Source organism: Streptomyces sp. NPDC088812 (assembly GCF_044750285.1).
Lineage (GTDB): Bacteria > Actinomycetota > Actinomycetes > Streptomycetales > Streptomycetaceae > Streptomyces.
Map to the genome: position 1 here is coordinate 225,840 of NZ_JBIVJP010000001.1, position 115,343 is coordinate 341,182.

The 115,343-nt window shown below is 73.5% G+C and carries 88 protein-coding genes, 2 pseudogenes and 1 riboswitch (2 of these 91 cut by a window edge); of the genes and pseudogenes, 45 read left to right on the forward strand and 45 right to left on the reverse strand.

What is annotated here, in order from left to right; translation table 11 throughout:
* Nucleotides 1-845, forward strand: the 3' end of a protein-coding gene (locus ACIP67_RS01035) for a SpoIIE family protein phosphatase (RefSeq protein WP_401685427.1). It extends 1,579 nt beyond the left edge of the window; only the last 845 of its 2,424 coding nucleotides appear in the window; its start codon lies beyond the left edge, outside the window; the stop codon is at nt 843-845.
* A 337-nt stretch (nt 846-1,182) separates the two neighbouring features.
* Here the strand turns inward: ACIP67_RS01035 and ACIP67_RS01040 are convergent.
* Together ACIP67_RS01040 and ACIP67_RS01045 are read right to left on the reverse strand one after the other, a co-directional pair.
* Nucleotides 1,183-1,419 (reverse strand): annotated as a pseudogene (locus ACIP67_RS01040) (hypothetical protein); the annotation flags it as partial.
* Between the two features lie 33 nt (nt 1,420-1,452).
* The gene (locus ACIP67_RS01045; RefSeq protein ID WP_401685430.1) at nt 1,453-1,752 is read right to left on the reverse strand and encodes a hypothetical protein; all 300 of its coding nucleotides are present in this window, start codon (nt 1,750-1,752) and stop codon (nt 1,453-1,455) included.
* Here ACIP67_RS01045 and ACIP67_RS01050 point away from each other — a divergent pair.
* Together ACIP67_RS01050 and ACIP67_RS01055 are read left to right on the forward strand one after the other, a co-directional pair.
* On the forward strand, nt 1,742-2,299 hold the full coding sequence (locus ACIP67_RS01050) for a flavin reductase family protein (RefSeq protein ID WP_401685433.1): 558 nt from the start codon (nt 1,742-1,744) through the stop codon (nt 2,297-2,299). The two genes, ACIP67_RS01045 and ACIP67_RS01050, sit on opposite strands and share 11 nt — an antisense overlap.
* Nucleotides 2,244-5,312: an FAD-binding and (Fe-S)-binding domain-containing protein gene (locus tag ACIP67_RS01055; RefSeq protein WP_401685436.1), complete on the forward strand. Its 3,069-nt coding sequence runs from the start codon at nt 2,244-2,246 to the stop codon at nt 5,310-5,312. The genes ACIP67_RS01050 and ACIP67_RS01055 overlap by 56 nt, the downstream gene beginning before the upstream one ends.
* Before the next feature lie 103 nt (nt 5,313-5,415).
* Here the strand turns inward: ACIP67_RS01055 and ACIP67_RS01060 are convergent, their stop codons facing one another.
* Both ACIP67_RS01060 and ACIP67_RS01065 read right to left on the reverse strand, forming a co-directional pair.
* A complete protein-coding gene (locus ACIP67_RS01060) occupies nt 5,416-6,549 on the reverse strand; it encodes an enolase C-terminal domain-like protein (protein WP_401685439.1) in 1,134 nt (377 codons plus the stop codon).
* The gene (locus ACIP67_RS01065) at nt 6,546-8,390 is read right to left on the reverse strand and encodes a thiamine pyrophosphate-requiring protein (RefSeq protein ID WP_401685442.1); all 1,845 of its coding nucleotides are present in this window, start codon (nt 8,388-8,390) and stop codon (nt 6,546-6,548) included. Before ACIP67_RS01065 ends, ACIP67_RS01060 begins: the two co-directional genes overlap by 4 nt.
* Before the next feature lie 509 nt (nt 8,391-8,899).
* On the opposite strand from ACIP67_RS01065, the gene ACIP67_RS01070 reads away from it, so the two are divergent.
* Entirely contained in the window at nt 8,900-9,994 is a 1,095-nt protein-coding gene (locus tag ACIP67_RS01070) for a glutamate--cysteine ligase (protein WP_401685445.1), read from the forward strand.
* Nucleotides 9,995-10,536: 542 nt separating this feature from the next.
* Nucleotides 10,537-12,363, forward strand: coding sequence for an FAD-binding dehydrogenase (locus ACIP67_RS01075; protein ID WP_401685448.1), 1,827 nt, complete (start codon nt 10,537-10,539; stop codon nt 12,361-12,363).
* A gap of 49 nt (nt 12,364-12,412) precedes the next feature.
* On the opposite strand, the gene meaB is transcribed toward ACIP67_RS01075, so the two are convergent.
* From meaB to ACIP67_RS01090, 3 genes are read right to left on the reverse strand one after another with little or no spacing between them, the layout of a single operon-like run.
* Complete coding sequence (gene meaB, locus ACIP67_RS01080) at nt 12,413-13,411, reverse strand: methylmalonyl Co-A mutase-associated GTPase MeaB (protein WP_401685451.1); 999 nt, start codon at nt 13,409-13,411, stop codon at nt 12,413-12,415.
* Nucleotides 13,412-13,416: 5 nt separating this feature from the next.
* Complete coding sequence (scpA, locus tag ACIP67_RS01085; protein ID WP_401685453.1) at nt 13,417-15,609, reverse strand: methylmalonyl-CoA mutase; 2,193 nt, start codon at nt 15,607-15,609, stop codon at nt 13,417-13,419.
* Complete coding sequence (locus ACIP67_RS01090; protein WP_401685456.1) at nt 15,609-17,417, reverse strand: methylmalonyl-CoA mutase family protein; 1,809 nt, start codon at nt 17,415-17,417, stop codon at nt 15,609-15,611. The genes scpA and ACIP67_RS01090 overlap by 1 nt, the downstream gene beginning before the upstream one ends.
* Nucleotides 17,418-17,682: 265 nt before the next feature.
* On the opposite strand from ACIP67_RS01090, the gene ACIP67_RS01095 reads away from it, so the two are divergent.
* Nucleotides 17,683-18,852, forward strand: coding sequence for an amidinotransferase (locus ACIP67_RS01095; RefSeq protein WP_401685459.1), 1,170 nt, complete (start codon nt 17,683-17,685; stop codon nt 18,850-18,852).
* Between the two features lie 56 nt (nt 18,853-18,908).
* Nucleotides 18,909-19,364: an RpiB/LacA/LacB family sugar-phosphate isomerase gene (locus ACIP67_RS01100; protein ID WP_401685462.1), complete on the forward strand. Its 456-nt coding sequence runs from the start codon at nt 18,909-18,911 to the stop codon at nt 19,362-19,364.
* Between the two features lie 223 nt (nt 19,365-19,587).
* On the opposite strand, the gene ACIP67_RS01105 is transcribed toward ACIP67_RS01100, so the two are convergent.
* Together ACIP67_RS01105 and ACIP67_RS01110 are read right to left on the reverse strand one after the other, a co-directional pair.
* The gene (locus ACIP67_RS01105; protein WP_401685465.1) at nt 19,588-21,516 is read right to left on the reverse strand and encodes a PAS domain S-box protein; all 1,929 of its coding nucleotides are present in this window, start codon (nt 21,514-21,516) and stop codon (nt 19,588-19,590) included.
* A gap of 284 nt (nt 21,517-21,800) precedes the next feature.
* Nucleotides 21,801-25,334 carry a DNRLRE domain-containing protein gene (locus ACIP67_RS01110; protein WP_401685468.1) on the reverse strand — a complete coding sequence of 1,178 codons (3,534 nt, stop codon included), beginning with the start codon at nt 25,332-25,334 and terminating at the stop codon, nt 21,801-21,803.
* A 505-nt stretch (nt 25,335-25,839) separates the two neighbouring features.
* Here ACIP67_RS01110 and ACIP67_RS01115 point away from each other — a divergent pair.
* The 3 genes from ACIP67_RS01115 to ACIP67_RS01125 all read left to right on the forward strand — a co-directional run bounded on the left by ACIP67_RS01115 (nt 25,840) and on the right by ACIP67_RS01125 (nt 34,714).
* Nucleotides 25,840-33,573, forward strand: a complete 7,734-nt coding sequence (locus ACIP67_RS01115; protein ID WP_401685470.1) for a polymorphic toxin-type HINT domain-containing protein — start codon at nt 25,840-25,842, stop codon at nt 33,571-33,573.
* A 103-nt stretch (nt 33,574-33,676) separates the two neighbouring features.
* On the forward strand, nt 33,677-34,018 hold the full coding sequence (locus tag ACIP67_RS01120; protein WP_401685472.1) for a hypothetical protein: 342 nt from the start codon (nt 33,677-33,679) through the stop codon (nt 34,016-34,018).
* 48 nt (nt 34,019-34,066) lie between these two features.
* A complete protein-coding gene (locus tag ACIP67_RS01125) occupies nt 34,067-34,714 on the forward strand; it encodes a hypothetical protein (protein WP_401685475.1) in 648 nt (215 codons plus the stop codon).
* Nucleotides 34,715-34,816: 102 nt separating this feature from the next.
* On the opposite strand, the gene ACIP67_RS01130 is transcribed toward ACIP67_RS01125, so the two are convergent.
* Nucleotides 34,817-36,370, reverse strand: coding sequence for an APC family permease (locus ACIP67_RS01130; RefSeq protein ID WP_401685476.1), 1,554 nt, complete (start codon nt 36,368-36,370; stop codon nt 34,817-34,819).
* A 235-nt stretch (nt 36,371-36,605) separates the two neighbouring features.
* Between ACIP67_RS01130 and ACIP67_RS01135 the strand changes: the two genes are divergently transcribed.
* A complete protein-coding gene (locus ACIP67_RS01135) occupies nt 36,606-37,472 on the forward strand; it encodes a fructosamine kinase family protein (RefSeq protein WP_401685478.1) in 867 nt (288 codons plus the stop codon).
* Between the two features lie 258 nt (nt 37,473-37,730).
* Here the strand turns inward: ACIP67_RS01135 and ACIP67_RS01140 are convergent, their stop codons facing one another.
* The 3 genes from ACIP67_RS01140 to ACIP67_RS01150 all read right to left on the reverse strand — a co-directional run bounded on the left by ACIP67_RS01140 (nt 37,731) and on the right by ACIP67_RS01150 (nt 39,310).
* Complete coding sequence (locus ACIP67_RS01140) at nt 37,731-38,090, reverse strand: hypothetical protein (RefSeq protein ID WP_401685480.1); 360 nt, start codon at nt 38,088-38,090, stop codon at nt 37,731-37,733.
* A 364-nt stretch (nt 38,091-38,454) separates the two neighbouring features.
* Complete coding sequence (locus ACIP67_RS01145; RefSeq protein WP_401685482.1) at nt 38,455-38,808, reverse strand: hypothetical protein; 354 nt, start codon at nt 38,806-38,808, stop codon at nt 38,455-38,457.
* 136 nt (nt 38,809-38,944) lie between these two features.
* Nucleotides 38,945-39,310, reverse strand: coding sequence for a DUF6479 family protein (locus ACIP67_RS01150; RefSeq protein ID WP_401685485.1), 366 nt, complete (start codon nt 39,308-39,310; stop codon nt 38,945-38,947).
* Between the two features lie 180 nt (nt 39,311-39,490).
* Between ACIP67_RS01150 and ACIP67_RS01155 the strand changes: the two genes are divergently transcribed.
* Nucleotides 39,491-39,865 (forward strand): ferredoxin, encoded by a 375-nt coding sequence (locus tag ACIP67_RS01155; protein WP_401685488.1) that lies wholly within the window; start codon nt 39,491-39,493, stop codon nt 39,863-39,865.
* A gap of 206 nt (nt 39,866-40,071) precedes the next feature.
* Here the strand turns inward: ACIP67_RS01155 and ACIP67_RS01160 are convergent, their stop codons facing one another.
* Nucleotides 40,072-40,920 carry an NUDIX domain-containing protein gene (locus tag ACIP67_RS01160; protein ID WP_401685491.1) on the reverse strand — a complete coding sequence of 283 codons (849 nt, stop codon included), beginning with the start codon at nt 40,918-40,920 and terminating at the stop codon, nt 40,072-40,074.
* Between the two features lie 168 nt (nt 40,921-41,088).
* Here ACIP67_RS01160 and ACIP67_RS01165 point away from each other — a divergent pair, with 168 nt between their 5' ends.
* The 7 genes from ACIP67_RS01165 to ACIP67_RS01195 all read left to right on the forward strand — a co-directional run bounded on the left by ACIP67_RS01165 (nt 41,089) and on the right by ACIP67_RS01195 (nt 47,574).
* Nucleotides 41,089-42,690: a phytoene desaturase family protein gene (locus ACIP67_RS01165; protein ID WP_401685493.1), complete on the forward strand. Its 1,602-nt coding sequence runs from the start codon at nt 41,089-41,091 to the stop codon at nt 42,688-42,690.
* 82 nt (nt 42,691-42,772) lie between these two features.
* Entirely contained in the window at nt 42,773-42,964 is a 192-nt protein-coding gene (locus ACIP67_RS01170; RefSeq protein ID WP_385079809.1) for a DUF2795 domain-containing protein, read from the forward strand.
* Between the two features lie 118 nt (nt 42,965-43,082).
* A complete protein-coding gene (locus ACIP67_RS01175; protein WP_401685496.1) occupies nt 43,083-44,576 on the forward strand; it encodes an acyl-CoA synthetase in 1,494 nt (497 codons plus the stop codon).
* A 327-nt stretch (nt 44,577-44,903) separates the two neighbouring features.
* A complete protein-coding gene (locus ACIP67_RS01180) occupies nt 44,904-45,146 on the forward strand; it encodes a DUF397 domain-containing protein (RefSeq protein WP_385077596.1) in 243 nt (80 codons plus the stop codon).
* Between the two features lie 188 nt (nt 45,147-45,334).
* Entirely contained in the window at nt 45,335-46,240 is a 906-nt protein-coding gene (locus tag ACIP67_RS01185) for a universal stress protein (RefSeq protein WP_401685499.1), read from the forward strand.
* Between the two features lie 41 nt (nt 46,241-46,281).
* Nucleotides 46,282-46,881 (forward strand): CGNR zinc finger domain-containing protein, encoded by a 600-nt coding sequence (locus ACIP67_RS01190; RefSeq protein WP_401685502.1) that lies wholly within the window; start codon nt 46,282-46,284, stop codon nt 46,879-46,881.
* Between the two features lie 195 nt (nt 46,882-47,076).
* Nucleotides 47,077-47,574, forward strand: a complete 498-nt coding sequence (locus tag ACIP67_RS01195; RefSeq protein WP_389522817.1) for a hypothetical protein — start codon at nt 47,077-47,079, stop codon at nt 47,572-47,574.
* 4 nt (nt 47,575-47,578) lie between these two features.
* Here ACIP67_RS01195 and ACIP67_RS01200 read toward each other — a convergent pair whose 3' ends face one another.
* Nucleotides 47,579-49,573 (reverse strand): N-acetylmuramoyl-L-alanine amidase, encoded by a 1,995-nt coding sequence (locus ACIP67_RS01200; RefSeq protein WP_401685505.1) that lies wholly within the window; start codon nt 49,571-49,573, stop codon nt 47,579-47,581.
* A gap of 692 nt (nt 49,574-50,265) precedes the next feature.
* Nucleotides 50,266-51,408 carry an aminoglycoside phosphotransferase family protein gene (locus ACIP67_RS01205; RefSeq protein ID WP_401685508.1) on the reverse strand — a complete coding sequence of 381 codons (1,143 nt, stop codon included), beginning with the start codon at nt 51,406-51,408 and terminating at the stop codon, nt 50,266-50,268.
* 232 nt (nt 51,409-51,640) lie between these two features.
* On the opposite strand from ACIP67_RS01205, the gene ACIP67_RS01210 reads away from it, so the two are divergent.
* Nucleotides 51,641-53,140: a hypothetical protein gene (locus tag ACIP67_RS01210; RefSeq protein WP_401685511.1), complete on the forward strand. Its 1,500-nt coding sequence runs from the start codon at nt 51,641-51,643 to the stop codon at nt 53,138-53,140.
* A gap of 111 nt (nt 53,141-53,251) precedes the next feature.
* On the opposite strand, the gene ACIP67_RS01215 is transcribed toward ACIP67_RS01210, so the two are convergent.
* A complete protein-coding gene (locus ACIP67_RS01215; RefSeq protein WP_401685514.1) occupies nt 53,252-54,670 on the reverse strand; it encodes a PP2C family protein-serine/threonine phosphatase in 1,419 nt (472 codons plus the stop codon).
* Between the two features lie 426 nt (nt 54,671-55,096).
* Between ACIP67_RS01215 and ACIP67_RS01220 the strand changes: the two genes are divergently transcribed.
* A complete protein-coding gene (locus tag ACIP67_RS01220) occupies nt 55,097-55,519 on the forward strand; it encodes an SsgA family sporulation/cell division regulator (protein WP_401685517.1) in 423 nt (140 codons plus the stop codon).
* 34 nt (nt 55,520-55,553) lie between these two features.
* Here the strand turns inward: ACIP67_RS01220 and ACIP67_RS01225 are convergent, their stop codons facing one another.
* The 4 genes from ACIP67_RS01225 to ACIP67_RS01240 all read right to left on the reverse strand — a co-directional run bounded on the left by ACIP67_RS01225 (nt 55,554) and on the right by ACIP67_RS01240 (nt 61,239).
* Nucleotides 55,554-56,567, reverse strand: coding sequence for a Gfo/Idh/MocA family protein (locus tag ACIP67_RS01225; protein WP_401685520.1), 1,014 nt, complete (start codon nt 56,565-56,567; stop codon nt 55,554-55,556).
* Nucleotides 56,568-56,682: 115 nt separating this feature from the next.
* Complete coding sequence (locus tag ACIP67_RS01230; protein WP_401685523.1) at nt 56,683-57,777, reverse strand: chemotaxis protein; 1,095 nt, start codon at nt 57,775-57,777, stop codon at nt 56,683-56,685.
* Between the two features lie 321 nt (nt 57,778-58,098).
* Complete coding sequence (locus tag ACIP67_RS01235; protein ID WP_401685525.1) at nt 58,099-59,616, reverse strand: glutamate synthase-related protein; 1,518 nt, start codon at nt 59,614-59,616, stop codon at nt 58,099-58,101.
* Nucleotides 59,617-61,239 carry an alpha/beta fold hydrolase gene (locus tag ACIP67_RS01240; protein WP_401685527.1) on the reverse strand — a complete coding sequence of 541 codons (1,623 nt, stop codon included), beginning with the start codon at nt 61,237-61,239 and terminating at the stop codon, nt 59,617-59,619.
* Between the two features lie 337 nt (nt 61,240-61,576).
* Between ACIP67_RS01240 and ACIP67_RS01245 the strand changes: the two genes are divergently transcribed.
* The gene (locus tag ACIP67_RS01245; RefSeq protein WP_401685530.1) at nt 61,577-62,338 is read left to right on the forward strand and encodes a chaplin; all 762 of its coding nucleotides are present in this window, start codon (nt 61,577-61,579) and stop codon (nt 62,336-62,338) included.
* A gap of 67 nt (nt 62,339-62,405) precedes the next feature.
* Here the strand turns inward: ACIP67_RS01245 and ACIP67_RS01250 are convergent, their stop codons facing one another.
* The 3 genes from ACIP67_RS01250 to ACIP67_RS01260 all read right to left on the reverse strand — a co-directional run bounded on the left by ACIP67_RS01250 (nt 62,406) and on the right by ACIP67_RS01260 (nt 64,711).
* On the reverse strand, nt 62,406-62,882 hold the full coding sequence (locus tag ACIP67_RS01250; RefSeq protein ID WP_401685533.1) for a nucleoside deaminase: 477 nt from the start codon (nt 62,880-62,882) through the stop codon (nt 62,406-62,408).
* A 317-nt stretch (nt 62,883-63,199) separates the two neighbouring features.
* Nucleotides 63,200-63,640: an SPW repeat protein gene (locus tag ACIP67_RS01255; protein ID WP_401685536.1), complete on the reverse strand. Its 441-nt coding sequence runs from the start codon at nt 63,638-63,640 to the stop codon at nt 63,200-63,202.
* Nucleotides 63,641-64,096: 456 nt separating this feature from the next.
* On the reverse strand, nt 64,097-64,711 hold the full coding sequence (locus tag ACIP67_RS01260; protein WP_401685539.1) for a sigma-70 family RNA polymerase sigma factor: 615 nt from the start codon (nt 64,709-64,711) through the stop codon (nt 64,097-64,099).
* Nucleotides 64,712-64,848: 137 nt separating this feature from the next.
* Between ACIP67_RS01260 and ACIP67_RS01265 the strand changes: the two genes are divergently transcribed.
* A complete protein-coding gene (locus ACIP67_RS01265) occupies nt 64,849-65,982 on the forward strand; it encodes a MerR family transcriptional regulator (RefSeq protein WP_401685542.1) in 1,134 nt (377 codons plus the stop codon).
* A 474-nt stretch (nt 65,983-66,456) separates the two neighbouring features.
* Here ACIP67_RS01265 and ACIP67_RS01270 read toward each other — a convergent pair whose 3' ends face one another.
* Nucleotides 66,457-67,152, reverse strand: coding sequence for a type 1 glutamine amidotransferase domain-containing protein (locus ACIP67_RS01270; protein ID WP_401685544.1), 696 nt, complete (start codon nt 67,150-67,152; stop codon nt 66,457-66,459).
* A 196-nt stretch (nt 67,153-67,348) separates the two neighbouring features.
* Here ACIP67_RS01270 and ACIP67_RS01275 point away from each other — a divergent pair, with 196 nt between their 5' ends.
* Together ACIP67_RS01275 and ACIP67_RS01280 are read left to right on the forward strand one after the other, a co-directional pair.
* Nucleotides 67,349-68,254, forward strand: a complete 906-nt coding sequence (locus tag ACIP67_RS01275; RefSeq protein ID WP_401685547.1) for a LysR family transcriptional regulator — start codon at nt 67,349-67,351, stop codon at nt 68,252-68,254.
* Nucleotides 68,255-68,614: 360 nt separating this feature from the next.
* A complete protein-coding gene (locus ACIP67_RS01280; RefSeq protein WP_401685550.1) occupies nt 68,615-69,850 on the forward strand; it encodes an NAD(P)/FAD-dependent oxidoreductase in 1,236 nt (411 codons plus the stop codon).
* Nucleotides 69,851-70,344: 494 nt separating this feature from the next.
* On the opposite strand, the pseudogene ACIP67_RS01285 reads toward ACIP67_RS01280, so the two are convergent.
* The 3 genes and pseudogenes from ACIP67_RS01285 to ACIP67_RS01295 form a co-directional block, all read right to left on the reverse strand.
* Nucleotides 70,345-70,524, reverse strand: a pseudogene (locus ACIP67_RS01285) (cryptochrome/photolyase family protein); the annotation flags it as partial.
* 10 nt (nt 70,525-70,534) lie between these two features.
* Nucleotides 70,535-71,899 carry a cryptochrome/photolyase family protein gene (locus ACIP67_RS01290; protein WP_401685553.1) on the reverse strand — a complete coding sequence of 455 codons (1,365 nt, stop codon included), beginning with the start codon at nt 71,897-71,899 and terminating at the stop codon, nt 70,535-70,537.
* Nucleotides 71,900-71,968: 69 nt separating this feature from the next.
* Nucleotides 71,969-73,492, reverse strand: coding sequence for an SDR family oxidoreductase (locus tag ACIP67_RS01295; protein ID WP_401685556.1), 1,524 nt, complete (start codon nt 73,490-73,492; stop codon nt 71,969-71,971).
* A gap of 126 nt (nt 73,493-73,618) precedes the next feature.
* Between ACIP67_RS01295 and ACIP67_RS01300 the strand changes: the two genes are divergently transcribed.
* From ACIP67_RS01300 to ACIP67_RS01310, 3 genes are all read left to right on the forward strand, one after another.
* Entirely contained in the window at nt 73,619-74,125 is a 507-nt protein-coding gene (locus ACIP67_RS01300; protein WP_401685558.1) for a MarR family winged helix-turn-helix transcriptional regulator, read from the forward strand.
* 207 nt (nt 74,126-74,332) lie between these two features.
* Nucleotides 74,333-76,486 carry an MMPL family transporter gene (locus ACIP67_RS01305; protein ID WP_401685561.1) on the forward strand — a complete coding sequence of 718 codons (2,154 nt, stop codon included), beginning with the start codon at nt 74,333-74,335 and terminating at the stop codon, nt 76,484-76,486.
* Nucleotides 76,487-76,560: 74 nt separating this feature from the next.
* Entirely contained in the window at nt 76,561-76,728 is a 168-nt protein-coding gene (locus ACIP67_RS01310) for a hypothetical protein (RefSeq protein ID WP_389522879.1), read from the forward strand.
* A gap of 404 nt (nt 76,729-77,132) precedes the next feature.
* Here ACIP67_RS01310 and ACIP67_RS01315 read toward each other — a convergent pair whose 3' ends face one another.
* The 8 genes from ACIP67_RS01315 to ACIP67_RS01350 form a co-directional block, all read right to left on the reverse strand.
* On the reverse strand, nt 77,133-78,170 hold the full coding sequence (locus ACIP67_RS01315; protein ID WP_401685564.1) for an acyl-CoA dehydrogenase family protein: 1,038 nt from the start codon (nt 78,168-78,170) through the stop codon (nt 77,133-77,135).
* 154 nt (nt 78,171-78,324) lie between these two features.
* On the reverse strand, nt 78,325-79,008 hold the full coding sequence (locus ACIP67_RS01320; protein WP_401685567.1) for a 2-phosphosulfolactate phosphatase: 684 nt from the start codon (nt 79,006-79,008) through the stop codon (nt 78,325-78,327).
* A gap of 82 nt (nt 79,009-79,090) precedes the next feature.
* Nucleotides 79,091-80,140 (reverse strand): LLM class flavin-dependent oxidoreductase, encoded by a 1,050-nt coding sequence (locus ACIP67_RS01325; protein ID WP_401685570.1) that lies wholly within the window; start codon nt 80,138-80,140, stop codon nt 79,091-79,093.
* Nucleotides 80,141-80,153: 13 nt separating this feature from the next.
* Complete coding sequence (locus ACIP67_RS01330; RefSeq protein WP_401685572.1) at nt 80,154-81,830, reverse strand: dipeptide ABC transporter ATP-binding protein; 1,677 nt, start codon at nt 81,828-81,830, stop codon at nt 80,154-80,156.
* Nucleotides 81,827-82,750 (reverse strand): ABC transporter permease, encoded by a 924-nt coding sequence (locus tag ACIP67_RS01335; protein WP_401685575.1) that lies wholly within the window; start codon nt 82,748-82,750, stop codon nt 81,827-81,829. Before ACIP67_RS01335 ends, ACIP67_RS01330 begins: the two co-directional genes overlap by 4 nt.
* Nucleotides 82,747-83,706 carry an ABC transporter permease gene (locus tag ACIP67_RS01340; RefSeq protein WP_401685578.1) on the reverse strand — a complete coding sequence of 320 codons (960 nt, stop codon included), beginning with the start codon at nt 83,704-83,706 and terminating at the stop codon, nt 82,747-82,749. Before ACIP67_RS01340 ends, ACIP67_RS01335 begins: the two co-directional genes overlap by 4 nt.
* 3 nt (nt 83,707-83,709) lie before the next feature.
* On the reverse strand, nt 83,710-85,329 hold the full coding sequence (locus ACIP67_RS01345) for an ABC transporter substrate-binding protein (RefSeq protein WP_401685581.1): 1,620 nt from the start codon (nt 85,327-85,329) through the stop codon (nt 83,710-83,712).
* A 209-nt stretch (nt 85,330-85,538) separates the two neighbouring features.
* Nucleotides 85,539-85,733, reverse strand: a complete 195-nt coding sequence (locus ACIP67_RS01350) for a putative leader peptide (protein ID WP_401685584.1) — start codon at nt 85,731-85,733, stop codon at nt 85,539-85,541.
* Nucleotides 85,689-85,802: riboswitch (SAM riboswitch) on the reverse strand. It overlaps the preceding gene by 45 nt.
* 445 nt (nt 85,803-86,247) lie before the next feature.
* On the opposite strand from ACIP67_RS01350, the gene ACIP67_RS01355 reads away from it, so the two are divergent.
* From ACIP67_RS01355 to ACIP67_RS01375, 5 genes are all read left to right on the forward strand, one after another.
* Entirely contained in the window at nt 86,248-87,582 is a 1,335-nt protein-coding gene (locus ACIP67_RS01355) for an MFS transporter (protein ID WP_401685587.1), read from the forward strand.
* On the forward strand, nt 87,575-88,660 hold the full coding sequence (locus ACIP67_RS01360; protein ID WP_401685590.1) for an LLM class flavin-dependent oxidoreductase: 1,086 nt from the start codon (nt 87,575-87,577) through the stop codon (nt 88,658-88,660). The genes ACIP67_RS01355 and ACIP67_RS01360 overlap by 8 nt, the downstream gene beginning before the upstream one ends.
* Before the next feature lie 10 nt (nt 88,661-88,670).
* Complete coding sequence (locus ACIP67_RS01365; RefSeq protein WP_401685592.1) at nt 88,671-89,999, forward strand: NtaA/DmoA family FMN-dependent monooxygenase; 1,329 nt, start codon at nt 88,671-88,673, stop codon at nt 89,997-89,999.
* A gap of 344 nt (nt 90,000-90,343) precedes the next feature.
* Nucleotides 90,344-91,384, forward strand: a complete 1,041-nt coding sequence (locus ACIP67_RS01370) for a porin PorA family protein (protein ID WP_401685594.1) — start codon at nt 90,344-90,346, stop codon at nt 91,382-91,384.
* An 827-nt stretch (nt 91,385-92,211) separates the two neighbouring features.
* Nucleotides 92,212-92,730 carry a roadblock/LC7 domain-containing protein gene (locus ACIP67_RS01375; protein ID WP_401685597.1) on the forward strand — a complete coding sequence of 173 codons (519 nt, stop codon included), beginning with the start codon at nt 92,212-92,214 and terminating at the stop codon, nt 92,728-92,730.
* Between the two features lie 47 nt (nt 92,731-92,777).
* On the opposite strand, the gene ACIP67_RS01380 is transcribed toward ACIP67_RS01375, so the two are convergent.
* The 3 genes from ACIP67_RS01380 to ACIP67_RS01390 form a co-directional block, all read right to left on the reverse strand.
* Nucleotides 92,778-93,368: a hypothetical protein gene (locus ACIP67_RS01380; RefSeq protein ID WP_401685600.1), complete on the reverse strand. Its 591-nt coding sequence runs from the start codon at nt 93,366-93,368 to the stop codon at nt 92,778-92,780.
* A 436-nt stretch (nt 93,369-93,804) separates the two neighbouring features.
* On the reverse strand, nt 93,805-95,169 hold the full coding sequence (locus ACIP67_RS01385) for an FAD-dependent oxidoreductase (RefSeq protein WP_401685603.1): 1,365 nt from the start codon (nt 95,167-95,169) through the stop codon (nt 93,805-93,807).
* A 251-nt stretch (nt 95,170-95,420) separates the two neighbouring features.
* Entirely contained in the window at nt 95,421-96,056 is a 636-nt protein-coding gene (locus tag ACIP67_RS01390; RefSeq protein ID WP_401685606.1) for a TetR/AcrR family transcriptional regulator, read from the reverse strand.
* Between the two features lie 221 nt (nt 96,057-96,277).
* Between ACIP67_RS01390 and ACIP67_RS01395 the strand changes: the two genes are divergently transcribed.
* From ACIP67_RS01395 to ACIP67_RS01405, 3 genes are all read left to right on the forward strand, one after another.
* Nucleotides 96,278-97,849 carry an APC family permease gene (locus ACIP67_RS01395; RefSeq protein ID WP_401685608.1) on the forward strand — a complete coding sequence of 524 codons (1,572 nt, stop codon included), beginning with the start codon at nt 96,278-96,280 and terminating at the stop codon, nt 97,847-97,849.
* Nucleotides 97,850-97,896: 47 nt separating this feature from the next.
* Nucleotides 97,897-99,468, forward strand: coding sequence for an amidohydrolase (locus ACIP67_RS01400; RefSeq protein ID WP_401685611.1), 1,572 nt, complete (start codon nt 97,897-97,899; stop codon nt 99,466-99,468).
* 279 nt (nt 99,469-99,747) lie between these two features.
* Nucleotides 99,748-100,593, forward strand: a complete 846-nt coding sequence (locus ACIP67_RS01405; RefSeq protein WP_401685614.1) for a DUF72 domain-containing protein — start codon at nt 99,748-99,750, stop codon at nt 100,591-100,593.
* 118 nt (nt 100,594-100,711) lie between these two features.
* Here ACIP67_RS01405 and ACIP67_RS01410 read toward each other — a convergent pair whose 3' ends face one another.
* Nucleotides 100,712-101,410: a lipoprotein gene (locus ACIP67_RS01410; protein WP_401685617.1), complete on the reverse strand. Its 699-nt coding sequence runs from the start codon at nt 101,408-101,410 to the stop codon at nt 100,712-100,714.
* A 215-nt stretch (nt 101,411-101,625) separates the two neighbouring features.
* Between ACIP67_RS01410 and rpmG the strand changes: the two genes are divergently transcribed.
* Together rpmG and ykgO are read left to right on the forward strand one after the other, a co-directional pair.
* A complete protein-coding gene (rpmG, locus tag ACIP67_RS01415) occupies nt 101,626-101,790 on the forward strand; it encodes a 50S ribosomal protein L33 (protein WP_401685620.1) in 165 nt (54 codons plus the stop codon).
* A gap of 28 nt (nt 101,791-101,818) precedes the next feature.
* Nucleotides 101,819-101,941, forward strand: a complete 123-nt coding sequence (ykgO, locus tag ACIP67_RS01420; RefSeq protein WP_389522941.1) for a type B 50S ribosomal protein L36 — start codon at nt 101,819-101,821, stop codon at nt 101,939-101,941.
* A gap of 87 nt (nt 101,942-102,028) precedes the next feature.
* Here ykgO and ACIP67_RS01425 read toward each other — a convergent pair whose 3' ends face one another.
* On the reverse strand, nt 102,029-102,514 hold the full coding sequence (locus tag ACIP67_RS01425) for a cupin domain-containing protein (RefSeq protein ID WP_401685623.1): 486 nt from the start codon (nt 102,512-102,514) through the stop codon (nt 102,029-102,031).
* A 71-nt stretch (nt 102,515-102,585) separates the two neighbouring features.
* Between ACIP67_RS01425 and ACIP67_RS01430 the strand changes: the two genes are divergently transcribed.
* The 4 genes from ACIP67_RS01430 (at nt 102,586) to ACIP67_RS01445 (ending at nt 108,796) form a co-directional block, all read left to right on the forward strand.
* Nucleotides 102,586-104,565, forward strand: a complete 1,980-nt coding sequence (locus ACIP67_RS01430) for a DUF1996 domain-containing protein (RefSeq protein WP_401685626.1) — start codon at nt 102,586-102,588, stop codon at nt 104,563-104,565.
* A gap of 239 nt (nt 104,566-104,804) precedes the next feature.
* Nucleotides 104,805-106,685 (forward strand): hypothetical protein, encoded by a 1,881-nt coding sequence (locus ACIP67_RS01435; protein WP_401685629.1) that lies wholly within the window; start codon nt 104,805-104,807, stop codon nt 106,683-106,685.
* 160 nt (nt 106,686-106,845) lie between these two features.
* Nucleotides 106,846-108,231 (forward strand): diacylglycerol/lipid kinase family protein, encoded by a 1,386-nt coding sequence (locus tag ACIP67_RS01440; protein ID WP_401685631.1) that lies wholly within the window; start codon nt 106,846-106,848, stop codon nt 108,229-108,231.
* Nucleotides 108,224-108,796: a phosphatase PAP2 family protein gene (locus tag ACIP67_RS01445; RefSeq protein ID WP_401685634.1), complete on the forward strand. Its 573-nt coding sequence runs from the start codon at nt 108,224-108,226 to the stop codon at nt 108,794-108,796. The genes ACIP67_RS01440 and ACIP67_RS01445 overlap by 8 nt, the downstream gene beginning before the upstream one ends.
* Nucleotides 108,797-108,945: 149 nt before the next feature.
* Here the strand turns inward: ACIP67_RS01445 and ACIP67_RS01450 are convergent, their stop codons facing one another.
* A complete protein-coding gene (locus ACIP67_RS01450; RefSeq protein WP_401685637.1) occupies nt 108,946-109,581 on the reverse strand; it encodes a class I SAM-dependent methyltransferase in 636 nt (211 codons plus the stop codon).
* A 551-nt stretch (nt 109,582-110,132) separates the two neighbouring features.
* Between ACIP67_RS01450 and ACIP67_RS01455 the strand changes: the two genes are divergently transcribed.
* Nucleotides 110,133-110,306, forward strand: coding sequence for a hypothetical protein (locus ACIP67_RS01455; RefSeq protein ID WP_385069634.1), 174 nt, complete (start codon nt 110,133-110,135; stop codon nt 110,304-110,306).
* Between the two features lie 67 nt (nt 110,307-110,373).
* Here the strand turns inward: ACIP67_RS01455 and ACIP67_RS01460 are convergent, their stop codons facing one another.
* The 3 genes from ACIP67_RS01460 to ACIP67_RS01470 form a co-directional block, all read right to left on the reverse strand.
* The gene (locus ACIP67_RS01460) at nt 110,374-111,570 is read right to left on the reverse strand and encodes a cytochrome P450 (RefSeq protein ID WP_401685641.1); all 1,197 of its coding nucleotides are present in this window, start codon (nt 111,568-111,570) and stop codon (nt 110,374-110,376) included.
* A gap of 316 nt (nt 111,571-111,886) precedes the next feature.
* Nucleotides 111,887-113,260, reverse strand: coding sequence for an NlpC/P60 family protein (locus ACIP67_RS01465; protein ID WP_401685644.1), 1,374 nt, complete (start codon nt 113,258-113,260; stop codon nt 111,887-111,889).
* A gap of 421 nt (nt 113,261-113,681) precedes the next feature.
* Nucleotides 113,682-114,002: a helix-turn-helix transcriptional regulator gene (locus ACIP67_RS01470; protein WP_401685646.1), complete on the reverse strand. Its 321-nt coding sequence runs from the start codon at nt 114,000-114,002 to the stop codon at nt 113,682-113,684.
* A 125-nt stretch (nt 114,003-114,127) separates the two neighbouring features.
* Between ACIP67_RS01470 and ACIP67_RS01475 the strand changes: the two genes are divergently transcribed.
* Nucleotides 114,128-114,847 (forward strand): STAS domain-containing protein, encoded by a 720-nt coding sequence (locus ACIP67_RS01475; RefSeq protein ID WP_401685649.1) that lies wholly within the window; start codon nt 114,128-114,130, stop codon nt 114,845-114,847.
* Nucleotides 114,848-115,122: 275 nt separating this feature from the next.
* Nucleotides 115,123-115,343 carry the 5' portion of a flavin reductase family protein gene (locus ACIP67_RS01480; protein ID WP_401685652.1) on the forward strand. 388 nt of this gene lie beyond the right edge of the window, so 221 of the gene's 609 nt are visible here — the first part of the coding sequence; the start codon lies at nt 115,123-115,125; the stop codon falls past the right edge of the window.

The following is a 115,343-nucleotide window of genomic DNA, read 5'->3' on the forward strand; positions in this document are numbered from 1 at the left end:
CCGGGGCCACCGAGGCCGAGGACCAGGCGTTGGGCGTCACCTGCCTGTACGCGATCTACGATCCGGTCTCCCGGCACTGCGTCATGGCCCGTGCGGGGCATCTCCCCCCGGTGCTCGTCACCCCCGACGGCCACGCCGAGCTGGTGGACCTGCCCGCCGGACCGCCCCTCGGACTGGGCGGCCTGCCGTTCGAGAGCGCCGACATCGAGCTGCCGGAAGCCGCGATGCTCGCCCTGTACACCGACGGACTCGTCGAGAGCCGCGAGACGGACATCGACCGGGGGGTCCGCTCCCTGTGCGCCGCGCTCTCCGGTCCCGGGCACGACCCGCTGGAGAAGACCTGTGACGGCGTCATCGGCCGGCTCCTGCCCCAGGCGCCCGAGGACGACGCCGCCCTGCTGCTGCTCCGCGTCCACGCGCTGGCCGAGAACCTGGTGGCGACCTGGGACATCCCGCTCGACGCCGGAGAGGTGGCGAGGGCGCGCTCGCTGGCCCGTGACCGGCTGACCGCGTGGGGGGTCGACGAGGCGGCGTCGTTCGTGGTCGAGCTCGTCGTCAGCGAGCTGGTCACCAACGCCCTCCGGTACGGCGGCGCTCCGGTGACCCTGCGGCTCATCCGGGAGCGCGGCCTCATCGTCGAGGTCTCCGACGGCGGCCACACCTCCCCCCACCTCCGGCGGGCCGCCATGGAGGACGAGGGCGGCCGAGGCCTGTTCCTGGTGGCACAGCTGACGCGCCGCTGGGGAACCCGTTACACGCCGACGGGCAAGATCATCTGGACCGAGGTGTCACTCACTCCGGTACCACTCACCGAAGCCCTGGCGGACGGACTGTTCGCGCTGTGAGAACCCGGACGGCCGCCGTCCGGACCGGTGGGGGACGGTTCGGCGGGGGCGGACCGCCGGTGGATGGACCGGTGGGGGCGGAACGGTGGGGGATGGACCGGTGGGGATGGACCGGTGGGCGCGGACCGTCGGTGGATGGACCGGATGGGACGGTCCGGTAGGGGGCGGACCGATGGGGCATGGGTACCTCTCGTCGGCTGGGCAGGCGGGTGTCCCTCCGGCCTCCTCGCCGGGCGCACGCGCCGACGGGCACCGGCCGGCCTCCGCGCCGGTCACCCGTGCCGGTCACCCGTGCCGGTCACCCGCGCCGGTCACCCGCGCCGGTCACCCGTGCCGGTCACCCGTGCCGACGGGCGACCGGCCCCGGTGACCGCAAGCACCACCTCAGCGAGCCGCCCGTTCGACGGGACGCGGCTGCTCGCGACGCGCGGTCCCACCCGCCCGTCGCGGCCGCGCCCGTCGCGGCGGCCTTCCGCCTGCCAGGCAGCAGCGCCGCCACCACGACCGTCCCGACGCCCAGGATCACCGCGCCGACCAGGCTGGTGTGCGCCACCACGTCCGAGAACGCCGTCCCGGACGTGGCCCCTCAGCGTGAGTGGACACGGAGTCAGGGCATGCAGTCGACGAATGCGGGAACCGGCGGCTCCGCGGGCTGGGCCCGGGAATTCGTCAGCGGCTGGTGGGCCGACTCCGAAGCGTCGATGGAGATCGTCAAGAAGTGTGGGGTCCCGCCACCCCACCCGGGCCGCCGCGCGAAGAGTCCGGGGCGGGCCGCGGCCGCGATGAACAAGGTCCCCTCGGCCGCCTCGCTGCTCACGGCGCAGATGAAGTCGAGCAGGGCGTCGTCCGCCTCGTGCAGATCGTCGACCACCATGACCAGCGGGCAGCCCTGCGCGATGTCCGCCAAGGGAGACCGGGTGGACTTCACCAACCGGGTCAGATCGATCTCCCGTGTCTCGGTGCCGTGGGGATCGAAGAGAGGGCTCAGCCTGTCGGGCGGCCCGCAGGAGCTGTGCGCACGGTTCGCGTCGAGCGGCACGGACAAGTTCGCCGGGCTGGCCCTGCGTACGTCCCCCTCGGGCAACCCGCTGTTGCCCGGTGTGGCGCCCTGGCTCGACTGCCGGGTCGAGGAGATACGCAAGCTCCGCGACCACCACTTCGCCCTGGCGCGGGTGACCGCCCTGGACGGGACGGCCGCCACCACGTCGATCGTCTTCCACCGCGGCGCCCTGCACGCGCTTCCCCGAGACCGCGGCGCCCAGGGCCGTGCCGGGCCCGAGGAAGCCGCCGCCGTGCCGACGGCATCGGCCCGGTGGGCCGAACGCCGCACCGTCGGTTTGTCCCCGTCCGGCCGGGGATACACGGTCGGGGCAGTGCGTGCGCCCAGGAAGGTTGCTCATGGACCCGGTCGATCTGCCCCTGCCCGTCGTCCGCCGCCCCTCCGCGCCCGGTGACGAGGTGGACGTCCACGCGCTCGAACGGGATCTGCGGTCCCGCGTCGACGGCGAGGTCCGCTTCGACACCGGGACATGCGCGGCGTACTCGACGGACGGCTCCAACTACCGGCAGGTCCCCCTCGGCGTGGTCCTCCCGCGGACGGTGGAGGCGGCCGTGGAGGCGGTGGCCGTGTGCCGGGAGCACGGCGCGCCGCTGCTCTCCCGCGGCGGCGGCACCAGCCTGGCCGGCGAGTGCTGCAACACCGCGGTGGTCGTCGACTGGAGCAAGTACTGCAACCGGCTGCTGTCCGTGGACCCGGCGAACCGGCGCTGCGTGGTCGAGCCGGGCATCGTCCTGGACGACCTGAACCGGCAGTTGGCCGCCTACGGCCTCCAGTACGGCCCGCGGCCGTCCACCCACGCGAACTGCACCATCGGCGGGATGATCGGCAACAACTCGTGCGGGTCGACCGCCCAGGCGTACGGCAAGGTCGTCGACAACCTGCACCGTCTGGAGGTGCTCACCTACGACGGTGTGCGGATGTGGGTGGGCCGGACCGGCGACGGCGAACGGGAACGGCTGGCCGGCGCCGAGGGGCGGGAGGCCGAGCTGTACCGGGGACTGGTGGCCCTGCGGGACCGGTACGCCGGACCGGTGCGCGAGCGCTTTCCCGACATTCCGCGGCGGGTGTCCGGCTACAACCTCGACTCGCTGCTGCCCGAGCACGGCTTCGACATCGCCGGGCTCCTGACCGGTTCCGAATCCACGCTGGTGACCGTCCTGCGCGCGGAGCTGGAACTGGTGCCCGTGCCGGAGCACACCGCCCTGGTCGTGCTCGGTTACGAGGACATCTGCAAGGCGGCCGACCACGTGCCGGCTGTCCTGGAGCACGAGCCGGCGGCCCTGGAGGGCGTGGATCACCAGCTGATCCACTTCCAGCAGGAGAAGCACCTCAACCCGGAGGCGCTGAAGGAGCTGCCCGACGGCCGGGCCTACCTGATGGTGCAGTTCACCTCGGACACGCGTGAGGGTGTCGAGGCCAAGGCCCGGGCGCTGATCGACGCCAAGCCGGACGACGTCGACCACACGTGGTACGACGACGAGCAGCACGTGCACGAACTGTGGCTGGTCCGCGAGTCCGGCCTGGGAGCCACCGCGCACGTGCCCGGCAAACCCGACACATGGGAGGGCTGGGAGGACTCCGCGGTCCCGGTCGACCGCCTCGGCGACTACCTGCGTGACCTCAAGCGACTGTACGAGGAGTTCGACTACGGACACCCGTCCGTGTACGGCCACTTCGGCCACGGCTGCGTGCACACCCGTATCCCCTTCGACCTGGAGTCGGAAGACGGCGTCGGCCGGATGCGCGCCTTCGTGGAGAAGGCCGCCGACCTGGTCGTGTCCTACGGCGGATCGCTGTCCGGGGAACACGGGGACGGCCAGTCCCGGGGCGAGCTGCTGGTGAAGATGTTCGGCGCGGAACTGATCGAGGGGTTCGAGCGGCTGAAGGGGCTGTTCGACCCGGGTAACCGCATGAACCCCGGGAAGATCGTCCTGCCGTACCGCCTGGACGAGAATCTGCGCCTGGGCGCGGACCACCTGCCCTGGGAGCCGGAGACCGTCTTCGCCTTCCCGCACGACGACGGCAAGTTCAGCCGGGCCGCCGCCCGTTGCGTCGGCGTCGGCAAGTGCCGCTCCTCCGAGGGCGGTGTGATGTGCCCCAGCTACCGGGCCACCCGCGAGGAGGAGCACTCCACCCGGGGCCGGGCCCGCCTGCTGTTCGAGATGGTCCGCAACGACTCGCCGATCCCCGACGGCTGGCGGTCACGCGCGGTGCACGACGCGCTCGACCTCTGCCTCGCCTGCAAGGGCTGCAAGACCGACTGCCCGGTCAACGTCGACATGGCCACCTACAAGGCCGAGTTCCTGCACCACCACTACAAGGGCCGGCCGCGGCCCCTCGCGCACTACTCGATGGGCTGGCTGCCGGCGGTGGCCCGGGTCGTCGCCCGCGCCCCCAGGACCGTCAACGCACTGACGTCGGTGCCCTGGGTGGCCCGCACGGCCAAGGCACTCGGCGGCGTGGCCCCCGAGCGGGACGTGCCCGTCTTCGCCGAGCAGCGGTTCACCGACTGGTGGCGTGAGCGGGGCGGGCCGCGCGGCGACGGCCACCGGGGCGAGGTCGTGGTCTGGCCCGACACCTTCACCGACCACTTCCACCCCGCCGTCGGCCGGGCCGCCGTCGAGGTCCTCGAGGCGGCGGGCTTCCGCGTCAAGGTGCCCGACGCCGCGGTGTGCTGCGGACTGACCTGGATCTCCACCGGACAACTGACCGTCTCCAAAAGGGTGTTGGGTCACACCCTCGACGTCCTGCGCGCGGACCTGCGCCGGGGCACCCCCGTGGTGGGACTCGAACCCAGCTGCACCGCCGTCTTCCGCTCCGACGCGGCCGAACTGCTGCCGAAGGACCCCGACGTGGGGCGCCTGCGGGAACAGACCCGCACCCTCGCCGAACTGCTCGTCGAGCGGGCCGGCGACTGGCGGCCCCCGGCCGTCGACGCGCGCGCGGTGGTGCAGCGGCACTGCCACCAGTACGCCGTCATGGGCTTCGACGCGGAGCGCGAGCTGCTGGAGCGGGCCGGAGTGGACGCCGACGTGCTGGACGCGGGCTGCTGCGGACTGGCCGGCAACTTCGGCTTCGAGAAGGGCCATTACGAGGTCTCCATGGCCTGCGCCGAGGCCGGGCTGCTGCCCGCCGTGCGCGCGGCGGACGACGCGACACTGGTCCTCGCCGACGGCTTCAGCTGTCGTACCCAGGTCGAGCAGGCCGGCACCGGACGCACCCCGCTGCACCTGGCGGAGGTCCTGGCGGCCGCCCTCCGCGGACGGGACGCCGACCCCGAACGCCCGTCCGCCCCGGGGCCGCGGGCCCTGCTGCCCCTGTTGCCCCTGGGCGTCGCCGGACTGGCCGGCGCGTCGCTGGCCGTGCGGGCGGTGCTGCGCCGCTCACGGCCCGCACGGCGGCGATGACGGGGGGCTTCCGCGCACCGGGCGTGGCTGCTTCCCTCCGTGCGTGGAGATGAGCGCGGCGGGGCCGTCCGGGCCGCCGCCGCTCATGCTCATACGCTCATGCTCATGTTGTGCGGTAGCGTTCCGCGGCCGTCCGGTCGAGGGTGAGGCCGTGCCCCGGCTCCCCGCCGGCGCCGGGCGTGACGGTTCCCCCCTCGGGGTCGAGCGTGCCGTGGAACAGCATGGTCTCGATCCGGACGTGGTCGTGGAACCACTCCAGGTGGCGGGTGTTGGGCACGGCGGCGGCGACGTGGGCGTGCAGATGGGGCGCGCAGTGGCCCGAGATGTGCAGCCCCAGTCCTTCGGCGACGGCGGCGGCGCGCAGCCACACGGTGACGCCACCGCAGCGGGTGACGTCGGCCTGGAGGCAGTCGACGGCGCCCGAGGCGGCCATCCGTGCGAAGTACGGCAGGTCGTAGCCGTACTCACCCGCCGCGACGTCCGCGGTGACGGCGTCCCGCACCTCCCGCAGCCCGGCCAGGTCGTCGGAGGAGACGGGCTCCTCCAGCCAGACGACGCCGAGGTCCGCCATGGCCGAGGCCATGCGCACGGCCTGCTTGCGGGTGTAGCCGCCGTTGGCGTCGACGTACAGTTCCGCCCCGTCGCCGACGGTCTGCCGGGCCAGCCGGACCCGGTGCAGGTCACGGGCCTCGCGGCTGCCCCAGGACTCACCGACCTTGATCTTCACGCGGTCGATGCCCTGCTCGGCCCAGCCCCGCAGCTGCTCCTCCAGCCGGTCGTCGTCGTACGTGGTGAGGCCGCCGCTGCCGTACACCGCGACCTCGTCGCGGGCCGCGCCCAGCAGCCGCACCAGGGGAAGGCCGAGCAGGTGGGCCTTGAGGTCCCACAGGGCGGTGTCGACCGCGGAGACGGCTCCGGCCGCGACGCCGGGCCGGCCGGTGTTGCGCACGGCCCGGCTCATCCGGTCGTTGGCGGCGGGCACGTCGAAGGCGTCGAACCCGACGACGAGGCCCGCCAGTTCGTCCGCGACGACCTGTGCGGCGGCGGCCGACCCGTAGGTCCAGCCGGTGCCGGTGCGGCCCGCCGCGGTGACCTCGGTGACGACCAGGGTGGTGGCGTCCCAGGTCAGGGTGGCGTCACCGCCGGGGAGGTCCGTGGGGACGCGGTAGGCGGAGACGGACAGCCGCTCCACGACCGGGCCGTCGCGCACCACCGCGGACGCCGCCGCCCGGTTCACGCGTGCTCGGAGCCGCTGTCGTGCCGTCCCGCACCGGGGCGGTCGGCCCGGTGCCGGCTGCCCGGCAGCATCTCCTGCACCTTGGCCTTGAAGCCCTGCTTGATCATGGAGCCGCGGTCGCTGTCGCCGTGCAGGATCGCGGAGGCGGCCGCCTCGATCTGGTCCAGGGAGGCGTGCGGCGGGATCGGCGGGACGGCCGGGTCGGTGCGGAAGTCGATGACGAAGGGCCGGTCCGCGGCGAGCGCCCGGTCCCAGGCGGCCTCCACGTGCTTGGGCTTCTCCACCCGCACGCCGTCCAGGCCGATCCGCTGCGCGATCTCCGCGTAGGGCAGGTCCGGGATGGCCTGCGACTCCTCGAACTGCGGGGCGCCGGACATGGCCCGCATCTCCCAGGTGACCTGGTTGAGGTCACCGTTGTTCAGCACCGCCACGATCAGCCGCGGATCGGACCACTCACGCCAGTACTTGGCGGCGGTGACCAGCTCCATCATGCCGTTCATCTGCATGGCGCCGTCGCCGACGAGGGCGATCGCCGGCCGGTCGGGGTGGGCGAACTTCGCGCCGATCGCGTACGGCACCCCCGGCCCCATCGTCGCCAGCGTGCCGGACAGCGAGCCCCGCATCCGGCCGCGCAGCCGCAGGTGGCGGGCGTACCAGTTGGCGGCGGAACCGGAGTCGGCGGCGACGATGGCGTCGTCGGGCAGCCTGCCGTCCAGGGCGTGCACCACGTACTCGGGGTTGACGGGGTCGGCGTCCACGGCGGCGCGCCGCTGCATCACCTCCCACCAGCGGGCGACGTTCTTCTCGACCTTCTCCCGCCAGGCGCGGTCCTCCTTGCGGTGCAGGCGTGGCAGCAGCCGTTGCAGCGTCTCGCGGGCGTCGCCGACGAGGTTCACCTCGAACGGGTAGCGCAGGCCGATCATGTGCGGGTCGATGTCGATCTGCACCGCCCGCGCCTGGTCCAGTTCCGGCATGAACTGCGTGTACGGAAAGCTGGAGCCGATCATCAGCAGGGTGTCGCAGTCCCGCATCAGCTCGTAGGAGGGGCGGGTGCCGAGCAGACCGATGGAACCGGTCACATAGGGAAGGTCGTCGGGCAGGACGTCCTTGCCCAGCAGGGCCTTGGCCACGCCCGCGCCGAGGACGTCCGCCAGCCGCTCGACCTCGGCGCGCGCACCCCGTGCGCCCTGACCGATCAGCACGGCGACCTTCTCACCCGCGTTCAGCACGTCGGCGGCCCGCTGGACGTCCTCGTCGGCCGGCACGGGCGCGTAGCGCCCCAGTCCGAGACTGGAGGGCACCATCTTGAAGGCGTGGGTGGGCGGGCTGTAGTCGAGTTCCTGCACGTCGGCGGGGAGGATGACCGCGGTGACGGTGCGCTTGGCGTACGCGGTGCGCAGGGCCCGGTCGATGAGGTTCGGCAACTGCTCGGGCACCATCGCCGTCTCGCAGAACTCCGAGGCGACGTCCTTGAACAGGTTCTGCAGGTCCACTTCCTGCTGGTACGAGCCGCCCATGGCGCTGCGGTTGGTCTGACCGACCAGAGCCACGACCGGCACGTGGTCGAGCTTGGCGTCGTACAGCCCGTTCAGCAGGTGGATCGCGCCCGGCCCGGACGTGGCCGCGCACACACCGACCCGGCCGGAGAACTTGGCGTACCCCACGGCCTGGAAGGCGGCCATCTCCTCGTGCCGCGCCTGCACGAACTTCGGCTTGTTCCCGGCGCGCCCCCAGGCCGCCAGCAGACCGTTGATGCCGTCGCCGGCGTAGGCGAAGACATGCTCCACGTCCCACTCGCGCAACCGCTGGAGGATGTAGTCGGACACCTTCGTGCTGGCCATGGGCACTCCGTTCCCGCTGCCGCGTGCTGCCTCTTCGTCTCGGCCCGTCCGTCCGGGCTGATCACAGCTGCCCGCCCGACACGCCACTGCATGGGTAACCGCGCGGGTCGGGGGAAAACGCGATGGCCGAGCCGTCACCCCCGCGGACCGCCGCCCTCCGGCGTCTGCCGCACCCGCCTCGCGGCGTCTGCCGCGTCCGACCTCGCGGCGTCTCCCGACCCTGCCTCGGCGTCTGCCGCCCCGTCCTCCGGCGTCTGCCGACCCCGTCTCGCGGCGTCTCCCGCCCCGCCCGCCCGGCTTTTTCGCGCGGGCTCGTGCGCGGCCTCGCTCCGGCGGCGCCCGCGCCGACCGGCCCGCGGCCCGATCCGAACGGGTGCGGTTGCGGGACTCCGCCATACGGCGCATCCTCAGGCAGCGGGGGAGACGCCGGGCACCCTCGTCAGCGGGTGTCCGGCCCGGAGCGTGTCCGCCCCGCCCGGGCGGCGCGTGGCGGGAACGGAGGGTCGGCGATGGCGTCGGTGGGTGTCGAGGAGGAGTACCTGCTGGTCGACCCGGTCACAGGCCGGCTGATGCCGCACGCGGAGAAGGTCCGGGCCGCGGCCGGGCTGGAACCGTTCGTCGCCGCGCGGGAGATCCAGCCGGAGCTGTTGCAGGCGCAGATCGAGGTGGCCACGCCGGTGTGCCACGCCCTGGACGAGGTCGGCGGGCACCTGCTGCGTCTGCGGCACGCCGTGGCCGGCTCCGCGGAGACGCACGGCTGCCGGATCATCGCCAGCGGCACCCCGCTGTTCCGGGAGGACACCCCCGTCCCGGTCACCGGCAAGACCCGCTACCGGATCATGCAGCGGCAGGCGCCGCAACTGGTCGCGGAGCAGATGGTCGACGGCATGCACGTGCACATCGCCGTTCCCGGCCGGCAGGCGGGCGTGGAGGTGCTCAACCGCATCCGGGGCTGGCTCCCGACGCTGACCGCCATGGCGGCGAACTCCCCGCTGTGGGACGGACGCGACACGGGCTTCGCCAGCTGGCGCACCGTCGTCTTCGGCCGCTGGCCGGTCAGTGGCGTCCCGCCGCACTTCGCCGACGAGCGGGACTACGACGCGCGGATACGGCGGCTGCTGTCCACCGGCGTCATCGGTGACGCCGGGCAGGTGTACTGGCAGGCCCGGCTGTCCGAGCGCTACCCCACGGTCGAGGTGCGCTGTATGGACGTACAACTGCGCGCCGACGACGCCGTGATGTTCGCCGGTCTGCTGCGCGCGCTGGTGGACACCGCCGTGTGCGAGGCGTGGGAGGGGCGTCCCGTGGTCGACCAGCATCCCGAGCTGGTGCAGGGGGCGATGTGGCAGGCGGCCCGCCACGGACTGGGCGGCGAGCTGATCGACACCGCCGGCCGGCGCCGTCCGGCGGGCGACGTGGTGTCCGGGCTGCTGGAGCACGTCGGTCCCGCGCTGGACGCGGCCGGTGACACCCGCGAGGTCACCGCCCTCGTGCACCGCCTCCTGCGGCAGGGCACCGGCGCGGACCGCCAGCGCCGGGCGCTGGCCGAGGGCGGCCCCGACGCCGTGCTCGCCCTGGTGGTGGAGGCCAGCGGCACACCGTGACGAACGGCCCCCACCGGGCCGGGCCCGAACGGCCGGGCGCCGCGCGGACCCGTCCGGACGCCGACCATCGCCTGCCGCGCGGACCGGGCCGGACGCCGACCATCGCTTGCCGCGCGGACCGGGCCGGACGCCGACTATCGCTTGCCGCGCGGACCGGGCCGGACGCCGACTATCGCTTGCCGCGCGGGCCGGGCCGGACGCCGGCCATTGCCCGCCGCCGCGCCCGTGCCGCCGTCCGGCATGACGCCCGCCCACCCCGCCGCACCCGGTGCCCGCCCACCGCACCCGGCAAGGCGTCGACCTCGTCCCGCCGGAGCCGGCAGGGCCGCTACCGGCGGTCCGCAGGACGGCCGGATGCTCTGCTGCATCACTCTGGCGCACCGGTACACCGTGAGCTACCTTCGGTAACTGCTACCGCAGGTAACCCCTTTCTCCCGGGCACCTCCCAGGTTTCTCCGAGGCCCCTGAGAGGTGCACCGAGGCCCCTGAGAGGTGCACCGCGCGCACCCTCCGCCCCGTCGCCCCGTTCCGGAAGGCAGGTCATGGAGAACAGACCAGAGCCCGCAGCGCATCCCGGCCCCGCCGCCGCGTCCTCCGCGGGGATCACCCGCCGCCACGCCCTCACCGTCGCGGGAGGTGCGCTCGCCGGCGCCGCGCTCGCCCAGGCGGCGGGCCCCGCCTTCGCCGCGACCGCCGCGTCGGCCGACGCCGACGCCATCGTCGTGGGCCACGGGCTGGCCGGGCTGGTCGCCACGGCGGAACTGGCCGCGGCCGGACGGAAGGTGCTGCTCCTGGACCAGGAGCCCGAGACCAACCTGGGCGGGCAGGCGTTCTGGTCCTTCGGCGGGCTGTTCCTCGTGGACTCCGCGGAGCAGCGGCTGATGGGCATCAAGGACTCGAAGGACCTGGCCTGGCAGGACTGGCTCGGCACGGCCGGCTTCGACCGCGGCGTCGACGACCCTGCCGGCCAGGACCACTGGGCCTACCGGTGGGCCGAGGCGTACGTCGACTTCGCCTCGGGGGAGAAGCGGTCCTGGCTGGCCGGACTCGGGGTGCAGTGGTTCCCGGTCGTCGGCTGGGCCGAGCGCGGCGGCGGCCTGGCGGACGGGCACGGCAACTCCGTGCCGCGCTTCCACGTCACCTGGGGAACCGGACCGGCGGTGGTCGAGCCGTTCGAGAAGAAGGTGCGGGCCGCGGTCGCGGACGGGACGGTGTCCTTCCGTTTCCGGCACCGGGTCGACGGCATCGTGACGACCGGGGGCGCCGTCACCGGCGTGCACGGCGCCGTCCTGGAACCCAGCGGCGCGGCGCGCGGCGAACCCACCTCCCGCACCGTGGTCGGCGAGTTCGAACTGAGCGCCCCCGTGGTGATCGTCACCTCCGGAGGCATCGGCGCCGACCACGACCTGATCCGGCAGAACTGGCCCGCCCGGCTCGGCACCCCGCCCCGCTCCATGATCACCGGTGTGCCCGCCCACGTGGACGGCCGCATGCTGGGGATCACCGGGAAGGCGGGCGGCCGCATCGTCAACCCCGACCGGATGTGGCACTACACCGAGGGCCTGCGCAACTACGCCCCGATCTGGCCGGGCCACGGCATCCGCATCCTGCCCGGACCGTCCTCGATGTGGTTCGACGCGACGGGCAAGCGCTTCAACAGCCCCGACATCCCCGGCTACGACACCCTCCACACCCTCAAGTCGATCACCGACACCGGATACGACCACTCCTGGTTCGTCACCACCCAGAAGATCATCGCGAAGGAGTTCGCGCTCTCCGGCTCCGAGCAGAACCCCGATCTCACCGAGAAGAACGTCTGGAAGCTCCTCTCCCGCATCTGGCAGACCCCCGAGCCGATCGAGCGGTTCAAGGAGAAGGGCGAGGACTTCGTCGTCGCCACGACCCTGCCCGACCTGGTCGCCGGGATGAACGAACTGACCGGGACCGGCCTGATCGACCTCGACGGGCTGAAGCGGCAGATCGAGGCCCGCGACCGTGAGATCGACAACCCGTACACCAAGGACGTACAGGTGATGGGCATCCGCAACGCCCTCGCCTACCCGGGGGACTCCCTCAGCCGTACGGCCTCCGCCCACCGCATCCTCGACCCGGACGCCGGCCCGCTGATCGCCGTACGCCTCAACATCCTCACCCGCAAGACCCTCGGCGGCCTCCAGACCGATCTCTCCGGACGGGTCCTGAACGCCTCCGGCGACCCGGTCGCCGGACTGTACGCGGCCGGTGAGGTCGCCGGCTTCGGCGGCGGCGGGGTGCACGGCTACCGCTCTCTGGAGGGCACCTTCCTCGGCGGCTGCCTCTTCTCCGGCCGGGCGGCGGGCCGCGCCGCGGCGGCGGCGACCGCGACCTGAGCCGCACGGCGGACGGCCCCCGCTTCGGCGCGCGCCCGGCACCCGGCCCTCACCCCGAGGGCCGGTCGCTCCCCCGGAAAGCGGCCAGAATGCGCTCGGCGGCCAGCGTGGCCGTCAACTCGCCGTCCCTGACCTGTCGTTCCAGGACGGGGGCGGCCGCGCGCACCGCGGGGTCGGCGTGCAGCCGGCCGAGCAGCTCGTCGCGGACCATCGCCCAGGTCCAGCCGACCTGCTGGTCGCGGCGCTTGGCGGCGAGGCGGCCGGTCGAGTCGAGCAGCGAGCGGTGCTGTTCGAGCCGCTCCCAGACGGTGTCCAGTCCGGCCGCGTCCCGGGCGCTGCAACTGAGCACCGGCGGGGTCCAGAACGCGTCTCCGCCGTGCATCAGCCGCAGCGCGCCCGCCAGTTCCCGTGCCGCCGCGCGGGCGTCGCGCTCGTGCGGGCCGTCCGCCTTGTTGACGGCGATCACGTCGGCCAGTTCCAGCACGCCCTTCTTGATGCCCTGGAGCTGGTCGCCGGTGCGGGCCAGCGTGAGCAGCAGGAAGGAGTCGACCATGTCGGCGACCGCGGTCTCGGACTGGCCGACGCCGACGGTCTCCACGAGGATCACGTCGTAGCCGGCCGCCTCCATGACCACCATCGACTCACGGGTGGCCTTGGCGACCCCGCCCAGCGTGCCCGCGCTGGGGGAGGGGCGCACGAAGGCGGCCGGGTCCACCGCCAGCCGCTCCATCCGGGTCTTGTCGCCCAGGATCGAGCCCCCGGTGCGAGTGGAGGACGGGTCCACGGCGAGCACCGCCACCCGGTGCCCGAGCGAGGTCAGCAGGGTGCCGAACGCGTCGATGAACGTCGACTTGCCCACCCCGGGCACCCCGCTCACCCCGATCCGCCGCGCCCGGCCGCCGTGCGGGAGCAGCTCGGTGAGCAACTCCTGCGCCAGCGCCCGGTGCTGGGGCCGGGTGGACTCGACGAGGGTGATGGCGCGGGCCACCAGGGCCCGCTTCCCGGCGAGCACACCCTTCACATAGGTGTCGAGCTCGATCGCTGCCATCGGCGCTACTGGCCGTGCCCGAGCTCGCCGGACAGCCGCTCGACCAGGTCGTACGCCGCGTCCGGGATCACCGTGCCGGGCGGGAACACGGCCGTCGCGCCCATCTCCAGCAGTGTCGGCACGTCCTGCGGCGGGATCACCCCGCCCACGACGATCATGATGTCCTCGCGTCCCTCCTCGGCGAGCTCCTCCCGCAACGCCGGCACGAGCGTGAGGTGCCCGGCGGCCAGCGACGAGACCCCGACGATGTGCACGTCCGCCTCGACGGCCTGGCGGGCCACCTCGGCCGGGGTCTGGAACAGCGGGCCGACGTCGACGTCGAAGCCGAGGTCGGCGAAGGCCGTGGCGATCACCTTCTGGCCGCGGTCGTGGCCGTCCTGGCCCATCTTGGCGACCAGGATGCGCGGGCGGCGGCCCTCCGCCTCCTCGAAGCTCCTCACCAGCGCGCGGGTGCGGTCCACGGAAGGGGACTCCCCTGCTTCGTTGCGGTACACGCCGGAGATGGTACGGATCCGGCTCGCGTGCCGCCCGTACACCTTCTCCAGGGCGTCGGAGATCTCCCCGACGGTCGCCTTGGCGCGGGCCGCGCGCACCGCCAGCTCCAGCAGGTTGCCGTCGCTCCCGGCGGCCCGCGTCAGCGCGTCCAGCGCGTCCCGGCAGGCCCCCTCGTCGCGCTCCTCCCGCAGCCGCCGCAGCTTCTCGATCTGCCGGCCGCGCACCGAGGAGTTGTCGACCTTGAGGACCTCGATCTGCTCGTCGCTCTCCACCCGGTACTTGTTCACCCCGACGACCGGCTGGCGCCCCGAGTCGATCCGGGCCTGGGTGCGCGCGGCGGCCTCCTCCACCCGCAGCTTGGGGATGCCGGCGTCGATGGCCTGCGCCATGCCGCCCGCCTGCTCCACCTCCTGGATGTGCTGCCAGGCACGGCGGGCGAGGTCGTACGTCAGCTTCTCCACGTACGCGCTGCCGCCCCACGGGTCGATGGCCCGCGTCGTGCCGGACTCCTGCTGGAGCAGCAGCTGGGTGTTGCGGGCGATGCGCGCCGAGAAGTCGGTGGGCAGCGCCAGCGCCTCGTCGAGGGCGTTGGTGTGCAGCGACTGGGTGTGGCCCTGGGTCGCCGCCATCGCCTCCACACACGTCCGGGTGACGTTGTTGAACACGTCCTGGGCGGTCAGTGACCAGCCGGAGGTCTGCGAATGGGTGCGCAGCGACAGCGACTTGGGGTTCTGCGGGTCGAACTGCCGGACCAGCTTGGCCCACAGCAGGCGCGCCGCGCGCAACTTGGCGATCTCCATGAAGAAGTTCATGCCGATCGCCCAGAAGAAGGAGAGCCGGGGGGCGAACGCGTCCACGTCCAGGCCCGCCTCCCGCCCCGCCCGGATGTACTCCACGCCGTCGGCCAGCGTGTACGCCAGCTCCAGGTCGGCCGTCGCGCCCGCCTCCTGGATGTGGTAGCCGGAGATGGAGATGGAGTTGTAGCGGGGCATCCGCTGCGAGGTGAAGGCGAAGATGTCGGAGATGATCCGCATCGACGGCTTCGGCGGGTAGATGTAGGTGTTGCGGACCATGAACTCCTTGAGGATGTCGTTCTGGATGGTCCCGGCCAGCATCGTAGGCGGCACGCCCTGCTCCTCCGCCGCCACGATGTACAGCGCGAGCACCGGCAGCACGGCGCCGTTCATCGTCATCGACACCGTCATCCGGTCCAGCGGGATGCCGTCGAAGAGCTGCCGCATGTCGAGGATGGAGTCGATCGCCACGCCCGCCATGCCGACGTCACCGGTCACCCGCGGGTGGTCGCTGTCGTACCCCCGGTGCGTGGGCAGGTCGAAGGCGACCGACAGGCCCTTCTGCCCGGCCGCCAGGTTGCGCCGGTAGAACGCGTTGGACTCCTCCGCCGTGGAGAAGCCCGCGTACTGGCGGATCGTCCAGGGCTGGTTGACGTACATCGTCGGGTACGGGCCGCGCAGGTACGGGGCGATGCCCGGATAGGTGCCGAGGAAGTCCAGGCCCTCCAGGTCCTGCCCGGTGTAGAGCGGCTTGACCGCGATGCCCTCCGGCGTCTCGAAGCGCAGGTCCGTCCCGTCGGTCACCTTCTTGACGGCGGCGCGCCACTCGTCGGGCCCGACGCCGGCGGTCGGGGTCCCCAGCTCGATCCCGGAGAAGTCGGGGACGGAAGGGCCGGAGGAGACGGACATCAGGACACTCCCATGCGGTCGAGCGTGGCGGCGAGCACGGTGACGGCGTCACAGCCCGCGAAGACGTAGGTGTCGACTCCCTCGTACGGTCCGGGACGGCCCGCGAGGAACACGTGCGCGGCGCCCGCCGCCCGCAGCTCCCGGGCGGCGGCCTCGGCCCGCTCCTCGTACAGCGCGTCGCTGGAGCACAGACAGACCTCGCCGGCCCCGCTGTGTTCGAAGCCGCCCTCGGTGACGGGCTCGATGCCCCCCGCCTGGAACAGGTTCGCGGCGAAGGAGAGCCGCGCGGTGTGCGCGGAGGCCGGGCCGAGGGCCGCCAGGTACACGCGCGGCCGGGCACCGGTGGCGGCCAGGTGGGCGTCGGAACGGGCGCGCAGCGCCTCGAACGCCTCGTCGCGCCGCACCCGCGGCAGACCGCCGGACGGCGGTTCGGGCGCGGGCTCGCGCACCAGCGGCTGCTCGGCCAGGTGCGGGAACTCGCTGACGCCGGTGACCGGTTCCCGGCGCTTGGCGAGCTTCGCGGCGCGCACCGCCCACGTCTCGGCGAGCCGCTCCCGCACCAGCCCGGAGCGCAGGGCGGCGGCCTGACCGCCGGCCCGCTCCAGGGTGCGGAAGAACTCCCAGCCCGCCCGGGCCAGTTCGTCGGTGAGCCGCTCCACGTACCAGGAGCCGCCCGCCGGGTCGATCACCCGGGAGAGGTGGGACTCCTCGATGAGGATCGTGGAGGTGTTGCGGGCGATGCGCCGCGCGAACGCGTCCGGCAGACCGAGCGCGTGGTCGAACGGCAGCACGGTGACGGCGTCCGCGCCGCCCGTACCCGCTGCCAGGGTGGCGATGGTCGTGCGCAGCATGTTCACCCACGGGTCACGGCGCGTCATCATCACCGGCGAGGTCACCGCGTGCTGGAGCTGGGCACCCGCCCCCGTCGCCCCGCACACCTCGGCGACGCGCGCCCACAGCCGGCGCGCGGCCCGCAGCTTGGCGATGGTAAGGAACTGGTCGGCGCCGGCCGCGTACCTGAACTCCAGCTGCCCGCACGCCTGTTCGACGCTCAGCCCCGCCTCGGTCAGCTCGCGCAGATACGCCACGCCGGTCGCCAGCGAGCAGCCCAGCTCCTGCGCGGCCGAACCGCCGGCCTCGTGGTACGGCAGCGCGTCCACGGTCAGCGCCCGCAGCCGCGGGTACCGCTCGGCGCACTCCCGTGCGAGCGCGGCCACGGCCGGGACGTCGTAGGGCCGTCCGGTGCGCGCCTCGTGCCCCAGCGGGTCGGCGCCCAGGCTGCCGCGCACCGCGTCCGCGTCGACCCCCCGCTCCTCGTACAGCCGCCACAACTCCCGTGCGGCCGGGCCGGTTTCCGCGCCCGCGTCCAGGACGACGGGCGCCAGGTCGAGGTGGACGCCGTCGAGCACCCGGCCGAGCGCCGACACCGGGATGCCGCCCTCGCCGAGGACCAGCCACAGGGAGGTGACACCGTTCTCCAGGTCGGTGAGGACCGCGCCGCCGTCCACCGCCGTGTGCCGCTGGCGCACGTCCCAGCCGCCGACCGTGTTGCCCTCCGCCCGTCCGCCGCGCACGAACGGCGCGAAGCCGGGCAGACCCGGGTCGGGCGCGGTGTCGCGCGCGGTGTACAGGGGCCGGACCCCGAGCCCGTCCTCCAGCACGCCGGCCAGGGCGTCCTCGGCCGCGTCGCCCGTGACGTCCCGGCCCGCCCTGCGCAGGACACCCGTCACCAGCTGCTGCCACTGTTCATGCGTCGCGTCGGGGAACTCGGCAGCCAGCGCGAGCCCGTCGTCAGGCAGGACCGTCATGCCCGGATGCTAGGGCAGAGCGGTCAACGAGCAGCAGAGGGCGCGGCTGTGACCTTCTTCTCCCCGGCGGAGTGACGCGTACCGCTTCACCGTACGGGCCCGCCGCGCCGTCATCGGGTCGGCGGCGCGCGCGGGCGCCCGCCGCGCCGACGGACCGGGAGCTTCCGGACGGCCCCGCCCGGCTCGCCGGACCCGTGGCCAGGAACGATGATCGGAGCAGGAAGCCGGGTGCGGGCACCCCCCGGACCGACGACGGGAGGCGACGATGGCCACCTCGGACCCGGGAGCCGGGGACCGCGACGAACGGCTCTGCCACCCGGGTGACACCGCCGCGTCCCGCCCCGCCGGGGAGTCCCTCGTCCCGCCGGTGAACTCGCACAACGAGTGGGACCCGCTGGAGGAGATCGTCGTCGGGCGGCTCGACGGCGCGACGATCCCCTCCCGGCACCCGGTCGTCGCCTGCAACATCCCGCCCTGGGCGGCACGGGCGCAGGGGCTCGCCGCGGGTCTGCGGTACCCGCGCGTCCTGGTGGAACGGGCGCGGCACGAGCTGGACGAGTTCATCGCCCTGCTGCGGTCCCTCGGCGTCACGGTCCGGCGCCCCGACGCGGTCGACCACCGGCAGCGCTTCGGCACACCCGACTGGTCGTCCCGGGGCTTCTGCAACACCTGTCCGCGCGACAGCCTGCTGGTCGTCGGCGACGAGATCATCGAGACGCCGATGGCCTGGCCCTGCCGGTACTTCGAGACCCACTCCTACCGCGCGCTCCTCAAGGACTACTTCCGGCGCGGCGCACGCTGGACGGCCGCCCCCAGACCGCAGCTGACCGACGACCTCTTCGACGCTGACTTCCGCGTCCCCGGGCCCGGCGAGCCGATGCGCTACGTCCTCACCGAGTTCGAGCCGGTCTTCGACGCGGCGGACTTCGTGCGCGCCGGACGCGATCTGTTCGTCACCCGGAGCAACGTCACCAACGGCATGGGCATCGACTGGCTGCGCCGGCACCTCGGACCCGGCTACCGGGTCCACGAGATCCACAGCCGCTGCCGCACGCCCATGCACATCGACACCACCTTCCTCCCGCTCGCGCCCGGCAAGGTGCTGGTCAACCCCGAGTACGTCGACGTCGACCGCCTCCCCGAGGTCCTGCGGTCGTGGGAGGTCCTGGTCGCGCCCGAGCCCGAACCGATCGCCGACCCGCTGCTCAGGGTCGCCTCGATGTGCGGCCGATGGCTCAACATGAACGTCCTCATGATCGACGAGAAGCGGGTGATCGCGGAGCGGCACCACACCGGGATGCTGCGCGCGCTCGAAGGGTGGGGCTTCGAGCCGATCCCGTGCGACCTGCTGCACTACGCGCCGTTCGGCGGCTCGTTCCACTGCGCGACGCTCGACATCCGGCGCCGCGGCACCCTGGAGTCCTACGTCGACTGAACCGGGCCCCGGCCCGCGGTGGCGTCGGAAACCGCGCACTCAGTAGGCTTCCTGCCATGCGGATCTCCGTCTCCTCCGACATGGACGAACCCGTGGCCCGCGCCCTCGTCGCCGCCCTGCGCGGCCGCGGGCACGACGTCGTGACGCACGGCGCGCTGCACCCCGGCGCCGACCCCCAGTGGGCGGTCTGCTCGGCCGCCGCGGCCCGGGACGTCGCCGACGGAACCTCGGAGCAGGCCGTGGTGTGCTGCTGGACCGGCACGGGCGCCTCGATCGCCGCGAACAAGGTGCCCGGTGTCCGCGCCGCCCTGTGCACCGACGCCTACACGGCCGACGGCGCCCGCCGCTGGAACGACGCCAACGTCCTCGCGCTCAGCCTGCGCCTCACCTCCGAGCCGCTGCTCGAGGAGATCCTCGACGCCTGGTTCACGGGCCGGCCCGCCGAGGCCGCCGAGGACCGGGCGAACGTGGCTCACGTCGACCGGCTCGACCGGACCCGGACCGGCCCCTGAGGGGGAACCCGTCCACCGCGTTGCTCCGGATGGGCCGACCGGCCCTGGCGGGTACCCGGCGGCCGGGAGAGGGTGGGAAGGCACGGACCGGAACCCACCTCCCGCCGCACCCCGATCCGGAAGGGACCCCCAGATGTCCGTCGACACCCGGCGAAAGGTCGCCGACTGGACCTGGGACGGCTGACCGGCGGGCCCGCGGGCGCCCGGACCCGGGCGCACGGCGTCACAAGGTCAGCGTGAACCACGTCGTCTTCCCCTCGTCGGTCGGCCGTACGCCCCAGCCGTCGGCGAGGGCACCGACCAGGACCAGTCCGCGCCCGGACTCCTCGTCCTCGGCGGCGGGGCGCGGCTCGGGCAGGCGCGGGCTGCGGTCGCCGACCTCGACCGTGAGGGCGGTGGCCGTGCGGTGCAGGCGCAGGGAGAGGGGCCCCTCGGCGTGCTGCACGGCGTTGGTCAGGGTCTCCGACAGCAGCAGGAGGGCGTCGTCGGTACGGTCCGTGCAGTCCCACGAGGTCAGCGCCTTGTGCAGGACGGCGCGACCCTCCCGCACGGAGGCCGGGTCGGCGGGCAGTTCGGCGGTGACGGCCGCGAGCGGCGCGACGGGCAGCTGCGCGAGCAGCAGGGTGACGTCGTCGTTGTGGCTGTCGGGGTCCGGTAGCAGCCCCGCCAGCAGCTGGTCCGCCGCGGCCTCCAGGCAGGGCGTGCCGGAGAACAGGTCCGTCAGGAGGGCGGTGAGTTCACCGAGCCGCATCTCGATGTCGCTGCCCGGCGTCTCGATCAGACCGTCCGTGTACAGCACCAGGGTGGAGCCCGGCGGTATCTCCGCGCGGGACTGCTCGTACGACACGCCGCCCACGCCGAGGGGCGCGTTGACCGGCCCGTCGAGCGCCTGCACGCCGCCGCCGGGCCCGGCGACCAGGACCGGCAGATGGCCCGCCGAGCAGAGGGTCACCGTGCCCGTGTCGGGGGCGATCACCAGGTAGCAGCAGGTGACGAGCTGGTCGGGCACGTCGAGGTCGGCGACGCAGGTGTCGAGCGCCCGCATCAGCTGCCGCGGCTGCATCCCGGTCTTGGCCAGGGCGTGCGCGGCCGAGCGCAACTGGCCCATCACGGCGGCCGCTTCGAGGCCCCGGCCCATCACGTCACCGATCAGCACGCCCACCCGGTCGTCGCCCAGCGGGATCAGGTCGAACCAGTCGCCGCCCACGCCGGCGCCCTGGGTGGCGGGCCGGTAGCGGCTGGCGGTGGCCAGGCCGGGCAGTGCGGGCGGGGTGCCCATCAGGCTGCGCTGGAGGGTGAGCGCGATGTGCCGCTGCTGCTCGTACAGGGCGGTCAGTTCGGCCTCCGCACGCTTGCGGTCGCTGATGTCCCGCACGATCGCGCACGCCCCGACGACCGTGCCGAGGGTATCCCGCGTCGGCCACAGTGTGACGTCCACGTCCAGCAGCGTCCCGGTGCGGGTGACCCGCAGCGCCTCGAAGTGTTCCACCTTCCGGCCCCGCCGCAGCCGTTTCAGCAGCGCCCTGACCTCGCCGCGCAGCTCCGGCGGGGCGAGCAGGGAGACGTGCCGGCCGATGGCCTCCTCGGCGGTGTGGCCGTACAGGCGCTGGGCGGCGGCGTTCCAGTAGGTGATGTGCCCGTCGAGGGTGTGGGCGAGGATCGCGTCCTGCGAGGACTCCACGAGCGCGGCCAGCTCGTTGATGCGGGCCTCGGCCGCCTTGCGGTCGCTGACGTCCCGGACGGCCGCCGACACCAGCATGCCGTCCGCGGTCTCCAGCGGGCTCAGGCTGATCTCGACCGGGAACTCCGTGCCGTCCTTGCGCAGCCCGTGCAGGGCGAGCCCGGCGCCCATGGGACGGACCTGCCGGTTGGCCGCGTAACCGCCGCGGTGGGCGGTGTGGTGGCTGCGGAAACGGTGCGGCATCAGCAGTTCGACCGGACGGCCGAGCAGTTCCTCGCGGCCGTAGCCGAACAGCGCCTCCGTCTGGGCGTTGACGAGCCGGATGACGCCCGAGTCGTCGACGATCACCATCGCGTCCGGTGCCGCCTCCAGCAGCCCCCGGAACCGTTCCTCGGCCCCGCCCTCCCTCAGGGGGACGCGGCAGCCGCACCGTTGTCGTTCCGCCGGCTCCACCTGCACCAAGTCGGCCATCGTCCACCTCACTTCGCGCGATGCCTGGAGTCATCACACCGCCTTCACACTCTCTCCGCTCCGTGATGTCGTTTACTGACCGTTCCCGCTCGAAGCCGACGGAGTTCTGCCGACGTCGCATCGGGCGGAGCGGCTGGGACGCACCGGAACCGGCCGGCCCGCTCCGCCCTCCGGGACACGGAAGCGGGGCCGGAGTCCTTGAGGACCCCGGCCCCGCGACGGGACGACGGTGCGGAGCGGCGGCCGGCCGGGGCCAGGTGCCCCCGGCGGACCGCCGCCGCCGGTCAGCCGAACATCAGCTTGGTCGTGCCCCAGAGGCTGTCCGCGCTGATCACCGCCGTCCCCGTGCCGATCGTCGCCGCGCCGCCCTTGTAGAAGTAGATGCTGCCGGCGCTGGACAGGGCCCAGATGTCGGGGATGGCGTCGCCGGTGACGTCCGGGGTGCCGCGCAGGTGGGTGACGGGCACGGTGGTGGTGTCCCAGCCCTCGGCGTAGATCTCGTCGGCGCCCGTCTTCGAGGCCGCCGCGGTGGCGAGGGAGGCGATGGTGGAGCCGCCCGCGCTGTCCGCCACGCCGTACCGCAGGTACAGGCGGCTGGAGGCTCCCGAGCGCCACAGCAGGTCGGGGGCGCCGTCCTTGTCGTGGTCGCCGACCGAGACCAGGTCGCGGTCCAGCCACGCCGTCGACGCGATCTTGGTGAGCGTCAGGAAGGTGGCGCCGGTGTAGCCCTCGAAGGCCCACATCTCGCCGCCGGTGGCGGTGGCGAACAGGTCGGCGCGGCCGTCGGCGTCGTAGTCGCCCACGATGATCTGGTCGAACGTCGCCGGGTCCGGGGCGCCGGACGGCAGCCGGACGGTCACCCGCTGGGAGATGTCGACGCCGCCGTAGCCGTCACCGGGGTAGACGTACAGCTTGCCGTCGGGCATGCGGGCGAAGAGGTCACCGACGCCGTCGGCCGCGACCGCGTCGCCGCCGTGGGCGATCAGCGCCGGCTTGCCGTCGCTGCCCATCCAGTAGCCCGGCAGGTGGTCCTCGCCGTCGCCGTCCGGGTCGGAGAGCAGACCGACGCCGTCGTCCTGGCCGGCCTCCAGGCCGACGTGCAGGTCACCGGTGGTCATCGACGGGTACATGAGCAGGTTGCCGTTGGAGCTGATCGCGTACAGGTCCGCGATGCCGTCGCCGGTGGTGTCGCCGGGCTTGTCGGCGGCGTCGCGCGGGGTGACGTAGAACAGGTACTTGGTGCCCAGGGACGGGTTGCCCGCGCTGTCCACGGCCCGCACGTACAGCACGTTGGGTCCGGCGGTGGGCGGCGTGAGCGACACGGTCGCCGAGGCGCCCGCCGTGACGGTCTTGTTGCTGGCGTAGGTGGTGGTGTTGAAGGACCACTCGAACTTGGTGATGTCGGTGTCCTCGTCCGGCGCGATCGTGAAGTTGCCGGCGGTGCCGAACTTCACCGTCGACCAGATCGATCCGTCCTCGTCCGCCGCCGGGAAGGCGGTCGACGACACCAGCGGCTCGTTGGGCTTGTCGCTGTCGAAGATGAACCGGCACACGTACGGGTCGGAGGTCGGCGCGTACGACGAGGCCGCCCCGCTGGCGTCGATGGCGCGCACCCGCCAGGAGTACTGGTAGCCGTTGGTGAACGAGGTCTTGGCGACGGTGGCGGAGGCCTTGCCGGCGCTGGTCACCGTGACGTTCTTGTCGAGGATCTTGTCGTCGCCGTAGCCGGTGCGCCACAGCTCGAAGTCCAGGTACTTCAGGTCCTGCTTGGTGGAGGTGTCGTCGGGGTCGGAGGACACCGCCGACAGCGTCAGGTCGCGCTTGCCGATGTGGATGTAGGGCGTGGTGCGGTCACAGCTGCCGCCGGGGGACTGGGCGACCGAGGTCGGCGTCTTCGGCTTGCGGTTGTAGACCAGGGTGAGCTTGGGCGCGCTGTCGCCCTCGGCCCGGAACTTCTTCCAGGCGTACGCCGAGTCCTCGGTGGTGGCGCGCAGACCGATCGTCATCGAGGACCAGCCGCCGTCGGCGGCGTCCTGGGCGACGGACTTGGCGTCGTAGCTGACGTAGGCGTCCGGGCAGGACGAGTTGTAGCCGTTCGCGAACGACTTGGTGCCGATCTCCGACTTCCAGTCCGGCTGGTTGTTCCAGGTCGTCTTGGAGGAGATGCTTCCGGTCAGCCACACCTGCATCTCGCGCGCGGAGCACGACCAGGAGTACGTCTCGCGCAGCCGGATGGAGGCGGAGGAGACGTGGGCGCCCTTGATGCTGGTGGACCAGCCGAGGCGGAAGAAGGAGCGCGACAGGCCCCAGGTGGTCGACTCGTAGCCGACGCGCGCCTCGGTGGTGCCGGTGTTGTAGTTGGCGCCGTCGTAGAAGCTGGAACTCGGGTACTTCTTGTACGCCGTGGTCCAGTTCTTCGTCTTGCCGTAGATCGTGGGGTCGATGAAGACCGGGTAGACGGTGCTCTCGTCGGCGAGCAGGTCCGCGTCGGGGAGGAGGGTCAGGCCGGTGGAGGCGGCACCGGGCGCGGTCAGCTTCGCGTCGGCGGCGGCCAGGTGGGTGCCGGGGTCGGCTCCGGCGAGGCCGGGCAGGGCGAACACCTGCTCGTCGGTGAGGGCGGTGGGCACGCCGTCGGCGTACGCGGCCTGCCGCAGGACGGCCGAGCCGGCCCGGACGGAACCGGCCCCGGTCGAGCCGTGGAAGGCGGCCGGGTCGGCGGTGGACCCCTCGGACGCGGTGGGCTCCTCGGACGCGGCCGGCGCGTCCGTGTCCAGTCCGTCCTCGGGGACGGCCTTCTCGTCGGGAACCGGGGCGCCGGCCTCCTCCGAGTACGACGGTGCCGGCTCCGCGGCCTCCTCCGTCGGCTCGGGGTCGTCGCCCTCGGTGGCGGCGTACGTTCCCGCGGAGTCCCACAGGTAGGGGGTGGGGGAGACGGCTATCTCCTGGCCGTCGCGGTCCTTGCCGCTGACGACCTTGGTGACCGGGTCCAGGTGGAAGGTCAGGTCCGGCGACGACAGCCCGTACGACAGCCCGGTCAGCGCCGCGTCCTTCGCGGCCTGCGCGCTGTGCACGATCAGGACGTGGCTGAAGCCGCTGGCCTGCGCGGTCAGCATGAGGTCGACGCCGTCGAAGACGTTCCGGTACAGGGCGCTCGAGCCGCTGATGACGGGTTCGGGCAGGGTGCCGGGCCAGCTCAGGGTGACGTCGTGGCCGTCGCTGGTCATGGTGGCCAGCTCGGAGTAGTTCTCGGTGGCGTCGGCGACCTGCACGGCGTCACCGCCGGTCGCGACGGTGAAGACGGCGGGCTGAACGGTCGTCCCACCGCCACGGCCGGCCGCGGAGGCCTTGCGCGCGCGGGAATCGGACGTGGAACCGGAACCGGAACTGGTGGTGGAGCCCTTGCCGCCGCCGGAGAACACGACGGGATCGACCGAGGCCTTGGCCGCCCAGCCGCCGCCGTCCGTCTCGGCCAGCGTGGTGTCGATGGGCTTCCACACTCCGTCGACCTTGGCCCGTACGGGGGCGCCGTAGGTGACGAGTTCGAAGCTGCCGTCCGGGCGCGCGTACGTCGTGGACGTCTCGTCGCGCAGGGCGGTGACCTCGACGCGCTTGCCCGTGGAGACGGCCCTCTGCTGGGCGCCGTCCTGGGTCAGAGGGCCGTCGTCGGCCTTCTTCGTCACGGCTGGGGAGTCCGCGGTCCCCGGATCGTCGAACCACGGCACGGTGAGCAGGCCGACGCCGATCGCGCCGGCGACTAGTGCGCCCACCCCTGCCCGCCCGCGTCTGGACGCGGGCAGGCCGAAGCGACGACGTTCCATGGTGCTGCGTCCCCTCCCCCTGGAATTCCGGATCGCCCGGAACTCGGTGAGCTCCCTGTGCATCCCGGCCGTAATACCTGTCAGGTCTCCGGGAAAGCGAGCACAGAGCATGGCTGATGCCGGGGGATTGCGCCACACCGGTCGATCCCCTTTGCCTTTCCGTGACCTCTCGGGCGGAGTCGTCGGGCTCGCTCATCCGTCTAGTAAGTGGGCCTGAACAGCGAGTTCACTTGACGGGCAGGGTGTGCGAAACGATCACAATTTGCCCATCCTTCACGGATGATTAACCTCCGTTTGGGTGGTTCTTTAACGCATTAAACCGTCCGGATTGCATTGATCGCGCCCGCGAGAAATGTGCTTGTGACCTAGATCACCGGCCTTATTTCGCTTGTTGACTTTCTGTGAACTCGTGGTTGAACATTCGTGTTCGTCAATGGACCGAACTGTGTGCGCGGGGGCTGCCGCTGTGTGGGGATCGCTGTCATGGAGCGGCAGGAGGGAGCGCGTGAGTACGCGTTCCGAGCGCCGCAGACTGGCGCGGGTGCGCGCTGGTGTCGTCGGGTCGCTCGTGGTGGGGCTGGCGGTGGGTGTCCTGCCGGCCGCGTACGCGCTGCCGCCGGGTGACGACCGCAGCGGGGTCGAGCTGGTCGATCTTCCGGACGTCGAGCAGGCCGAGGGCGAGGAGGGCGGCAGCCTTGCCGAGCTGACGACGTCCGAGGCGGAGCCGCCGGTCGAGTACGAGCCGACCGAGGTGACGGCGCCGGCCGGTGGTACGGCCACGCAGGACCTGACCGGGCTGGCTCCGGGTGATCTGGTGCCGCTGACGCAGGCCGACGGCACGGCGCTGCCGGTGGAGGTGGGTGCGCCGGAGACGGCGACCGCGACGGAGGCCGCCGCCCTGGAGGGCGAGTGGCAGGTGTCCCTCGCCGCGCAGGAGGAGATCGCCGCGACGGCGATCGAGGGCGTGGCTCTGACGGTCACCCCGCCGGCGGAGTCCACCGGTGACGCGGTGATCGCCCTGGACTACAGCGACTTCTCGGAGCTGTACGGGGCGAACTGGGCGGACCGGCTGGAGTTCGTGCAGTACCCGTCCTGTTTCCTGACGACCCCGGACACCGAGGGCTGCTCGGAGCCGACCGAGGTGACCACGGACAACGTGGTGGCGCAGACCGGCACGGACGCCGAGGGCGACCCGGTGTACGAGCGGCGCATCCTGGCGACGGTGGCGACGGAGGACCTGGCGGCGGGCGGTACGTCTGCGGAGGCCTCTACGGCGTCCACCGCGTCCGCGTCCGGTGAGGGTGTTGTCACGGACGGCGTGTACCGCGAGGCGGAGACCGAGGCCGGGACCCGTCTGGCCTCCCTCGCCGCCGCGACCGCCGACGGCTCGGGCTCCTCCGTCCTCCTGGCGACGGACTCCGGTTCGGGTTCGAAGGGTGACTTCGGTGCGACGCCGCTGGTGAGCGCGGGTTCGTGGTCGGCGGGCGGTAACTCCGGTGCCTTCACGTACTCGTACACGCTGCAGACGCCGAGCGTGCCGGGTGGTCCGTCGCCGTCGGTGTCGTTCGGTTACAACTCGCAGGTGGTGGACGGCCGTACGTCGGCGTCGAACAACCAGCCGTCGTGGATCGGTGACGGCTGGGAGTACAACGCGGGTTCGATCACGCGCACGTACACCTCGTGCCGTGACGACCAGACGAACGGCAACAACACCAAGAAGACCAGCGACCTGTGCTTCGGTTCGTACAACGCGACGCTGACGCTGGGCGGCACGACGACGGAGCTGGTGCTGCCGGACAGTGCGAGCAGCCCGTTCGGTGACGCGTGGGTGACCGCGAACGGTGACGGTTCCCGGGTGGAGCTGCTGAAGGACGCGAGCCTGGACAACGGTGACGCCGACGGCGAGTACTGGCGTGTCACCACGCGGGACGGCACCCAGTACTACTTCGGCAAGCACAAGCTGGACGAGAACTGGGCCAGCGGCGACCCGGTGACGAACTCGGTGTTCACCGCGCCCGTCGCCGGCAACCAGAGCGGCGAGCCCTGCTACCAGTCGGGCGACTTCGCCGGCTCCTTCTGCGACCAGGCGTGGCGGTGGAACCTCGACTACGTCGTGGACACCAACGGCAACGCGATGACGCTGTGGTGGGCGAAGGAGAAGAACTACTACGCCAAGAACAACAAGTACAAGACGCCGGTCTCCTACGACCGCGGCGGCTACCTCAAGCGCATCGAGTACGGCCTGACCGAGGACGACCCGTACGCCACGCCGATCTCGAAGGTGACCTTCGACGTCGACGAGCGGTGCTTCAAGGAAGGCGAAATCGCCTGCACGGCGGAGGGCGACGAGAACGACAACTTCACCTCCGGCGACTTCGCCAAGAACCGCATCTGGTACGACACCCCGGCCGACCTGTACTGCGCGTCGGGCAAGGAGTGCTACGTCCCCGTCCCCACGTTCTGGTCGCGCAAGCGCCTGGCGCAGGTGACGACGTGGACCCAGCGCACGCAGGGCTCGACGGAGCTGACCAAGCTGGACAGCTGGACGCTCCAGCAGTCCCTGCCGGCCGACCTCACGGACGAGGGCACGGCCCTGTGGCTGGAGTCGATCACCCGCACCGGCTACGGCACCGACGGCGAGGCCATCACCCTCAACCCGGTCGAGTTCCTCGCCAACAGCCTCTCCATGCCCAACCGCGTCAAGCGCGGCTCCAGCGACCCCAACCCGGCCTTCGACCGCCTGCGCATCGCCCGTGTGGTGAGCGAGTACGGCGGCGAGACCGTCGTCACCTACAAGACCGACGCCTGCAAGGTCGACGGTGAGTTCCCCAAGCCCGAAGAGAACGTCGGGCTGTGCTTCCCGGCGTACTGGAACCCCGATCCGGACAAGGAGACGATCGACTGGTTCCACAAGTACGTGGTCGACAACGTCCAAGAGCTTCCCGCCCTCAATGGCGTCGACGCGATCACCACGACGTACGACTACCTCGGTGACGCCGCCTGGGCACTGAACCAGGCGGAGTTCTCCAAGAAGAAGACCCGCACCTACGACCAGTGGCGCGGCTTCGCCCGGGTACGCACGTACACCGGTGACGACAGTGACGCCGCGTACATGTCCACCGAGCGGGGGATGACGGAGACCCGCTTCTTCCGGGGCATGGACGGCGATCCGCTGCCCGGCGGCAGCACCCGCTCGGTCACCGTCAAGGACGTCGACGGCAACACGATCGCCACGGACGAGGAGGCCTTCGCCGGCCGCGTCGCCGAGTCCCTGACCTACTCTTCGGCGACCGCGTCGACCTGGCTGACCAGGACCGTGGACAAGCCGAAGGCGGTGAAGCTCGCGGCCCGGAGCCGTTCCGGCGGTATCCCGGACCTGAAGGCCTGGCGCGTCCTGACCCCCGAGTCCCTCACCTACACCCGTTCCTCCGGCGACGGCGACGACAAGCGCACCCTGCGCGTCCTGCGCACGGTGACGGAGTACGAGGACACCTACGGCCTGCCGACGCAGGTGACGGAGTACAACGACTGGTCGTCGGACTCGGCGGCCAACAAGTCGGACGACGACACCTGCACGGTGATGTCGTACGTCCACAACACGTCCAAGCACCTGATCGGCCTGGCCAAGCAGACCCTGACCACCGCCGGCACCTGCGCGCAGGCGGACACGGCGACGGCGGCCGACTGGATCGACGGCTCCCGCGTCGCCTACGACGGCGGCGCCTACGGCGACGCCCCGACCACCGGCAACGCCACCGCCACCTGGGCTGTCACCGGCGCCGGCGGCGCCTGGGTGGCGGACGGCCAGGTCACCTACGACGACTACGGCCGCACCACCTCGACCAAGAACGCCCTGGCCATCGCAGGCGGCGAGGACACGAAGTCCACCACGACCTACACCCCGTCCGAGGGCCAGGTCTACTCGATCAAGACGACCAACGAGCTGGGGCAGAGCGAGACCAGCACGCTGGAGCCCGGCCGCGGGGTGGCGCTGACGGACGAGGACGTCAACGGCCGCGTCACCACCTACACCTACGACGCCCTCGGCCGCGCCACGCAGGTGTGGAACCCGAACCGGGCCACGTCCAAGTCCCCCTCGGCGAAGATCACCTACGACACGACGATCGGCTCGCCGGTCTCGATCACGACCGAGTCGCTCACCGACACCGGTGACTACGGCGTGTCCACCGTCATCTACGACGGCATGGGCCGCGAGCGGCAGAAGCAGGAGCCGGCGGTCGGCGGCGGACGCCTCATCACCGATACCCTGTACAGCGCGAACGGCACGATCAAGCAGACCAACAACGCCTACTACGACAAGGACGAGCCCTCCACCGTCCTGTTCGAGCTGGCCTCCGACTACCAGGTCCCCAACGCCACCCTCTACGCCTACGACGGCCTGGGCCGCACCCTCACCGAGACCCCGTACCTGAACGGCGAAGAGGTCCCGACGAAGGCGACCCGCTACGAGTACGGCCTCGACAACTCCACGGTCATCAACCCGACGGGCGCCACCGCGCAGCGGACCTGGTCCGACGCCTTGGGCCGCATGGTCCGGGTGGACACCTTCACGGACGCGCTGCGTGCCGCCTACCGTTCGACGACGTACCAGTACGACGAGCGCGGCGACCGCGTCGAGGCGAAGGACTCCGAAGGCAACGTCTGGACGTGGAAGTTCGACGCCCGGGGCCGTGAGATCGAGGCCGTGGACCCGGACGCCGGTACGACCACGACGACCTACGACGTCCTGGACCGGCCGCAGCTGGTCACGGACGAGAACGCGGCCGTCTACACCGTCTACGACAAGCTGTCCCGGCCGATCGAGCAGCGCGAGAACTCCGCCACCGGCACCCTGCTGACTTCGAGCACATACGACACGCTGATCGGCGGCGTGGGTCTCGCCACCTCGCAGACCCGTTACACCGACGGTCTCGCCTACACCACGGCGGTGACCGGCTACACGACCGACTACCAGCCGACTGGCAAGAAGATCTCCATCCCCGAGTCGGTGGCCCTCGCCAACGGCCTGCAGTCGAGCTACTCCTACAGCTACGAGTACTCCGAGTCGGGCCTGATGGAGGCGGTCAATCTGCCCTCCGTGGGCACCCTGCCCGCCGAGAAGGTCGTCGTCCGCTACAACGAGGACGGCCTGCCGGTCTCCACCTCGGGCCTGGCCTGGTACACCGCGCAGACCTCGTACTCCCCGTACGGGCAGGTCCTGCGCACGGTCAGCGGTGAGAACCCCAACCGGGTGTGGACGACGAACCTGTTCGACGAGGCGACGGGTGAACTCACCCAGAGCATCGTCGACCGCGAGTCGACCAGCGACACCACCGCCGTCACCGGCCACCGCGTCAACTCCCGCTCGTACGCGTACGACCCGGCCGGCAACGTCACTTCGATCGCCGACACCTCCAACTCGGTGACCGACCGCCAGTGCTTCACCTACGACGCGCTGGGCCAGCTCACCGAGGCGTGGACCGCTCCGACGTCCTGCACGGCGACGGGCAAGACGACGGCGGCCGCGCAGTACTCGGACGGCACGACCAACGTCACGGCGGCGAACAGCGGCTACTGGCAGTCGTACACCTATGACGCGATGGGCAACCGCAAGACGCTCGTCGAGCACGACCCGGGCCTGGACACCACCAAGGACGCCACGACCACCTACGCGTACGGCAACGCGGACGGCACCCAGCCCCACACCCTGACCGGCATGTCCTCCACCTACAAGGCGGACTCCGGCGCGCAGGTGACCAAGGCGACGACGCTGACGTACGACGACGCGGGCAACACCCTCACCCGCACGTACGACGGCTCCGAGCAGGCGCTGGACTGGACCTGGGACGGCCAGGTCGAGAAGATCACCGGCTTCGGCGAGAACGGCGCCGGCGCGTGGAAGGGCCTGGCGAACAAGTGCCTGGACCTGGCCAACGCGACGACGACGGCCGACAATCCCGTCCAGCTCTACACCTGCAACGGCTCCAAGGCGCAGAAGTTCCGCATCGACTCCGCGTCCTCCGCGGACCCGTCGACGGGCGCGCTGAAGATCCTCGGCAAGTGCGTCGTCCCGAAGGCCGGCGGCACCGCCAACGGCACGCTGGTCGTCATCGCCGACTGCACCGGCGCTGCGGCCCAGCAGTGGACGGCGACGTCCACCGGCACCCTCAAGCACGTCTCCTCGGGCAAGTGCCTGGACGTGCCGAGCTCCAACTCGGCCGACAGCACCGACCTCCAGCTGAACACCTGCGGCACCGCCGCCAACCAGCAGTGGGTGCCGGACAAGGAGACCAAGTACATCTACGGCGGTGACGGATCGCGCCTGATGGCGATCTCCGCCACCGAGCGCACCCTGTACCTCGGCGAGTCGACGATCTCCGTCAACGCGGCCGGCGGCCCCGCCTACACCGAGCGCTACTACTCCCAGGCCGGCGCCCCCACCGTGATGCGCCACGCACAGGGCACGGGCACGGCGGAACTCTCCGCCCAGATCACCGACCAGCAGGGCACCGCGTACCTCAACGTGGCGCTGGCCTCGGGCAACAAGCCCAAGTTCTCCAAGCGCGACCCCTTCGGCGTGGAGCGCACCGAGTCGACGACCTGGCGCTCCCACCAGAGCTACGTCGGCGGTGACGACGACGCCAGCAGCGGCCTGGTCCACCTGGGCGCCCGTGAGTACGACTCCAACACGGGCCGCTTCCTCTCCCCGGACCCGGTCCTGGACCTGAACGACCCGGTCCAGATGAACGGCTACGTCTACTGCGAGAACAACCCGGTCACCTTCGCCGACCCCTCGGGCCTGGCGTCGGAGGGCGGCAGCTCGGACTACGGCGGCCCGTCCGCGTCCGAAGAAGCGGCGGCGAAGAAGACGCTGAACACCTCGGTGGCGGACGTCATCCTGTCCATCGGCTGGGCGGCTCTGAAGGAATTCGTCGGCTGGGACAGCGTGGTCGGCTGCTTCTCCCGCGGCGACGTCTGGGCCTGTGGTGACCTCTTCCTCAACGCCATTCCGTGGACGAAGGCGTACAAGGCCTTCGGCATCGCCAAGGCGGCCTACCGGATCGCCAAGGCCGTCAACGCGCTGATGAAGGCGAAGGAAAAAGCCCGCAAGATCATCGAGTTGGCGCGCAAGGCACGCGAATTGGCCCGCAAGGCGGCAGCGGCCAAGAAGAAGGCGGCCGCGCTGGCGGCCCAGCTGAAGAAGAAGGCCAAGGAAGCGGCCACCCGTCAGGCCAAGAAGGCCGCCCAGAAGACCGGCAACGCGATCCAGAAGGCACGGAAGACAGCTGCCAAGAAGGCGGAGCCCAAGCCGCGGCAGACGAGGGCCGCGAAGAAGGAGTCGTCGGGCGGAGGCGATGACGACAGCGGCGCCTCCGGCGCCAGCTGCCCGGTCAACAGCTTCGTCCCCGGCACCCGGGTGTTGATGGCGGACGGCACCACCAAGCCGATCGAGGACGTCAAGAACGGCGACAAGGTCCTGGCGACCGACCCCGAGACCGGTGAGACCGCCGCCGAGACGGTCACCGCCGAAATCGTCGGCCAAGGCGTCAAGCACCTGGTCAAGGTGACCATCGAAGCCGGCGACGGCAAGAAGACCGCCCACGTGACAGCCACGGACGGACACCCGTTCTGGGTCCCGGAACTGGGCGAGTGGATCGACGCCACCGACCTGAAGGCGGGCGAGTGGCTGCGCACCAGCGCCGGCACCTACGTCCAGGTCACGGCAGTCGAGCGCTGGACCACGCCGTGGGCCACCGTCCACAACCTGACCGTGAGCGACCTGCACACCTACTACGTGCTGGCAGGAAGCACGTCGGTCCTGGTCCACAACCAGGGTTGTGGACCTGATGCCGACGAGGGGACGGCGTTGGTGCACGCACACGTCAGCGATGGGAACAACGTCCACTTCACTGTCGAAGTGATGGACGGAAGCGGTGAGATCACCCATTCCGAACTGATGCCCAACGTGGGCCACACACAGACTGCCATTCGCAACTACACCGGATCGGCCGGGACGATGACTTTCTCGTTCAGGCTTCCCAATGCCGGGGCCGCACGCGCCTTCCAGGCCAAGAAGATCGGTACCGGTCAAGGGAAGTACGACTTCTTGACCAACAGTTGCCTCACCCACGTCTGTGATGTCCTGCGAGAAGGCGGAGTGACGGATCTACCGGATACGGGCGTGCGCATGGCCGCTTGGGCCAAACGTGGTCTACAGTCTGCGTTCAGAGACGGCTGATGAGCTGGCGAAATGTTCGGCCGGTCTTCGATCGCACCACCGGGAGCACCGGGAAGAGTTCGAAGACCGGCCTGTGCGCACTGACTTCATTGAGGTTCGTTACGTGACTGCAGAAATCTCCCCCTACTTGGCGACCTTCGTCAAAATGGCCTCCGACGGCCGTTTGGGTTGGGACGTCGTCGTGCTGGCCGGGAGAGGAATCTCGGCCTATGCATCCGCCCAACTGTGGATGCTCAGGGATGGGAAAACATCGGTGGATCCCATACGGCTCGCCGATGCGATTGAAGAGTTCGGTCTGCTCGTGGAGAAGGCATCCGACCTGTGGTCGGACTACGACGACGGGAAAATGTCCGAGGCGGACCTCCTGGTGCGACTCGACGCCGTTGTTCATCAGCTGGAGGTCTGGCCGGGAGCTGACCCCGACGGTGCGCTCGATGAGTCGTGAGCCTCTACCGGTGACTGATCGTCATGGAGACGGGAAGGAGATGGCACCTTGGGGGACATGCGGAAGATCGCCGCAGTGGTGTGGCTGGCCTGCCTGCTGACCGGCTGCGACGCGGCGAGCGGCGGCGGCGCCGGTGAGGACGGGCTGCTGAAGCCCAGCGCCCAGCCGGGCGCCACCTCCCGGGCCGGCGGCCTGGGCAGCGCCGCCCTCGCCGCCCGGGACGCGGACGGCTTCACGGTGTCCACGTCGGCCGACCGCAGCGCGGTGCGGGTCACGGACAACGCCTGCGCCCCGCTCGCCCACGCCCTCTCCGGCTCGGTGGTCGGCAAGCCGGCGTCCACGGTGGTACGGCAGGTGTCCGGCGAGGGCGCCACCGTCACCGTGGTCCTCGCCGAGTACGCCTCCGATCAGGCGCAGACGGCGATGGACGCCATCGGCACCGCCCTCGACGAATGCGCCGCCGGCTTCACGGCGACGGTCGACGGCGACGAGCACAAGGTCGGCGAGGTCACCCCGGCGATCGCCCCCGAGGGCACCGACCAGGCGATGGGCCTGGGCGCGACCGTGGAGCGGGACGGCGAGAAGAGCCGGACGGAGGCCGTGATCCTGCGCTCCGGCACCACGGTGGCCTACCTCAGCGGCACACCGTCGGTCCCGGCCGCCGTTCTGGACGCCCAGCTCGTCAAGCTGTCGTGAGCGACGCCGGCTGAACGCCACCGGCCTGACCCCCGGACGCCGCTGCCGGGCCGGGAGATTCCCCGGCCCGGCAGCGGCGTCCGTGCTTTCGCGGACGGCTCCTCAGTCCTCGACCACCAGGGCCGGCGTGCCCGTCGTCAGGACCTCGCCGCGGAAGAACGCCGGGCTGCGCCGGCGCATCGCCGCCATCAGGACCACGCCCAGGAGCAGCAGGCCGACCCCGATGACGAAGACGGAGCCGACGCCGAGGACGGCCGAGCCGCTGCCGTAGGCCGGGTCCCACATGTCGTACAGCGTCTTGCCGAAGACGGCCGTCAGCAGGATGCCGCCCAGCACCGGGAAGACGCCCTTGAAGACCGCGTCCCGGACCGAGCGGGTCAGGGTGTCCCGGAAGTACCAGGCGCAGGCGAAGGCCGTCAGCGCGTAGTAGAAGCAGATCATCAGGCCGAGGGCGTAGATGGTGTCGACGAGGACGTGCTCGCTGACGAGCGTCATGACGGTGTAGAAGACGCCGGTCGCCACGCCGGCGACGATCGTGGCCCGCCCGGGCGTGCGGAACCGGTCGTGCACGCGCGCGTACGACGCGGGCAGCGCCTCGTAGGTGGCCATCGCCAGCACCGTGCGGGCGACGGGGATGAACGTCGTCTGGAGGCTGGCGGCGGCCGAGGCGAGCACGGCGAGGAAGAGCAGGATGCCGAGGGCGCCGCCCATGACGGGGCCGGCGAGGGCCGCGAAGACGTTGTCGGAGGTCTCGGGGTTGGCGAGGCCCAGACCGTCGGTCCCGGCGCCGACCGCCATCTGGGCGGCCACCGAGGTCGTCAGGTAGGAGCCGACCAGCACCACCATCGCCACGAGCGCGGCCCGGCCCGGCGTCCGGTCGCTGCCGACGGTCTCCTCGTTCGCCGTCAGACAGGTGTCCCAGCCCCAGTACATGAAGATCGACAGGGAGAGTCCGGCGCTGAACGCGGCGAACGACTTCACCTCGAACGGATCGAGCCAGGACCAGGAGAAGTCGAGGTGACCGGCGAGCTCCCCCGAGCGGGCCTTCTGGAGGGCCAGCGCGACGAACACCGCCAGCACCACCAGTTGCAGCGCCACCAGCGCGTACTGCACGCCCTTCGTGGTGGTCATCCCGCGGTAGCTGATCGCCGTCGCGGCCGCGATGAGCAGCAGGCAGGTGATGATGTGGACCGCCTTGTCGCCGTCCAGGGCGGCGATCCGGTCGCTGCCGGTCACCTCGCCCGCCAGCAGCCAGAAGTACGAGGTGGCGACGCCCGCCAGGTTCGACAGCACGATCACCGTCGCGATGACCAGGCCCCAGCCGCACATCCAGCCGACGTGCGGCCCGAACGCCTTGACCGTCCAGGTGAAGGACGTGCCGCAGTCCGGCACGGCCTTGTTGAGCTCGCGGTAGGCGAAGGCGACCAGCAGCATCGGCAGGAACCCGGCCAGGAACACGGCCGGCATCTGCACCCCCACCTCGCCCGCGGTGGAGCCGAGCGTGGAGGTGAGGCAGTAGACCGGCGCGACGGTCGAGACACCGATCACGGCGCTCCCCAGCAGGCCGACGGAGTTGCCGCCCAGGCCCTTGCCGCGCACGCCGTCGGCGTCGTTCTGCGTTCCGTCGGTCCGTGACCGCGTCACCGTCTGTGTCATGACACAGGACGTTAAATCATGCGTTTTCCATCGTTGGGCTGCTGGTCACCCACCCGCCTCCCTCGGAATCACAGCCTACGGCAGCCTACGGGCCGATGATTCCTCCCGTGTGCGGGCTCGTGATCTCGTATCTCAAGGAGACGGACCCGACCGTCCGGTATTCGGAAACCGTACAGCCGCCCGAAATGCCCCGTTCTCATTCTTCCGTGTGACCTGCGTCGCCTACCCTGGCGCCGTGTACACGCCTGACACGCCCGGCGCCGTCGCCGCCCGTTTCACGGGTGCGACCGCGCTCCGGGAACGCCCCCGGTCCACGACCCTGGCCGAGGTGACCCTCGACGACGGGCGCACGGTCATGGTCAAACGCGGCGACGTCCCCGAGGCGGTGCGGGCGGAGGCCGCCGGACTGCGCTGGCTGGCCGACGCCGGAGCGGTCCGCGTCCCCGCGGTGCACGGCCACGACGAACGGTCGCTGGTGACCGACCGGGTCGTGACGGGCCCGCCGACCCCAGAGGCGGCCCTCCGCTTCGGCCGCGGCCTCGCCGCCCTGCACGCCGCCGGCGCGCCCGCCTTCGGCGCCCCGCCGCCGGGCGGCCCCCGCCGGGCCCGTATCGGCCTCGCCCCCCTGCGCAACACCGACGGCGCGGACTGGCCCGGCTGGTACGCCGAACACCGGGTGCTGCCGTATCTGCGCACGGCGGTCGACGAGGGCACGATGCGTCCCGCAGAGGCGGCCGTCGTCGAGCGGGTCTGCGCGCGGCTGCCGGAGTGGGCCGGTCCCGCCGAACCGCCGGCGCGGCTCCACGGCGACCTGTGGCACGGCAACGTGCTCTGGGGCGAGGACGGGCAGGTCCGGATCATCGACCCGGCCGCGCACGGCGGCCACCGCGAGACCGATCTCGCGATGCTCCGTCTGTTCGGCTGCCCCCACCTGGAGCTGGTGCTCGACGGCTACCGGCGGGCGGCGCCGCTCGCGGACGGCTGGACCGGCCGGGTCGGACTCCACCAGCTCTTCCCGCTCCTCGTCCACGCGGTCCTGTTCGGCCGGACGTACGCCGAACAGGCGCTGTCGGTGGCGGGGCGGGCCCTCCGCGACCACTGACGCCGGCCGTGACGCCGGCCGTGACGCCGGCCCTGGCGTCGGCCGTGGCGAGGGCCCGGGCGGTGACCGGGTGTGTGCCTTGACCTCCCGCGCCGTTCTCGGCGCCTCCTCGAAGCGGTACGGACCTTCAGGGGCGTTCTCGAGGGTGTTCTGTGGCGAAGTGGGACGAGCGTGTTCGCTCGACTTGCTCCGGCTGTGCGATGCGCGGCGCCCCGCCGCCGGGGGTCCGGGGCGGGGCGCTGGAAGGGGGCGGAGGCGTCAGTTGGCGCAGATGGCGTAGACGCTGATGCCGACGTCGCTGTAGGCCCTCTGCCTGCCGAGGGCGATCCAGCCGGTTCCGTCGGGGGTGGGGAAGCTGCCTACGAGGATCGCGTCGTTGCCCTGGGCTTCGGCTCCGCCGCCGATGACGTGCTTGCCGGGCGGGCAGTAGGCGGTGCGGCGCTGGAAGTTCGGCACGGTGGCGTTGGGGAGCGTGACGATCTGGTAGCCGTCGACGACGCGGGTCTGGGCGGGCTTGGTGGCGGGGGCGTGCTCGGGGGCTGCCTGGGCGGCCCATCCGGCTGCGGCGGCGAGGGTGAGCGCCAGTGCGCCGGCGGTGAGGGCCGTCTTTGCTCGCATGTGTCTCCTCCTGGTCGTGCGGGGCGCCTGTGCCGGCGTCTCGTCACGGGAAGTAACCATGCCGTGCGCGGAGGGTGAGGGGCGGGCTGTCGAGGGTGAAACGCCCTGATCGTGGGAGGCGGGTGCATGGAGCGCGGAAGGGGCGCGGAGGGTCGCCGCGCTCACGAGGCGGCCCGCTCTCGCGGAAGCGTCCCCTACGCGAGGTCGCACACCCTGAAGAGCCCCCCGCCCTCGGCGGCTCCGTCGAGGCGATGGGCGCCCCGTACACGGCCGTTCCACGTCGCCGAGCACGGCCCCCGATGAGCCCGGAAGATCAAAAAAGCTGACACCACACCTGGATCCGCTACCGAGAGCTACTCGCCACTCACGACGTCCGGTCGCCCTTCGGCTTGCCCCGCTGGTCCGGGGTGCCGTGCGGCGGCGGGCTGGAGGGCTGCGGCGACGTCGCCGGCGACACCGGCGAGCCCGCACGCCCCTGGGTCTGCTCGGGACGCAGGGCGCCCGGGTCGCCCGAGGTCGGCTCCGCGCCCGCCTCCAACTGCTCCAGGCGGGCCGTGAGCAGCTCGGTGACCGGGAGCCGGTCGGCGTGCGTCCGTTCGTAGGCGAGCAACTCCTCCACCTCCCCGGCGGTGAGCGACCGTACGCGGCTCTCCAGGCCGCCGAGGGGCAGGTGGTCGTAGTCGGGCAGGGGCAGGGCGGCGCGGCCGGGGTCGGTCATCGGTCTCACTTCCGTTCGCGGGGGGTGCCAGGCGCGCTTCCGTTCGCAGGGGGCGCCGGACGCGCCGAGCGGTACGGCGTGCGCCGAGCGGCGCGACGCACGCCGAGCGGCGGCGGGGCGAGGGCGGGGCGTCGGCTCAGTGGGCGCCCAGACCGCCCCCGCCGAACGAGCCGCTGCTGCCCCGGCTCCAGCGCGGACGCGTCTTGGAGTCGCTCGACCGCGTCTGCATGTTGGTCAGTTCGTACGGGGTCAGTGGACGGCCGCCCTCCGCCATCCGGGGCACCTCGTCGGGTTCCCGGTTCTCCTGGACCTCATGGACCGGGCCCTCCGGCGGCAGATGCGGCTGTTCCTCGGGGCGCGGCCTGGGCGACTCGCGCATCTTGACTCGCGCGCCCAGCCAGAAGCTGCCGGCCAGCATGGCGATGAGGGCGACACCGACCAGGAACAGCGCCAGGCTGAGCAGGCCGCTCGAGGCGGCCAGCTGCATGCTTGCGGTACTCATGTCAGGCGAATACCCCTCAAATCGGACGTAAACCGCTCGTCATCGGATGCAAGCCGCTCGCTCGATCCTCTCGCTGCGTGTGCGCGTTCCGTCGCCCACCGCGGTCCCGGCGCTCACGGCAGCCGACGGGCACGCCGGCCGGGTGGGTTTGGGTCCGGCCGGCGCGGCTACCCGCACGGTGTGACTTCGACGACATCCCAACAGGAACTCTTCCGGTTCCTGGAGGATCGTTTCGCCTGTGCCCAGGCGTGCACCGAGTGTGCCCGGGCCTGTGCGCAGCGCGCGAGCCTCGTGGATCCGGACGGGACGGAACTTCAGGACCTCATACGCCGCAAGGGCATCATGTGCGCGGAGGTGTGCGACGCGACCTGCCGCATGCTGTCCGAGGACAACCGGATGGACGAGAGCGGCATCCGCGTCCAGCTGGAGTGGTGCCGCACCGTCTGCCTGGAGTGCGCGCACGTCTTCGACCGGCAACCCGGCGCAGAGCAGAGCGCGGCCGCGTGCCGCGCCTGCGCCCAGGCCTGCACGGACTTCATGGCGACCCTCAGCTGATGCGCTGATGCGCTGATGCGCTGATGCGCTGATGCGCTGATGGGCCGATGCGCTCATGCGGCGATTGATGCGCTGACGCGTCGATCCGCTGATCCGGTCCGCTCGTGCACCGCCGCGGCTCGGCGTGAACGGCCGGCCACCGGCGGCGGGCGGCCCTCGCGGTACGGGGCGACCCGGGAGGGGCGTGCGAGCCCGTCCGGCTCAGCTCACTCCCAGCCCAGTTCCGAGTAGAGCCGACCGGCCCGGATACCGGCCAGGGCGGTCCGCGTGTAGCCGACCAGCGGGTCCGGCAGGGCGTCCAGCGGCCACCACTCCCAGGCGAGGCACTTGTCCGGCTCCAGCAGCCGGGGCTCACCGGCCCACCGCCGGGCCCGGAACACCAGCTGGAGGCGAGGGCGGGTGCCGGGCGCGTCGACGACGTGCACGACATGGGCGAACTCGACGTCCGCGGCCTCGATCACCAGCCCGGCCTCCTCCCGGGCCTCCCGGATCAGACAGGCCACGGCGGACTCCTGCTCGCAGTGGCCGGCCAGGAAGTGGTGGTGCAGGGGAGCGAAGGGCGAGTCGGGGTGGCGCAGCCCGAGGAGGACCTTCCCGTCGCGCTCCAGGTACAGGTGCACGCCGACGACGTTCGCGACGGCACCCTGCGCGTGGCGCAGGGGCGGGGGGACGTCCCCGTCGGCCTGATGGCGGGCGAGGACCTCCGCCGCCCATGGCGCCATCGTCAGGTGGGCCGTGGTCGCGGCGTCGAAGAAGGCGAACATGATGCCCTCACCGACCGGCAGCCGGGACGGATCGCCGTCCCAGCGGCCGAGGAAGACGGTCATGTCGTCGATGACGGTGAAGCGGGTCAGCCCGTCCAGAACGAGCCCCGTCTCCTCCAGCAGCTCCCGCGCGACGGCCTCCTCCGGTGTCTCGTCCTCCTCCCGCGCCCCGCCGGGGAGGGACCAGACACCCGGATCGTCGATGGGCTTGTGCGCGTCACGCAGATGGAGCAGGTACCGGCCATGCCGGTCGACCAGAAGCGCGGAGGTGTGGCGAGGCTCGGTGTCCATGCGGTGCCCTTCGTTCCGTACACGTGACCGCCGGGGTGAAATCCCGGAGCCCCGACCGTACTTGAGGCCATGCCGATCGCCAGGACGGCCGACACCGCGTACCACGGAAGGACGGGCGGGCAGTTCGCGTCCCTGGCCGGTCCGGACCGCCCCGTGTTACGAAGGGGCATGCCTGCACACGAGGGACCGGGACGCCCGGGACGCCCGGGAACCCCGGGACACCGGGCCTACGACGTGGTGATCGTCGGCGGTGGCCACAACGGGCTGGTCGCCGCCGCCTACCTGGCCCGGGCCGGGCGGTCCGTGCTGGTGCTGGAGCGGCTGGACCACACCGGGGGCGCGGCCGTCTCCACCCGTCCGTTCGCCGGGGTGGACGCCCGGCTGTCGCGCTACTCCTACCTGGTCAGCCTGCTTCCGCGGAAGATCGTGCGGGACCTGGGCCTGCGGTTCCGCGTCCAAGGGCGGACCATCTCGTCGTACACCCCCGTGGAGCGGGGCGGGCGGCCGACCGGCCTGCTCGTGGGAGGGGGCGAGGAGCGCACCCGGGAGGCGTTCGCGCGGCTGACCGGCGGGGAGCGGGAACACGCGGCCTGGCAGCGCTTCTACGGCATGACCCGACGCGTCGCCCGAAGCGTCTTCCCGACGCTCACCGAACCGCTGCCCACCCGAGGGGAACTGCGCCGCCGCGTCGACGACGAGGACGCCTGGCGGGCCCTGTTCGAGGAGCCCCTGGGCGTCACGATCGAGGAGCGCTTCGCGGACGACCTGGTGCGCGGCGTGGTCCTGACCGACGCCGTCATCGGCACCTTCGCCGACGCCCACGACGCCTCCCTGAAGCAGAACCGCTGCTTCCTCTACCACGTCATCGGCGGCGGCACCGGAGCCTGGGACGTGCCCGTCGGCGGCATGGGCGCCCTCACCGACGCCCTGGCCGCCGCCGCCCGGGACGCGGGCGCCGTCCTCGCCACCGGCCACGAGGCCGTACGGATCGCCACGGACGGCCGTCGCGCCGAGGTCACCTGGCGCACCGCCGACGGCGAGGGCGTCGCCGCCGCCCGGACCGTCCTGGTGAACGCCTCCCCGCAGGCCCTCGCCGCCCTCACCGGCGACGAACCGCCCGCCCCCGCCGAGGGCGCCCAGCTCAAGGTGAACATGCTGCTCGAGCGGCTGCCCCGGCTGAGGGACACCTCGGTCGACCCGCGCGAGGCGTTCGCCGGGACCTTCCACATCGCGGAGGGCTACGAGCAGCTCGCTCGCGCCCACGCCCAGGCCGCCGCCGGTGAGCCGCCCACCGCCCCGCCGTCCGAGATCTACTGCCACTCCCTGACCGACCAGAGCATCCTCGGCCCGGACCTCGCCGGACGCGGTCACCAGACGCTGACCCTGTTCGGCCTGCACACGCCCGCCCGGCTCTTCGCCCGGGACCACGACGCCGTGCGCGACGCGCTGCTGGAGGCCACCCTCGCCCAGCTCGACGCCCACCTCGCCGAACCCCTCGCCGACTGCCTGGCCACGGACGCCGACGGCCGCCCCTGCATCGAGGCGCGGACCCCGCTCGACCTGGAACGCGACCTCCGCCTGCCTGGCGGCCACATCTTCCACCGCGACCTGACCTGGCCCTACGCGGACGGGAACACCGGCCGTTGGGGCGTCGGGACCCCGCACGCCAACGTCCTGCTGTGCGGGGCCGGCGCGGTGCGCGGGGGAGGCGTCAGCGGAGTGCCGGGGCACAACGCGGCGATGGCGGTGCTGGAGAGCGGGGCCGGCTGACGAGCCGCATGCCTCGCGAGGGAAGGGGTACCCCGGCACAACGGAAAGACCGCACGTATGCACGGATGACAGGGAGGCTGTCATGGCGGACCTGAGCCCCATCGACCTGCAGAAGGCCCTCAGCGGCATGGACTACCCGACGGACAAGCAGCACCTGGTGGAGCGTGCCCGTCAGAACAAGGCCGACGACAAGGTCGTCAGCCGCCTCGACGGTCTGAAGCAGGACCACTTCGACGGGCCCAACGAGGTGCAGAAGGCCGTCTTCAACCAGTAGCCCACGGGAGCGGAGTCCGCGGCCGGCCGACGGACCGCCCTCGGCCGGCCGCGGAACCCCGGTATCCCGGGCGCCGCCCGCTTGACCCGCCCGCGTCGCCCCCCGAGGATCCTGTGTCATGACGCCAGGACACGGCAGCACGGTCGACGGGGTGCTGCGGCGCAGCGCCCGACGCACCCCGGCACGCGTCGCGGTCGAGTACCGCGACCGCACCTGGACCTACGAGGAACTCGACGAGGCCGTCTCCCGCGCGGCGGCCGCCCTGCTCGCCCTCGGCCTCGCCCCCGGCGACCGGGTCGGCGCCTACGGCCACAACTCGGACGCCTACCTCGTCGCCTTCCTCGCCTGCGCCCGAGCCGGCCTGGTGCACGTCCCCGTCAACCAGAACCTCACCGGCGACGACCTCGCGTACATCGTCGGCCAGTCGGGCAGCGCACTGGTCCTCACCGACCCCGACCTCGCGGACCGGCTCCCCGACGGCGTACGGACCCTGCCGCTGCGCGACAGCGACGACTCGCTCCTTTCCCGGCTGGCCGGCGCCCCGCCGTACGACGGCCCCGAGCCGCGCGGCGAGGACCTGGTCCAGCTGCTGTACACCTCGGGCACCACGGCCCTGCCCAAGGGCGCGATGATGACCCACCGTGCCCTGGTGCACGAGTACCTGAGCGCGATCACCGCCCTCGACCTCAGCGCCGGCGACCGGCCCGCCCACTCCCTGCCGCTGTACCACTCGGCGCAGATGCACGTGTTCCTGCTGCCGTACCTCGCCGTCGGCGCCACCAACATCGTCCTGGACGCGCCGGACGGCGACCGGCTGTTCGACCTGATCGAGGCCGGCCGCGTCGACAGCCTCTTCGCCCCGCCGACCGTGTGGATCTCCCTCGCCAACCGCCCCGACTTCGCCACCCGCGACCTCGACGGGCTGCGCAAGGCGTACTACGGGGCGTCGATCATGCCGGTCCCCGTCCTGGAACGCCTGCGCGAACGCCTGCCCGAGCTCGCCTTCTACAACTGCTTCGGGCAGAGCGAGATCGGCCCGCTCGCCACCGTCCTCGCTCCCGACGAGCACCAGGGCCGCATGGACTCCTGCGGCCGCACGGTCCTCTTCGTGGACGCCCGGGTCGTCGACGACGACGGCGAGGACGTGCCGGACGGCACACCCGGGGAGATCGTCTACCGCTCCCCCCAGTTGTGCGAGGGCTACTGGGACAAACCCGAGGAGACCGCCGACGCCTTCCGGGACGGCTGGTTCCGCTCCGGAGACCTCGCCGTGCGCGACGCCGACGGCTACTTCACCGTCGTCGACCGGGTGAAGGACGTCATCAACTCCGGCGGCGTGCTGGTCGCCTCCCGCCAGGTCGAGGACGCCCTCTACACCCATGAGGCCGTCGCCGAGGCGGCCGTCGTCGGCCTGCCCGACGAGAAGTGGATCGAGGCGGTCACCGCGGTCGTCGTCCCCCGGGGCGAGGTCACGGAGGACGACCTCATCGCCCACGCCCGCGCGAAGCTGCCCGCCTTCAAGGCGCCGAAGCGGGTGCTGTTCGTGGACGCGCTCCCGCGCAACGCCAGCGGGAAGATCCTCAAGCGGGAGCTCCGGGACCGGCTGGGCTGAGCCGCCTGCCGCCTGCCGCCTGCCGCCTGCCGCCTGCCGCCTGCCGCCTGCCGCCTGCCGCCTGCCGCCCGCCGCCCGCGCCCGTCACCGCCGCCGCCCGCGGGCGGAGGACTCCGATCGTTCGGTCGCCTGCCTCGGGGGCGATGATCCGGACGGCGCCGCGCCCGGGCGGGCCTCGGCGACGCCTGCGACGGCGCGAGGCTCTCTCCGCGCGACGCGTGGGCGCCCGTTCCCCGGACCGTCGCAAGGTCCCCCTCATGTGCTCTGTCCGCGTCCATGACCGATCGCTAGGCTGGCCGCGGACGACGAACCGGGAGGAGCACGGACGTGGCCGAGAGCACCATCCAGCAGCAGCCGCTCGCGGGCTGGGAGAAGCCGGAGCTGGACCTCAGCAGGGCCGAGTGGCAGTCCAGCAGCAGAGGCCGGGGGGATGTCCAGATCGCCTTCGTCGAGGGCTTCGTCGCGATGCGCAACAGCGGTCGCCCCGAGAGCCCTTCCCTGATCTTCACACCCGCGGAGTGGGGCGCCTTCGTCTGCGGCGCCCGGGAGGGCGAGTTCGACCTGACCTAGGGCGCCCCTGACCCAGGGCGCCCCAGCCCCGGCCGGTCCGGCCCGCCGCCACGGGCCGAACCGGCGGTGTTCCCCCTCGTTTTCCGGACACGCGACCCCGGGGACCCGGGCCGGGCCCCCGCCTGGGCCAGGCTGGCCCCAGCAGGACGAAAGACGTGTCCCGGAGGTGAGGACCAGAGGTGAGGACCATGAGCACTCTGCCGGTCGTCGCGGCGGTCGACGGCTCCGAGAACAGCCTGCGCGCCCTCGACTGGGCCCTGGCGGCCGCCCGCGGGCGCGGGGCTCCGCTGCGCGTCGTGCACGTGCGCCAGTACGCCGTCTGGACCCAGCCCGGCGCCCCGGTGGTGGTGCCCCCGCCGCCGGACGAGGACCCGGTCCTCGCCGACGCCCGCGCCCGGCTGGCGGGCGCCGCGGACGGGACGGACCTGGAGTACGTCGGCCTGGACGGCGCGCCGGGCGCCCTGCTGGCCGAACTCGGCGCGGAGGCGGAACTGCTCGTCCTGGGCTCCCGGGGCCGCGGTGGCTTCACCCGGCTGCTGCTCGGCTCCAACGGCCTCACCGCCGCGCGGGACGCCGAGTGCCCGGTCGTGGTCGTCCCCCCGCCCGGACGCGAGGCGGACGGCCCGCACCCCGCGCCGGAACCGGGGCCCCGCGTGGTCGTGGGCCTGAAGACGGACGGCCCCGACGACGCCACCCTCGCCTTCGCCTTCACCGAGGCAGCACTGCGCGGCGCACGCCTCCAGGTGATCGCCGCCTACCCCTGGCCCGTGCAGACCTGGGCCGCCCCCGGCGAGCTGATCGCTCCGGTCGTCGAGCAGGAGGCCGTCGAGCACGAGACCCGCGTCCTCGTCGACGGCTTCCTCACCGCGCACCGGGAACGCCACCCCGGCGTGCGCGCCGAACCCCACCCCGTCGCCGGTGACGCGGCCGGACACCTCGTCGCCGCCTCCGTCGACGCCGAGTTGGTCGTCGTCGGCCGCCACCGCCGCCGCCTGCTGGCCCCCGCCCGCATGCTGGGCTCCGTCACCCACGCCGTCCTGCTGCACGCGGCGAGCCCGGTCGCGGTCGTGCCCCCGGCACCGGGGGAGGAATGACCCCCGGGGTGACGCACTCCGGTGGACCTATCATCGGCCGCATGCAGGACGCGACCCACGGCGCCACCCGCCTCGCCCTCGACCTGGCGCTGACCATCCGGCACGACGGCCACGGCGGGGTCGCCGACGACCTGGCCGACCCCGCCGCACTGACCGCCTGGGTGGCGGCCCACGCCGAGGACCTCCCGGACACCGCCGGACGGACCGTCGACGCGACCGCCCTCGCCGCCGTCCACGCCCTGCGCGCCGCCGTCCGCTCCCTCTTCGCCCACGCCGTCCGCCCCGCCGAGCCCAGCCCCGCCGACGCGGCCCGCCTGCCGCCGCTGCCCGAGGCCCTGCGCCGGCTGAACGCGGCCGCCGCCCGCACCCCCACCGTCCCGGTCCTGCGGTGGACCGAGGACACCGGCCCCGTCGTCGACCGGCGGCCCGTACCGGACGGCGATCTCACGGCCGCCCTCGCCCAGGCCGCGATCTCCTTCCTGACCGGCCCGGACCGGCAGCGCCTGCGCGCCTGCCACGCCCCGCGCTGCGTCCGCTACTTCCTCAAGGACCACCCCCGCCAGGAGTGGTGCAAGCCGTCCTGCGGCAACCGCGCCCGCGTGGCCCGCCACCACGAGCGCCACCGGAAGACCGTGGGCTGACCCCCCCGGGGGGAGGGACGGCCCAGCGGGACGGACGGAAAGGGACGGAAGGGACGGACGCCGTCAGCGACAGCCCCTCGTCACCCCGCCCCTCCACGACCGGCCCCACCCCTCCGCCCGCGCCCGGCGGTTCCGCGGCCCATCGCCCCCGTGACCTCGCGCCCATCGCCGAACTGCACCACGTACCATGGCCGCATGTCGTTCCTCCGCCGCCGCAGCGCCACCCCCGCCGGGCCCGACTTCGACGTACTGGCCATGGACCCGGGTGACTGGCCCGGCAATCTCGGCGCCGGGCTGCTGCCCGCCCCCGACGGCACCTGCCAGGGCGTCTTCCTGCGCTACGACCTCTTCGGCGGCCGAGGCCCCGCGATGATCATCGGCAACCTCCCGGCGGGCTCCCCCGCCCGCGAGGTCCCGGAGGGCCAGGTGCCCTTCGAGGTCGCGCAGCTGCTGCTGGCACTGGAGAACGACGAGGAGGTGACCGTCGTCGGCACCGAGGACATGCCGGTGATGCAGGGCGACAACCTTCTGATCGTGCGCCGCCTCAAGCTCTCCGAGAGCCGCATCTCCTGCGTCCAGTTCGACCGCAGCGACAACGTCCTCGTCACCATCGCCGCCTGGGACCGCCCCATCACCGACGACCTGTACGCCCTGCTGAAACCGCTCCCGGCGGAGCTCTTCCAGCAGGGCTGACCGGTCAGGAGGCCGACACCCGCACGTCCGCCGCCCGGACGAACGCGACCCGGTGGCCGTACTGGATCTCGTAGTACAGGTCCTTGCCGACCACCACCCGGTGCGTGTCGGCCGCGAAGGTGACCGCGTAGTAGTACTCGCCCGGCACCGTGCCGCCGACGACGTACTTCTGGCCCTTCGGCAGCCGGTACGGCAGCGCGGAGACCGCCTGCGCCGGGACGCCCGCCGGATAGGCCGCCGCCTCCGGATAGGCCCGCCCGTAGACCGGGACGCTGTCCACGCCGTCCTTCGGGGTGACCACCGTGCCGGAGGCGGGAACGGCCGTCGGCTGCTGCGCCGGGTTGCGGAACCAGGCCTTCTGGCCGAGGTACCAGATCGCCGTCCAGTCCTCCCACCGGTCGGCCACCGCGTACTGCTGGCCGGTGGACGCCCGCGAGGACAGGTCGTTCACGCCCGTGCCCGGCGTCGTGCCCAGGCCGATGTCCTTGATCAGGGGCGCGGTCCCGGAGTGGTCGGAGTACAGCCGGACCTCGCTGGAGCCGTGTGCCGCGCACGGCCCGCCCGGGGCCGTGCAGCCCGTGTACACGGGCTGGTTGGCCGCGTACTCCGGCAGGATCGTCACCAGCGAGCCGTTCTGGCCGGCCGTCGCCTCGAAGGGACGGCCCAGCAGCTCGAAGTAGTGCCGCCAGTCCCAGTACGGGCCGGGGTCCGTGTGCATCCCCGGGACGCTCGCCGTCGTCGGGCCGGGCACGGTGTCGTGGCCCAGGATGTGCCGGCGGTCCAGGGGGACGCCGTACTTCGCGGCCAGGTACGCCACCAGGCGCGCCGACGACCGGTACATGGCCTCCGTGTACCAGGAGTCCGGAGCGGCGAGGAAGCCCTCGTGCTCCAGACCGATCGACTTGGCGTTGACGTACCAGTTGCCCGCGTGCCAGGCGACGTCCTTGCCCTTCACGTGCTGGGCGATGTGGCCGTCGGTGGAGCGCAGCGAGTAGTTCCAGGACACGTAGGCCGGGTCCTGGACCAGGTCGATGACGCCCTCCCAGCCGCCCTCGGTGTCGTGCACGACGATGTAGTCGACGGACTGGGACGCCGGACGGTCCCCCGTGTCGTGGTTGCCGTAGTCGTTGTCGCCGAACTGCTCGTAGGGCGCCGGGATCCACTCGCAGGAGACGGTGCTCGGGCACTCGGTGCCCGCGGCGGACGCCGTGCGCAGACCGATGTGCCGCAACTGGTCGGTGCGCGGCCGCACCCGCGGCTGCGCGGGCAGCGCGACCCACTGGCCGGCGTCCGTGGTGCGCTCCGCGCCGGTGCGGATCACGTCGTACACGTCGTTCGCGTAGGCGGCGCCCGTCGCGGTGTCGTCGGCGCCCGAGAAGTACGCCACCGCGCCGTACCAGTCCGCCGGGTCGGCGCTCAGCGGCTCGCCCAGGTCCCGCTGGGCGGCGGCGAGCAGGGCGGCGCCGCCGGCCACGTTGGCCATGGGGTCGGTGCGCAGGTCCTCAGGACGCAGACCGGTCAGCTCGGCCGCGCTCAGCAGCGTGTTCAGCCTCGGCGGGATCTCGGCGTCCTCGGGGAGAGCCGTCCGCGGACGCAGCGGCGGACGGGCGTCGTCGCCGCGGGCGTCCTCGGTGCCCTCGCTGTGGTGCGGGGCCGAGGTCAGGGCGGAGCGGGCGTCGGTGAGGTGCATGGGGCCGTAGCCGCCGGTCACGCTCGGCGCGCCGGCGTGCCCGTCCCAGCGGGACTGGAGGTAGGAGACGCCCAGCAGCACGCTCTGCGGCACGCTGTACTCGGCGGCCGCGGTGCTGAACGCCCGCTGCAGCAGCGTCGCGGACGCGCCGGCCGCGCCCATGGAGCCGGTGGAGCCCGTGGACTCCGTGGCGGGGGAGGCCGCGCCGAGCAGCGGCAGCAGCAGGGCCGCCGACGCCACGGCGGCGGTGGCCCCGCGGGCGCCTGCGGAACCGGGCACTGGTCGAGGATGGGTGACGGATCTTCGCAATGCGGCCTCCTGGGACGAACGAGCGGGGCGGGGCGTGCGGGGCCGGCGCGAGGCAGGGGTACCCGCTTGCCGACGGTCCGTCAATCATGCCCATCAGGAGACGATTTCCCATGTCAACAGGGGTTCGGCGAGTTTCGTGGCGGCGGCCCGCGGGCCTGCGGCGCGTCAGAGGAGTACACCGATGGGCGAGCGTGCCTCGCCGGGCGGCCGTGGCCTCGGCGGAGCGCTTCACCCGGGCGGTGGCACCCCTCCCGAGCCCCTGGAGCGGTTGGCCGCGCCATTCGCGCGCGCGTGGTGGCCGCCTCGCCATTCACGAGCGCGTGGTTGGGTGGCCGCCTCGCCATTCGCGAGCGCGTGGTTGGGTGGCCGCCTCGCCATTCGCGAGCGCGTGGTTGGGTGGCCGCCTCGCCATTCACGAGCGCCCGGTTCGGTCTGCCGCGGCGCCACCCGCTAGCGCCCGGCTGGGTGGCCGTCGCGCCACTCCCGAGCGCCCGGTTCGGTGGCCGTCGCGCCACTCCCGAGCGCCGGGATCGGTGGCCGCCGCACCACTCGGAAGCGCCCGCAGCGGGTGGCCGTACCATCTGGAAGCGTCCCGTGGGCGGCCGCAGCGCCTGGGATACCCCGGGGGGCGGTCCGGACATGCGAAGGCCGCGGGGGCCGCCGCTCCGGCGGCCCCCGCGGCCTTCTCCCCCTCAGCGAGTGCCGACAGCCGCCCGCACGGCCCGCCGGGCCAGCTGGCAGTCGTCGTGGAGCCGCCGCAGCAGCAGCCGCTGTTCCTCGCCGGACTGCGCGGTCGCCGGATGGGCCGTGCCCGGAGCCGTCGGGGCCGTGTCGTGCATCGAACGCTGCACGGCCGTCTCGTAGGTGCGGATCTCCCGGGTCAGGACCAGCATCAGGTTCACCAGGAACGCGTCGCGCCAGGCCGGACCGGCCGACTGCGCGATCTGGCTGATCTGACGGCGCGCCACCGGCGCGTCCCCGAGGACCGACCACAGCGTCGCCAGGTCGTAGCCCGGCAGGTACCAGCCCGCGTGGTCCCAGTCCACCAGCACGGGACCGGCCGGTGACACCAGGATGTTCGACAGCAGGGCGTCGCCGTGGCAGAACTGGCCCATGCCCTGACGGCCCGCGGTCGCCGCGATGCCGTGCAGCAGCTTCTGCAGGTCGCCCAGGTCCCGGTCGGTGAGCAGGCCCAGCTCGTGGTAGCGGGAGATGCGGGCCGCGTAGTCGAGCGGTGCGTCGAACGTACCCCCGGGCGGACGCCAGGCGTTGAGCCGGCAGACGGCGCCCAGCGCCGCCCTGATGTCCGCGCGCGGCGGTGCCTCCGCCGGGTGCCGCTGGAGTGCCGCCGCCCGTCCCGGCATCCGTTCGACGACGAGCGTGCAGTTGTCCGGGTCCGCCGCGATCAGTCGCGGCACCCGCACCGGGGGGCGGTGCCGGACGAACGTGCGGTAAGCGGCTATCTCGTGGCGGATCCGTTCCGCCCAGACGGGCGAATGGTCCAGTAAACACTTCGCGACGGCCGTGCTGCGTCCGGTCGTACCGACCAGGAGGACGGAGCGGCCGCTGCGGCGCAGCACCTGCACCGGGGCGAACTCCGGGCAGATGCGGTGCACCGACGCGATCGCCGTGCGCAGCTGGGCGCCCTGGGGGCCGGACAGGTCGAGTCTCCCGCTGAGCGGTGGGGCGCCGAGACCCGCGGGACGCCGGCCGCCGCGGCCCCCGCCGGGTGCCGGGGCCGCCGACCGTGCGGGGTCGAGGTAGGGGCCGCCGCCACCCGGGCGGGGAAGCAGCGACCGGGGCGGGGCGGACACGGAGGACGATGCTGCGTACATGGGGGAGACAGATCCCTTCGTGTGCCTGCTGTGTCAAAGCGCTGCCCGGCCCGGTCTCCCGGGTGCACCCTGGGGAATGTCCCCCGGAGACCGGGTCGGGGTGGCGCGTTCCTACCTGACACCCGTAGCCCGGTGGCACACCATCTGGCGGACCCTGGCGAAACCCTGGCGAATAGTCCCTCGGCACTGTCCCCGGGCTACTGTCAACTCAGCCGAGAACCTGGGGGCTTACGTGAGCGGACAACCCAACACCCGGCTCGCGGACCTGTTCGGCCTGGCCGGCTGGTCCAAGGGCGAACTCGCGAGGCTGGTCAACCGGCAGGCGGCGGCCATGGGCCATCCCCAGCTGGCGACGGACACCTCGCGGGTGCGGCGGTGGATCGACACGGGAGAGATCCCGCGCGATCCGGTGCCGCGGGTGCTGGCGGCCCTGTTCACCGAGCGACTCGGCCGTGTCGTGACCATCGAGGACCTCGGTCTGGTACGGCACGGGCGTACGGGGAAACGGCAGGGCGGCGGGAGCGCGGATCCTCCCGACGGCGTGCCGTGGGCGCCCGAACGGACTGCCGCGGTCCTCACCGAATTCACGGGAATGGACCTCATGCTCAACCGACGCGGCTTGGTGGGCGCGGGTGCCGCGCTCGCCGCGGGATCAGCACTCAGCACGGCCATGTACGACTGGCTGCACACCGACCCCACCCTCTCCGCCGACGCTCCCGTCATGGACCACCCCCTCGCGCACGCCGACTCCGCAGGATTCGACCGCTACGAGGCCGCCCCGATCGGGACGGAGGAGGTCGACGAACTGGAGCGCTCGGTCGAGGTGTTCCGGGCCTGGGACGCCGCCCGTGGCGGCGGGCTCCAGCGCAAGGCCGTGGTGGGCCAGCTCAACGAGGTGGGCGGCATGCTCGCCTACCGTCACCCACCCCATCTCCAGCGGCGCCTGTGGGGCGTCGCCGCCAACCTCGCCGTCCTCGCGGGCTGGATGTCGCACGACGTCGGCCTGGAGCCCACGGCCCAGAAGTACTTCGTCATCGCCGCCCATGCCGCGAGAGAGGGCGGTGACCGCCCGCGGGCCGGAGAGGCGCTCTCCCGGGCGGCCCGGCAGATGGTGCACCTCGGCCGGCCCGACGAGGCCCTCGATCTGATGAAGCTCGCCCAGTCCGGCTCCGGTGACGAGGTGCTGCCCCGTACCCGGGCCATGTTCCACACCGTGGAGGCCTGGGCGCAGGCGTCGATGGGCAAGGGCCAGGCCATGCGCCGCACCCTCGGCCGGGCGGAGGACCTGTTCGTCTCCGACCGCGACGACGCCAGGACGCCGTCGTGGATGCAGACCTTCAAGGACGAGGACCTGTACGGCATGCAGGCCCTGGCCTACCGCACCCTGGCGGAGTTCGAGCCGGGCGCGGCCGCGCACGCCCAGTACTACGCGGAGAAGGCGCTGTCGCTGCGGATCGACGGACGGGAGCGGTCGAAGATCTTCGACCATCTGTCCATGGCGTCGGCCTGCTTCATCGGGGACGACCCCGAGCAGGCGGACCGGTATGCCCGGCTGGCCCTGATGTCGATGGGGTCGAACTCCTCCCGCCGCACCTGGGACCGGCTGCGCCAGATGTACCGGCTCACCGCGGAGTACGCCGACTCCCCGGGGATCGGCGAGCTGCGCGAGGAGATCCGGCAGGCGCTGCCGAAGGCGAGGGGAGGGCGGGGCGGGAACACCACTCCGGCGTAGCCGTCGGCAGGGGCTCCGGCCCGTCGTACCCCGGTCCGGTGGCGAGGGTGCCCGTGGGTCCGTCGTCGCGGTCCCGGTGCGCCAGGTGACGTTATGCCAGGCGTCGTTGCGTCAGGCGTCGTACGGCGTCACCCGGGCGACGAGCACACAGGCGTCGTCCTCGCGGTCGCTCGTGCCGAACTCCTCCACGACCATCCGTACGCAGTCCCGTGCGGTGGGCGTCGCCGCGAGACGCGGGGCCAGGTCCAGCAGCAGAAGGTCCGTGTCGGCCCCGCGGCCATCGCCGGGTACCAGCCCGACGGTGTGCAGGAGAAGGAGGTCGCCCTCTTCGAGGGTCTCCTCGGCCTGTCCGTAGACGGCGCCGGGGGTGGCACCGAGGAGGGCGCCGGCCGGTGCGTCGAGCCGGCGTCCCGTCCCGTCGCGGAGGAGCAGCGGGGCGGGGTGTCCGGCCCGCGCCCAGGTGAGGGTGCGGGTCTGCGGCCGGTAGCGGCAGCAGACGGCGCCGGCGAGGGCGGGTCGGGTGCCCGCGTCGAGCAACTGGTTGAGCCAGGACATCAGCTGGGCCGGGCGGGTGCCCGCCATCGCCATGCCGCGTAGGGCGCCCAGCGTCATCGCCAGTGTGGGAGCGACGTCCGGGCCCTGGCCGGTGAGGTCGCCGACGCTCAACAGCATCTCGTCGTCGGCGAGTTCGAGCGCGTCGTACCAGGCGTCGCCGATCGGTGAGCCGGTGTGGGCGGCCAGGTGGTGGGCGGCGACGTCGAGACGGCGGGGGCCCTGGTGCGCGAGCCGCAGGAGACCGCGCCAGGGCGGCAGCGCGGCTTGCTGCAGTTCGACCGCGACCCGGCGCTCGGTCTGCGCCTGCCGCCGGTGCCGGTGCAGTGAGTCACGGGTCTCGCGCACCGCCCGCTGGCCGCGGCGCAGTTCGCCGACGTCCCGCAGCACGGCCCACATGGCGGCGGTGCCGCCGTCGGCGTCGAGGACGGGCTCGCCCATCATGTGCACGGACCGGACCTCGCCGTCGGGCCGGACGATCCGGAACTCGCCGTCGATGGGCCGGGCGTCGACGAGGCAGCCGGTGACCATCGCGGTGAGCCGGGGGCGGTCCTCCTCCAGGACGAGCGAGGGCAGTTCGTCGAGGGTGAGCGCGGGGGTGGCCGGGTCGCGGCCGACGAGCCGGTACAGCTCCGGGGACCATACGGCGTCGTCCGTCAGCAGGTTCCACTCCGCGCTGCCGACCCGGCTGCGCGGCGCGCCGCGTCGGGGAGGGGGCGGCGCCGGGGTCTCCGCCGCCGAGGGCGGGCCGTCCCGGAGCTCGGCCAAGTGCGCGTCGAGGTCGTTGAGCTGGTGCAGCGCCAGGTCGTAGAGCGCGCGCTGCCAGCGTCCCTGCGGGCCGGTTCCGTCGCTGTGCGCGTCCCTCCGTACGGCGTCGACCTCGCCCCTGAGCCGTCGCGTCTGCGTGATCAGCGCGTCGACCGGGCCGCGACCCGGCGGCTGGGCGGCGGGGCGGTCCGCAGAGAGAGGGGGCGGCATGACGCACTCCGATGCGGGGGCGGGACGACCAAGGGGGACGGAAGGGGCCGTTACGACTCTTGCACAGCCCGCGACGCCGTGTAAGGGATTCGGCAAGACACGACCCGGTGATGCGTCTGGCATATGCCACAGTCTTCACGGAGGCATGTCCCGGTGCGGTTGAGGTAGGCGGATCTCGGGTGCAAGTCGTAGGCGGGGTAAGCGACTTGGGGGACCTGTCGGATCGCGCGGCGGAGGTCATCCGGGTGTTCGACGGTCGTGTGTTCCATGCTGCGGGGCCTCATGGAGCCGATGCGTGCGGACGTGACGCAGCTCACATCAATTCATCATCGCTTCCGCGTAATGCGAAGCGCCCCTGCGGGGTCCTACAAGCAGCACGCCCGACCGGCCGACCTCTCAAACCCCTCACCGCCGCGGAGACCGCCCATGGATTTCGCCCCCGTCACCGTCCAGCAGCCCGCCCGCGCAGAGCTCATCACCTCGCAGGAGCGGGAACTGCCGGTTCCCGTCACCCTGCGCTACTCCTCCGACGACCCGCTCGCCGTGCACCTCGACTTCCCGCCCGAGGCGTGCCTGAAGGACGAGGCCGTCACCTGGACCTTCGGGCGCGCCCTGCTGGCGGAGGGACTGGACGGGCCGGCCGGCCGGGGGGACGTGCAGATCTGGCCGTGCGGCCGGGCCCGTACGGTGCTGGAACTGCACTCGCCGCTCGGACTGGCCCTGCTCCAGTTCGACACGGCCGCCCTGCGCCGGTTCCTGCTGCGCAGCCACGCCGTGGTCGCGGCGGGGCGGGAGGACGTCGGCGCCGCGATGGACCGCGGGCTCGAAACCCTCCTCGGCAACGTCTGAGATGTGCGAGCCGCCCGGCCCCGGTCCCCGGCCGTCAGCCGTACAGGGCCGGACGCGGGGCGAGGCCGACGTCCACCCGTGTGCCCGTCTCCGACGCCCGGACCCCGCCCTCGGCGACCACGGCGGCCGCGTATCCGTCCCACGCGCTCGGACCGGTGACCGTGCCCCGCCGCACGGCGTCGACCCAGGCCTGCACCTCGCGGTCGTAGGCGTCGACGAACCGGACCAGGTAGTCCTGCGGTACGTCCGTGCCGGCCGCGCCGCCCGCCGTCACGAGCATGCCGTGGTCGTCCCCGATGCGGGCGCTGCCCGCCTCGCACACCGCCTCGCAGCGCACCTGGTAGCCGAAGCCGGAGTTGACGAACACCTCCACGTCGACCAGGGCGCCGCCGTCGGTCTCGAAGAGCACGAACTGCGGGTCGGCCAGCCCGTCCGGGGCGCCGGACGAGGGACGCGGCCGCAGCACCGTGACCGCCGTCAGTTCCTGGCCCAGCAGCCAGCGGGCCGCGTCGATCTCGTGCGACACGGAGCTGTCGATGAGCATGGCGCTGGTGAAGCCCGGCGGGGAGGAGACGTTGCGGTGGGTGCAGTGCAGCATCAGCGGCCGGCCCAGCCGCCCGTCGTCCAGCAGCGCCTTGAGCCTGCGGTACTCGGCGTCGTAACGCCGCATGAAACCGATCTGGGCCAGCCGCCGGCCGAGCCCCGTCTCCGCCTCCAGGACGCGCAGCGCGCCGGCCGAGTCCGGCACCATGGGCTTCTCGCACAGCACCGGCAGACCGCGGGCGAACGCCGCGAGCAGCGCCTCCTCGTGCGCCGGACCGGGAGAGGCGATCAGGACGGCCTCGACGCCCGGGGCGTCCAGCGCGGCCTCCGCCTCCGTGTGGGTGAAGACGCCCGCGATCCCGGCGACGGCCTCCTCGGCACGGGCGGAGTCGACATCGGCCACCGCGGCGACCCTGGCGCCGCTCACCACCCGGTCGAGCCGGCGTATATGGTCGGCGCCCATGTGTCCGGCGCCCAGGACCGCCACACCCAGCAGGTCACCCACGTGCGTTCTCCCTCCCCGACGGTGATCACGCCGTAGCGTACGCCGCCGGGGAGAACGCCGAGGAGGGCTGCCCCGGTCGCCGGGAGGGGCGCCTCGGACGAGGGGGAGGGCCGCCTCAGTAGCGCAGCACCCCCGCGATGCCGTGCGCGTCGCCCAGGGCGCCGTCCGGGACGAAGTGCACCTCGGCGCCCGTCTCCAGGCACTGCTCGACGATCTCGTCGACGATGTCCTCCCGGGAGTCCAGGTCGCCGCCGCCCGCCGGGATGAGGTGGTCGCCGTCGTCGCGGACCGTGACGCGGTAGTTCTCCTCGACCGCGAGCAGCCGGACCCGGCCCTCCCGGGCGCTCCGCCAGACCTCGTCGACGCCCGCCGCGAAGGTGCGCTGACCGCGCGCCGTGTCCAGCTCCCGGCCCACCGCGGCGGTGTCCCGGCGGGTCTGCGCGTCGTGCAGCGGCCGTACGGCCTGCCACACGGCCTCGGCGGAGCCCTGCGCGAGACCGCCGTGCCGCACGTGCAGCGCCTCCCGGGCGACGCCGCCCGACTCGTCCAGGAGCGAGAGCGCGGCCTCCTCACCGGTGACGTACAGCGGCCGCGGGTCCTGGCGCAGCAGCCGGGCCATGGCGGCGTCGGCGTCGCGCAGGAAGCGGCGGGTGTCCTCGTCGCGGTAGGTGCTCGGCAGGTCGCCGATGCGCTCCATGCGCTCGGCGTCGAAGTTCTCCCGGCTCCGCACCAGCGGGAAGCCGCCGGTGCGGACCTCGGCGACCCGGTCGGCGCCGCCGTTCCACAGGGTGACGCGGTCGGGGGAGAGGGACAGCACCCAGAACGGCCGCTCGGCCGCCTGGGCGGAGACCAGGTTGCGGGTGAGGAAGGTGTCGGAGAGGACGACGCGCTCGGGCACGGGGCGGCCCAGGGACCACACCTGGTGCTCACCCGGCGCGGCGAAGATCACCAGGCCGTCCTCGGCGTGCGTCAGATCGACCTCGGCGAGGGCCCGGTCGAGCTGTCCGGCGACATCGGCGCGCCGGTCGCGGGTGACCGACGGATCGGCCTCCAACTGCTTCTTGGCCTCGGCCACGACATTGCGCAGCCGCACCCGGTCCTGGGCGTTGTCCGGTTCACGGCGGTGCGTCGGGGTCAGCACGGACACCGCGGGGTAGGGGCGCGGACGGCGCAGTTCGGAGAGGGTCGCTGGGCTGAGTGCGTGCTCCATAGCAGCACGATAGGGCGGATTCGCGTGACGGGCATTCGGGGCACTGGGGGATCTGTCGGGCGGGGCGTGCCCCGGCCGTCGGGGGCTCTTGGTGCCTGTCGGGGGCTCTCGGCGCCGCCCCGACGCCTTCCAGCCTGTGCGCTTCCGCCGCCGCTCGCTCTCTGCCGTGTGTTTCCGCCCCCGCTCTCTGCCGTGTGCCTCCGCCGCCTACTCTCCCCGCGCGCTCGCTCTCCCCGCGCGCTCGCTCTCCCCGCGCGCTCGCTCCCCCCGCTCTCCGTTACCCCGCTCTCCGCCGCGGGCGGCGGCGGTGACGGCGGCCGGTCACCGGCCCCGGTCGAAGGCGTCCGCGTCCCCGCGCGGAACGGGCCGGCCGAAGGCGTCCGGGTCCGCCGTCTCCCAGTCCGGCGCCCATGCCTTCGGCGGCCCGGCGAGGAGTTCGCCCGGCTCCAGCCACGCGTACAGCTCCGCGTAGGACCGGAGCGTGCCCGGCCCCGTGCGCCGCACCAGGTGGGCGGGGGTGAGGCCGGCCGGGTCCGGTACGCCCATCGACGCCATGACGCGGACGGCGCTGCGAACCGTGGCCCGCTGGTAGCGCTGGACCCGGAGGGACCCCTCGCCCACGTGCAGGGCGCGCGCCCGCAGCGGGTCCTGGGTGGTGATGCCCGCCGGGCAGGCGCCCGTGTGGCAGCGCCGGGCCTCGGCACAACCGAGGGCGAGCATCATCGCGCGGGCCGCGTTGGTGTAGTCGGCGCCTTGGACGAGACGCCGGACGACGTCCGGGCCGGTGGCCACCCGCCCGCTCGCCCCGATCCGGACCCGGTCCCTCAGACCGGACCCGACCAGCGCGTTGTGGACCGTGATCAGGCCCTCGGTGAGCGGCATGCCCAGCCGCCCGGCGGACTCCGCCGGCGCCGCGCCCGTCCCGCCCTCCGCCCCGTCCACCACCACGAAGTCCGGCGCCACGCCCTCCGCGAGCATCGCCCTGCACACCGCGAGGACGTCCCGGCGCGAGCCGACACACAGCTTGAACCCGACCGGCTTGCCGCCCGCCAGCTCCCGCAGCCGCGCCAGGAACAGCACCAGTTCCCGCGGGGTCGAGAACACCCGGTGGCACGGCGGTGACACCACGGTCCCGCCCACCGGCACCCCCCGCTCCCGTGCGACCCCGGCGCTCACCTTCACTCCCGGCAGGACCCCGCCACCCCCGGGCGCGGCCCCCTGGGAGAGCTTCAGGCAGACGCACTTCACCTCCGGGAGCGCCGCCTTGTCCGCGAACTCCCGCGCGTCGAAGCCCCCGTCGCCGGTCCGGCAGCCGAAGTACCCCGTCCCGATCTCCCAGATCAGGTCCCCGCCCCCGCGCAGGTGGTGCTCCGACAGCCCGCCCTCCCCGGTGTCCTGCGCGAACCGTCCCAGCCGCGCGCCCCGGTTGAGCGCGAGGACCGCCCGGGGCGACAGTGCCCCGAAGCTCATCGCGGACACGTTCAGCAGCGCCATGTCGTACGGCTGGCGGCAGTCGGGCCCGCCCACCCGCACCACCGGTGCCTCCTCGGGCGGCTCCACCGGGCGCAGGGACGGCACGAGGAACTCATGGCCCTCCGCGTACACGTCCACGTCCCCGGCGCGCTCCCGGACGACGGCCCGCCCCCGCCGCAGCCGCCCGGTCAGGGGCCGCCCGCGCAGCACCGCGTCCCGGCGCTGCGCCAGGTCCCGGCAGCCCAGCCCCGTCAGCGCCAGCAGCGGACCGGCCGCCCACCACCAGCCCGCCGACAGGACGGCCGCGGCCGTGGCCGTCCCGGCCGCGCCGGCCGCGACGAGCAGCAGCGGCAGGTACCGGAGCACTCAGCCGTCCTCGTCCGCCCCGCACGAGCTGCCGCTCGGCGGGAGCGAGCCGTACAGCAGGAAGTCGTCGACCTTGCGGTGGACGCACTTCGACGAGCCGTACCCCGTGTGCCCCTCGGCCCGGTTGTCCAGCACCACGGCCGACGACCCGAGGCGCTTCGCCGTCTCCACGGTCCAGCGGTACGGCGTCGCCGGGTCGCCGCGGGTCCCCACGAGCAGCATCCTCGGCGTGTCGAGGTCCTTGACCTCGTCGCGGATGTAGTCGGTGCCCTCGGGACGGCCGTAGCACATCAGGACCTGGGTGAGCCGGTACCGGCCGAAGACCGGCGACGCCTTCTCGTAGACGGCGCGCAGCCGCTTCAGGTCGGCGGTGACCTGGGCGGCGGTGGGGCGGTCGGGGTCGTCCGCGCAGTTGATCGCCATCAGCGCCGCCGGGAGGTTGTCGAGGGGGACGTCCTCGGCGTGCGTCGGCTGCCCGGCGTTCTCCGGCTTCCCGGCGGGTCCGGCGCCGCCGCCCGGGCCGCGGAACGGCAGCCCCAGGCCGCCGGTCGCGAACGCCATGACGCCGCTGGTGTCCCCGTGCTCGACGAGCTGCGCCAGCGCCCGCTCCAGGGACGGCCACAGCTCCTTGCTGTACAGCCCCTGCCCGAGGGCGCCCACCAGGTCCTGCCCGGTGAACCAGTCGCCGAAGTCGGTCGCCACCGGGTCCTCGTCCAGCGAGCGGACGAGCCGTACGACCTCCTCGCGGGCCCGGCGCGGATCCTGGCCGAACGGGCACGCGATGTCGTCGGCGCACCAGCCGACGAAGTACTCCAGTGCCCTCTGCTGGCCCCGGGCGCCCACGACGCCCTGTTCCGCGAGCGGCTCGGTGAGCGTGTCCACGCCGTCCATGACGAGCCGGCCCACCCGGTCGGGGAACTGGGCGGCGTACACCGCGCCGAGCCGGGTGCCGTAGGAGAACCCCAGGTAGTTGAGCTTGTCGTCGCCGAGCGCCGCCCGCATCACGTCCATGTCCCGGGCCGCGTTCACGGTGCCTATGTGCGGCAGGACGGGCCCGGAGTGCTCGGCGCACGCGGCGGCGGCGTCCTTCAGCCGCTCCAGCAGCACCCGAGGGTCGGAGGCGTCGGCCGGGGTGTTGTCGAGGGCGGCGAGCGCGTCCTCCTCGCCCTCCCCGCAGCTGACCGGCGCGGACCGGCCGACGCCCCGGGGATCGAAGGAGACCACGTCGTAGCCGTCGGTGAGACCCATGAACTCCTTGCCGCCGTAGGCGAGACCGGCGACGCCCGGGCCGCCCGGCCCGCCGAAGTTCAGCAGCACCGAGCCCCGCTTGTCGCCGGTGGCCCGGTAGCGGGCGAGCGCCAGGTCCAGGGAACCGGCCCCGGGGTGCGCGTAGTCCAGGGGGACGGCCACCTTGCCGCACTCCAGATCGTCGGGCATGCCCTCGCCCTCGCACGGCTGCCAGGTGACCTTCTGGTCGTAGAACCGTGACAGACCGGGGTGGCGGTCACCGTCCGTGTCCGCGATCGCGGTGGGCGGGCCCGCGCCCAGCAGGGTGACGGCTGCGGCGGCGACGGCGAGCGCGCGGCGCCGCGGCACGGGCCGCCCAGACAGCTTGGCCAGCATCAGTGCCTCCAAGGGCGCCTCACGGCGGACCGTGCGCCGACGCCCCCGCCCACGATAGGCGGGGCCCGCGGGGGCCGCCTCCGGACGGGTGGCGGCCCGCGCGGTGGCCATCCCGCGCCCGTCGCGGGCCGCCGGGGGAGGGGGCGCGCGAACCGCCGTGGCAGGGGGCGCGCGGGTTGTCGGGGCAGGGCGCGCGGGCTGTCGGGGCAAGGTGTCGTGTGTTCGACGAGGTGACACCCAATGGGGTGAAAGACCGAATAGGCATAACTCGGACGGTTCGTCCGCGTTCTACGGGGTGCGGGCGAGCGCCCGCGACATGTCTGGAAGGCAGGGACCCATGAGACGGGTTACCCGAAACGGTGTGATCGCCGTCGCCGCCGCATCGGGCGCGATGGCCATGACGATGCCCGCGTTCGCCGACTCCGCCGCGAACGGCACGGCGGCAGGCTCGCCGGGGGTGATCGCCGGCAACACCGTTCAGGTGCCGGTGCACCTCCCGGTGAATCTGTGCGGGAACACCGTGAACGTGGTGGGCTTGCTGAACCCCGCCGCGGGCAACACCTGCGTCAACGAGGGCTCCGGCCACTCCGGCGCGAAACCGGGCCACGGCGCGAAACCGGGCGGCGGCGCGAGGCCGGGCCACAGCACGAAGCCGGGCGGCGGTGCGACGGCGACCAGCAGCACGGCGCACTCCCCGGGCGTCGTCTCCGGCAACGGCGTCCAGACGCCGGTCGACCTCCCCGTCAACGCCACCGGCAACAGCGTGGACGTGGTCGGCATCCTGAACCCGGTGTTCGGCAACGAGTCCGTGAACACCTCGGGCGGGGAGCCCGCGCCCCAGGCGGAGCCGGCGCCGGAGCCGCCGCGGAACACGCCGCCCGCCGCGTCCCGGCCGGGCCCGACCGGCCCGAAGACGGTCCCGGCGGCCCGGGCGCCCCAGGCCCCGGCGCCCCAGGCACCCGAGGTGCCCGAAGCGGTCGGCGAGTCCCTCGCCCGGACGGGCGCGGACGCCACCGTCCCCGCCGCCGTGGGCAGCGCGGCCCTGGTGCTCGGCGGAGCACTCCTGTACCGCCGGTACCGGCCGGGCGTGCGGCGCTGACCCCGCTCTCCACCGAGGGCGTCCACCGGCCCGCTCCGGGCGGGCGGCGACCGTCACGCCCCCGCCCTCAGGCGCCGTGGAACCGCCGGTGGAGCCCCCGTACCTCCTCCGCCAGCCCGGGGACCGGTCCCTCCACGGCCACCCCGGGCGCGACCTCCTGGACCGGCAGGGCCCGTACCGGGGCTGCCGGTACGCCCCACTCGGCAAGCCAGGCGGCGAGCTGCGCGGAGGAGGCGACGTACACGATGCGGCCGAGGCCCACCCAGGCGTGGGCGGCCGCGCACATCGGGCAGTGTTCCCCGGAGGTGTAGACGGTGGCCGCCGCCCGCTCCTCGGGCGAGAGCCGGGCCGCGGACCAGCGGGCCAGCTCGAACTCGGGGTGGCGGGTGCGGTCGCCCGACGCCACCCGGTTGCGGTCCTCGGCGAGCACCGTGCCGTCGGCGCCGACCAGCACCGAGCCGAACGGCTCGTCCCCGGACCGGAGCGCTTCGGCGGCCAGCTCGACGCACCGGCGCACGTACGGGAGTTCGTCGTCCTTCACCATCGTCCACGGACCTCCTGGCCATCGGGTGTCGCCGATCTTCGCCGACCAGCCTAGGTCCTGGCGTCACCTTCCCGTCGTCGCCCGAAGGGCGGCCCTGCGGGTGCCGGCCCGGACTCGACGCCGCACCACCCGACGGGGTCCGCGTGCTGCCCGTCATCGATGTGGCGGGCGTCGGCCCCGGACACGGTCGTCGCCGTCGTCGCCGTCGCAGGGGTCGCGCCGCCGCCGAGCGCGGCTACCGGTACCTCCAACCAGACGCCGACGTGAGCCGGCCGGCCCGCTCGCGGACCGGCCGGCTCGCCTCCCGTCCTGCGGGGTCACCGCTTCGGGACGCTCTTCGCCGCCGTACCGGCGCACATCAGCCCCAGGATCAGGGCCAGGGCGCCGATGACGATGTTGTTCACGATGACACCTGCGTCCGGGCTGTCGCCGACGACCCACGGGGCGATGATCATCCAGATGCCCAGAGCGCACATGGCCCAGCTGAGGCCGTACATGCGGGCCGGAGCCGCGGTGAACCCGAGTGCCAGCAGACCGATGGCTATGCCGATGATCAGGTTGTGCGCCACGAGCGCGGGCTGGCTGGCGGTGTAGTGCAGTATCCACGGGGATACGGCGCAGTACAGACCGAGCAGGAACACCGGTCCGTCCACGAGCGCCACATCACGACCACCGAGCATGCGTTCGTACCGTGCGCGCATCTCGGATACATCGGGGTGAGTCGACATGTCGCCTCGGGTGGGCGAGACGTTGGCCATGACTCGTCTCCTTTGACTTGCAGGCCTGACCGCGTCTGGCGCGGTGTGCGGTAAGCGCCGCGCAGGTTCATTCTGCGCTTATTTGCCCTTTATGTGTAGAGGTCAGGGTGGGGGCGGATACCGCGACACGGGCGTGTGCCCGGGGTGCCTGCGGGGTGTGCTGGGCTGGGGGGTGTGCTGGGGGTGTGCTGCGAAGGGGCTCGCCCCCGGAGGGCACCGACACTCTCCGGGGGCGAGGGGGGAGCGGGGCCGCGCTCCCGCCCGCGGCGCCCGAAGGGGAGCGGGCTGCCGCGCGAAGGGCTTCCGGTGCCGGACGCCCTCCGGATGCGCCGGACGCGGGGTTCCACCCGGGTGGCGGTCCTTCGGCGCGCGCAGCGTTCGTGCGTCGATAACGTCTGCGGGGCCCGGGCGGCCGGGGAGTCCTCAGCCGCGCGGCGCTCGTGCGTGAGCCGTACGTCAGCCGTACGTCTCGTTCTCCAGGCGGCGTCGCAGCTGGTGCATGCCGCGCCGGGCATGGCTCTTGACCGTGCCCAACGGCCAGCCGGTGAGCGCCGCGATCTGGGTCTGGCTCAGGTCTCCGTAGAAGGCCAGCCGCAGCACCCGCCGCTGGGGCGCGGGCAGCCTGGCGAGCTCGCTGCGCAGCACGACGCGGTCCAGGACCGTCTCCGGGCGGTCGCGTCCGGGATCGGCGAGGGCGAGGACGGAACCGGCCGAGGCGACCAGGTTCCCCCGGCGGGTGCGGGCCGCGAGGGCGTCGGCGATCTTGCGCCGGGTGATGCCGACGATCCAGCCGCCGACCGCGCCGCGCTCGGGCCGGTAGCCCGCGCGACCGCGCCATACACCGAGGAACACCTGCTGGGTGACGTCCTCGGCCTCCTTCGCGTCGCCCAGCGAGCGCCAGGCGAGCGTGTGCACCAGGGTGGACCAGCGCCGGTACGCGGCGGCGAGGCACGCCTCGTCGCCCGCGACGAGGCCGCGCGCCAGCTCCTCGTCGGGGAAGTGGTCCGCGTCGACGACCCGTGCCGGAGCCGTGGGGGCGGGCGGGGCCGGAGCGATGGTCGGCGGGCTCATGGCGGCGGCTCCTCACGTCGGGCGGCCTGTCGTCGGGCCGGTGCGGACGTTCGTCCGGGGCGTCCCGGTGCCGTCATCGTGCGAGCTGCCGCTGCGGTGCCTCAACGTGCGTCGATAGTGCGTCGTATCGTCGTCGTATGAGCGAGTTCCCGAGTCCCGAGGACGCCGGCCTGACCACCGGTGCCCTGGCGCGACGCCTGGGCGTGGCGCCCACCACGCTGCGTTCCTGGGACCGCCGGTACGGCATCGGCCCCGCCGTCCGCGCCGACGGCCGGCACCGCCGTTGGCGGCCCGACGACGTGGCCGTACTGGAGGCGATGTGCCGGCTGACGGCCGCGGGAGTACCGCCCGCCGAGGCCGCGCGGGCGGCGCGGGAAACGGTGCGGGCGGCGCGGGAAGAAGGGGGCGAGCCACGACCGGTGCCGGAGGGGGGCGGGGCGGGGCCGGTGCCGCCGGGCGGGGCCGGGACCGTCGACGTGCCCGCGGCCGGGACCGCGGCGGCTGGGGCCGAGGCGGGCGGCAGTGCACCGGCCGGGCCGGAGCCGGCCGAAGTCGGCCGGTCCCGCGCGGCCGGCGCGCTGCCGTTCGGCGGTGACGTGCGCCAGGAGTGCCGGGGACTGGGCCGCGCCGCCGTACGGCTCGACGCGCCGGCCGTCGAGGAGCAGCTGGCCGCCGCCGTCGAGCGGCACGGACTGACCGTCGCCTGGCAGGAGGTGATGGTGCCGACGCTGCACGCCGTGGGACGCAAGTGGGCGTCGTCCGGCGACCGGTACGTCGAGGTCGAGCACCTGCTGTCCTGGCACGTCTCCACGACCCTGCGACGCGCCACCAGGCCGCCCGCGCCCGGGGACGGGGCGGGCGCGGCCGCGCCGGTGCTGCTGGCCTGCGTGCCCGGGGAGCAGCACACCCTGCCGTTGGAGGCGCTCAACGCGGGCCTGAGCCACCTGGGGCTGCGCACCCGCATGTTCGGCGCCGCCGTGCCCGCGGAGGCGCTGACGGCCGCGGTCCGGCGCCTGGGGCCGTCGGCGGTCGTCCTGTGGGCCCAGGCGCGCTCGGCGGCGAGCGTGGCGCTCGCCCGCCACGTCGCCGACACGCGGTGGGGCGTGCACGGGGCGCGGCGCCGGCCCACGGTCGTCCTGGGCGGCCCCGGCTGGGCGGGGCGCGCGGCGCACGGGATGCCGCGGCCCGCCGGGCTGCGCGAGGCCCTGGAGGTGCTGGCCGGCGCGCATGCGCGCGGACCGGCGGCCGATGCCCCGTTCCCGCTCGGCTGACGCCGCGGGCGATGCTCCGCGCTCGCCTGCCGGGCGATGCTCCGTGCTCGCCTGCCGGGCGATGCTCCGTGCTCGCCTGCCGGGCGGTGGGGTGCCGACGGCTGTTGCGGCTTGCCTGGCGTCGGGGTGGGGTGCCGACGGCTGTTGCGGCTTGCCTGGCGTCGCGGCGGGGTGCCGATGTACCCGCTCGCCCGGCGCCGCGGCGGGGTGCCGACGCTCGCCTGCCGGGTGGTGGGGCGCCGACGGCTGTTGCGGCTTGCCTGGCGTCGCGGCGGGGTGCCGATGTACCCGCTCGCCCGGCGCCGCGGCGGGGTGCCGACGCTCGCCTGCCGGGTGGTGGGGCGCCGACGGCTGTTGCGGCTTGCTCGGCGTCGGGGCGGGGTGCCGACGGCTGTTCCCGCTCGCCCGGCGTCGGGGCGGGGTGCCGATGCGCCCGCTCGCCCGGCGTCGGGGTGCCCACGCCCCTCTCGGCGGTCAGCCCAGTTGCTTCAGCAGCTCGGCCGCGAGCGGCTCGGAGGAGGCCGGGTTCTGGCCGGTGACCAGATTGCGGTCGACGACCACGTTCGGCGCCCACGGCTCGCCGGCCCGCACGTCGACACCCGCCTCGGTCAGCCGGTCCTGGAGCAGCCACCTGGCCTTCTCGCCCAGGCCGGCCTGGAGTTCCTCGGCGTTGGTGAAGGCGGCGACCCGGTAGCCCGCGAAGGCGTTGGACCCGTCCTCGCGCACCGCGGCCAGCAGGGCGGCGGGGCCGTGGCAGACCACCCCGAGCGGCTTGCCCGACTCCAGGGTCTCGACCAGCACCCTGCCGGAGGCGGCGTCCACGGCGAGGTCCTCCATCGGGCCGTGGCCCCCCGGGTAGAAGACGGCCGCGTAGTCGCCGAGGTCCACGTCCTCCAGACGGACCGGGCGGCGCAGTTCGGCCATGGCGTCCAGTCCGGCGGCGATCCGGTCGGCGCCCTCCTGGCCGCCGTTGGCCTCGGCGGCCAGGCTGCCCTTGTCGACGGGCGGGACGACACCGCCGGGCGTGGCGACGACGACCTGGTGGCCCGCCGCCCGGAACGCCTCGTAGGGCGCGACGGCCTCCTCGGCCCAGAAGCCGGTGGCGTGCCGGGTGCCGTCGTTCAGCGTCCAGTGGTCGGCGCCGGTCATCACGAACAGGATCGTGGCCATGGTGTGTCTCCGAGAGGTTCAGATTTCGGGGGAGGGGCGACCGTCGCCAGGACGCCGTCTCGCGGCGTGACGCGCACGGGGCGAGGAGCGGCCTGTCGACGTCGTCGAACGTAAGCCGTTCGGGGGACAGGGCTCCAATGGGTCTTCCGATGTCCGGCATTGGAAAAGGAATGGCAGGCCGGGAATACTCAGGCCGGTGGAGTACCCCCGGCACCTGGACCTGAACCTGCTGCGCACCTTCCTGGCGGTCTACCGGTCGGGTTCGTGCACCGGCGCCGCGTATCTGCTCGGCCTGTCCCAGCCGACGGTGACGACCCAGATGCGCGCGCTCGAGCGGCAGGCCGGGCGCGAACTGTTCGAGCGACTCCCGCGCGGGGTCGCGCCCACGGCCGTCGCCGACCAGTTGGCGGCCCGGATCGCCGTCCCGCTCGACGACCTCGCCGCGGTGGCCGGCCCGGACCCGGCGGCCGGCCGGCCCGGGCCCGTGCACCTCGCCGGCCCGGCAGAACTGCTGTGCACCCGCGTCCTGCCCGCTCTGGCGCCGTTGGTCGCCGACGGCGTCCGGCTGCGCGTGGCGACCGGACTGACCGACCCGCTGCTCGACGAACTGCGAGCCGGACGCCATGACCTCGTCATCTCCACGATCCGCCCGCGCGGCCGCACCCTGGCCTCGTCACCCCTGACCGACGAGGAGTTCGTACTGGTGGCCGCCCCCGTGTGGGCGGAGCGGATCGGGGACCGGCCGGCCGCCGAGCTGCCCGCGGCGCTCCACTCCGTGCCGATGGTCGCGTACGCGGAGGATCTCCCGATCGCCCGCCGGTACTGGCGGCACGTCTTCGGGCGGCGGCTGTCCGGCCCCGCCGCGGTGACCGTGCCCGACCTGCGCGGAGTGCTGGCCGCGGTCGCCGCCGGCGCCGGCTTCACCGTGCTGCCCCGCTACCTGTGCCAGGAGGAGCTGGCGTCGGGGGCGCTCGTCGCCCTGTACGAGCCCGACGACCCACCCATCAACACCGGCTTCCTCGTCCAGCGGCCCGGTGCGGTGGAGAACCCGGACATCGCACGCGTCCGAGACCTGTTGCTGGGCGCGGGCCGCACCTGGTGAGACGCCCGGCCCGCGCGCCGGTGCGGAGGAGTCGCCCACCCGGGCCGGGCCCCGACCACCTCGGCCACCCAGGGCGGCCCGACCACCCCGACCACCCCGACCACCCCGACCACCTCGACGACCCCGGGCGGCCCACCGGGACGCGGCGCCCGGCTGACCTCCGGACCGTATCCGCCTCCCGACCGCATCGGGGTCCGGCCGATCCACGTCCGGCCGATCCACGTCCGGCCGAACCGTGTCCCGGCCGATCCGTGCCGTCCCGTGCATCCACGCCCCACCCGGCACGGGAAGCCCCGACGGGGGTACCCGGACGGCCGGTGGCCCCCCACCGGCCGTACGACGAAAGGCACGCACGTGACCATGGACAGCGTCCCCTCGGACGTCCTCGTGATCGGAGCGGGCGTCGCCGGACTCGCCTGCGCCCGGGACCTGCTGGCGGCGGGGCTCGACGTCCGCGTGCTCGAAGCCTCCGACGGCGTGGGCGGACGCATGCGCTCCGACCGTGTCGACGGATTCGTCGTCGACCGCGGCTTCCAGGTCCTCAACACCTCCTACCCGCAGCTCCGGCGCCGTCTGACGCTGCGGGAGCTGCGGCTGCGCCCGTTCACCCCCGGCGTCGCCGTGCGCACCGACCGGGGCATGCTGCGCTTCACCGACCCGACCCGTCGGCCCCGCGCCCTCCCCGGCCTGCTGCCGGGACGCCTGGCCGGCCCGCGCGACCTCCTCGCCCTCGGGATCCTGTCGGCCGGGGACATGCTCGCCCCGGTACGGCTCCTGAAGCGCCGGGAGGCCGGCAGCACCCGGTCCGCGCTGGCCGCCGCGGGCTTCTCGGACGCGTTCGTGGAGACCTTCTTCCGCCCGTTCCTCTCCGGAGTGTTCCTGGAGGACCGGCTGGAGACGTCCGGCCGCGTCTTCCACCTCGTCTGGCGCAGCATGCTCCGCGGCACCCTGTGCCTGCCCTCCGACGGCATCGGCGCGGTGCCCCGCGCCCTGGCGGCCGCCCTGCCCGAGGGCACCGTCCGGCTCGGGACCGCCGTGCGGCACCTGACCGGCACGGGTGCGGTGACCGCCGACGGCGCCGAGGTGACGGCGCGCCGGGTGGTGGTCGCGACCGGTCCGGGCCCCGCCGCCGCGCTGCTGCCCGGCCTGGACGTGCCCGTCTGCCGGACGGTCACGACGTACTACCACGTGGCACCGCGCCCACCGCTGCGCGAGCCGACGCTCGTGGTCGACGACCGGCGCCGCTTCCTCAACACCTGCGTCCTGTCCGAGGTGGTGCCCGGCTACGCCCCGGCCGGCCACGCCCTGATCGCCACGTCGGTCCTCGGGCGCGACGGCACCGGGCGCGAGAGCGCGGTGCGCGAGGCCCTGGGGGACGCGTACGGCGCCGATCCGGCCGGCTGGGACCTGCTGACCGTACGGACCGTCCCCGACGCGCTGCCCGCCATGACGCCCCCGCAGCCCCTGAGCCGCACGACCCGGGTGGCCCCGGGGCGGTATGTCTGCGGCGACCACCGCGCCACGGGCTCGGTCCAGGGCGCGCTCGCGTCGGGGGCCCGTGCCGCCCGCGAGCTGCTCCAGGACCTGCGCGCCTGACCCCCCGCCCGCGCGCTGCGCGCTCCCGCACCCGGCCTCCGCACCCCACACTCGGCCTCCGCACCCCACGCCCGGGCCCCTGCCTCCCGCGTCCGGGCTCCCGCACCCCACGCTCGGGCCCCTGCCTCCCGCGTCGGGGCTCCCGAACCCTGCATCCGGGCCCCTGCCTCCCGCGTCCGGGCTCCCGCACCCTGCATCCGGGCCTTCGCACCCCGCATCCCGGCCTCCGAGCCCCGCCGCCGGGTCGCACCCCGCCGCCGGGTCGCACCCCGCCGCCGGGTGGCGCCCCGCGCGAGGGCGCCGTCGCTCAGGGCGGTCTGTCGTCCCGTCCGGCCTTATCCCGCAGCCGCTCGTCCAGCAGCTCGTCCAGGTCGGTCAGCTGGTCCGGGCCGCGTGATGGGTCCAGCAGGTGTCCCGCACCTGCGCGAGGACCGTGGCCAGACAGCGGGCCGTGACGGCGTCGGCGTCCAGCTCCGGGAACCAGCCCGGCAGGGCGCCCGGTGGCGCATCGCGGACAGCACCAGGTGGGCCTTGGCCCAGGGGAAGCGCCGACGGCGGAACAGCGACCGGGCCTCGATCACCACCACGGGCGCCTCCCGGCCGGGGCCGTCGTCACCGGGAGCGAGGAAGTGCCGTCCGAGCTGGTCGCCGAAGAGCCGGTGCGGGGTGGCCACGGGTGTTTCGTCAGCCGTGTGAGCGCGCCCGTTTGAACCGGGCGAGCCCCTCCGACAGTTCGACGAGGGGGTCCGGGTAGTCGACGGCCGCCCGGTCCCGGCCCGGCAGTTTCCACGGCTCGTGCACCGCCGGGCCCTCGATGCCCGCCAGTTCCGGCACCCAGCGCCGGACGTAGGCCCCGTCCGGGTCGTAGCGCCTGGCCTGGGTGACGGGGTTGAGGACCCGGTTGGGCCGGTTGTCGGTGCCGGTCCCGGCGACCCACTGCCAGTTGAGCTGGTTGTTGGCCACGTCCCCGTCGACCAGCAGGTCCAGGAAGTGCCGGGCGCCGATCCGCCAGTCGACGTAGAGCGTCTTGGTGAGGAAGCTCGCGGTCAGCAGCCGGCCCCGGTTGTGCATCCAGCCCTCGTGGCGCAGCTGCCGCATCGCCGCGTCCACGACCGGATAGCCCGTCCGGCCCTCCCGCCACGCCTCGATGTCCTCCCGGGCCGTCCGCTCCGTACGCCACCGGTCGTGCCGCGTCCGGTAGTCGGTGCCGGACGCGGCCGGGCGGGCCGCCAGCAGCTGGCGGTGGAAGTCGCGCCAGGCGACCTGCCGGACGAACGCGTCGGCGCCCCGGCCGCCCGCCGCGCGGGCCCGCTGCACGAGGTCGACGGGGGAGAGGGTGCCGAAGTGCAGATGGGGCGAGAGGCGGGAGGTCGCGTCGCCCGCCAGGTCGTCGTGCCGGTCCTCGTAGGCGTCGATCCCGTGCTCCAGCCAGGAGGTGAGCCGCCGGCGGCCCTCCGTCTCCCCGCCCGCCGCCAGGCCCTCCGACACGCCCCGGTACGCGGGCAGGTCCTCCGAACCGACGCCGTGGGGCACCCGCACGACCCGGGGCGCCGCGAGCGGCTCCCGCAGCCGCTGGTCCGACCAGTGCCGGAAGTACGGCGTGAAGACGGCGAAGTGGTCGGAGGCGGACGGGGTGACCGCGCCGGGCGCCACGGCCGACGTCACCGCGTCGTGGACGTGCAGGCGCACCCCCTCGGCCTCCAGCGCGTGCCGCAGCCGCTCCTCCCGGCGGTGCGCGTACGCGCTGGCGTCCGCCGACAGGTGCACCTCGTCGGCGCCCGCCTCGGCGGCCACCCGGCACACCTGCGCGACCAGGTCCCCGGAGCGGACGACGAGCCGCCCGCCCCGCTCCCGCAGCCCCGCGTCGAGGTCGCGCAGGCAGTCGGAGAGGAACGCCAGCCGGTTGGGCGTGGCGAACCCGGCGCCGTCGACGGCCCGGTCGCGCACGAACAGCGGCACCACCTCGCGGGCGCCGTCCAGGGCGGCGCGCAACGGCGGATGGTCGTGCAGGCGCAGGTCGGAGGTGAACAGGACGACCGAGACGTTCATTGCGGTGACTCCGGATGAGGTGAGGGGACCACGGCCGCTTCCCCGGCGGTGCGCCCGCCGGGGGCGCGCTCAGGCGACGGGTGCCGTAGGGGCGGGGGACCGCGCCTCCGCGGCCCGGACGATGTTGCGGGCCATGCCGCCGAACACGACCGCGTGGAACGGCGAGACGCCCCACCAGTACGCCTGGCCGAGCAGCCCGTGCGGGTGGAACAGGGCGCGCTGGCGGTAGCGGGCGCGGCCGTCCCCGTCCGGCTCCGCGTACATCTCCAGCCAGGCCAGGCCCGGCAGCCGCATCTCGGCCCGCAGCCGCAGCAGACGGCCGGGTTCGATCTCCTCGACCCGCCAGAAGTCCAGCGAGTCGCCGACCCGCAGCCGGGCCGCGTCCCGCCGTCCCCGGCGCAGGCCCACCCCGCCGGCCAGCCGGTCCAGCCCGCCGCGCACCGCCCAGGCGAGCGGGAAGGAGTACCAGCCGTTCTCGCCGCCGATGCCCTCGATCACCCGCCACAGGGCCTCGCGCGAGGCGTCCACGGTCAGTTCCCGGTGGTCGGTGTACAGGCTCCCGCCCGCCCAGTCGGGGTCGGTCGGCAGCGGGTCGCTCGGGGCGCCGGGCAGGGAGGCGGAGGACCAGCGGGTGGTGACCTGCGCGTCGCGCACCCGCTGGAGGGCCAGCCGGACCGCCTCGTCGAACCCCACGGGGTGGCCCGGTGGATCCGGCACGTACCGTGCGATGTCGTGCTCGCGGCAGACCACCTCGTGCCGCAGCGACTCGGTCAGCGGCCGGGCGATCGACGCCGGCACCGGGGTGACCAGACCGACCCAGTGGCTGGACAGACCGGGGCTGAGCATCGGCACCGGGAGGATCAGCCGGCGCGGCAGCTCCGCCACGGCGGCGTAGCGGACCATCATGTCGCGGTACGTCAGGACGTCCGGACCGCCGATGTCGAAGGCCCGGTTGACGTCCGCGGGCATCCGGGCACTGCCGACGAGGGCCCGCAGCACGTCCCGGACCGCGACCGGCTGGATCCTGGTGCGCACCCAGCTCGGGGTCACCATCACGGGCAGCCGCTCGGTGAGGTAGCGCAGCATCTCGAAGGAGGCCGAGCCGGAGCCGATGACGACGGCCGCCCGCAGCACGGTGGTGGGGACGCCGGAGGCGAGCAGGATGCGCCCGACCTCCGCGCGTGAGCGCAGGTGCGGTGACAGCTCCCGTTCGGGCACGTAGGCCGGGGTGAGGCCGCCCAGGTAGACGACGCGCCGCACCCCTGCGGCCCGCGCCCGCTCCCCGAAGATCCGCGCGGCCCGCCGGTCGGTCGCCTCGAAGCCGTCGCCCGTGCCCAGCGCGTGCACCAGGTAGTAGGCGACGTCGACGCCCTGCATGGCCTCCGCGACCGACGCGGCGTCCGTGACGTCCCCGCGCACCACCTCGGCCCGCCCGGCCCACGGGTGGTCGCGCAGCCGCCCGGGGGAGCGGGCCAGGCAGCGTACCCGGTGGCCCGCGGCCAGCAGCTCCGGGACGAGCCGGCCGCCGATGTACCCGGTGGCTCCGGTCACCAGACAGAGCGGCGCGCCGGAGTCCTCGTCGTGTGCGGTCATGAGTCCTCGGTCCTCCGTGTCGACGGCCCCCTCGGTATGGCTTCCACCCCGCGGCGGTGCGCGGATGCGCCGGTCCACGGTCATGCACCCGACCGGGTGATCGCGGGCAGCGGCTACGCTGACCGCGTGGCCACAGCGAACGACCGTGAGCGCCGCGCGCGGGAAGACCGGCCGGACGCTCCCGGAACACCGACCGACCTGCCCGCCTTCGCCGTCCGGTTGCGGAGGATGAACGGCGAGATCAACCGGCTGGTGCACGGGTTCGCCGGGGACCACGGACTGCACGCGACGGACGTCCAGGCGCTCGCCGCGATCCTCGACGCCGACGAGCCGATGACCCCGGGGCGGCTGCGCGAACACCTCGGACTGACCTCCGGGGCGGTCACCGCGTGCGTGGACCGGCTGGAGCGCGCGGGACACATCCGGCGGGTCCGGGAGAGCGCCGACCGCAGGGTGGTCCACCTCTACTACGCGGCCGACGCCCGGTCGGCCGCCCGCACCTACTTCCGGCCGCTGGCCGAGGCGACCGAGGCCGCGCGCGCCCGCTTCACCGAGGACGAGCTGGCGGTGGTGATGCGCTTCCTCACCGCGATGGGCGAGGAGCTGTCGCAGATCACGCCGCACGGCCGCTGATCGCTCCCGGCCGCTGACCGCTCCCAGCCCGGGATCGCTTCCGCACCGGTGCATCCGGGGGCCGGGCACGGGCAGAAGAACGGACACCGTCTACGATCACCGGCGGCAAGTTAACTCAATGATTGAGATTGTTTGTCATTGAGATAGTTGCCGGTGCGCCGAGACACCTCGGCCAGGCCAAGAAGATCCACCCCCGCTGGGAGAACGATGTCCACCACCCCTCGACGCGCCCGCTGGCTCGTCCCCGTCCTCCTCGTCGCCGTATGGCTCGGCCTGGGCGGCGCCCTCGGCCCCTACGCCGGGCGCCTGGGCGAGGTCGCCACGAACGACCAGGCCGCCTTCCTGCCGCGCAGCGCCGAGTCCACCGAGGTCATCGACGCGCAACGGGCCTTCAAGCAGGACGAGACGCTCCCGGCGATCGTCGTGTGGACCGCGTCCTCGACCGGCTCCGGCTCCGGCTCCGGCTCCGGCTCCGCGAGCGGCGGCACCGGGATCGAGGACCGCAAGCAGGCCGCCGACAGCGCCCTCGCCACCCTCACCGACACCCCCGGCGTCGCCGGGCAGCTCTCACCCGCGCTGCTCTCGGAGGACGGCGAGGCCATCGAGGCCGTCGTCCCACTCCGCCCCGACCTCGGCGACGACCTCGCCCCGGCCCTGGACCGCATCCGCGCCGCCGCCGAACGTGTCCCCGGCACCACCGTCCAGCTGGCCGGGCCGGCCGCGACCCAGGCCGACCTGTCCGACGCCTTCGCCGGCATCGACGGCCTGCTGCTCGCCGTCGCCCTGGTCACCGTCCTCGTCATCCTGCTGCTCGTCTACCGCAGCCTGCTGCTCCCCCTGGTGATCATCCTCGGCGCGGTCTTCGCCCTCGGGCTCGCCTGCGCCGTCGTCTACGCCCTCGCCGACCACGACGTGGTGCGGGTCGACGGCCAGGTCCAGGGCATCCTCTCCATCCTCGTCATCGGCGCCGCCACCGACTACGCCCTGCTGCTCACCGCCCGCTACCGCGAGGAACTCGCCTCCCGCACCGACCGGTTCGGGGCCGCGCTGGCCGCGCTGCGGCAGTCCTGGGGCGCCATCGTGGCCAGCGCCGCCACCGTCGCCCTCGGGCTCCTCGCCCTGCTGTTCAGCGACCTCACCAACAACCGCGCCCTGGGCCCGGTCGGGGCCGTCGGCATCGCCGCCGCCGTCGTCAGCACCCTGACCTTCCTGCCCGCCGTCCTGGTCCTCCTCGGCCGCGCCGCCTACTGGCCCGCCAAGCCCCGCCCGACGGACGGGACCACCGGCGGCGCCGGCATCTGGCAGCGGATCGCCGCCCTCGTCGACCGCGCGCCCCGCAAGGTGTGGGCGGTGTCGCTGGCCGGTCTGATCGCCTGCGCCGCGTTCGCGCCGACCCTCGCCTCCCGGGGCGTCCCGCTCGACGAGACCTTCGTGAACGACGCCCCGTCCGTGACGGCGCAGCAGACCCTCGCCCGGCACTTCCCCGGCGGTTCGGGCAACCCCACGGTCGTGATCGCCGACGCGGACCGCGTCGAACGGGTGGTCGCCACCGCCGAACGCACCGACGGCGTCGCCTCGGCCGCACCGGTCGCCGCCTCGGGCCGGTCCGGCGGCGAGCCGCTCGTCGTCGACGGCCGGGTCCGCGTCGACGTCACCCTGAGCGCGGCGGCCGACAGCGACGCGGCGAAGGACACCGTGGCGCGGCTGCGCACCGCCCTGCACGCGGTGCCCGGCGCCGACGCCCTCGTCGGCGGCTACACCGCCCAGCAGTACGACACCCTGCGCACGGCCGAACGGGACCGCACCCTCATCGTCCCCGTCGTCCTCGCGATCATCTTCCTCATCCTGACCGCGCTGCTGCGCTCGCTCCTGATGCCCGCCCTGCTCGTGGCGACGGTGGCGCTGAACTTCCTCGCCACCCTCGGCGTGTCGAGCCTGGTCTTCCAGCACGTGCTGGGCTTCACCGGCACCGACCCGTCCGTGCCGCTGTACGGCTTCGTGTTCCTCGTGGCGCTGGGCGTCGACTACAACATCTTCCTCATGTCCCGGGTCCGCGAGGAGTCCCTTCGGCACGGCGTGCGCGAGGGCGTCCTGCGCGGCCTGGTCACCACGGGCGGTGTCATCACCTCCGCCGGCGTGGTGCTCGCCGCCACCTTCGCCGCGCTCGGTGTGATCCCGCTGGCCTTCCTCGCGCAGATCGCCTTCATCGTCGCCTTCGGCGTGCTGCTCGACACGCTCGTCGTGCGCTCGCTGCTGGTGCCCGCGCTGGTGCGGGACATCGGGAGGCGGGCCTGGTGGCCGGGACGGCTCGCACGCGGCGGCGGCGCCACGGCCGGTGAGGAGCCGGCCACGCGGGCGTGAACATGCTCACGCCGATCGTGGGCAGGCGCAGTACGAGGGAGTTGTCCGTTACGGATCGGGAGGTGTCTGCCGCTATGGGCGCGAAGGTGTTGGAGCGTTTTCCTGCGGGGGCTCCGCGCGGATCGTGGCCGGCGGAGGAGTACGCGGCGCGACGGCGGGCGGAGGGCGAGCCCGCGACCGTCGTCATGGACCTGAAGTCGGACGCCTTCCTCGTCGTCGTGCCGACCGGCGACGAGGAATGACCCACCGGCCGGCCGCCAGGGGCGCGGGCCGCGCCCATGCCGGGCCGCCGGCGGCGCGGGCCGTATCCGTGCCGGACCACATCGGTGATGCGGGCTGTGCCCGTGCCGGGCCGTCGGCGGTGCGGGCTGTATCCGTGCCGGGGCACATCGGTGATGCGGGCTGTGCCCGTGCCGGGCCGTCGGCGGTGCGGGCCGCGCCCATGCCGGGCCATCGGCGATGTGGGTTGTACCCACTCCGGTACGCCGGCGACGCGGGCCGTACCCACTCCGGGCCGCCGGCGGCGTGGGCCGTACCCACGCCAGGCCACCGGTGGCTGACGCCCGGACAGCCCGGACGGTCCGGGCGGGCGCTGGCCCGCGCCCGAGCGCACGGGGCGGCGGCGGTACCGCCGCCGCCCGCCGCGTCACCCCGCGAGGGCGGCGAGCGCGGTGAGATGTGCCGTCCGGGACGGCGAGGTCTGGCCCTGGACCATGAGGAACAGGGCCTCCCTCGCCAGGCGTTGCGCCCGGTTCGTCAGCAGCATCGAACGGCCGCCGCCCGCCACCACGGCCGCCGTGGTGGCCGCCAGCAGCACCTCGTACGCCGCCGTCCTGAGGGCCAGCTTCTCCTCCAGGTGCTCGTGGGGCACCGGATGGTCGGCCAGGGCGTAGGCCCGGCGGCGCACCTCGTCCAGACGGTGGCGCAGGGGAGCGGCCGTGCCCTCGTCCAGCAGGGTGAGCGCCGTCTCCGTGACCCCGAAGACGGCCGGGTTCGCGGCCACCGTCTTCGGGCGGTCGGCCGCCGCCCACCGCTCGTACGGCGTCCGCAGGACCACCGCCTCCTCCGGCAGCCACAGGCCGTCCAGCTCCAGGGAGACCGTCCGGGCCGCGGTGAGGGCCGCCAGGCGCAACGGCTCCGACGCGCGCAGGCCCGGCTGCTCGCGGGCCTCCGTGAACGCGAAGAGCGCCTCGCCGGAGTCGGTGACTCCGGCCAGGAGCATCACGTCGTTCAGCCCCCAGCCCGTGTACCAGGGCACCGTCCCGTCGAAGCGCCGGCCGCCCCGCTCCCGCGTCACCCGTACGGGGATGCGCGGATGGGCCCGCAGGTGGGCGTAGGCCACTCCGGACAGCAGCTCGCCGCGCGCCAGCGGGCCGAGCAGCCGCTCGCGCGCCGGTCCCTCGCTCCTGGCCAGGGTCAGCACCGGCGTGTGGTGCTGCGTCTGCACGAACCACGTCGAGCAGCACGCCCCGGCCAGGATCTCCGCCGTCTCGCGCACGGCGGCGGCGGGGGCCGCCGACCCGCCGTACTCCTGAGGCGCGTTCACGCCCAGCAGGCCCGAGCGTCCGATCGCCATGAGATGGCTCACCGGCACGCCCTCCTGGTCGACGCGCTCGGCGTGCGGTGCCAGCAGTTCGTCGGCCAGGCGGCGGGCGCGGGTGACGAGGGGGTGGGGAGCAGTCATGCACGAGATTGTCGGGGAGCGGCCGTGCGGGTGCGGGTGCGGGTGCGGGCCCGGGGTGCGGGGGGCCGCGCGCGAGGTGACGGAAGTCCGCCGCCGGCCCGGCCACGGTCCGTGGGGGCAGACTGGGCGATCGCCCGGCGGTGCGGGAAGCGCGTCACAGGTCGGGCACGGCGCACGGACGCAGGACCATGAGCGAGTCCTCCACGGCCGCCACCATGGCGAAGGGGAACCGGTCGAGCTCGAGACAGAGCGCTACGTCATCAGGGTGGACTCCTTGGCGCACACCCTCCGCCAGCTCGGCGGCGGCGCGCGACTCGGCGGCGCGGCGCAGGAACCCGGCGGCATCCGCCCCGGCCTCGGTGGCTCTCCGGGCGATGTACTGAGCGCACGCCAGGTCTTCATCGGCCTGTCCGTCTTCGCCCGTGACCACGAACGTGACGCTGTCGCTCTTGCGTGCCCGCAGGAGCCGAGCCGTCGCCTCCGCCACCACGAAGCCGGCGCACAGCACCAGCGACGCGTCCTTGACCGCGAGGGCGCCGACCGTCCCTGCCGTGGTCTTCTGCACGACCGTCCGTCCGCCGAGGTCGACGGAGCGCAGCAGGCCCGGCGAGTTGACCATGTCGAACCCGGGCGCGGGTGGCCCGTCCTTGAGTGCCACCCGGTCCGGGTGGCGAGCCTTGAGTGCCAGGGCGTCGTCCAGCGACTCAGCAAGAACGATCTTTTCCGCCCCCTGGGCAAGGGCCCAGGCAGCCACGGTGAAAGCCCGCATGACGTCCACGACGACCGCCACGGACGGGGCCTCGACCAGTTCGGTGATGCCAACGAAACGAGCGTCCATTCCGGTCATGATCGCGCACGCCGACCCCACGCAGCCGGAATATGGTACACGTCACACCGTGGGGGGCGAAAGGCGACACGCCTCATCGGGTCGCCCGACGCCGCCCCCGCACCGCCGAGGAGGCCGGACGCCAGCCCAGTTCGGGTGCGACCAGGTGCCGTACGTCGTGCAGGATCTGCTCGTACTCCTCCCGGTGGAACTCGTAGGGCAGTTCCAGGCGCAGCTCGGACACCTCGGCGAGCACCGGATCGGCGGTCAGCCGCTCCAGGATCTGCTCGGCGGTCCCCACGACGTCCGGGGCGAACAGGGTGCGCTTGGGACCCTGGGGCGCGAGGGTGCGGTCGTGGCGGCTCGCCGCGTAAGCGCGGTAGCGGGCCCGGGTGGCCGCGTCGGCACTGTCGAGCGGCACGATCACCCGGCCCAGGGCCACGCGCGCCGGACCGTCCCCGGACAGCGTGCGCCGGTACGCGGACAGCAGGTTCAGCTGGGCCGTGGTGAAGTCGTCGGTGTCCTCGCCGGTGACGATGTTGCCGGACAGCAGACCGAGGCCGTTCCCGGCGGCCCAGCGCACCGAGCGCAGACTCCCGCCGCCGTACCAGATCCGCCCTGCCAGGCCGGGGCTGTGCGGTTGCAGCCGGGGGCGCTGGACGTTGCCCGGCGAGTGGATGACCGTGTCCGGGCCGCCGAGGTAGTCGCCGCGCAGGTTCTCGACGACCCGGGCGATCCTGCCGTACGACAGGTCGAAGCCGCGCCAGTCCCCGTCGTACACCAGGTCGCCGAGCAGGTCGGCGTGCGGCATCCCGGTGCTGAAACCGATCTGGAGCCGGCCCCGGGACAGCACGTCGGCCAGCGCCAGGTCCTCGGCCAGACGGAACGGGCTCTCGTAACCGATGGGGATGACCGCGGTGCCGAGCTCGATCCGCTCGGTGCGCTGGCCGGCCGCGGCGAGGAACACGGCCGCCGAACCGACGCCGTGTTCGAGGTGGCGCTGTCTGATCCAGGCGCCGTCGTAGCCGAGCCGTTCGCCGTACTCGAACAGCCGGAGCGTCTCCTCCAGGCCCGAGTGGGGGTCGTCGTCGGTGAAGTTGCCGGGCGTGAGAAAGGCCAGCGAGGTGATGGTGGGGGTGCTCATGTGACGCCGGTCCTCAACTCGTGGTGGTGTGCGCGGCGGGGGCGGGGAGACGGCCGCCGGGGATCGCCGCGAGCAGTGCGCGGGTGTACTCGTGGCGGGGCTGCGTGAACAGGTCCTCGGGCGGGCCGGTCTCGACGACGCGTCCGGCCCGCAGGACGGCGACCTGGTGCGCGATCTGGCGCACGACGGCCAGGTCGTGGGAGATGAACAGGTACGCCACGCCGGTGTCCGCCTGCAACTCGGCCAGCAGTTCCAGGACCTGGGCCTGGACGGACACGTCGAGCGCGGAGACGGGCTCGTCGCACACCACCAGGTCGGGTGAGAGGGCGAGGGCGCGGGCGATGGCCACCCGCTGGCGCTGTCCGCCCGACAGCTCCGCCGGGCGGCGCTCCAGCGTCGCGGCGGGCAGCGCGACCCGGTCGAGCAGTTCGCGGGCGCGGGCGAGCCGGGAGGCGCGGTCACCGACCTTGAAGGCCCGCAGCGGCTCGGTGATCACCTCGCCGATGGAGAAGCGCGGATCGAGCGAGGCGTACGGGTTCTGGTAGACGAGCTGGGCGCGGCGGCGCAGCAGCCGGACCCGGTCGCCCCCGGCGGCGGTGACGTCGACGCCGTCGAACAGGACCTGTCCGGAGGTGGCGTCGGCGAGGCGCAGCACCAGGCGGGCGGTGGTGGACTTGCCCGAACCCGATTCCCCGACCAGGGCGAGCGTCTGCCCGCGATGCAGGGTGAGGCTGACGTCGTCCACCGCGCGCAGGATCCGGGCCTCGCCCCCGGCGCGCGGCAGCCTGAACTCCTTCACCAGGTTGCGTGCTTCGACCAGGGGCGTCGTACCGGCCTTCGACGCGGAGACCGGTGTGCGGGGCCGGGCGGTGGTCAGGCTCGGGGCACTGGCCAGCAGTTGCCGGGTGTACGCGTGCTGGGGGTCGGCCAGGACGTCACGGGTGTCACCCGCCTCCACCACCCTGCCCCGCTCCATGACCACCAGGCGCTGGGCCCGGTCGGCGGCCACCCCGAGGTCATGGGTCACGAGCAGGATCGCGGTGCCCGACTCCTCGGTGAGGTGCTGGAGGTGGTCGAGGATGACGCGCTGCACGGTGACGTCGAGGGCGCTGGTCGGCTCGTCGGCGACGACGAGCCGGGGCTTCGCGGCGAGGGCCACGGCGATCAGCACCCGCTGCCGCATGCCGCCGGACAGTTCGTGCGGGTACTGCCGGGCGCGGACGGCCGCGTCGGGCAGCCCGGCCCGTTCCAGCACGGCGACCGCCTCGACGGCCGCCGTACGGCGGGTCGCGAGACCGTGGATGCGCAGCACCTCGGCGACCTGCTCGCCGATCCGCTTGACCGGGTTGAGCGAGACCGTCGGGTCCTGCGGGACCAGCCCGATCTGCGCGCCCCGCACGGTGCGCAGCTCCGCCTCCGACAGCGTGGCGAGGTCGTGCCGGCCGAAGCGGACCGTGCCCGCGTCGATCCGGCCGTTCGCCGCCAGCAGCCGGGTGACGGCGTGTGCGGTGGTGCTCTTGCCGGAGCCGGACTCGCCGACCACGGCGGTCACCTGCCCGGGCCACACGTCGAGGTCCACGCCCCGCACGGCCGGTACCGTGCCGCCCCGGGTGCGGTACGACACGGACAGTCCGCGGATCTCCAGCAGTGGTGTGGTCACGTCCTCACCGTTCTCGTGTTCGTCGGTCATCGCTGCCGGGACCATTCGCCGTCCAGCGCCCTGGCGACGCGGTTGGTGGCCAGCACGGTCGCGGCGATCGCCAGACCGGGCAGTGCGGTCAGCCACCAGGCGTTGGCCAGGTAGTTGCGGCCGTCGGAGATCAACGTCCCCCATTCCGGGGCCGGCGGCGGCGCGCCGTAGCCGAGGAAGCTCAGCGCCGACACGGCCAGGATCGAGGCGCCGAAGTCCAGCGTGGCCAGGACGATCACCGGCCCGGCGGCGTTGGGCAGGACGTGCCGGCCCAGCACCGAGTACCAGCGGGCCCCGCAGGAGCGGGACGCCTCGACGAACACCGCCTGCCGTATCCGCAGGACCTCGGCGCGCGCCACCCGGGCGAAGGAGGCGACGCTCGCGACACCGACCGCGACCGCCACCTTCACCGTGCCGTACCCGAGCGCGGTGACGAGGGCCAGCGACAGGAACAGCGCGGGGATGGAGAGGAGGACGTCGACGAAGCGCATCAGCACGTCGTCCACCCAGCGGCCCACGAACCCGGCGACCACGCCGAGCAGACCGCCGACCACGAACGCGACCAGGACCGCGATCAGCGTGGCCTTGAGGGACAGCTGGGCGCCGTGCACCACACGGGAGAACACGTCACGTCCCAGTTCGTCCGTGCCGAACCAGTGACTGCCGCTCGGACCGCGGAAGTTCTGCGACGGCACCCCCTTCAGCGGGTCCTGCGAGGCGAACAGGTCCGGCCGGAACGAGGCCAGCACCACCAGCACGAGGACGGCGGCCGACAGCAGCAGACCGGGGCGGCGCAGCAGGAACCGCAGGACCTGCGGTGCATCGGCCCGACGGCCTGGTTCCGCGGGGGAACCGGCCTCGACCGGGCGGGCGAGGCCGAGGGCGGCCTCGGCCTCGTCGTCGACAAGGCTCTGACTCATGCGAAGCTCGCCCTCCTGTCCGAGGCCACCACGATCCGCGGGTCCAGCAGCGGATAGACGAGGTCGACGACGAGGTTCGTCGCCACGAAGATCAGCGCCCCGAACACCACCACCCCTTGGACCAGCGGGATGTCCTGGGCGGTGACCGCCGCCGCGGTCACCCGCCCGAGGCCGTCGCGGGAGAAGACCGTCTCGACGACCACCGAACCGGCGATCAGCTGCCCGACCAGCAGACCGACGACCGTCAGCGCGGGAAGTGACGCGTTGCGCAGCGCGTGCCGCAGATGCACCCGCCACCGGCCGGCGCCCTTGGCGCGCGCGGTCTCCACATAGGCCTGGTCCAGGGCGGTGAGCAGGCTCTTGGCCAGCACCTGCGCGATCTGCGCGCCGGTGGGGACCGCCAGCGTCAGGGCCGGCAGCACCAGGCCCCCCGGCCCGTCGTTGCCGAACGCCGGGAACCACCGCAGCCGGAAGGAGAACGCCTCGACGAGCAGCAGGCCCACCCAGAACGTCGGGACCGACACTCCGAGCGGGGGCAGCGACAGCAGCAGCTGCCGCAGCGACCGCCGCGAGGTGTACGTCGCCACCACCGCGAGACCGCCGCCGAGCACCACCGCGAGCAGCAGCGCGGCACCGGTCAGCTGGAGTGTCTGCGGCAGCGCGTCGGCCAGCGTGGAGGTCACCGGGCGGCCGGTGGAGACCGCGTCGCCGAAGTTCCCGCGCACCGCCCGTCCGAGATACTCGGCGTACTGCACGAGCACCGGCTTGTCGAAGCCGTACTCGTGCCTCAGCGCGGCGAGTTGGGCCGGATCGACCTGCCCCGAGTCCATCCCGGCACCGGCCATCGCGGTGACCGGGTCACCGGGCAGGTAGTCCAGCACCAGGAACGACACCGTGTAGGCCGCCCACAGCACCCCGACCGCCTGGGCCAGCCGCTTGATCACATAGCGGCGCATGCGCTAGCCGATCCAGGTGTCGTGCAGCTGGATCCTGCTGCCCGAGTCGAAGGCGAGGTCGTGCACCTTCTTCGACACGCCCAGCTGGGTCTGGAGCTCCACCACCGGCACGTTGTACGCGTTCCGCACGAGCAGCTTCTGCGCCTCGCCCACCAACTCCTCGCGCCGGGCGGTGTCCGTGGTCGCGGCCTGCCCGGACAGCACCGTGTCCAGTGAACTGGCGGGCAGCCGGTAGAAGTTGCCCAGCCGGGTGGAGAAGGAGCTGCGCAGGATGTCGGGGTCGGAGCGGGTCACGTTGCCCCACACCACGTCGAAGTCACCCGACTGGAGCGTGGTGGCGAACTGGCTGACCTGGAGCTGCTTGAGCACCACGTCGACGCCGACGGCCTTCAACTGCTGCTGGACCAGCTCCAGTGCCGGCTGATTGGTGGTCGCGTTGGGGAACCACGTGATGGTCAGGCTCAGCTTCTTGCCGTCCTTGGCGCGGACGCCGTCGCCGCCCGCCTTCCAACCGGCCGCGTCCAGCAGGGACTTCGCCTTGGCCGCGTCGAACGCGAGGTCCGAGGAGAGGTCGGTGTAGTCGGGTGTGGTGTGGGCCAGGACACTGGTCGCCGGCTCGGTGCCGGTCGGGAACACGGTGTCGGCGATCTGCTTCCGGTCGACGGCGGCCAGGATCGCCTGGCGCACCTTGGTGTCCTTCAGCACGGGCCGCGCGTTGTTGAGCCCCAGCCCGAACACCACACCGGGGTTGGCCCGGCGCTGGAGGGTGACCTGACCGCCCTCGAGCGCCGCCTCGTTGGCCCTGCCGACGCCGCTGATCGCGTCCACCTGCCCGGACTGGAGACTGCCGGCCCGGACACCCGCCTCGGGGACGACCTTGAACACCAGCTTGTCCAGGTAGGCCTCGCCCTTCTTGGACCACAGCGAGGAGCCCCAGTCGTACCCGGTGCGCCTGGCCAGGGTGATCGACTGGTTCTGCACGTACTGCTTCAGCACGAACGGTCCGGACCCGATCACGCCGTCGCTGCACTTCTGCTGCGGGCTCTTCTTCGCGCTCGCCGACGACTCGATGCCCAGCGAGTGGGTCGAAGTCGCCTGGAGGAACTGCGCGTTGGGCTCCTTGAAGGTCACCCTGACGGTGAGCGGGTCCACCACGGTGGTGCTCTTGACGCCGCTCAGATAGCCCTGGGCGAGGGACCCCAGGGCGCCGAGCTTCGGTACCGCGTCGAAATTGTCCTTCACCACCTGCGCGGTCAGCTCGGACCCGTCGCTGAAGGTGACACCCGACCGCAGATGGAACGTGAACGTCGTCGCCTCGGAGTCGACGTCCCAGCTCTCGGCCAGCCACGGCACGATCTTGCCCGTCTCGGGGTCCTGGTCGGTCAGGGAGTCCACGGTCTGGCGCACCGAGTAGATGCTCTCGTTGCTGCCGACCTGCTGCGGATCCACGCAGCCGGAGTCGGAACCCACCGCGAAGGTCAAGGTGCCGCCGGACTTCGGCCGGCCGCTTCCGCTGCCGGAGCCGTCGCCGCCCGACCCGCAGGCGGTCAGCAGCACACTGGTGGTCAGCAGGGCGGCCAGGGGCGCCCATCGGGAGGTTCTGAAATCCGGGAGTGCTGTCACGGAGGGGTTCTCCTACTCGTGTCACCTGGCACGGGGGTGCTGCATGAGGCACGGCCGTGCAGGGGTGTGCGGCCCCCGGCCGGATCGACACCGGCAGCGGGGTGGCGCTGTACAGACAGGGGTCAGGGGCGACACCGGGAGCGGTGCCGGGGAAAGCACGAAGGAGGCGCGGGCCGCCGACGGACGTCAGCCGGCGGCGGACGAGCTCGTCAGGGCCGACAGAGGCAGCTGGTCGAGCGCTTCAGATCGATGTGGCGCCGGCGCGAGAGCCGGGAGAACGCCGTGGCGTCGGCGAAGGAGACAGCCAGGTCAACGCCGTGTCGCACGCCGGTCCTCCCATCTCCGGCCCCGGTCCCGGGGCCACGCGCTTGCGGGAATCGTCGGTGATCCCGCCGGGCTTTCACCTGGAGCACCCCACCGCGCGGGAGGGTTGCCGGTCAGCGAGCCAGGGCTTGACGCTGACACTCAATGCCGGTCGCGATGGTACGGAGCGGTCTTGTCGTACGTCAATGCCGGAAACGGGCGCCCGGTTCGAGAAGGCGGGGCCGTCTCACGTGCCGGGACGCGTGGTGGACGCTCCTCCCGCCATGTGTTTTGATCCGGCGATGGAGACCGCAGGTCAGGCACGCACCGTGCTGTTCGCCCCGTTCTGGGTGGGCCGCCGCGCCGATCAGTTCGACCAGACCTGTCGCTGACCACTCGCGCCCCTTCGTACTTCTCCAGCCCCTTCCCGGCCCGCGTACCGCCGTACCCTCGCGCGGATGCGGACCGGCGTCGCAGGCCCCCCGCGCGGCGAACAGGCCATGCAGCGCTTGACGCACGCACCCGCCCCGCCTGCCCCGCCCGCCCCCGGGGGACTTCCGGTGTGACGCGTCCGACGCGCGCACCACCATGGCCGACCCATCCGGAAAGAGACGTATGGCCGTCAACAGCACCGCCCCGGCAGGGGTGTTCGCCGCACTGCGGGTCCGTGACTACCGGATCTACTGGAGCACGGGTCTGGTGTCCAACGTCGGCAGCGCCATGCAGGGTGTCGCGCTGGACTGGTTCGTTCTGAGGCTGACGCACAGCGGGACCGCGCTCGGCTGGGTCATGGGCCTCCAGTTCGCCCCGGTGCTGCTGTTCGGCCTGTGGGGCGGGGTGACAGCCGACCGGTACGACCGGCGGACCCTGCTGCTCTGGACCCAGACGCTGTACGCGGTGCAGGCCGTGCTGCTGGCGGCGATGGTGCTCTCCGGCCATGCCCCGCTGTGGCTGCTGTACGTCCTGTCCTTCGCCCTGGGGTGCGTGTTCACGGTGGAGAACCCCGCACGTCTGTCGTTCGTCACCGAACTGGTCGGGCGGGCTCTGATCCCGAAGGCGGCGGGCCTGAACATTCTGTCCCTGAACACCGCGCGTCTGATCGGCCCCGCGATCGCCGGTGTGCTGATCGGGGCCATCGGTACCGGATGGGTGTTCGCCCTCAACGCCGTCTCCTTCACCGTCGTCCTCGTGGGGCTGCTGTCGATCCGTCCACGGGCGCGGGAGACACGCGCCGCCTCCCGGCCGCCCTGGACGGGAGCGGGGACGGAGGGGCTGCGTTATGTGGCCGCGCGGCCCGAACTCGTCGGCGTCTTCACCATCTTCGGGCTGGTCGCCACCTTCGCGGTCAATTTCCCGACCACGCTGACCCTGTTCGCCGACCGGGTCTTCGACGTCGGCTCCCGGGGGCTCGGCATCATGAACACGGCCCTGGCCATCGGCACCGTCGCCGGGACGATCGCCGCCACGCGCGGTGTCTCGCCCCGGGTACGGACGGTCGTGGTCGGCGCGCTGCTGTTCGGCGGTTTCGAGGCGCTGGCGGCGGTCATGCCCACGTACCCGGCGTTCCTCGCCCTGTTGCTGCCCGCCGGTTTCACGTTGATGACGCTGAACACGGCGGTGAGCGCCTTCGTCCAGTCGGAGGTCAGCGATGCCATGCGGGGCCGGGTGATGGCGGTCTACACGGTGATCTCGATGGGCGGCAGCCCGGTCGGCGCCCCCGTCATCGGCTGGATCTCCCAGCACGCCGGGGTGCGCTGGGGGCTGGCCGCGGGTGCCGCGACCGCTGTCCTGGCGGCGGCCGGCGTGGCGCTGTGGCTGACACGCACGTCCCTTCCCGCGCCCGCCCCGGCCGCGCTGCCGATCTCCCGGCCCGTGGCGACCGCCCGCTCCCCTTACCCCGACCACACACCCGCGTCCGAACCGTCCACCGGAGGAACCTCCCATGACTGACCGCCACACCGGGCTGCCCGGTCTGCACCTCGTTCTCGAGGCCGACGGAGCCGGCGCCCACCCCGCCGCCCGGGCGACCCCGACCCCGCAGGCGGTGCGGGAGACTACCGTCTCCGCCGAGCACGCCGGCTTCGCCCTCGTCACCTTCGCCGACGCGCCGCTGCCGCCCGGCACGGGCGCGGAGCCCGTCGGCCGTATCGAGGCCGGCACCCGCGCGGCGTACGTCTCGGGCCTCACCGACCGCATCGGGCTCGCGCCCACGCTGCACATCACGACCACCGAGCCCTTCCACCTCGCCACCCAGCTGGCCGCACTGGACCACGCCTCGCACGGCCGGGCCGCCTGGCTGGTGGGAGCGGCCGCCGGCGCGGACGAACTCGCCACGGTCGGACGGTCCCCGCTCCCGGCCGGCACACTGCACCGGGAGATCACGGACGTCGTCGACACCGCCCGCGCCCTGTGGGACTCCTGGGAGGACGACGCGGTCGTCAAGGACGTCGCCACCGGCCGCTTCCTGGACCCGGACCGGGTCCACCACATCGACTTCGAAGGCGCCTCCTTCACCGTCAAGGGCCCCCTGATCACGCCCCGCCCCCCGCAGGGGCAGATCGTCGTCCTCGCCCCGGACGCGCTGGAGATCGACGAGCGCGCCGACGTGGTCCTGGTGGCCCGCCCCACACCCGCCGGGATCGCCTCCCGCTCGGCCGGCGCCCGGGAGAGCGGCGCGCCCCTGGTCTTCGCCGAGGTGGAGGTGGTACTCGACACCGCCGTCCCGGCCGACGAGCGGCTGGCCGGGCTGGACGGAACAGCCGTGTGGCCGGAGACCGGACGGCTGCGCCACACCGGCTCCCCCGAAGCGCTGACCGAACTACTCACCGAACTCGCCCGGTCCGTCGACGGCGTGCGGCTGCACCCCGCCGTCCTCGCCGACGACCTGCCCGTCCTGGCCGACCGGGTGCTGCCCGCCCTGGCCGCCGCCGGACTCCACCGCCCGCCCCGCCCCGGCGACACACTGCGCACCACACTCGGCCTGCCCCGCCCCGCCAACCGATTCGCCGCCGCGACCACGAACGCCTGAGGTGACCGCCATGACCGAACCGTCCTCCCGCCCCCGACTCCACCTCGGCCTGTTCTTCACGGGCGTGGGACCCCAACTGATCTGGACCGACCCCGACGCCCCCTCGCACACGGCGATCGAGACCTTCACCGATGTGGTGCGGACGCTGGAGCGGGGACTGTTCGACGCCTTCTTCCTCGGCGAGGGACTGCGGGTTCGGGAGAACCGGGGAAGGATCTTCGACCTCGACGTGGCCGGCCGCCCCGACGCCATCACCCAACTGTCCGCGCTGGCCGCCGTCACCGACCGGATCGGCCTGGTGGCCACCCAGAACACCACCTACAACTACCCGGCCGATCTCGCGCGCCGCCTGGCGAGCCTCGACCTGCTGTCCTCGGGCCGCGCCGGATGGAACATCGTCACCACCGACAACGCCTGGACCGGAGCCAACTTCCGGCACGGGGGCTGGCTGGAGCACGAACGCCGTTACGACCGCGCGGGACAGTTCGTCGACGCGGCCGAGGAACTGTGGTCCTCCTGGGACGACCGAGGTCCGGCCCGTCCGGTCGAGCGGGACACCGACCTGGTCCGGCTGCGGGCCACCGCCACCGTGCCCGGCAGCCCGCAGGGCAGGCCGGTGCTCTTCCAGGCGGGAGACTCCGACGGCGGCCGCGAACTCGCCGCCCGCCACGCCGACGTCGTCTTCTCCGCCAACACCGAGTACGGCAAGGCCGTCGCCTACGCGGCCGACCTGCGCGACCGGCTGGCCCGGCACGGCCGGTCCCCGGACTCGCTGCGCATCCTGCCGGGCGCGAGCGTCGTCCTCGGCGACACCTCGGCGGAGGCGGAGGAGAAGGCCCGCTGGGTGCGTGGCGAGCAGATCAACGGCCCTCGGGCGATCGCCTTCCTGGAGCAGTACTGGGGCGCGGACCTGTCCGCCTACGACCCGGACGGACCGCTGCCCGACATCGAGCCCAGCGAGGACGAACTCGACCCCTCACGCGGCACGATCGCGATCGCGCACCGCACCGGCAAAGCGGCCCTGATCCGCAAGTGGCGCGAACTGGCGACCGAACGTGGCCTGTCTTTGAGGCAGTTGGTGCTGGAGGTGGCACCGGGCCACCCGTCGTTCGTCGGCACGCCGTCGGCCGTCGCCGACGAGTGGACCCGCTATGTCACCACCCGCGCGGTCGACGGCTTCAACATCCTGCCGCACCTGCTTCCGTCGTCGGTCACCGACATCGTCGACAAACTGGTCCCGGAACTCCAGAGCCGAGGCGTGTACCGCACCGAGTACCGGGGCACCACTCTGCGCGACCACCTGGAACTGCCGCCGCTCGCCGCCGCGCAGGGGGACTGAGCGGGCGGCGAGCCGCCGTCCGGCGGGCGTCACTCGGGTCGGGTCCCGGAGAGCGTCCACGTCAGGGCCGGTCCCGTCGGCGCGACCCGGGTCCCAGCGGCGCGACCCGGGTCGCGCCGCTGGGACCCCGTTCATGTCCTGAGGCGGAACTCACCTCACTTATCGATCGCTCAGTCGAGGATGAGGATCCCATCGATCACCGGCCGGGTCTGTTGAATTTGATCAGCATGAAAGCCAATAAGCCACGCATGGTCGGAAGTGTTGACGGCCCCATCCGACCCTCCTACCGTCTTAGCGCTCGCTAAGTTCCTTTCCGTCTGTAGCAGCTCCCTTGAGGAGAAGTCATGCGCAGGACCAGCTGGGTACTGACTGGATCGGCCGGGATTCTGGTGGCGGCCTCTGCCGTCACACGGTTCACCGTCTATCCCGCACTGCACCAGGTGCCGGCCGACGCCAAGAGCACCTTCCGGTACGAGGGCACCGCCACGCTGCTCGACGCGACAGCCCTTCAGGCGGGTGATCCGGGCAAGGCTTTCCTGAAGGACGTGCCTGTCACCCTGGACCGCAGTATCGAGGTCGAAGACACACACGGCCGGACGGCCCTGGTCTCCGACGACGCGGTGCTGCACGGTCCGGACAACGCGGAGTTGAGCACCTCGACGCATCTGTGGGCGCTGGACAGACGCGACCTCACCGAGCGTGCCGCACCTGCGGGTTCCGGGGCCGAGAAACGCGAGGGGCTCGTCATTTCCTGGCCTCTGGAACCCGAGAAGCGGGACTACCGGTTCTGGGACACCGGTACGCGCAGCGTGTTCCCGGCGACCTACGAGGGCACGCAGTCCGTCAACGGCCGCGAAGCCTACGTGTACGCCATCACGTCCGACGGGCCCCTTGCCGACCCCGCCACGCTGAAGGCCTTACCGCCCGCCTTGCCTCGGGCAGCAGTGGTGGGCCTGGCGTCCGCCCTGCCCGAGGCGCAACGCCCGCCACAGGAGACACTGGACGCCCTTCCGGCAACGGTACCGCTGACCTACACGACCGCCACGAAGCGGCAAGGCTGGGTCGACGCCGAGACCGGGCTGTCACTGGACGGCACGCTGCACCAGACGGTTCTCGCGCGGACACAGAGCGCGGAGGGGCCGGTGACGCTCTTCCCCGTGAGCGATGTCGACGTCCGGGGCGCCCAGGCTTCGGTGCGGCACCAGACCGACGAAGCGACCACGACCGCCCGGCTGCTGTGGCTGCTCGGCACGGGTGGCCCACTCGGCCTGCTGGCCGTGGCTCTGCTGCTCATCGCCCTGGCCCTGTGGCTGGCCCGTCGCCGGGTCCGCCTGGCCACCAGGGTCGAGGAAACCGACACGGGAGTCACGACCGCGGCGCTGTGAGGGGACAGGACGTGGTTCCTTGACGGCTGTCGGCCGGATCGTGCGGCACCGCGCTGACGGAGCACGTCGTAGCCCACGAACTCGAACAGGCGGGCGCCAGTACACGGCCGCAGGGACGCGTCGGGGAACCGGTGCACGCCGACCCCGGAGCCGGCACCCGGTTCCGACAGCCACTGCGGTGCGAAACCCTGCTCACCGATCGTGCGCGCCCCTAGCGGCCCCCCAAGGCCTGATGTGCCGTCAGGAAAATCGGCGCTGACGGGAAAGGCGCGCGGCCGCACGGGCTCACGTCCTGGTCGAAGAGCCGGCCGACAGGGTGGATCCCGTAGGTCATAAGTTCCGGAGGACTCGGCGGTCGGCGGCGTCACCGTCGAGGACTTCGACGATGCCATCGAAGCGTGGGGCGAGTGGTGGGGCGCCCTCATGTTCGCTGGGGTTCAGCCGTCCCTGACACGACGACCGGCGAACCCGTCCTGGACACCATCGACTTCGTACGTCCCGCAAGGTTCCGTCTGAGGGCGCGTCACCAAAGTCGGCAAGTGGTCAGCGTAAGTCCTGAAAAACTTGGCGAACGCCGCCGGAACGTGCGACTGCTGCGAGGCGGTGAAACGGGGCCTGACCTGGAATGATGCAGGTCAGGCGCCTCTCCGTGGCCCGGGCCTCCGCCCCGCGAAATGTTCCAGAGGAAAATGCCGAAGCCCTCACCTCGGCCCGGCACTTTCCGTAGTCTCGGGATCACGCTTCCGGTGCGGCCGTGCGGGGGATGTGCGGTCCGGCGCGCGCCGAAGTCCCCTTCCCCGCCCGGTGACGGCGAAAGGAGACCGGTCATGGCCGTCGAGGCCGAGATCCTCAACGAACTGCACCGGCTGCGTGCGCGCATGCCCCGGCTGACCGGGGCGCTCGCGGCCAGTGTCGACGGACTGGTCCTCGCCCAGGACATGCCCGGCGTCCAGCCGGAGGGCCTCGCGGCGCTCACCGCGGCCGCCCTCGGCGTCGGCTACCGCATGGTGGACCTCACGGACCGCGGGGAGTTCTGCGAACTGCTCGTGCGCGGCGCGGGCGGATACGTCGCCACCTACGCGGCCGGCCCCGCCGCCGTCCTCACCCTCCTCGCCGACGACCGGGCCAACGTCGGCCGGCTGCACCTGGAGGGGCGGCGCAGCGGCGCCCGCATAGCCGAGCTGATGGCGGCGCACCGGGCGGCCCCGGACGACGCCTCCCGGCCCCACCGCCCCGGCCCGTCCTCCCCGGCCCCGCCCACACCCGAGGGGCGTCCCCTGGGTGCCCTGCCGGTGCGCATCCCCCGTCAGTTCCGCCCGCTCAGGGGCCCGGAGCGCGACATCTGACGCACCTCACGTCACGTCACGTCGGCGTCGTCGGCGGGCGCGGGTGCTCATCTCCCGCCGCCCTCCGCCTCCGTACGACCGCGGCGCGGCGCGTGTCCGAGGCGTCCCCGTCGGCGGCCGGCGGGCCGTTCCGGTCCGGTGCCGCCGCCCGCGCCGGAGGCGCCGGGCGCGCTGAAGCCGCCGGGGACGAGACGCGGTGGCCCGATGGCGGTGGTGGCGGTGGTGGGTGTGGAGGCGGGCTCGGGGGGCGACGGGCTGGTGCCCGTCTCCTGCCGCGCCTCCGGTGGGTCCGCCGCCCTGGCGGACGGCGCCGCGCGGCCCAGCACCCGGGTGTGCGGCATCAACGCGGCGCAGGCGGCGCACACTTCGCTGAGGGTCCACACCTGGCCGACGGCCGGGTCGTGGCGCAGCACCAGGACGACCGTGCCCGCGCAGGCGATCCGGATGCCCTCGTGGGACGCGCACCGCTGGCCGCGGCACCAGCAGGCGGCGTCGGACCGTACCGAGGCCGCCCTGGCGTGAGCGGCGGCATGGGCCTCGGCGAAGCGGCGCAGGGCGGCGAGGTCGCGCGAGCGCGGCGGCATCGTGCACGCCGAGGAGCAGGTGACCGATGCCGTACGGTCCCGGTGACCGACCACGCGGATCGTCCAGCAGCGCCCGGGGCGACGGGATGACGGGGCGTCAGGGTACATGAGAGCCAAGACCACATGTCCTTAGGGAGAGGCGGGACGGGTGGAAAGGGCACTCCGGGCTGATTCCGGCACTGCGCACCGGAAGTGACCTCGTTCACAGCATGCCCGTGGCCCCGCGGACCATTCGCGCCGTGCTCCCTCTGGCCGACAGACCGCCGTCACCGGGGACAACAGCGCGTGAACGGCGTCCGCACACTCCCGGCGCGCACGCCCTTCGCACGTCGGTCCCCGGCACCGCCGAAGCCGGGCCGAGCGCGCCGCGCACGCCGCGCACCCTCTCGGCACAGGGGCACTGGGGCACAGGGACTCCCCGCCGGCCCGCCCCGGAAAGGCCGAGGGCCCGGAGGCGTGTCACCGCCTCCGGGCCCTCCTGCCGTCGTGCTTACGCGCCGCTCTCGCGGAGCATGTCCTCACGCTCGACGATCTTCACGCGCTCGCGGCCCTGCGGCTCGCCCAGTGCTTTCTCCGCGGCGTCCAGCTTGTACCAGCCCTCCCAGGTGGTGAAGCGGACCTCGCGCTCGGTGAGGAACGCGTCCACGGCCTGCGGGTCGGGCGAGGACGGCGTGTGCAGACGGCCGTTCGCGTAGTCGTCCAGCAGGTTCGACACCGTCTCGTTGGCGTCGCCCTTGGTGTGGCCGATCAGGCCGACCGGACCGCGCCGGATCCAGCCCGTGACGTACGTCGACTGCAGGTGGCCGCCGCTCTCCTCGATGACGCGGCCGCCGTCGTCCGGGACGGTGCCCGAGTCGATGTCCCAGGGCAGCTTGGGCAGCTTCTCGGACAGGTAGCCGACCGCGCGGTAGACCGCGGTGACGTCCCAGTCCTTGAACTCGCCGGTGCCCTTGACGTTGCCGGTGCCGTCGAGGGCGGTGCGCTCGGTGCGCAGGCCGACGACCTTGCCGTCCTCGCCGAGTATCTCCGAGGGCGACTCGAAGAAGTGCAGGAACAGTTTGTGCGGGCGGTCGCCGACGTCGCGGATCGCCCAGTTCTCCAGCGTCTTGGCGACCATGTCGGCCTGCTTGTTGCCGCGCCGGGTCTGGATGGAGCCGTCGTCGTAGTCGATGTCCTCGGGGTCGACGATGACCTCGATGTTGGGGGAGTGGTCCAGCTCCCGCAGCTCCATCGGGGAGAACTTCGCCTGCGCCGGACCACGGCGGCCGAAGACGTGGATCTCCAGCGCCTTGTTGGCCTTCAGGCCCTCGTAGACGTTCGGCGGTATCTCCGTCGGGAGCAGCTCGTCCGCGGTCTTGGCGAGGACGCGGGCCACGTCCAGGGCGACGTTGCCGACGCCGAGGACGGCGACCTTCTCCGCCTCCAGCGGCCAGGTGCGCGGCACGTCCGGGTGGCCGTCGTACCAGGAGACGAAGTCGGCGGCGCCGTAGGAGCCGTCCAGCTCGATGCCCGGGATCGACAGCTCGCGGTCGGCCATCGCGCCGGTCGAGAAGACGACGGCGTCGTAGAAGGCGCGCAGGTCGTCCAGGTTGAGGTCGGTCGGGTAGTCGACGTTGCCGAACAGGCGGATCTGCGGCTTGTCGAGGACCTGGTGCAGGGCGGTGATGATGCCCTTGATCCGGGGGTGGTCGGGCGCCACGCCGTAACGGATCAGGCCGAACGGGGCCGGCATGCGCTCGAAGAGGTCGATGGACACACCGGGGTCGGTGGCCACATCGGACTTGAGCAGCGCGTCGGCGGCGTAGATCCCGGCGGGGCCGGCTCCGACAATGGCTACCCGCAGGGGGCGGGGCATGATGGGGGTTCCCTTCGAGCGGCGACAGATCGACTCGACGGGAAGCCTAAACTAAGGCAAACCTAAGTCGGTACGGGGGTCCAGTCTATGAGCTCATAAGCATGATTTATGGGCCGACGGGCTCGCCGTGCGGCGGCTGATCGACGCCCCCGAGACACCCGACGCAGCGGTGAGATGAGAGCGCCCTGGCGAAGGAGTGCCCCGCCGGGCGAAGAAGGGCGACGCCGTGTCCGGCCCCGGGCAGAGCCGTCCTACGCCGGGTCCGCCGCCCCCGCCCCCGCCCCCGTCCCCCGCATCGCCCGCGCATGGGCGAGGAACGCGGACAGCCCCACCTCGAAGGCCCGGTCCGCGCGGCCCTCGCCCACCGCGGCCAGCGCCCGGGCCAGCCGCGGTGTCGGGGTGCGTTCCGTCAGCTCCCACATCGTCTCGGGGGCGGCGAGGTCGAGCGCGGAGCCCAGGACCAGGTTCTCCAGGGCGATGACCAGCGGCATCACCTCGGCGGTGCCGAATCCGGCGTCCAGCAGCAGGGTCACCGCCCGCTCGTACTGCTCCAGCACCCGCGGCGCCCGGACGGGCGACGTCATCAGCAGCGGAATGGTCCGCGGGTGCGCGGCGAACGCGGCACGGTAGGAGCGCGCCCAGGCCTCCAGCGCGGCGTCCCACGGGGTCAGGTCCAGCGTCCCGGGGTCGATCGAGGACACCACCCGCTCCCGCAGCAGCTCCACGATGCCGTCCCGGCCGTCGACGTGGTGGTACACCGAGCCGGTCTGCGCCCCGAGCCGCCGCGCGATCTGCGGGACGCTGAAGTCGCCCTGCTCGTCGACAAGTTGCAGCGCCGTGGCGGTGATGCGCTCGCGATCGAGGAGCGGTGTGCGCGGCCGTCCCATGGTCGGTGGTCCCCCTCAGGTCTTCCCGGATGCCCAACGGAAGGTTACATTGCGGAAACCGAAAGCCTTTAGGTTTACGGGTCCCGGCGCACGCCACCCCCGGTGCGCGGGGATCCCCGGCGCGATCCCGCACGCCGTGGTCCGGGCCCCGCCCGGACCGTGAACCCCGGCCGCCCGCACGCCCGGGACCCCCTCCCGTCCGCCGCCCGAAGGGTCTCCCCATGTCCGTGACCACCCCCGACCCCGCCGAGGCGAGAGCCGGCTCCGCCCCGGCGGGCCTGCGCACCGGCACCCTCGGCACCGCCGACATCGCCTTCTTCGTCGTCTCCGCCGCCGCCCCGCTGACCGTCATGGCCGGCGTGGCCCCGCTCGCGATCCTCCTCGGCGGCGTCGGCGCACCCGTCGGCTACCTCCTCGCGGGCCTCACCCTCGCCGTCTTCGCCGTCGGCTTCACCACGATGAGCCGGCACGTCACCAGCGGCGGCGCGTTCTACGCCTACATCACCCGCGGCCTCGGCCGCCCCGCCGGCGTCGGCGCCGCCCTCCTCGCCCTGATCGGCTACAACGGCATGGAGATCGGCGTCTACGGCCTCCTCGCCACCGCCACCCAGGACACCGTGCACGCCCTCTTCGGCACCGACGTGCCCTGGCTGCCCGTCTCCCTGGCCGGCCTGCTGCTCATCGGCTGGGGCGGCTACCGCTCCATCGACTTCGGCGCCAAGGTCCTCGGCGTCCTGCTCGTCGCCGAGACCGGCATCCTCGTCCTGCTCGCGGCGGGCGTGCTGATCGAGGGCGGGGCCGACGGGCTGTCGGTCGCCTCGCTGGCCCCCGACCACGTCCTCGTCCCCGGCACCGCCGCCGTCCTCGCCTTCGCGTTCGCCGCGTTCACCGGCTTCGAGTCGACCGTCATCTACCGCCGCGAGGCCCGCGACCCGCAGCGCACCGTGCCGCGCGCCACCTACTGCGCCGTCGCCTTCCTCGGCCTGTTCTACGCGTTCGTCGTCTGGATCGCCATCCAGGCCTTCGGCGACGACAAGGTCCTCGCGGCGGCCGCCGACGACCCGGCCGGCCTGTTCTTCACCGCCATCAGCACCTACGTCGGTGACTGGGCGGCCGACCTGATGCACGTCCTCATCGTCACCAGCGTCCTCGCCTCCCTCCTCGCCTTCCACAACGCCATCAACCGCTACGGCCTCGCCCTCGCGGAGGAGGGCGTGCTGCCCCGCGCCCTGGGACGCGTCCACCCCCGCCACCGCTCCCCGTACGTCGCCGGTCTCGCCCAGACCGTCCTCGGCGCCGTGGTCGTCCTCGCCTTCTGGGCGGCAGGAGCCGACCCGTACGGGCAGCTCCTGCTCTACGTCAACACGCCGGGGATGATCGGCCTGCTGCTGTTGCAGCTCCTCGCCGCGATCGCCGTGCCCTGCTACTTCCGCCGGGTCCGCCACCAGGAGGGCGCGCTGCGCACCCTCGTCGCGCCGGTCACCGCGAGCCTCCTGCTGGCCGCCGCGATCGCCCTGGTCGTCGGCCACATCGACCTGTTCACCGGCGCGTCCTCGACGGTGAACACCGTGCTGGTCGCCATGGCGCCGGTCGTCTTCGCCGCCGGCCTCCTCCTCGCCCGGTGGCTGCGCCGCGCACGACCGGAGGTGTACGCCCGCTTCGGCTCGGACCGGGCCGACCCCACCGCGTCCGACTCCACCGCATGTGCCTCCACCGCGTCCGATCCCACCGCGTCCGACTCCACCGCGTCCGACCCGACCGTCCCCGACCCGTCCGCCGCGCCCCCCGCGTGACCGCATCCGTCACCGCACCGAACCAGCCCCAGTAAGGGAGTCCCCCCATGCCCACCGCCGACCTGATCGTGACCGGAGCCCGGGTCCGCACCCTCGACCCCGCCCGCCCGCTGGCCACCGCCGTCGCCGTACGCGACGGGATCGTCGCCGCCGTGGGCGAGGAGGACGACGTACGGGACTGGCGCGGGTCCGGCACCGAGGTCGTACGGCTCGACGGCGCGCACCTCGTGCCCGGGCTGGTGGACGGCCACAGCCACCCGGTCTGGGGCCTGGAGATGGCGACCGGCACCGACCTGTCGGCCGTGACGGACCTGGCCGGACTGCGCGCCGCGCTGGCGTCGGCCGAGCGCGTCGACGGCTGGGTGCTCGGGTACGGCCTGGACCACAACGCCTTTGAGGGCCGGCCCGTGGACCGCGCCCTCGTGGAGGACGTGCTCGCCGGGTCGCCCGCCTTCCTGCGCCTGTACGACGGCCACTCCGCCCTCGTCGACGGCAAGGCGCTCGCCGCCGCCGGCGTCACCGGGCCGCGCCACTTCGACCAGCGCTCGGAGGTGGTGTGCGACGCCGGGGGACGGCCCACCGGGCACCTCGTCGAGCACGCGGCGATGGACCTGGTCGTGGCCGTCGCGCCCCGCCCGTCGCACGCGGCCCGCCGCGCCCGGCTGCTCGACCTGCTGGCGGAGATGGCGGCGACCGGGCTCACCGGGGCCCATGTGATGGACGGCGGCGACCTCGACCTGGTGGCCTCCGTGGCCGAGGAGACGGTCCTGCCGCTGCGGCTGCGGTTCGCGCCCTGGTGCATGCCGGGCGCGGACGCCGACGACCTCGCGGAACTCGTCGCGGCCCAGGACCTGAACGGCCGTCACTGGAGGGTCGGCGGCGTGAAGTTCTTCATGGACGGCACCGTCGAGGGCGGCACCGCCTGGCTGGAGCACGCCGACTGCCACGGCCAGGGCACGGACGCCTTCTGGCCGGACCCGGAGGGCTACGCCGCCGCCGTCCGCACGCTCGACGCGGCCGGCGTACGGACCGCCACGCACGCCATCGGGGACGCGGCCGTCCGCCACGTCCTGGACACCGTGGCCGCCCTCGGACCGGGCGCCCGGGGCCGGCACCGCATCGAGCACATCGAGACGGCGCCGGACGAGCTGCTGCCCCGGTTCGCGCAGGCCGGAGTGGCCGCGTCGATGCAGCCCCCGCACACCGCCTACACCCGCCCCGACGGCAGCGACGAGTGGTCCCGCCGGCTCGGCGCCGCACGGGCCGCGCACGCCTGGCGCCTGCGCGACCTGCGCGACGCGGGCGCCACCCTCGCGCTCGGCTCGGACTGGCCCATCGCCCACCACGACGTCCGCGCGGTCCTGGCGACGGCCCGCAGCCCCCGGGGCGCGGCCTCCCGGCGGCCGGGTCTGACCGGCCTCGAAGCACTGGAGGGGTGCACCACGCACGCGGCCCGCGCGGCGGGCGAGCCGGACGTCGCGGGCCGGATCGCGCCCGGTTTCCGCGCCGACCTCACGGCCTTCGCCCTGGACCCGGTCGAGGCCCCCGCGGACGAACTGGCCGAGGCACCGGTCCGGCTGACGGTGACCGGTGGTCACGTGGTGCACCGGGAGGCCTGAGGTGCATCGGCGGGCCTGAGGCGCACCGGGAGGTCTGAGGTGCATCGGCGGGTTTGAAGTGCATCGGCGGGCCTGAGGCGCATCGGGAGGCCTGAGGCGCATCGGCGGGTCTGAGGTGCATCGGGAGGCCTGAGGCGCATCGGGAGGCCTGAGGTGCATCGGCGGGTCTGAGGCGCATCGGCGGGTCTGAGGTTCACCGGTGGGCCTGAGGTGACGGGCGGTCAGGTCGGCCCGCCGGGATCGAGGAGGATCTTCCCGGCGGCGGGGTAACCGCCCGTCATGGGCGAGATACTGGTCGGCACCTGCTCGTGGACGGACCGGGCGCTCGTCGGCAGCGGCTGGTACCCACCGGGACGGCGGGACGCGGAGGGCCGGTTGCGGCACTACGCCGGGCGCTTCCCGGTCGTCGAGGCGGACTCGACGTACTACGGCCTGCCGAACGAGCGCACCAGCCGGCTGTGGGCCGAGCGCACACCCGAGGACTTCGTGTTCGACGTGAAGGCCTTCTCCCTGCTCACCGGCCACCCCACCCGGCCCGCCGCCCTGCCGCCCGGGCTGCCCGGGGACGTCCGCTCCCCGAAGGCGCTGGACGAGGTGTGGCGCCGGTTCACGGACGGCGTCGAGCCGCTGCGCGAGGCGGGGCGGCTGGGCGCGGTCCTCTTCCAGTTCCCGCCGTGGCTGCGACCGGGGGCGCGGGCCCGCGCCGTCCTCGCGGACTGCGCCGAGCGCACCGCCGGGTGGCCGGTCTGCGTGGAGTTCCGGCACCCCGACTGGTGGCGCGGCCCGCAGGAGCGTACGACCGCCGAGGCGCTGCGGTCGTACGGATTCGCCGCCGTCGCCGTGGACATGGAGCCGTCGCTGCCGTCCGCGGTTCCCCCGGTCACGCCCGTCACCTCGCCACGGCTGGCGGTCGTGCGCCTCCACGGTCGCAGCCCGGCCTGGGGAACCGGCAGCAAGGAGGACCGCTTCCGCCACGAGTACACCGACGGCGAACTGCGCGAGTGGCTGCCCCGGGTGCGCGCGCTGGCCGGGCGGGCCGAGCGGGTGCACGTGCTGTTCAACAACTGCTGTGCCGACGCCGCGGTCCGGGCCGCCACGAGGATGCGTGCGCTCCTCGACTGTTGAAAGCAGCCGGGGGCCGGGGGCCTGGGCCCGGCGGTGCGACGGCCCGGCGGTGTGCCGGGCCGCTGGTGTGCCAAGCCGGCGTCTCGGCGGTGCGGTGGCCCGGGAGTGCGGCGGCGTCTCAGGCGGTCGCCTTCAGGGTGCTCTTGGCCAGTTCGAACGCCGGCAGCATCTCCTCGTGCTCCTCGGTGTCCATGCCGCCGAGGTGCAGCACGACCGGGCCGTCGGTCGTGGTCACCGCGAGAGCGCGCTCCTTCTTCGTCTCCTCCAGCACCTCGCTCGTGGTGACGTACTCCACCTCCGCGCCGTGGAGGCCGCCCGCCCCGAAGGAGCGGTACTCCGCCCCGCTCGCCCCGCTCTCCGCGGCGACGAACTGCTCCAGCACGGCGCGCGCGTCGGCGTCGCCCGGCTCACCGGTCCACACGCGCAGGAAGCCGATGTTCCCCGCGGGCTTGGCGTCGACCTCGCAGGCCATGGTGACGGGGCCCTGGCGCAGCAGCGCGTCGGCGAGTTCGTCGGCGAGTTCGTCGGTCAGTTCGTCGCCGGTGTCGCTCTTCTGCACGGCCGCGTCGACGGCCTCGGCCGTCCAGGACTCGGCGATGTCGAAGGTGACGGGCAGCTCGCACGCGGACCCGTCGGCGCCGATGCTGCCTCCGCGGGCCGCGACGCCGGCCGTCTCCGCCGCTTCCGCCGTCTCCGCCGTGGCCTTCCCCGGCGACGCCTCCGTGCCGCGTCCCGCCTCCCCGCAGCCCGTCGCCACACCCGTCAGCAGAGCCGCCGCCGCCAGACCCCGCCCCACGTTCCCCACCCCGAAACGCACCGCTGTCCCTCCTCGTGTTCGCGGTACCTGTCGCGGTACCGGCGGAGCACTGTAACCGAGGCCGGCGTCGCACACCTGCGCGCCCGGTGCCGGAAACGATCCGCTGCCGGGAATGCCCCGGCACGGTCCGCGGTTGTAGCGCGTGTCTGGCATGCACCACTCAATGAGGCACCACTCGACGAGGCAGGGTGCGATGCCGGTGGAAGGAGATCCCCATGGCACGCAGCACGGCGCGCCCCGTCGTGACCCTCAGGTCCTCGGCGGGCACCGGTGTCACCTACGTGACGCGCAAGAACCGTCTCCACGACCCGGACCGGATGGTCCTGCGCAAGTACGACGCCGTGGCCGGGCGGCACGTCGACTTCCGCGAGGAGCGATGACCCCGGCGTACGACCCCAGGAGGCAGTCATGAAGGTGCGCGGATCACTGCGCTCACTGAAGTCCAGGCCCGGCGCCCAGGTGGTGCGCCGCAAGGGGGTGACCTTCGTCATCAACAAGAAGGAGCCCCGCTTCAAGGCCCGCCAGGGCTGACCGGCCCGACCGGCCCGACCGGCCCGACCGGCCCGACCGGCCCGCTGGGCCCGGCCCCCGCACGGGGCCGGGCCCAGCGGCGTGCCGTCACCCGCCCTCCACGCCCACCGGGCGGATCGGCCACTGCCGACCTACGGTGGGGGAGCGGCCGGGCTCCCCCGGGAACCCGTCCGCTCCCGGCCGGCGCCGACTTCCCCCATCGTCCGATCCGGCCGGGACCCCTGCGCCCTCGCCCTCCCGCACCGGCGCCTCGGCGCGCGTGGAGAGCGGACTGCCGACCGGCAGGAAGAACAGGGCGCAGAGGGCCAGTGTCCCCGTCTCCCGGTTCTCCGCCCTGTGCACGCCCCGCGGGCCCACCGGCTCCACGATGGCCTCCCCCGTGCGGGTGACGCACTCGGAGCCGTCCGCCAGCGTCCGGGTGAGCGTCCCGGCGGTCACCACGGCGACGACCCGTCCCTCGTGGTAGTGCCACGGCAGCTCACCGCCCGGCGGGATCTCGTACCGCGCCAAGACGATCCGGGTGCGCTCGGGCACGGAGAGGGCGAGCCGCTCGGTGAGCAGGCCGTCGGCCAACAGGGCCGGTACGGCGTCGGCGGCGGGCGCGGCCGACGCGGGCGACGGTTGTCGGCAGTCGGCTGACCGGTGTGCCGGACGAGGCCGCGCCGGAGGTCGACCGGGAACTCGCGGCGCTCGACGAGCAGATCGCCGCCGCCTACCGGCGACTGCAGGAGTCGGCACAGGCCGTGCGCGAGGACGTCGGCTTCGCCGACGAGGCGGTGATGAACCCGCTGGAGGAGAAGCGCGGCGCCACGATCGAGCGCATCGCGGTCGCCATCGACCGCGTCGGCGACCGCCCGGAGGGACTGGCGGACCTCGCCGCCTGCAGCCTTCGCACCGCCGACGACCAGGCGGGGGAGAGCGGCCGGGGCCAGGACGGCGACGAGGACGACGGCCAGGACGGCGACGAGGACGACGGCCAGGACGGTGGTCAGGACCGCCAGGACGACGGCCAGGCGGGCGAGGGCGGCCAGCAGGACCAGGGCGGTCAGCAGGACCAGGGCGGTCAGGAGGACCAGGGCAGTCAGGAGGACGAGGACGGTCAGCAGGACGAGGGCGGTCAGGAGGGCAACGGCGGCCAGGCCGGAAACGGCCCCGTGGCCGCCGATTACGTGGACATCACCACCGTCCAGCCCGCGCGGCGGACCCCGCCGGCGACCGCCGACGCGTCCCGCGGCACCTTCACCACCAGCTGCGGAGTCAACTCCAACGGTCTGTTCAACTCCGACAACGTGATCGTCGCCCCGGGCGTCACCAACGGCGCCCACCACTTCCACGACTACGTCGGCAACCAGTCCAACGACGCCTTCGCCTCCGACGAGGACCTCGCGAACGCCGAGACCAGCTGTGCCGACCAGGGCGACAGGTCCTCGTACTTCTGGCCCGTCCTGCGTCTGCAGAACGGCACCGAGGAGCAGGACGCGGACGCTCCCGGCGGCGGTATCGAGGGCAACGCCGGTGAGATCGTCACGCCCGAGGAGGTCACCATGACCTTCGTGGGGAACCCGCGCGCCGAGGTCACCGCCATGCCGCGGCTGCTGCGGATCATCACCGGCGACGCCAAGGCGTTCGTCAACGGCACGGCCAACGCCAACGCGTCCTGGAGCTGCACCGGCTTCGAGGACCGGCAGCTCGAGGACAAGTACCCGCTCTGCCCCGAAGGCAGTGACGTCGTGCGCAGCTTCCGCTTCCAGAGCTGCTGGGACGGCGACAACATCGACAGCGCCAACCACCGCACCCATGTGGCCTTCGCCGCCGCCGACGGGGGCTGCCCGGCCGGCTTCCGGGCCATCCCGCAGCTCGTGCAACGGATCGTCTACGACGTCGACGCGCCCAGTCTTCAGGACGATGGTCGCACCACTCCGCTGTTCGCGGTGGACTCCTTCCCCGAGCAGCTGCACAAGCCGGTCACGGACCACGGCGACTTCATCAACGTCTTCGACGAGGACCTGATGGGCCAGCTGGTCGACTGCATCAACGAGGGCCGCACCTGTGGCGCCGGTTCCGGCGGCAGCGACGACGGCGGCGACGGGACCGGCGACGGGACCGGCGACGGAGGTGACACCGGCGGCGACACCGGGGGTGCCGACGACAACGGCAACGATGGCGGCAGCGACCAGGGTGGAGACCAGGACCAGGGCGGAGACCAGAACGAAGGGGAAGACCAGGACCAGGGCGGCCAGGACCAGGACGAGCCCGCCGCCGACGACACGGGTTCCGCCGGCACCCCCCGCACCACGGAGCCCCGCGTCGACACCGCGCCGACCACCAAGTCGACCCGAGCGGCGACCACGCCCGCCCAGGACAGCGGCTCCGGCAGCGGCTCCGGCAGTGGCTCCGACGACGGCTCGGACACCGGCGCGCAGGGCGACGCAGGTGCCGCCGCGACGGTCCCGGCGCAGACCACGCCCCCGGCCGACGCGGGCGACACGCCCGTCGTTCCGGCACCCCAGGCCCAGGGCGGCCTGGCCGACACCGGCGCCGACCTGTGGCCCGCGGCCGCCGGAGGCCTGCTGGTGATCGGCGGCTTCGTCCTCCTGCGCCGTACCGCCAGGCGTCCGTACTGACCGTGCCGGGGCCGACCCCCGGTGACCCCTGGGGGCCGGCCCCGGCACCACCTCCCCGGCACCGCCCTCCCGCCGAGGTCTCCTCGCGCGGCGGCGGGCACGTTCGGGTGCTCCCGGGCGTCATGCGCCGCACCGCCACCGGACCGCGCGGTATATCTCGCTCGGAGCGACCGCCCGGGCCGCTCCGGGCGGCACCGGCCCCGGGAGCCGGGCCGCCGCCACGCGACCAGGGGAGCGCCATGGACCACACGGAGTACGGCTACGACCTCGGCACCCACGGCCGGCCCGTCACCACCTCGTCCCCCGAGGCGCAGACCTGGTTCGACCGCGGCCTGGTCTGGTCGTACGGCTTCCACCACGAGGAGGCCGTCGCCTGCTTCGAGAACGCCGTCCGCGCCGACCCCGACTGCGCGATGGCGTACTGGGGCATCGCGTACGCCCTCGGACCCAACTACAACAAACCCTGGGAGTTCTTCGACGAGCGGGACCTGACCCGGACCGTGGCGCGCACCCACGAGGCGGTCGAACGCGCCCACGAGAAGGCCGCCCGCGCCAACCCCGTCGAACAGGCACTGATCGGCGCCCTGCGCGCCCGCTACCCGCAGGAGCGGCCCGCGACGGACTGCTCGGAGTGGAACGCCCCCTACGCCGACGCCATGCGCGCCGTCCACGCACTGGCCCCCGACGACCTCGACGTCGCCGCCCTGTACGCCGACGCCCTGATGAACCTGACACCCTGGCAGCTGTGGGACCTGCGCACGGGCGAACCCGCCGAGGGCGCCCGCACCCGGGAGGCCGAGGCGGTGCTCGACCGCGCGCTCGCCACCGCGGCCGGCACCGACCACCCCGGCGTCCTGCACTTCTACATCCACCTGCTGGAGATGTCACCGGCCCCCGAGCGGGCCCTGCCGGTCGCCGACCGGCTGCGCGACCTGGTGCCCGACGCCGGGCACCTCCAGCACATGCCCTCCCACCTGGAGGTGCTGTGCGGCGACTACCGGGCCGTGGTGTCCGACAACACGCGGGCGATCGCCGCCGACGAGAAGTACCGGGCCCGGGCCGGGGCGATGAACTTCTACACCCTCTACCGGTCCCACAACCACCACTTCAAGATCTACGGCGCGCTGTTCCTCGGCCAGGCGCGGGTGGCCCTGGAGGCCGCCGACCGGCTGGAGGAGTCGCTGCCGGAGGAACTGCTGCGGGTGGAGAGCCCGCCCATGGCGGACTGGCTGGAGGCGTTCCTCGCCATGCGGGTGCACGTGCTGATCCGCTTCGGCCGCTGGGCCGACATCCTGGACCTGCCCGCGCCCGCCGACCCCGAGCTGTACAGCATGACGACCGCCATGCGGCACTACGCCCGCGGCGTCGCGCTCTCCGCGACCGGCCGGATCCCCGAGGCCGGGACCGAACGCCGCCTGTTCCACGAGGCCGCCGCCCGGGTCCCCGGGACCCGGATGCTGTTCAACAACACCTGCGCCGACATCCTCGCCATCGCCTCCGCGATGCTCGACGGCGAACTGGAGTACCGCACGGGCCGGTACGACGCCGCCTTCGCCGCCCTGGAACGGTCGATCGCCCTGGACGACGGCCTGCCCTACGACGAACCGTGGGGCTGGATGCAGCCCACCCGGCACGCCTACGGCGCCCTCCTGCTGGAGCAGGGCCGTGTCGAGGAGGCCGAGGCGGTCTACCGCGCCGACCTCGGCCTCGACGACACCCTGCCGCGTCCCTCCCAGCACCCCGGCAACGTGTGGTCGCTGCACGGACTGCACGAGTGCCTCCTTCGGCTCGGGAAGGACGGCGAGGCCCGGATCGTCGCCCAGCAGCTGAAGTTGGCGGCCGCGCTGGCGGACGTACCCGTCACGGCGTCCTGCTTCTGCCGCCTCGACACCACCCCCGCGACGACCCCTGAGACCACCCCAGGGACCACCCCCGCGACCACCGCCGCGACCACCCCTGAGACCACCCCCGGGACCACCGCCGCGACCACCCCTGAGACCACCCCCGGGACCACCGCCGCGACCACCGCCGCGACCACCCCTGAGACCACCCCCGGCACCACCGCCGGCACCGCCCCCGAGGCCCCCGGCACATCCGGCTGCTGCGGCATGGACAATTGACCTACCGGCCGCCCGGGATGCCGAGCGGCCACGCCGTCACGACCATGGACGCACCGGGCCCGCACGGGCCCGCGGAGGCGTCGGCACGACGGCGCTGTCCACGCGGAACAGGGGGACGTCGCACGATGGCGGGCACGAAGTGCACGAGGGCGGGCGCAGGGTGAACGAGACGGAGACGACCACGACGAGACCCGGCGGCCGGGACCGGCCGTACGGCGGGATCGGCCGCGCGCGGGGCTGGGCGCGGCTCGCCCTCCTGCTGGTCGCGGGCTGTGCCGTCGTCGTGGGAGCAGGAGCCGGATCCGGCGGCTGGCTGGTCCTGCTCGTCGGACTCGCCGGGCTCGGGGTGGCCGGGGCCGGCGTGTGGTGGATGCTCGCCCACCGGGGCGGGGCCCGCCTCCTCGGCGGCCTGCTGGCCGTGGCCGCGCCCGTCGGCGTCCTGGTGCTGTACGCGGCCTCGGGGCTGTGGGTGGTGGCGGTCGGCGCGGTCTCGCTGTGGGCGGCCGCCCTCGCCTCCGCCCGGACCGCGCTGCGCGGCCTGCGCCGGCCGCGCGGCCCGCACACCCGCCGGACGCCGCCGCCCCGGCAACCGGTGCTGATCATGAACGTGCGGTCGGGCGGCGGCAAGGTCGAGCGGTTCGGCCTCGTCCAGCGCGCCCAGGAACTGGGCGCCCGGGTGGTCCTGCTCGGCCCGGACACCTGGGCCGACCCCGTGGAGGTGGCCCGGCAGGCCGTGGCCGACGGCGCGGACCTGCTCGGCGTCGCCGGCGGCGACGGCACCCAGGCGCTCGTCGCGGGGGTGGCGGCGGAGCACGGCCTGCCCTTCCTGGTGATCGCCGCGGGCACCCGCAACCACTTCGCCATGGACCTCGGCCTGGACCGCACCGACCCCGTGCGCAGCCTCGACGCCCTCACCCACGGTGTCGAACTCCGCGTCGACCTCGGCGACGTCGACGGGCGGCCCTTCGTCAACACCGTGTCCTTCGGGGCGTACGCGGAGGTCGTGCAGAGCCCGGAGTACCGCGACGCCAAGGCCGCCACCTTCCTCGAGCACCTGCCCGACCTGCTGGCCGGCGACGGCGGCGCGACCCTCGACGTCCGCGCGGACGACGCCCGCCTCCACGCGCCGCAGGCCGTGCTGGTCAGCAACAACGCCTACGCCCGCGCCGATCCGCTCGGCGGAGGCCGCCGCCCCCGCCTGGACGCCGGTCTGCTCGGTGTGATCGGCATCCGGGTGGAGGGCGCCGCCCAGGCCGCCGAACTGGCCCTGCTCGGTGAACGGGCCAGCGGCATCACCTCCCTCACCCCCCGGCGCGTGGTCGTCGAGGCCGACCGGGACCGCATCCCGGTGGCCGTCGACGGCGAGGCACTCGAACTGCCCACGCCGGTGGTGTGCACCGTACGGCCCAGCGTGCTCCGGGTGCGGGTGCCCCGGCACCGCCCCGGCGCCGCCTACGCGCCACCGACGGTCGACTGGCGGCGCATCGTCCGCCTCGCCCTCGGCCACCCCGACCCCCGCACGATCAAGGATGCGTACGATGTCTGACCGCCGCCCGAAGCCCTCCGCCCTGCGCCTGGTGGGCGACCTCGCCACCCTGGACCAAGCGCTGTACGAAGCGGTCACCGTCACCAGGACGCCCACGCTGGACACCGCGCTGCGCCGGCTGTCCGCGGCCGCCGACCACTCCAAGCTCTCCTTCGCCGTCGCCGCGGGCCTGGCCCTGTGCGGCGGCCGGTCGCGCCGCGCCGCCGCCCTGGGCGTCGCCGCCATCGGGGTGGCGTCGGCGAGCGCCAACATCCTCGGCAAGAAGCTCGTCCGGCGCCCGCGCCCGCACCGCGCCGTGGACTCGCCGTTCCCGGGACGGCACGTGCCGATGCCGGACTCGGCGTCCTTCCCGTCCGGGCACACCGCGTCGGCGGTCGCCTTCGCGGCCGCCGTCGGCCCGGCCCTCCCGGCCGCCGCGGTCCCCCTGGGCCTGCTCGCCTGCGCGGTGGGCTACTCCCGGGTCCACACCGGCGTGCACTACCCGGGCGACGTGGTGGCCGGCGCACTGCTCGGCACCGGCTCGGCGGCGCTGGTCCTGGCGGCCGTGTCCCGCTACGACGGCTGAGGAGGGGCGGGGAGGGGTTCCGCCCCGTCACGACGTCCGAGGGCGCGGGCGACCGCGCGGGACCAGGCCGCTACGACGGCTGAGCACGGGCGGGGGAGGGACCGGCCCCGTCACGGCGGCTGCAGGCGCGGGCGGGCGGGACCCGGCCGCTACCGCCGTACGCAGTGCAGGAAGAGGTGGGGCTCGGGTACGGCCTCCGGATGGTCGGGGGTGAACAGCGTGTTCTCCTCGGCCAGCACCGTCAGACCCGCTCCGGTCACCACCTCGACCAGGTCGGCGCCGGCGAAGCTGGTGACCCGCACCGGCTGTCCCATGAAGACGGCGTCGACGCCCTCGACGTCCAGCGGCACGGTGGCGAGCACGAGGCTGCCGCCCGGCACCAGCGCCCGGGCCAGCCGGCCGATCAGCGCGGCCTGGTCCCCGCGGTCCAGCTGGAGCAGGGAGAAGTACACGCACACCGCGTGGAACGAGCCGGCGTCGAGCGGCAGGTCCCGCACGTCCGCGCACCGGAACGCCGCCTCCGGCACCTGCCGGGAGGCGAGGTCCACCATGACGGGGGAGACGTCGACCCCCAGCACGTCGTGCCCCGCCCCCGCCAGGACGGCGGCCGTCGGCCGGCCCGTGCCGCTGCCGACGTCCAGCACCCTGCTGCCCGGGGCGAGCCGCCCCAGCAGCCACTCCAGGGACCGGTGGTGGGCCTCGGAGTGCGCGAACGCCTTCTCGTAGACCCCTCCCAGCGCGTCGAAGACCGCCGCCGCCCGCCGCCCGTCGTCCGTGCCGCCCAAGCCGGGCCTCCCCTCGTGCCGGCCGGCCGTCGGACCGGCCGGATGCCGCGCATCCTCGCACCCCTGAGGGCGGGTCACAACGGCTGCTCCTCCCGCCGGGTGTACGCCGGCGTCTCGTGCCGGCGTCGCACCGGAGGTCCGGTGACGTCTCGGTACGGCCCTCCGCCTCCGCCACCCGCCGCGCGGCCTCGTACCGCCGCACGGCCTCGTACCCCGCGCGGCCTCGTCGTGCAGGCCGGTGCGGGCTGGCCGGCCAGCCCGCCGTCCTCCTCGGCGGCGAACGCTACGGAGCGCAACCGGTCGACCACCGCCCCGCGGACCGCCGGGCTCATCGGTCCGCCCCCCAGCCGCCTGGCTTTCCAGCGCATCACGCCTCCCTGGGACGCCAGTTGGTCCGGCAGGGATCAATTCACGCCATGCGTGCGGCGGCGGTTCACGGAAGCGGCCGGAATGAGAGTTTCCGCTACCGTCAGTAACATGATCAACTCTGGTCGGGTGGCGCGTACTGGCGAGTAGGTACGGCCCCCACGACCGTCGCCCTGGAGGACCCCATGACCTCGACCGAGGATGCCCTGCACCAGACCCGTGCCACCTACGAGGAGCACGTCCGCACCTGCCGCCAGTGTCACGCCGACACGGTGCCGTGCGCGGTCTCGAAACTCCTTCTGCGTGCCTACAACAACGCGCGGAGAGAGCAGATCCGCGCGAACTCGGCGGCCCGCTGAGGGCCCCGCCGCGCCGGTGCGGTCCGCCTCGGGCGGGCCCGCACCGGGCGCCGCGGCACAGGCCGCCTCACGGCCCCTCGGACACCGTCACGGTCAGGTCCCTGATCGCGTAGCCGCCGATGTCGTCCTTGAACGACACCCGCGGCCGGCCGGTCATGCGCAGTCCGTCGAGCGCGAAGAGCCGGCTCAGCAGGACATCCGCCTCCAGTACGGCGACGGCGGCGCCCGGACAGCGGTGGGGGCCGTCCCCGAAGGCGAGCCCGGCCGCACCCGGGCCCTGCCCCAGCACCCGGTCGGGACGCAGCAGGTGCGGATCGTGACCGACGGCCTCCGGATCGGCGTTCGCCTCGTCGACGAAGACGGTGATCAGCTCGCCGGGGCGGACCCGTGCACCGCCGTCCGGCGTGGGCAGTTCCAGGGGCGCGGTGGCCCGGCGGGAGAGCCGCGCCACGACGGGTTCCAGCCGCAGGATCTCCTGGAGCAGTCCGAGCCGCTCCGCTTCCGCCGCTGCCCGGTACCGGGCGAGGAGCCGGGGATCGTCGAAGAGATGCCAGGCGGCGACGCAGATGAACTCGCGGGTGGTGACCATCCCGGCCGCCGCGTAGGTGAGGCACTCGCCGAGGATCTCGGCGTCCGAGCACCCGTCGGACAGCAGGTGGGAGATGAGGTCGTCCCGCTCCTCGCGGCGGTGGGCGCGGATCGCGGGACGCACGTCGGCGAGATGGATGCGCAGCCAGTTCGCGTTCTGCCGCACCAGCCAGTACAGGCCCCGGGCACTGGTGAGCCCGGGGCTGCCGAACTTCTCGGGGAAGAAGCGCTCCAGCCTGTCCTTCAGGCCCGGCCGGCTGTGGCGCAGCCCGATGATGTCGCGCACCACCTCGATCGCCATCGTGAAGCTCAGATCGGACAACCGCGCCGTACCGGCCGCCCGCACCGCCGCCACCTGCTCCTCGGCGACCCGCACCATCAGCTCGCGGTAGTGCCCGTCCACGCGGCGCGGTGTGAAGAAGCGGGCGGTCCGCCGCCGTTGCTCGCGGTGCTCGGCCCCGTCCTGGTACAGCACGGGACGGCGGATCCGGGACGGCAGCTTCTCCACCGTCTCGATGCCCAGACCGGCCTGCACGGTGTCCGTGGCGCGCAGCACCTCCCGGGCGACCGCGTACCCGTGCACCTGCCAGCTCCCGTCCGCCGTACGGCTCACCGGGCAGCGGGGCCGCTCGCGCCCCCGGTCGACCTTCCGTACGGTCTCCTGCGCGTCCGCCATCGGACCACCCCCTCCTCCTTCACCGGCCGGAGCCAGTGTGACCGCACGGACGGTCGTGCGGCGCGCCTTTACCGGCCACAGCCGCGTTCCCGGCGGAATCGGTCGAAGTCGCGTGCTGGGCGGAACCGGCTGCCGCCGTGCCATGCGGATCCGGTCGCTGCCGTGTCGGGACGGAGCCCGGGTACGCGGTGCTGTCGCCTCGCGATCCTCGTGCCCCTCGCGATCCTCGTGCCCTCGCGATCCTCGTGCCCTCGCGATCCTCGTGCCCCTCGGGCGGTGTGCGGGCGGCGTGCGGGCCCGACCCCGGGACGCACGCTCAGGCGGGCCGTACCGCGCCGCGCAGGGCGCCTCCCCCGAGGCCGTGCACCGACTCCTCGCGGAGGTACGAGCCGGGGCCCGGCGCGTGGATCATCGTTCCCTCGCCCGTGCACAGGCCGGTGTGGCTGAGATCGTCGAAGAAGAAGACGAGGTCGCCGGGGCGCAGGTCGTCCAGGCCCACCCGGGTGAAAGCCCGCGCCTGGTCGACGGCCGCCCGCGGCAGCGTCACCCCGGCGGCCTTCCACGCGGCCTGGGTGAGGCTGGAGCAGTCGTAGGACTCCGGTCCCGTAGCGCCCCACACGCACGGCCGCCCGATCTGGGCCCGGGCGAAGGCGAGGGCCTTGTCCCCCTTGCCGAGGTAGGCCGGCCCGGAGGCGTAGGCGGTGACGCCGGTGGGGACCGGGGCGGCGGGGGTGACCGGTGCCGGCGCGTAAGCGGGGACGGGGGCCGGCGCGGCGGCGTAAGCGGGGAGGGGCGCCGGTACGGGGGCGGACGCCGTCGTGGTGGGGGTGGGGGCGGGGGCGGTGGTGTCGGCTGCGGGCCAGGGGAGTTGGGGCGCCGGAGCGGTGGAATCGGGTGTCGGCAGCGGGGCGTCCGGTGTCCTCGGTCCGGCGTCCGTGCCCAGAAGGCCGTAACTCGCCGCGAGCAGGCCGGTTTCGGGTTCCGGGAACCGGGACACGGGTGCCGGGAGGGCGGGTTGCGGTACGGCGAAGCCGGACGCGGTGACGGGAAGGCCGCCGTCTCCGGTGGTGGTGAAGGCGTCCGCGGCGGCCGTGGGGCCGTTTCCGGTGGCCGTGAGGCCGTCCGCCGGTGCCACCGGTCGTGCCCCGGCCGGCGGCACCGCCGGGGCGCCGGAGGAGGCGGGGGCCGGGGGAAGGGCCCGCGGTTCCTCCCGGCGGGGCGCGGGCAGGGCCGGCAGCGTGGTCGCGGCCGGAACGGCCGGTCCCGGCGCCTGTCGCCCGCCCGCCTCCAGCGCGAGCCGGACACCGGACGCCTCCAGTTCCCGTACGGCGTCGGAGCCGGCCGGCGCCTGGGGGCGCGCGGGCGGCGCCGGGCGCGAGGGCAGGCGGTCCGCCGGCAGTGCGGCGGGCGTGGTCGGCCCGAGCCGGTCGCGTGCCAGGTCGAACCACTGCCGGGCGATGGCCTCCAGCGACGGATCGCCGCCGGGGCGCCCGCCGGCGGCGACGGAGGTGACGGTCCGTCGGTTGCCGTTGCGCATGGCGCGGGTGGCGTTGAACGTGCCGGTGTCGCTCTCGGCCCGGTCGTAGAGGGCGCTGACCCGCTGCTGGATCTCCGCGCGGCTCGGTTCCCCCGCGCCTTCGAAGCGTGCGGAACCCTGGCCCGTGGGGAGCGTGGTGCGATCCGTCGCCATGGAAGACGTACTCCTTCCGTGCTCCGCCGGCCGAGGGGTGGGCGGTGGGCGTGGGCGGGCCGGTGCCGGGAGACCCGCACCCGCACCCGCTGCCGGGCGTCCGGCCCCGGACCGGTCGCTTCCCGGCTCCGGACGTGCCACCGGAGTCCTGCGTCGGCGGGAGCCGCGCGGCCCGGCGGGGTTCGCCGGAGTCGGTCGTGCGGCCCGGGCGTCAACCTAGCCAACGTGTGTGGCTGGTGTGAAGATTGTCGTGTCGAATGTCCGATACGTTTTCGTGACCTTCATCTCGCGCGGCGGCAGGAGGCGTGAGGCGCCCCGACTTGGCCGATGCGCGTCGCGGTCGACGGCGGTGGGGCGACGCCCCGTCCTCGGCCGCCGGCGGTCACGCGCCGTGCGTGCACTCCATGCCCGGCAGGCTGCCTCAGGGGCGCTGGGAGCGGTCGATCTCGTCCTGGGCCAACAGGGACAGCAGGGAGGCCACGGGCAGGCCCGCCTCCGCCGGATGACGCAGCACCTTGCCGGGCTCGATCCGGTACGTGTTGCCCCGGCCTTCCCGGGTGTGCGACAGGTAGCCGTCCTGCTCGAGGTCGGCAATGATCTTCTGGACGGCCCGCTCGGTCAGCCGGCAGTGCGCGGCGATGTCACGGATCCGGGCACTGTGGTTGTCGGCGATGGCGGCCAGGACGCGGGCGTGGTTGGTCAGGAACGTCCATCCTGTATGCGCTTCGGGCACTCCCTCCATGCGCCCATCCTACGGTCAGGTGTTCACGTACCCAAAAGCCGGAACTGGATTTCATGTATCTGTTGACGTGTGACGTCGTCACGGGCGAACCTGGGACCCCATGAAGAGTGACCGGGGAGGCGGTCATGGCGGAGTCTGTGAACGGGGTGCGTCCCGGCGGCGGGGACGACCGCCCGCGGGCCGGGACGAGCGGGGCGCCACCCGCCCGGACCTCGTCCGTGCCGGAGATCGCCGTACGTTCCGAGGGGGAGCGTGCCGTCGTGACGGTGCGAGGTGAACTCGACCTCGCGTCCGCCGGCCGGCTCGCCCACGCCCTGCGCGCCGCGCTGGCCGCCGCGGCCGACGGCGTCGACCTGGACCTGGGCGAGGTGGAGTTCTGCGACTGCGCCGCCCTGAACGTGCTGATCGGCCTGCGCGGACAGGGCCTGGAGCAGGGCAAGGCCGTCGGCATCCGCTCGGCCGGTCCCGTGGTCCGGCGACTGCTCGAGGTCACCGGGACGGGCGACCTCTTCGCCGGGCCCGGCGGCGCGTCGCGCGGCGGTGAGCGGGAGCCGCGCGCCCAGGTCGTCCACCTGCGACGGGCCCTGCGGACCCGTCCGGTCGTCGACCTCGCCCGCGGCATCCTCATGGCCTCCTTCGCGCTGAGCGCCGAGGACGCCTGGCGGGTTCTGGTCGAGGTGTCCCGGCACACCGGCACCGAGCCGCACCACCTCGCCCGCGATCTGGTCGCCGCCGTACAGGGGGAGCCGCCGGCCGAGGCCGTGCGGGATCAGGTGGCGGCGGCCGTGGACCGGATCCGGAGCTCGGAACCCCCGGTGGACGGCGACGGCGCACACGACCGGTGAGCCGGTGGACCGGCTCCCTGGCCGTGACCGGCCCCGACGGCCCCGACGCCTCTGGTGGATGGCGGCGGCGCACACGGCCGGTGGACCGGCTCCCCGAACATGGCCGGGCTCAGCGGACGGCCACGGCGCCGGCCGTCCGCTGAGCCCGACGGCCGCGCCGGTCGGCGGCCATGGGCGTTCCCGGCGCGGCCGTCGCCTCCGCCGGGAACGCCCGTGGCCGCCGCCGCTCCGTCCGTCCGGGCCCGGCCCGTCCCCTCCGGTGGAAAATGGCTGCCATGCGCATCGACCACACCCCCGAGTCCCTGGGCGCGGGAGCCTTCTACCGGCTCCTCACCGCCGTCGTCGTGCCCCGGCCGATCGCCTGGGTGTCGACCCTCTCGGCCGACGGCAGGACCGCCAACCTCGCCCCGCACTCGTTCTTCACCGTCGCCTGCACCGACCCGCCGATCGTCCAGTTCACCTCCGTCGGCCGCAAGGACTCGCTGCGCAACATCGA

What these genes read in the sequence shown, in the direction of transcription:
- ACIP67_RS01110 (WP_401685468.1), bottom strand. Translation starts at nt 25,334, where the DNA reads ATGGAACGTCGTCGCTTCGGCCTGCCCGCGTCCAGACGCGGGCGGGCA.
- ACIP67_RS01260 (WP_401685539.1), bottom strand. Translation starts at nt 64,711, where the DNA reads ATGAGCCCGCCGACCATCGCTCCGGCCCCGCCCGCCCCCACGGCTCCG.
- ACIP67_RS01270 (WP_401685544.1), bottom strand. Translation starts at nt 67,152, where the DNA reads ATGGCCACGATCCTGTTCGTGATGACCGGCGCCGACCACTGGACGCTG.
- ACIP67_RS01445 (WP_401685634.1), top strand. Translation starts at nt 108,224, where the DNA reads ATGTCTGACCGCCGCCCGAAGCCCTCCGCCCTGCGCCTGGTGGGCGAC.
- ACIP67_RS01335 (WP_401685575.1), bottom strand. Translation starts at nt 82,750, where the DNA reads ATGAGTCAGAGCCTTGTCGACGACGAGGCCGAGGCCGCCCTCGGCCTC.
- ACIP67_RS01305 (WP_401685561.1), top strand. Translation starts at nt 74,333, where the DNA reads ATGTCCACCACCCCTCGACGCGCCCGCTGGCTCGTCCCCGTCCTCCTC.
- ACIP67_RS01375 (WP_401685597.1), top strand. Translation starts at nt 92,212, where the DNA reads ATGGCCGTCGAGGCCGAGATCCTCAACGAACTGCACCGGCTGCGTGCG.
- ACIP67_RS01065 (WP_401685442.1), bottom strand. Translation starts at nt 8,390, where the DNA reads ATGGCCAGCACGAAGGTGTCCGACTACATCCTCCAGCGGTTGCGCGAG.
- ACIP67_RS01190 (WP_401685502.1), top strand. Translation starts at nt 46,282, where the DNA reads ATGCAGGACGCGACCCACGGCGCCACCCGCCTCGCCCTCGACCTGGCG.
- meaB (WP_401685451.1), bottom strand. Translation starts at nt 13,411, where the DNA reads ATGGCAGCGATCGAGCTCGACACCTATGTGAAGGGTGTGCTCGCCGGG.
- ACIP67_RS01355 (WP_401685587.1), top strand. Translation starts at nt 86,248, where the DNA reads ATGGCCGTCAACAGCACCGCCCCGGCAGGGGTGTTCGCCGCACTGCGG.
- ykgO (WP_389522941.1), top strand. Translation starts at nt 101,819, where the DNA reads ATGAAGGTGCGCGGATCACTGCGCTCACTGAAGTCCAGGCCCGGCGCC.
- ACIP67_RS01215 (WP_401685514.1), bottom strand. Translation starts at nt 54,670, where the DNA reads ATGCCGCCCCCTCTCTCTGCGGACCGCCCCGCCGCCCAGCCGCCGGGT.
- ACIP67_RS01290 (WP_401685553.1), bottom strand. Translation starts at nt 71,899, where the DNA reads ATGAACGTCTCGGTCGTCCTGTTCACCTCCGACCTGCGCCTGCACGAC.
- ACIP67_RS01255 (WP_401685536.1), bottom strand. Translation starts at nt 63,640, where the DNA reads ATGGCCAACGTCTCGCCCACCCGAGGCGACATGTCGACTCACCCCGAT.
- ACIP67_RS01295 (WP_401685556.1), bottom strand. Translation starts at nt 73,492, where the DNA reads ATGACCGCACACGACGAGGACTCCGGCGCGCCGCTCTGTCTGGTGACC.
- ACIP67_RS01145 (WP_401685482.1), bottom strand. Translation starts at nt 38,808, where the DNA reads ATGACCGACCCCGGCCGCGCCGCCCTGCCCCTGCCCGACTACGACCAC.
- ACIP67_RS01140 (WP_401685480.1), bottom strand. Translation starts at nt 38,090, where the DNA reads ATGCGAGCAAAGACGGCCCTCACCGCCGGCGCACTGGCGCTCACCCTC.
- ACIP67_RS01455 (WP_385069634.1), top strand. Translation starts at nt 110,133, where the DNA reads ATGACCTCGACCGAGGATGCCCTGCACCAGACCCGTGCCACCTACGAG.
- ACIP67_RS01390 (WP_401685606.1), bottom strand. Translation starts at nt 96,056, where the DNA reads ATGGGACGGCCGCGCACACCGCTCCTCGATCGCGAGCGCATCACCGCC.
- ACIP67_RS01470 (WP_401685646.1), bottom strand. Translation starts at nt 114,002, where the DNA reads ATGGAGGGAGTGCCCGAAGCGCATACAGGATGGACGTTCCTGACCAAC.
- ACIP67_RS01465 (WP_401685644.1), bottom strand. Translation starts at nt 113,260, where the DNA reads ATGGCGACGGATCGCACCACGCTCCCCACGGGCCAGGGTTCCGCACGC.
- ACIP67_RS01250 (WP_401685533.1), bottom strand. Translation starts at nt 62,882, where the DNA reads ATGGTGAAGGACGACGAACTCCCGTACGTGCGCCGGTGCGTCGAGCTG.
- ACIP67_RS01310 (WP_389522879.1), top strand. Translation starts at nt 76,561, where the DNA reads ATGGGCGCGAAGGTGTTGGAGCGTTTTCCTGCGGGGGCTCCGCGCGGA.
- ACIP67_RS01330 (WP_401685572.1), bottom strand. Translation starts at nt 81,830, where the DNA reads ATGACCGACGAACACGAGAACGGTGAGGACGTGACCACACCACTGCTG.
- ACIP67_RS01170 (WP_385079809.1), top strand. Translation starts at nt 42,773, where the DNA reads ATGGCGGACCTGAGCCCCATCGACCTGCAGAAGGCCCTCAGCGGCATG.
- ACIP67_RS01160 (WP_401685491.1), bottom strand. Translation starts at nt 40,920, where the DNA reads ATGGACACCGAGCCTCGCCACACCTCCGCGCTTCTGGTCGACCGGCAT.
- ACIP67_RS01240 (WP_401685527.1), bottom strand. Translation starts at nt 61,239, where the DNA reads ATGCTGGCCAAGCTGTCTGGGCGGCCCGTGCCGCGGCGCCGCGCGCTC.
- ACIP67_RS01130 (WP_401685476.1), bottom strand. Translation starts at nt 36,370, where the DNA reads ATGACACAGACGGTGACGCGGTCACGGACCGACGGAACGCAGAACGAC.
- ACIP67_RS01205 (WP_401685508.1), bottom strand. Translation starts at nt 51,408, where the DNA reads ATGTACGCAGCATCGTCCTCCGTGTCCGCCCCGCCCCGGTCGCTGCTT.
- ACIP67_RS01365 (WP_401685592.1), top strand. Translation starts at nt 88,671, where the DNA reads ATGACCGAACCGTCCTCCCGCCCCCGACTCCACCTCGGCCTGTTCTTC.
- ACIP67_RS01230 (WP_401685523.1), bottom strand. Translation starts at nt 57,777, where the DNA reads ATGGAGCACGCACTCAGCCCAGCGACCCTCTCCGAACTGCGCCGTCCG.
- ACIP67_RS01280 (WP_401685550.1), top strand. Translation starts at nt 68,615, where the DNA reads ATGGACAGCGTCCCCTCGGACGTCCTCGTGATCGGAGCGGGCGTCGCC.
- ACIP67_RS01150 (WP_401685485.1), bottom strand. Translation starts at nt 39,310, where the DNA reads ATGAGTACCGCAAGCATGCAGCTGGCCGCCTCGAGCGGCCTGCTCAGC.
- ACIP67_RS01340 (WP_401685578.1), bottom strand. Translation starts at nt 83,706, where the DNA reads ATGCGCCGCTATGTGATCAAGCGGCTGGCCCAGGCGGTCGGGGTGCTG.
- ACIP67_RS01175 (WP_401685496.1), top strand. Translation starts at nt 43,083, where the DNA reads ATGACGCCAGGACACGGCAGCACGGTCGACGGGGTGCTGCGGCGCAGC.
- ACIP67_RS01385 (WP_401685603.1), bottom strand. Translation starts at nt 95,169, where the DNA reads ATGCCCCGCCCCCTGCGGGTAGCCATTGTCGGAGCCGGCCCCGCCGGG.
- ACIP67_RS01320 (WP_401685567.1), bottom strand. Translation starts at nt 79,008, where the DNA reads ATGGACGCTCGTTTCGTTGGCATCACCGAACTGGTCGAGGCCCCGTCC.
- ACIP67_RS01165 (WP_401685493.1), top strand. Translation starts at nt 41,089, where the DNA reads ATGCCTGCACACGAGGGACCGGGACGCCCGGGACGCCCGGGAACCCCG.
- ACIP67_RS01095 (WP_401685459.1), top strand. Translation starts at nt 17,683, where the DNA reads ATGGCCACCTCGGACCCGGGAGCCGGGGACCGCGACGAACGGCTCTGC.
- ACIP67_RS01460 (WP_401685641.1), bottom strand. Translation starts at nt 111,570, where the DNA reads ATGGCGGACGCGCAGGAGACCGTACGGAAGGTCGACCGGGGGCGCGAG.
- ACIP67_RS01395 (WP_401685608.1), top strand. Translation starts at nt 96,278, where the DNA reads ATGTCCGTGACCACCCCCGACCCCGCCGAGGCGAGAGCCGGCTCCGCC.
- ACIP67_RS01475 (WP_401685649.1), top strand. Translation starts at nt 114,128, where the DNA reads ATGGCGGAGTCTGTGAACGGGGTGCGTCCCGGCGGCGGGGACGACCGC.
- ACIP67_RS01055 (WP_401685436.1), top strand. Translation starts at nt 2,244, where the DNA reads ATGGACCCGGTCGATCTGCCCCTGCCCGTCGTCCGCCGCCCCTCCGCG.
- ACIP67_RS01265 (WP_401685542.1), top strand. Translation starts at nt 64,849, where the DNA reads ATGAGCGAGTTCCCGAGTCCCGAGGACGCCGGCCTGACCACCGGTGCC.
- ACIP67_RS01360 (WP_401685590.1), top strand. Translation starts at nt 87,575, where the DNA reads ATGACTGACCGCCACACCGGGCTGCCCGGTCTGCACCTCGTTCTCGAG.
- ACIP67_RS01050 (WP_401685433.1), top strand. Translation starts at nt 1,742, where the DNA reads ATGTCCGCCAAGGGAGACCGGGTGGACTTCACCAACCGGGTCAGATCG.
- ACIP67_RS01405 (WP_401685614.1), top strand. Translation starts at nt 99,748, where the DNA reads ATGGGCGAGATACTGGTCGGCACCTGCTCGTGGACGGACCGGGCGCTC.
- ACIP67_RS01185 (WP_401685499.1), top strand. Translation starts at nt 45,335, where the DNA reads ATGAGCACTCTGCCGGTCGTCGCGGCGGTCGACGGCTCCGAGAACAGC.
- ACIP67_RS01220 (WP_401685517.1), top strand. Translation starts at nt 55,097, where the DNA reads ATGGATTTCGCCCCCGTCACCGTCCAGCAGCCCGCCCGCGCAGAGCTC.
- ACIP67_RS01400 (WP_401685611.1), top strand. Translation starts at nt 97,897, where the DNA reads ATGCCCACCGCCGACCTGATCGTGACCGGAGCCCGGGTCCGCACCCTC.
- ACIP67_RS01105 (WP_401685465.1), bottom strand. Translation starts at nt 21,516, where the DNA reads ATGGCCGACTTGGTGCAGGTGGAGCCGGCGGAACGACAACGGTGCGGC.
- scpA (WP_401685453.1), bottom strand. Translation starts at nt 15,609, where the DNA reads ATGTCCGTCTCCTCCGGCCCTTCCGTCCCCGACTTCTCCGGGATCGAG.
- ACIP67_RS01090 (WP_401685456.1), bottom strand. Translation starts at nt 17,417, where the DNA reads ATGACGGTCCTGCCTGACGACGGGCTCGCGCTGGCTGCCGAGTTCCCC.
- ACIP67_RS01370 (WP_401685594.1), top strand. Translation starts at nt 90,344, where the DNA reads ATGCGCAGGACCAGCTGGGTACTGACTGGATCGGCCGGGATTCTGGTG.
- ACIP67_RS01195 (WP_389522817.1), top strand. Translation starts at nt 47,077, where the DNA reads ATGTCGTTCCTCCGCCGCCGCAGCGCCACCCCCGCCGGGCCCGACTTC.
- ACIP67_RS01325 (WP_401685570.1), bottom strand. Translation starts at nt 80,140, where the DNA reads ATGAGCACCCCCACCATCACCTCGCTGGCCTTTCTCACGCCCGGCAAC.
- ACIP67_RS01245 (WP_401685530.1), top strand. Translation starts at nt 61,577, where the DNA reads ATGAGACGGGTTACCCGAAACGGTGTGATCGCCGTCGCCGCCGCATCG.
- ACIP67_RS01070 (WP_401685445.1), top strand. Translation starts at nt 8,900, where the DNA reads ATGGCGTCGGTGGGTGTCGAGGAGGAGTACCTGCTGGTCGACCCGGTC.
- ACIP67_RS01100 (WP_401685462.1), top strand. Translation starts at nt 18,909, where the DNA reads ATGCGGATCTCCGTCTCCTCCGACATGGACGAACCCGTGGCCCGCGCC.
- ACIP67_RS01315 (WP_401685564.1), bottom strand. Translation starts at nt 78,170, where the DNA reads ATGACTGCTCCCCACCCCCTCGTCACCCGCGCCCGCCGCCTGGCCGAC.
- rpmG (WP_401685620.1), top strand. Translation starts at nt 101,626, where the DNA reads ATGGCACGCAGCACGGCGCGCCCCGTCGTGACCCTCAGGTCCTCGGCG.
- ACIP67_RS01435 (WP_401685629.1), top strand. Translation starts at nt 104,805, where the DNA reads ATGGACCACACGGAGTACGGCTACGACCTCGGCACCCACGGCCGGCCC.
- ACIP67_RS01075 (WP_401685448.1), top strand. Translation starts at nt 10,537, where the DNA reads ATGGAGAACAGACCAGAGCCCGCAGCGCATCCCGGCCCCGCCGCCGCG.